Annotated in this window: 81 protein-coding genes and 2 tRNA genes (2 of these 83 running past the window's edge); 30 read left to right on the top strand and 53 right to left on the bottom strand. The window is 37.9% G+C overall.

Annotated features, from left to right (window positions below; genetic code table 11):
* From ACUNWD_RS01245 to ACUNWD_RS01115, 27 genes are all read right to left on the bottom strand, one after another.
* A protein-coding gene (locus tag ACUNWD_RS01245) for a beta-L-arabinofuranosidase domain-containing protein (RefSeq protein ID WP_445585942.1) crosses the window boundary here: on the bottom strand, positions 1–1,385 show its 5' portion. The gene continues 616 nt to the left of window position 1, outside the view; only the first 1,385 of its 2,001 coding nucleotides appear in the window; its start codon is at positions 1,383–1,385; its stop codon lies off the left edge, out of view.
* A gap of 4 nt (positions 1,386–1,389) precedes the next feature.
* On the bottom strand, positions 1,390–3,045 hold the full coding sequence (locus tag ACUNWD_RS01240) for an MGH1-like glycoside hydrolase domain-containing protein (protein ID WP_445585941.1): 1,656 nt from the start codon (positions 3,043–3,045) through the stop codon (positions 1,390–1,392).
* A 32-nt stretch (positions 3,046–3,077) separates the two neighbouring features.
* A complete protein-coding gene (locus tag ACUNWD_RS01235) occupies positions 3,078–4,673 on the bottom strand; it encodes a sulfatase family protein (protein ID WP_445585940.1) in 1,596 nt (531 codons plus the stop codon).
* Positions 4,674–4,852: 179 nt separating this feature from the next.
* Positions 4,853–5,071 carry a hypothetical protein gene (locus tag ACUNWD_RS01230; RefSeq protein WP_445585939.1) on the bottom strand — a complete coding sequence of 73 codons (219 nt, stop codon included), beginning with the start codon at positions 5,069–5,071 and terminating at the stop codon, positions 4,853–4,855.
* A 26-nt stretch (positions 5,072–5,097) separates the two neighbouring features.
* Positions 5,098–6,573: a sulfatase family protein gene (locus ACUNWD_RS01225; protein ID WP_445585938.1), complete on the bottom strand. Its 1,476-nt coding sequence runs from the start codon at positions 6,571–6,573 to the stop codon at positions 5,098–5,100.
* 67 nt (positions 6,574–6,640) lie between these two features.
* Positions 6,641–8,260, bottom strand: a complete 1,620-nt coding sequence (locus ACUNWD_RS01220; RefSeq protein ID WP_445585937.1) for a RagB/SusD family nutrient uptake outer membrane protein — start codon at positions 8,258–8,260, stop codon at positions 6,641–6,643.
* 16 nt (positions 8,261–8,276) lie between these two features.
* Positions 8,277–11,483 carry a SusC/RagA family TonB-linked outer membrane protein gene (locus tag ACUNWD_RS01215; protein WP_445585936.1) on the bottom strand — a complete coding sequence of 1,069 codons (3,207 nt, stop codon included), beginning with the start codon at positions 11,481–11,483 and terminating at the stop codon, positions 8,277–8,279.
* Between the two features lie 145 nt (positions 11,484–11,628).
* Complete coding sequence (locus ACUNWD_RS01210) at positions 11,629–12,630, bottom strand: FecR family protein (RefSeq protein ID WP_445585935.1); 1,002 nt, start codon at positions 12,628–12,630, stop codon at positions 11,629–11,631.
* 65 nt (positions 12,631–12,695) lie between these two features.
* Entirely contained in the window at positions 12,696–13,292 is a 597-nt protein-coding gene (locus ACUNWD_RS01205) for an RNA polymerase sigma-70 factor (RefSeq protein ID WP_445585934.1), read from the bottom strand.
* Between the two features lie 379 nt (positions 13,293–13,671).
* The gene (locus tag ACUNWD_RS01200) at positions 13,672–15,192 is read right to left on the bottom strand and encodes a basic secretory protein-like protein (RefSeq protein WP_445585933.1); all 1,521 of its coding nucleotides are present in this window, start codon (positions 15,190–15,192) and stop codon (positions 13,672–13,674) included.
* Between the two features lie 602 nt (positions 15,193–15,794).
* Entirely contained in the window at positions 15,795–19,880 is a 4,086-nt protein-coding gene (locus ACUNWD_RS01195) for an outer membrane protein assembly factor BamB family protein (protein ID WP_445585932.1), read from the bottom strand.
* Positions 19,881–20,131: 251 nt separating this feature from the next.
* Positions 20,132–22,255 (bottom strand): hypothetical protein, encoded by a 2,124-nt coding sequence (locus ACUNWD_RS01190; protein ID WP_445585931.1) that lies wholly within the window; start codon positions 22,253–22,255, stop codon positions 20,132–20,134.
* A gap of 316 nt (positions 22,256–22,571) precedes the next feature.
* The gene (locus tag ACUNWD_RS01185; RefSeq protein WP_445585930.1) at positions 22,572–25,916 is read right to left on the bottom strand and encodes a glycoside hydrolase family 97 catalytic domain-containing protein; all 3,345 of its coding nucleotides are present in this window, start codon (positions 25,914–25,916) and stop codon (positions 22,572–22,574) included.
* 43 nt (positions 25,917–25,959) lie between these two features.
* Complete coding sequence (locus tag ACUNWD_RS01180) at positions 25,960–28,623, bottom strand: carbohydrate-binding protein (protein WP_445585929.1); 2,664 nt, start codon at positions 28,621–28,623, stop codon at positions 25,960–25,962.
* A gap of 76 nt (positions 28,624–28,699) precedes the next feature.
* The gene (locus ACUNWD_RS01175) at positions 28,700–29,668 is read right to left on the bottom strand and encodes a hypothetical protein (protein ID WP_445585928.1); all 969 of its coding nucleotides are present in this window, start codon (positions 29,666–29,668) and stop codon (positions 28,700–28,702) included.
* A gap of 122 nt (positions 29,669–29,790) precedes the next feature.
* Positions 29,791–30,912 (bottom strand): glycoside hydrolase family 76 protein, encoded by a 1,122-nt coding sequence (locus ACUNWD_RS01170; protein WP_445585927.1) that lies wholly within the window; start codon positions 30,910–30,912, stop codon positions 29,791–29,793.
* Positions 30,913–30,931: 19 nt separating this feature from the next.
* Positions 30,932–31,921 carry an L-glyceraldehyde 3-phosphate reductase gene (gene mgrA / locus ACUNWD_RS01165; protein ID WP_445585926.1) on the bottom strand — a complete coding sequence of 330 codons (990 nt, stop codon included), beginning with the start codon at positions 31,919–31,921 and terminating at the stop codon, positions 30,932–30,934.
* 238 nt (positions 31,922–32,159) lie between these two features.
* Positions 32,160–34,121, bottom strand: a complete 1,962-nt coding sequence (locus ACUNWD_RS01160) for a glycoside hydrolase family 97 protein (protein ID WP_445585925.1) — start codon at positions 34,119–34,121, stop codon at positions 32,160–32,162.
* Between the two features lie 263 nt (positions 34,122–34,384).
* Positions 34,385–37,336 carry a glycoside hydrolase family 2 TIM barrel-domain containing protein gene (locus tag ACUNWD_RS01155; protein ID WP_445585924.1) on the bottom strand — a complete coding sequence of 984 codons (2,952 nt, stop codon included), beginning with the start codon at positions 37,334–37,336 and terminating at the stop codon, positions 34,385–34,387.
* Positions 37,337–37,407: 71 nt separating this feature from the next.
* Positions 37,408–39,411, bottom strand: coding sequence for a GDSL-type esterase/lipase family protein (locus tag ACUNWD_RS01150; RefSeq protein ID WP_445585923.1), 2,004 nt, complete (start codon positions 39,409–39,411; stop codon positions 37,408–37,410).
* A 627-nt stretch (positions 39,412–40,038) separates the two neighbouring features.
* Positions 40,039–42,420, bottom strand: a complete 2,382-nt coding sequence (locus ACUNWD_RS01145) for a GH92 family glycosyl hydrolase (protein WP_445585922.1) — start codon at positions 42,418–42,420, stop codon at positions 40,039–40,041.
* Complete coding sequence (locus ACUNWD_RS01140; protein WP_445585921.1) at positions 42,410–44,995, bottom strand: glycoside hydrolase family 38 C-terminal domain-containing protein; 2,586 nt, start codon at positions 44,993–44,995, stop codon at positions 42,410–42,412. The genes ACUNWD_RS01145 and ACUNWD_RS01140 overlap by 11 nt, the downstream gene beginning before the upstream one ends.
* 20 nt (positions 44,996–45,015) lie before the next feature.
* Positions 45,016–46,410, bottom strand: coding sequence for an SGNH/GDSL hydrolase family protein (locus ACUNWD_RS01135; RefSeq protein WP_445585920.1), 1,395 nt, complete (start codon positions 46,408–46,410; stop codon positions 45,016–45,018).
* Positions 46,411–46,654: 244 nt separating this feature from the next.
* The gene (locus tag ACUNWD_RS01130; protein WP_445585919.1) at positions 46,655–48,148 is read right to left on the bottom strand and encodes a RagB/SusD family nutrient uptake outer membrane protein; all 1,494 of its coding nucleotides are present in this window, start codon (positions 48,146–48,148) and stop codon (positions 46,655–46,657) included.
* 28 nt (positions 48,149–48,176) lie between these two features.
* On the bottom strand, positions 48,177–51,524 hold the full coding sequence (locus tag ACUNWD_RS01125; protein WP_445585918.1) for a TonB-dependent receptor: 3,348 nt from the start codon (positions 51,522–51,524) through the stop codon (positions 48,177–48,179).
* 83 nt (positions 51,525–51,607) lie between these two features.
* Positions 51,608–52,612, bottom strand: a complete 1,005-nt coding sequence (locus ACUNWD_RS01120) for a FecR family protein (protein WP_445585917.1) — start codon at positions 52,610–52,612, stop codon at positions 51,608–51,610.
* Positions 52,613–52,727: 115 nt separating this feature from the next.
* Positions 52,728–53,321 (bottom strand): RNA polymerase sigma-70 factor, encoded by a 594-nt coding sequence (locus tag ACUNWD_RS01115; RefSeq protein ID WP_445585916.1) that lies wholly within the window; start codon positions 53,319–53,321, stop codon positions 52,728–52,730.
* 136 nt (positions 53,322–53,457) lie between these two features.
* On the opposite strand from ACUNWD_RS01115, the gene ACUNWD_RS01110 reads away from it, so the two are divergent.
* Positions 53,458–53,736, top strand: coding sequence for a tetratricopeptide repeat protein (locus tag ACUNWD_RS01110; RefSeq protein ID WP_445585915.1), 279 nt, complete (start codon positions 53,458–53,460; stop codon positions 53,734–53,736).
* Between the two features lie 127 nt (positions 53,737–53,863).
* On the opposite strand, the gene ACUNWD_RS01105 is transcribed toward ACUNWD_RS01110, so the two are convergent.
* From ACUNWD_RS01105 to ACUNWD_RS01050, 12 genes are all read right to left on the bottom strand, one after another.
* Positions 53,864–53,937: transfer RNA gene (locus ACUNWD_RS01105), tRNA-Asp, on the bottom strand.
* Between the two features lie 39 nt (positions 53,938–53,976).
* Positions 53,977–54,050, bottom strand: a tRNA-Asp gene (locus ACUNWD_RS01100).
* A 149-nt stretch (positions 54,051–54,199) separates the two neighbouring features.
* A complete protein-coding gene (locus ACUNWD_RS01095) occupies positions 54,200–55,111 on the bottom strand; it encodes a metallophosphoesterase (RefSeq protein ID WP_445585914.1) in 912 nt (303 codons plus the stop codon).
* A gap of 77 nt (positions 55,112–55,188) precedes the next feature.
* A complete protein-coding gene (locus ACUNWD_RS01090) occupies positions 55,189–56,865 on the bottom strand; it encodes a ribulokinase (RefSeq protein ID WP_445585913.1) in 1,677 nt (558 codons plus the stop codon).
* Between the two features lie 11 nt (positions 56,866–56,876).
* Positions 56,877–57,560, bottom strand: coding sequence for an L-ribulose-5-phosphate 4-epimerase (gene araD / locus ACUNWD_RS01085; protein ID WP_445585912.1), 684 nt, complete (start codon positions 57,558–57,560; stop codon positions 56,877–56,879).
* Between the two features lie 12 nt (positions 57,561–57,572).
* The gene (locus ACUNWD_RS01080; RefSeq protein ID WP_445585911.1) at positions 57,573–59,291 is read right to left on the bottom strand and encodes a sodium:solute symporter; all 1,719 of its coding nucleotides are present in this window, start codon (positions 59,289–59,291) and stop codon (positions 57,573–57,575) included.
* A 41-nt stretch (positions 59,292–59,332) separates the two neighbouring features.
* Positions 59,333–60,823, bottom strand: coding sequence for an L-arabinose isomerase (gene araA / locus ACUNWD_RS01075; RefSeq protein WP_445585910.1), 1,491 nt, complete (start codon positions 60,821–60,823; stop codon positions 59,333–59,335).
* 18 nt (positions 60,824–60,841) lie between these two features.
* On the bottom strand, positions 60,842–61,549 hold the full coding sequence (locus ACUNWD_RS01070; RefSeq protein ID WP_445585909.1) for an NUDIX hydrolase: 708 nt from the start codon (positions 61,547–61,549) through the stop codon (positions 60,842–60,844).
* 135 nt (positions 61,550–61,684) lie between these two features.
* Positions 61,685–62,899: a glucose/galactose MFS transporter gene (gene gluP / locus ACUNWD_RS01065; RefSeq protein WP_445585908.1), complete on the bottom strand. Its 1,215-nt coding sequence runs from the start codon at positions 62,897–62,899 to the stop codon at positions 61,685–61,687.
* A 30-nt stretch (positions 62,900–62,929) separates the two neighbouring features.
* Positions 62,930–64,219 (bottom strand): galactokinase, encoded by a 1,290-nt coding sequence (locus ACUNWD_RS01060; RefSeq protein WP_445585907.1) that lies wholly within the window; start codon positions 64,217–64,219, stop codon positions 62,930–62,932.
* Between the two features lie 26 nt (positions 64,220–64,245).
* Entirely contained in the window at positions 64,246–65,292 is a 1,047-nt protein-coding gene (locus ACUNWD_RS01055; RefSeq protein WP_445585906.1) for a UDP-glucose--hexose-1-phosphate uridylyltransferase, read from the bottom strand.
* A gap of 91 nt (positions 65,293–65,383) precedes the next feature.
* On the bottom strand, positions 65,384–66,382 hold the full coding sequence (locus ACUNWD_RS01050; RefSeq protein WP_445585905.1) for a GntR family transcriptional regulator: 999 nt from the start codon (positions 66,380–66,382) through the stop codon (positions 65,384–65,386).
* A gap of 122 nt (positions 66,383–66,504) precedes the next feature.
* On the opposite strand from ACUNWD_RS01050, the gene ACUNWD_RS01045 reads away from it, so the two are divergent.
* The 4 genes from ACUNWD_RS01045 (at position 66,505) to ACUNWD_RS01030 (ending at position 69,364) form a co-directional block, all read left to right on the top strand.
* Positions 66,505–67,551, top strand: a complete 1,047-nt coding sequence (locus ACUNWD_RS01045; protein ID WP_445585904.1) for an aldose epimerase family protein — start codon at positions 66,505–66,507, stop codon at positions 67,549–67,551.
* A 242-nt stretch (positions 67,552–67,793) separates the two neighbouring features.
* Positions 67,794–68,492: an ABC transporter ATP-binding protein gene (locus ACUNWD_RS01040; RefSeq protein ID WP_445585903.1), complete on the top strand. Its 699-nt coding sequence runs from the start codon at positions 67,794–67,796 to the stop codon at positions 68,490–68,492.
* A complete protein-coding gene (locus tag ACUNWD_RS01035) occupies positions 68,492–69,064 on the top strand; it encodes a cob(I)yrinic acid a,c-diamide adenosyltransferase (RefSeq protein WP_445585902.1) in 573 nt (190 codons plus the stop codon). Before ACUNWD_RS01040 ends, ACUNWD_RS01035 begins: the two co-directional genes overlap by 1 nt.
* A 78-nt stretch (positions 69,065–69,142) precedes the next feature.
* Complete coding sequence (locus ACUNWD_RS01030) at positions 69,143–69,364, top strand: DUF2795 domain-containing protein (RefSeq protein ID WP_111446584.1); 222 nt, start codon at positions 69,143–69,145, stop codon at positions 69,362–69,364.
* A 90-nt stretch (positions 69,365–69,454) separates the two neighbouring features.
* On the opposite strand, the gene ACUNWD_RS01025 is transcribed toward ACUNWD_RS01030, so the two are convergent.
* The gene (locus tag ACUNWD_RS01025) at positions 69,455–70,156 is read right to left on the bottom strand and encodes an SAM-dependent methyltransferase (protein ID WP_445585901.1); all 702 of its coding nucleotides are present in this window, start codon (positions 70,154–70,156) and stop codon (positions 69,455–69,457) included.
* Between the two features lie 75 nt (positions 70,157–70,231).
* On the opposite strand from ACUNWD_RS01025, the gene ACUNWD_RS01020 reads away from it, so the two are divergent.
* The 4 genes from ACUNWD_RS01020 to ACUNWD_RS01005 all read left to right on the top strand — a co-directional run bounded on the left by ACUNWD_RS01020 (position 70,232) and on the right by ACUNWD_RS01005 (position 75,048).
* Positions 70,232–71,017: an MBL fold metallo-hydrolase gene (locus ACUNWD_RS01020; protein WP_445585900.1), complete on the top strand. Its 786-nt coding sequence runs from the start codon at positions 70,232–70,234 to the stop codon at positions 71,015–71,017.
* Between the two features lie 11 nt (positions 71,018–71,028).
* Positions 71,029–71,637 carry a YdeI/OmpD-associated family protein gene (locus ACUNWD_RS01015; protein ID WP_445585899.1) on the top strand — a complete coding sequence of 203 codons (609 nt, stop codon included), beginning with the start codon at positions 71,029–71,031 and terminating at the stop codon, positions 71,635–71,637.
* A 115-nt stretch (positions 71,638–71,752) separates the two neighbouring features.
* On the top strand, positions 71,753–72,676 hold the full coding sequence (locus ACUNWD_RS01010; protein ID WP_445585898.1) for a YitT family protein: 924 nt from the start codon (positions 71,753–71,755) through the stop codon (positions 72,674–72,676).
* Positions 72,677–72,756: 80 nt separating this feature from the next.
* A complete protein-coding gene (locus tag ACUNWD_RS01005; RefSeq protein ID WP_445585897.1) occupies positions 72,757–75,048 on the top strand; it encodes a patatin-like phospholipase family protein in 2,292 nt (763 codons plus the stop codon).
* On the opposite strand, the gene ACUNWD_RS01000 is transcribed toward ACUNWD_RS01005, so the two are convergent.
* Both ACUNWD_RS01000 and ACUNWD_RS00995 read right to left on the bottom strand, forming a co-directional pair.
* Positions 75,045–75,377 (bottom strand): hypothetical protein, encoded by a 333-nt coding sequence (locus tag ACUNWD_RS01000; protein ID WP_445585896.1) that lies wholly within the window; start codon positions 75,375–75,377, stop codon positions 75,045–75,047. The genes ACUNWD_RS01005 and ACUNWD_RS01000 overlap by 4 nt on opposite strands.
* Positions 75,378–75,383: 6 nt before the next feature.
* A complete protein-coding gene (locus ACUNWD_RS00995; protein WP_445585895.1) occupies positions 75,384–76,784 on the bottom strand; it encodes a glycoside hydrolase family 16 protein in 1,401 nt (466 codons plus the stop codon).
* Between the two features lie 131 nt (positions 76,785–76,915).
* Here ACUNWD_RS00995 and ACUNWD_RS00990 point away from each other — a divergent pair, with 131 nt between their 5' ends.
* The 7 genes from ACUNWD_RS00990 to ACUNWD_RS00960 all read left to right on the top strand — a co-directional run bounded on the left by ACUNWD_RS00990 (position 76,916) and on the right by ACUNWD_RS00960 (position 86,837).
* Positions 76,916–78,019 (top strand): gamma-glutamyl-gamma-aminobutyrate hydrolase family protein, encoded by a 1,104-nt coding sequence (locus tag ACUNWD_RS00990; RefSeq protein WP_445585894.1) that lies wholly within the window; start codon positions 76,916–76,918, stop codon positions 78,017–78,019.
* A 144-nt stretch (positions 78,020–78,163) separates the two neighbouring features.
* On the top strand, positions 78,164–79,738 hold the full coding sequence (locus ACUNWD_RS00985; RefSeq protein WP_445585893.1) for a peptide chain release factor 3: 1,575 nt from the start codon (positions 78,164–78,166) through the stop codon (positions 79,736–79,738).
* Positions 79,739–79,840: 102 nt separating this feature from the next.
* On the top strand, positions 79,841–80,425 hold the full coding sequence (locus ACUNWD_RS00980) for a DUF2179 domain-containing protein (RefSeq protein ID WP_445585892.1): 585 nt from the start codon (positions 79,841–79,843) through the stop codon (positions 80,423–80,425).
* A gap of 133 nt (positions 80,426–80,558) precedes the next feature.
* Positions 80,559–81,965, top strand: a complete 1,407-nt coding sequence (locus ACUNWD_RS00975; protein WP_445585891.1) for a c-type cytochrome — start codon at positions 80,559–80,561, stop codon at positions 81,963–81,965.
* Positions 81,966–81,984: 19 nt separating this feature from the next.
* Positions 81,985–83,313, top strand: a complete 1,329-nt coding sequence (locus tag ACUNWD_RS00970) for a c-type cytochrome (protein ID WP_445585890.1) — start codon at positions 81,985–81,987, stop codon at positions 83,311–83,313.
* Positions 83,314–83,479: 166 nt separating this feature from the next.
* Positions 83,480–84,649 (top strand): phosphoglycerate dehydrogenase, encoded by a 1,170-nt coding sequence (locus ACUNWD_RS00965; RefSeq protein ID WP_445585889.1) that lies wholly within the window; start codon positions 83,480–83,482, stop codon positions 84,647–84,649.
* A 160-nt stretch (positions 84,650–84,809) separates the two neighbouring features.
* Positions 84,810–86,837 (top strand): transketolase family protein, encoded by a 2,028-nt coding sequence (locus ACUNWD_RS00960; RefSeq protein ID WP_445585888.1) that lies wholly within the window; start codon positions 84,810–84,812, stop codon positions 86,835–86,837.
* A gap of 73 nt (positions 86,838–86,910) precedes the next feature.
* Here ACUNWD_RS00960 and ACUNWD_RS00955 read toward each other — a convergent pair whose 3' ends face one another.
* From ACUNWD_RS00955 to ACUNWD_RS00930, 6 genes are all read right to left on the bottom strand, one after another.
* Positions 86,911–87,777, bottom strand: a complete 867-nt coding sequence (locus ACUNWD_RS00955) for a glycine betaine ABC transporter substrate-binding protein (protein WP_445585887.1) — start codon at positions 87,775–87,777, stop codon at positions 86,911–86,913.
* Between the two features lie 19 nt (positions 87,778–87,796).
* Positions 87,797–88,657 (bottom strand): ABC transporter permease, encoded by an 861-nt coding sequence (locus ACUNWD_RS00950; protein WP_445585886.1) that lies wholly within the window; start codon positions 88,655–88,657, stop codon positions 87,797–87,799.
* A 2-nt stretch (positions 88,658–88,659) separates the two neighbouring features.
* Complete coding sequence (locus ACUNWD_RS00945; RefSeq protein ID WP_445585885.1) at positions 88,660–89,904, bottom strand: quaternary amine ABC transporter ATP-binding protein; 1,245 nt, start codon at positions 89,902–89,904, stop codon at positions 88,660–88,662.
* Between the two features lie 17 nt (positions 89,905–89,921).
* Positions 89,922–91,070, bottom strand: a complete 1,149-nt coding sequence (locus tag ACUNWD_RS00940) for a porin (protein ID WP_445585884.1) — start codon at positions 91,068–91,070, stop codon at positions 89,922–89,924.
* A 328-nt stretch (positions 91,071–91,398) separates the two neighbouring features.
* Positions 91,399–92,166 carry an SGNH/GDSL hydrolase family protein gene (locus tag ACUNWD_RS00935; protein WP_445585883.1) on the bottom strand — a complete coding sequence of 256 codons (768 nt, stop codon included), beginning with the start codon at positions 92,164–92,166 and terminating at the stop codon, positions 91,399–91,401.
* A 53-nt stretch (positions 92,167–92,219) separates the two neighbouring features.
* Positions 92,220–92,765: an AAA family ATPase gene (locus tag ACUNWD_RS00930; RefSeq protein WP_445585882.1), complete on the bottom strand. Its 546-nt coding sequence runs from the start codon at positions 92,763–92,765 to the stop codon at positions 92,220–92,222.
* Positions 92,766–92,984: 219 nt separating this feature from the next.
* Between ACUNWD_RS00930 and ACUNWD_RS00925 the strand changes: the two genes are divergently transcribed.
* Both ACUNWD_RS00925 and ACUNWD_RS00920 read left to right on the top strand, forming a co-directional pair.
* Positions 92,985–94,463: a tagaturonate reductase gene (locus tag ACUNWD_RS00925; RefSeq protein ID WP_445585881.1), complete on the top strand. Its 1,479-nt coding sequence runs from the start codon at positions 92,985–92,987 to the stop codon at positions 94,461–94,463.
* A complete protein-coding gene (locus ACUNWD_RS00920; RefSeq protein ID WP_445585880.1) occupies positions 94,463–95,950 on the top strand; it encodes a UxaA family hydrolase in 1,488 nt (495 codons plus the stop codon). Before ACUNWD_RS00925 ends, ACUNWD_RS00920 begins: the two co-directional genes overlap by 1 nt.
* Positions 95,951–96,030: 80 nt before the next feature.
* On the opposite strand, the gene ACUNWD_RS00915 is transcribed toward ACUNWD_RS00920, so the two are convergent.
* The gene (locus tag ACUNWD_RS00915; RefSeq protein ID WP_445585879.1) at positions 96,031–97,218 is read right to left on the bottom strand and encodes an FprA family A-type flavoprotein; all 1,188 of its coding nucleotides are present in this window, start codon (positions 97,216–97,218) and stop codon (positions 96,031–96,033) included.
* 155 nt (positions 97,219–97,373) lie between these two features.
* Between ACUNWD_RS00915 and mltG the strand changes: the two genes are divergently transcribed.
* From mltG to ACUNWD_RS00895, 4 genes are all read left to right on the top strand, one after another.
* Positions 97,374–98,435, top strand: a complete 1,062-nt coding sequence (mltG, locus tag ACUNWD_RS00910) for an endolytic transglycosylase MltG (RefSeq protein ID WP_445585878.1) — start codon at positions 97,374–97,376, stop codon at positions 98,433–98,435.
* Between the two features lie 2 nt (positions 98,436–98,437).
* Positions 98,438–99,103: an HAD family hydrolase gene (locus ACUNWD_RS00905; protein WP_445585877.1), complete on the top strand. Its 666-nt coding sequence runs from the start codon at positions 98,438–98,440 to the stop codon at positions 99,101–99,103.
* Between the two features lie 125 nt (positions 99,104–99,228).
* Positions 99,229–99,702 carry a hypothetical protein gene (locus tag ACUNWD_RS00900; RefSeq protein WP_445585876.1) on the top strand — a complete coding sequence of 158 codons (474 nt, stop codon included), beginning with the start codon at positions 99,229–99,231 and terminating at the stop codon, positions 99,700–99,702.
* 107 nt (positions 99,703–99,809) lie between these two features.
* Positions 99,810–100,334, top strand: coding sequence for a hypothetical protein (locus tag ACUNWD_RS00895; protein ID WP_445585875.1), 525 nt, complete (start codon positions 99,810–99,812; stop codon positions 100,332–100,334).
* On the opposite strand, the gene ACUNWD_RS00890 is transcribed toward ACUNWD_RS00895, so the two are convergent.
* Positions 100,331–100,984, bottom strand: coding sequence for a CPBP family glutamic-type intramembrane protease (locus ACUNWD_RS00890; RefSeq protein WP_445585874.1), 654 nt, complete (start codon positions 100,982–100,984; stop codon positions 100,331–100,333). The genes ACUNWD_RS00895 and ACUNWD_RS00890 overlap by 4 nt on opposite strands.
* A gap of 44 nt (positions 100,985–101,028) precedes the next feature.
* The gene (locus ACUNWD_RS00885; protein WP_445585873.1) at positions 101,029–101,892 is read right to left on the bottom strand and encodes an alpha/beta hydrolase; all 864 of its coding nucleotides are present in this window, start codon (positions 101,890–101,892) and stop codon (positions 101,029–101,031) included.
* 96 nt (positions 101,893–101,988) lie between these two features.
* Here ACUNWD_RS00885 and ACUNWD_RS00880 point away from each other — a divergent pair, with 96 nt between their 5' ends.
* Complete coding sequence (locus ACUNWD_RS00880) at positions 101,989–102,879, top strand: polyphosphate kinase 2 family protein (protein WP_445585872.1); 891 nt, start codon at positions 101,989–101,991, stop codon at positions 102,877–102,879.
* Between the two features lie 39 nt (positions 102,880–102,918).
* Positions 102,919–104,202, top strand: a complete 1,284-nt coding sequence (locus tag ACUNWD_RS00875; protein ID WP_445585871.1) for an MgtC/SapB family protein — start codon at positions 102,919–102,921, stop codon at positions 104,200–104,202.
* Positions 104,203–104,215: 13 nt separating this feature from the next.
* On the opposite strand, the gene murB is transcribed toward ACUNWD_RS00875, so the two are convergent.
* Positions 104,216–105,232: a UDP-N-acetylmuramate dehydrogenase gene (gene murB / locus ACUNWD_RS00870; protein ID WP_445585870.1), complete on the bottom strand. Its 1,017-nt coding sequence runs from the start codon at positions 105,230–105,232 to the stop codon at positions 104,216–104,218.
* A gap of 66 nt (positions 105,233–105,298) precedes the next feature.
* On the opposite strand from murB, the gene ACUNWD_RS00865 reads away from it, so the two are divergent.
* A complete protein-coding gene (locus ACUNWD_RS00865; protein WP_445585869.1) occupies positions 105,299–106,411 on the top strand; it encodes a glycosyltransferase in 1,113 nt (370 codons plus the stop codon).
* A 142-nt stretch (positions 106,412–106,553) separates the two neighbouring features.
* Positions 106,554–107,501: an NmrA/HSCARG family protein gene (locus tag ACUNWD_RS00860; RefSeq protein ID WP_445585868.1), complete on the top strand. Its 948-nt coding sequence runs from the start codon at positions 106,554–106,556 to the stop codon at positions 107,499–107,501.
* Between the two features lie 141 nt (positions 107,502–107,642).
* Here the strand turns inward: ACUNWD_RS00860 and ACUNWD_RS00855 are convergent, their stop codons facing one another.
* Positions 107,643–110,621: a PEP/pyruvate-binding domain-containing protein gene (locus ACUNWD_RS00855; protein WP_445585867.1), complete on the bottom strand. Its 2,979-nt coding sequence runs from the start codon at positions 110,619–110,621 to the stop codon at positions 107,643–107,645.
* Between the two features lie 771 nt (positions 110,622–111,392).
* Between ACUNWD_RS00855 and ACUNWD_RS00850 the strand changes: the two genes are divergently transcribed.
* The 4 genes from ACUNWD_RS00850 to ACUNWD_RS00835 all read left to right on the top strand — a co-directional run.
* Positions 111,393–112,478: a site-2 protease family protein gene (locus ACUNWD_RS00850; protein WP_445585866.1), complete on the top strand. Its 1,086-nt coding sequence runs from the start codon at positions 111,393–111,395 to the stop codon at positions 112,476–112,478.
* Positions 112,479–112,780: 302 nt separating this feature from the next.
* Entirely contained in the window at positions 112,781–113,416 is a 636-nt protein-coding gene (locus tag ACUNWD_RS00845; protein ID WP_445585865.1) for an SRPBCC family protein, read from the top strand.
* Between the two features lie 104 nt (positions 113,417–113,520).
* A complete protein-coding gene (locus tag ACUNWD_RS00840) occupies positions 113,521–114,111 on the top strand; it encodes an HD domain-containing protein (protein WP_445585864.1) in 591 nt (196 codons plus the stop codon).
* A 214-nt stretch (positions 114,112–114,325) separates the two neighbouring features.
* Positions 114,326–115,343, top strand: partial view of a LamG-like jellyroll fold domain-containing protein gene (locus ACUNWD_RS00835; RefSeq protein WP_445585863.1) — the 5' portion only. 371 nt of this gene lie beyond the right edge of the window; the window shows 1,018 of its 1,389 coding nt (coding positions 1–1,018); it begins with the start codon at positions 114,326–114,328; its stop codon lies off the right edge, out of view.

Genomic DNA, 115,343 nt, shown 5'->3' with positions numbered 1-115,343 from the left:
TCCTTAAACGGATAATCCGTTGTTTCAATGATCGTCACATCCTTGCCATTAGCAACTTTGGCTGTAACCGATGAAGGTCCGTATACGAAAGCAGCCACCCCATTATCGTCAGTAGCATACCATAAATTTTGTACAAATTTTGGCCATCCCTGGTGCATATTAGTCAGGCAGCATGGATATCCGGAGGTTGTTCCAAAAACGATACGCCCATGACTATCGTTAAGAAAGTTACGTTCTTCGTCGGTAATCAAGACCTGATTCCCCTGCTGAAAATATTGTTTGCGCATATAATCATCAGTCGTTTGCGTAGGCAGTACATTGTATGCAACCTTTTCCAGGTAGTCTGCATAATATACATCACCGGTTACAGGGATGATGCTTTCAAAGCTAAACATCATCTCTACGGCAGAGCATAATTCAGATCCCTGTGTAGGATCGTTTCCATGCATGTGCTCGTCGCCACCGTACATTCCATTCACAAAACCATGGCAATCCTGAAGTGCAGACAAACCTTCTTTCACTGCATCAAGGTATTTCGTCTCGGGATGCTGCTGATAATATATAATCGGTGCTTTTAGCCCCTGTGCTACATTCACGCAATGCAGATCAGGGTAAGGATTCAATTTTCTGAGTACGTTTCCAGAGTAAATGGTTGTCCAATCAAATGTCTGCTTATGGATTGTTTCTGCTAGATCAAGCAGGAATTTTTCGTTGGTAATGTTATACAACCAATAAACGACCGCCAGATTATCAGCTCCACGCTGGCTACCCCAGTAAGTCCAGTTCCCCAGTGGATATTGTGGCAGGGTTTTGTGTTGATATTTAAAATAGTCAAGTAAGAGTCTTATCACCCTTTGGTCTTCTGTTGCTGTGTAGTATTGCTGAAGCACTTTCAGCATGACCATTTTTGGCCACCAGTCTTCCCTGTTTCCCTGTTGAGTACCTTTTATTTTCTTGTATCCTTTGGGCAACGGGTTCGGTCCAAAATAACCATCTTCACGCTGATTAGCAATACTCCATTCAATCCACCTCTGTGCTTTTGCCTTAAGTACAGGATCGTTTAACTGGTATGCCAGGGGAACCAATCCATCAATCCAGTAAGGGCCGCGTTCCCAACCATCACCAGTACCACCCAGCCATCCATTGTTGTCGCCGCAAACCACATTGTAAACACTATCTAAACTTCCGCTAAGCCCGTCACGCTGTAGCTCAAGCATTTTTAAAAGCATGCCTAGGGGTTTAATAGCTCCTAATGGGAGTGCCGTATATGGTTGAGCAATTAATGGTGCTTGGTTGGTGATATAATGTAAGTTTCGCTTCTCTTTTGAAAAGGCAGAACAACCAATAAAAAGAGAGATCGTGATGAATAAAAATAGTTTCTTCATAGTTTTAAATTTGAATCTTTAGTTTTCCTATTGTTGGTAAATTTTTCTTTAATTCGCCATCGACAAAAACAGAGAATCCTTCTCCTTTATGGTATTTAGTCCCATCCCTATCCCATATTATTGAAATTATTTTGTCATGGTACTTGACCTGATCAAGGCAAAACCAATCCCAATAATCAGCAGGTACTAATGGATATATGGTCAATGTGTCATCCATCGAAGGCCGAATACCTACTAAATCACTAATAACAAAGTCACAAAAAGCCGAATGATTATAATCTTTGCCGCGTTCTTTATATTCATACCCTCTTGCTTTTAACATCGTCCGGCTAATCCAGTCTCCCGTAAATGGATTAATATTTTCATCAATCCAGCAAACTTTTTTCCCTTTTTCATTTATCCTGCGATGGCTATTGGAGTAGGTTTGCAGAAGTTGCACAAAATCACTTTTTGAAATAATTGATTGATTGTAATTACGAAGAAGGTTAGCCAGTGCCTTGAGGGTTATTGACGTAGCAAACGGCCAACTTGGGCCATTCCACTGGCATTCATGACCTTCATAAATTACTTCAAATCCGGGATGAGACTGTTCTGTTGTAGTAGGGCCATAAGGAGCTTTAAACCCACTAGACGCAAATAGAAATTTCCAGGCAACTGAATGTTTATTTTCAGGGATGTTGAAATACCATGGGGTATAACCGTGAAGTTCCCGAACATCAACAAGTTTCATAGTATCTCCTGCATATTTTGTAAAAGTTCCCAGATATTGATTTTCCTTCAATTTTTCAAGCTCTTCCGATTTGAGCGGCATCGTCTTAAAAAATTCATCTTTACTATCCCAAAGAGTTGCTAACAGCAGCTTTGTTAATTTTTCAGCCTTTTCATTGTAGGTATTCATTAATTCTGTATTGCCTGCTGCTTTAGCAATTTGTGCTATAGCTTTAGCATCTCCAATCATATATGAATTTATAGTGGCCCTTTTTCCCGAACCACCAACAGATACCTCCATACCATCTCGATTGTCAACCTGCCAGAATAATCCATCCTCACACAAATTACTTTTTTCCCACTCCTCATAGTTTTCCACTAAATAGGGGAGTAAATCAATTACTAATTCGTTGTTTTGAATAATGGAGGTAAAAGCTAGAATTGAATTAGCAGCCCAAAAGCTGTATGAACGTGGACTTCCGCCACCCTTAAACCAAAAATTAGCATAGTCGTGCAAGAAGGTTGAATTGTGCAACCAACGCCCTTCATAAAAGTGATGTCCGGCTGGACAACAAATTGTATTATACTTTCCAGCCCAAGGAACATCTGGAAGAAATTCTGTAATGACAAATCCCGCTGGAGTATTTTTGATATGTTTTCGGAATGTCCACCAGCGGAAATAATAGGATTTCTCCAATTCTTTATCAGGGCATTGAAAATAGGGAATATTTTCTTTCAAAAATATTCCTGCCTGATCATTGGGAACATATTGCACATACAGTTCTTCATCCTCTTCATTAAATTGGTTGATGTAGTTGCTAAAATCATTCCAGCCAAGGATATTCCCTGAAATATTTTGCACAGTTTCTTTTTCAGAATTCTTCTTACAACCAGTAATAAAGCTGATAGAACCCAATAATAACACCTGGACAATAAAGATTATTCGAAACATTGCTTTATAAATATTACAAATTGTTGGTTATATTACTCATTTAACAATTGTTGTATTTCTTCCTGAATCTTCTTCTGCTGGGTTAATATACTTTTGTTGACATCGGTATAAGGAGCAGCATCGAAAATACAATTGTCATTAATAATACGAGGATCTCCGGTGGCATTCATTATTGAATCCATCATTTCTGAAAGTTCATTCTTTATTTCAGCATATTCATTAAATGCAGCCAGGTTCTTCATTTCAAATGGATCCTTCTTTAAGTCGTAAAGCTCTTCGTAAGGACGTAGTCCGAAAGCAAGTTCCCATTCAATCTTATATGCCGGGTTATCATGATTCAAAACAAACCAGTTTTTGGTCGGCCCCCCATCGATATCACGAAGCCCTTTCTCGAGAGGCCCAATAGGAAGGCGTTCTGGTTTAAAATTACGGATGTACAGAAAATCTTTGTTCTTAATAGCTCTTTGCGGATATGGTAGGTTATCTTCTCTGGCCGTCCCGACATGTCTTTCCCTACCGGTAAAAACCCACTTGTTTTGTGCGTTGATGCAACCGCTATCCGCTGATTCGAGAAGTGGAACCAGACTTTTGCCATTCATAACTTTTGGTATAGTAACACCTGCCATTTCAAGAAATGTCGGTGCTAAATCCATCAAATTAACAAAATCATCAACCACTCGTCCCCCTTCATATTTACCGGGGCTTGAAACAATTAATGCTACATGAGTTCCCAATTCATACAAATTGGTTTTTGCTCTTGGAAATCCTGGAATTCCATGATCACCACTGAGAACAATTATGGTATTATTCAGTTGCCCTGCTTCTTTTAATGCTTCAATAATTGCACCTACTCCGGCATCCCATGCCAGCACTTCTCCAAGATAATCGTTGAAGTCCTCCCGAATCTCGGGAACATCCGGCAAAAAATCAGGCATTCTTTCTTTCAACTTGTCGGGATTTAATCCCCACAATGCCTTACCCGAACCTTGCACCCAGGGACGATGCGTGTTGGTTGGTCCAAACCAATAACAAAAAGGTTGTCCTTCCTTTTTATCATTCAAGAAAGCAAGAAAATTCTGCTTTACCTCATTGAGTAGGTCCTGTTTCGCTTTCTCAATATTTTCGTGTTCACTTACATATTGCGAAAAATGATTGAAATTTTTGCCAGCAGGTTCATAGCGATATTTATCTCCTCCATAAGGTGCATTTACCGGGTTCCCCGGGCTCCATACTTTGAAAGCATAGCCAATATGATAACCATTATCTCTCAGAATCAAAGGATACGAAGGAATAGCATCGTCCCAAACGGCAGCGTGTAAAATAGCCCCTCTCCCGGTTTTATAAAAGTATTGTCCGGAAAGTAAAGAACTGCGACACGGAGTGCAGGAAGGAGCAGGAGCATGGGAGTTTGTGAATATGATTCCCTGCTCTGCTATTCGATCGATATTCGGGGTTTCGATGATCGCATTTATCGAATTCTCACCATCAATATTTTTGTAACAACTGGCATATTTCCCCCAGTCATCAGCAAAAAGAAAGAGGATGTTTGGTTTGTCTTCGCTTGATTTATGAGAACACGAATTTAGAAACATCACCAACAAAAAGAACCAAATTATATAATTTCTCATATATTGCTATTTAATATTAACAGATAAAGATTGAGGAGGCCAAAATCTCCTCAAGTTACGTTATTTTTTAGTAACCTTCGTTCTAATCCAATGTAGGATTGGAATCCATAATAAACTGAGGGATTGGATAAAGCTGTTGAAACTCTTTCAAATATGAATACCCTCTTTGATGAGCATACTCAACGATTTTTTTCTGTCTGATCATTGGGAACATATTGCACAAACAATTCTTCATCCTCATAAGTAAATCGATTGATGTAGTTGTTAAAATTATTCCAGGTGAGGATATTCCCTGAAATCTTTTGCACCGTTTCTTTTTCAGACCTCTCTATACAACCAATAAAAAAGCTGATAGAACCTAATAATAATACCTGAACAATAAAGATGATTTGATACATAGCCTTTATAAGTATTAATTTCAGAGTTACCTTCCAGGATTTGTCTCCCAATCATGTCTGCCGTAATATGGTAACTCATCCCATTTCACATCTTGATTTGTTTCCCTCGGATCATTTGTATATTGAAGGTAACTTGTAAGTTTTTGTGACAATTCATTTTTGATCTCCTGAAATTCAGTAAGTTCAGCAATGTTGTTCATTTGGAATGGATCTGCTAGGCAATTGTATAGCTCTTCTTTTGACCTCTTTCCAATTGAAAGGTCAAAATATTTGGAATATTCTGGATCATCCTTATGATTAATGATAAATGACTTTGAGGGGGATGCATCAATGTCTCCATAGCTTCCTTCATTAGTAACTATTGACGAATCACCTGCTGGCCAACGATCAGCATAGTAGTTTCGGACATACAGATAATTTTTTGTTCGGAGCATTCTGGAACCATACCCTACCCCTTCCTGCCTGCACCAGGCATGCCTCTCTTTTCCTGTTAAAATAAAATCCCTATTTGGATCAATTAATCCTGAATTATTAGACTCCAGTAGAGGAAGGAGACTTTTCCCAGTCATTTCTGCTGGAATACTAACTTTAGCAACTTTCAAAAATGTTGGGGCCAAATCGGTTAAGCTAACAAAGTCATCAACAACTCGGTTACTTGGAAAATGATTTTTCCAGCTTATTGCTAAAGGCATGCGTACTCCATAATCATATAATGTAGCTTTCGCCCTTGGAAATGGCATCCCATTATCACTGGTCACAACTATCAGTGTATTCTCCGTTTCATTTTGCTTTTCAATGGTAAATAAAATCTCACCAAACTCGTTGTCAAACCTTTGAATTTCATAATAGTAATCGGCAATATCAGATCGAACCTCTGGTACGTTTGGCATAAATTCCGGCACATTTATAATATCTGCGTTTATTCCAGAGCGTTCCCCGAATCCTTTTTCATAAGTCCTGTGTGGATCATAACTCCCATACCAAAAACACCAAGGAGTTCCTGGAGGAACAGAACTAATAAATTCGTCAAAATTCTCGTATGATTTGGGCCCCGCCGGATTGTGCGAACGGCCACTTTGTTCAACGCTGCCAGGGCCCCATCCTTTTTTCATGAATCCTACGTTATATCCAGATCTTTCAAGAATTTCAGTGTATGTTTTAAATTTTGAGGGTAAAGTTCCAAATAGTTGTGCGCCTTCCTCTAACCGCCAAATATCCTGTCCTGTAAGTATTCCTGCTCTTGACGGCGTGCATGATGGGGAAGCACAATAAGCATGATTAAAAAGAACACCATTTTTTGCAATTTTATCAAAGGCTGGTGTTTTTATTATTTTGTCACCATAAGCACCAGCATGACACCAGGATTGGTCATCAGAAATAGCAAGTAAAATATTTGGTCTGGTACCCTTATTAGCATCATTAGAACTAGAATGAGATGAACTTTCACACATTGCTAATAGCATACCTAATAATATAATTCCGCAGTAATTAATTATTTTCATAACTAGATTATTAAACCATAGGGCACTTTTAGTACCCTATGGCATTTTTAATAAATATGATTTAACACTATTGATAATCCGAATTCTGTATTAAGTTAGGATTTGCATCAATACTAATTTGCGGAAGTGGCAATACTATTTTATAATCACCACTTGGTTGGTGTGACAACCATGATTTTTTTGTATATGTGCCAAAACGAATCATATCTCTCCTTCGATAGGTTTCCGAAACGAACTCATAACCCAATTCGTCATAGAACCCTCCAAATTCAATTGGAGATGAATTTCCCGGGTCAATAATTTGATAATTTTCCACATAGCCCCAGTTGTATTTCGTATCTGCCAATAACTGATTAGCAGTTACTGTAGCTTTTTCAGGATTATCTTTAAATGCACGTTGTCTTATCTGGGTTACGATGGCAGCTGCAGCATTGCCCTGTCCAGTTCGAAGCAAACATTCAGCTTTCATCATCAGCACCTGTGCATAACGAAAAAAAGGAAAATCATTTTCTAAACCTTTATAGCCTTCCGGGATTTCATATTTCTGAATCCTGTACCCTTCATCCTCTCCCGTATATTCCCCGTTGGGTATTTCTTTTGTAAAATTAATCTGTTCTCCTTGTCTATCGTATGCACCAATAATTGGAGTAACACCATCAGACGCAAATTGAGGGCCTATCAGCCATGTATCATAAAGTCTCTGATCGTCAATATCATAAGTATCTACAAACTGAGGGATTGCTTTTGCTGTACCTGCACCGAATGGAGCTTGCTCCATGTTAAAGGTCAACTTACTTGCAGCATGCAGAGATATTTGAGGCAACCTCCACCCCCCCGAATAAATTACATCAAAGGGAATTGCAAAAATTATTTCTGTTGAACTTTGATTCTCAACTTTAAAAATGTCTTTGTAATTTTCTTCAAGAAAATATTTATTAGAGTTAATAATATCGTCGCATGCCTGTATACACTTTTCCCACTCTGGACTCCCACTATACACTTCGGCATTCAGATATATGTTTGCAAGTAAAGTTTTAGCAGCCCATTTATTCATCCTTCCATAGGTAGATGCATTGTTCTGTTCATCAAGATTTGGTATTGCTTCAGTTAATTCCGTAATCAAAAATTGATAAATATCTTCTCTTGAAGTTTTTTCTGGTAACTCTTGTGTTTCCTCTACTACTAGTGGAACATCCCCCCAATTGTCCGTTAATATCCAGTAATATAAGGCCCTAATTGCTCGAACTTCTGAAATGAGTGCTGTTTTACTCATTTCTGCTGGCAGAGGGATAACATCATTTTCGAGTTGCTCAATAATTCGATTACAGCTAAGAGCACCTGTATAAGATGAATTCCAAAGATTATTTGTTTGTCGTTGATCCGAAATAAATGAATGCCAATGGAGCCTTTTAAATTCACCCCCATTATCCCATCCAGAAGCATTGGCAGGCATCACAATCTCATCTGAAACAGCTTCTTGAATACACCAATAATTGAGCTGAGGAGCAGTAAAATAGTCTCTTAAACTGGTATATGAATTAGCCACAACACTCAGTGCCTCATCTTCTGTATAATTATAGCTAGTTTCAGTTATTGCGGAATATACATTTTCATCTAGACTATTTTCACATGAATTTGTAAAAATAATCATTACAGATGCAATTATTATTCTTGAAATAGTTCTCATCTTTCTTTTTTTTAGATTAAAATCTCATTTTAACACCCAACGAATACGTCCTGGCAGAAGGATATCGATCTCTTCCATCAATACCAGGAGAAAGTCCCAAAGTATTTACCTCTGGATCAATTCCGCTGTAGTTGGTAAAGGTTGCAAGATTATTACATGAAAAATAGACCCGTAAATGTTTAATAATCTCGGAGTGTATGGACTTATTGTATCCAACCGTAAGGTTGTCGATTTTTAAAAAATCTCCTTTTTCTATGAAATAACTAACATAGTCCAGACTTTGAGAATCACCAATAGGTCTTTTGTCATAAACATTATCAAAGGTTGTTGAAAAGACATTACCTCTTGTAAGGCTTACTGGCATAGCATAGAATAATCGAGGAAAATTAAAAATATCATACCCGAACGCACCTCTCATAGTAAGACTCATATCAAAATTTTTATATTTTACCATATTGTCCCAACTAATAATATGCTTTGGGATTCCATTTCCAATCACCTTTTTATCAGTCGCTTTTTGATCTAAAATTGATTTTGGATTACCGTCTTCTCCTTCTATAATCCACCTGCCCTCATCATCGATATCAATCGTTTTGTAACCATAGAAATTACCTATTGGCTCTCCTTCTGCTACTCTATGAGTACTTTGCTGAATTGGTTCACCCGTGTTTCCAGTAAAAAAATAGCCGCTTTGTACTGTAAATTGATCATTCGATAGAGACTTTAATGTATTTTTATTTGTTGAATAATTAATGGTACTCGTCCACATGACCTGATTGGTTTCTATCGGAACAAAAGATAAGTGAACTTCAAGTCCCATATTTTCCATAGTTCCTGCATTTGCAACAATAGTGCTGTATAAGTAAGGAGGTTTGGATACATTATAATCCCAAAGCATATCCTTAGTTGTTCTTTTATAGGCATCTATTGAGCCTGTTATTTTATCATCAAATAATCCAAAGTCGAGGCCAATGTTAATTTCTTCTTTCTTTTCCCATCTCAAATCAGGATTTGGGTTGGTAGATGGCATCACAGTCGGAATCCACTGCCCCCCAGCAAAAGCATTTGGGCTAAATTTCAAGCGACTTAATGACATATAAGGTGATCCCGGTATTGTCCCAGTAACACCGAACCCAGCCCTTATCTTTAAATTGCTCATCCATGTAGCACCATCAAGAAAGGATTCTTCCCTAACATTCCACCCAGCGGAAATTGCAGGAAAATTACCCCATTTATGGTCGGCACCAAATTTTGAAGAACCTTCATGTCTTATACTGGCCATCAATAGGTATCTATTTTTATAGTTATAATTAATTCGAAAGAAATAGCCAATTAATCTTGTCTCACTTTTATAACTCCCCATGTTTGCTTCCCCCCTAGATAGAGCTTGACCGGCCTCCATATTATTATAGCTGTACTCGTCACTTGGGAAGTCCCAATTATTCATGAAATAGTTTTCCCAAACAGTATTTTGCCAACTGTAACCACCAAGAAACTTAAAATTATGATCCTTGTATGTTCTATCATATTGCAAAGTGAACTCTGCCAAATCATCTATTTCATGCGAGCTTCCTCTAGATGCAAATCCATTTCTGTTGTTTTGGATTGTCGAGATATGCTTTTTTGTTTCAGAATAACCTCTCGTACTATTCCATTTATTACGAGATAATAGCAATTTAGCAATAAGGCTATTGGTCGGTGTAAACATAATTGTTCCAAAAGTCCTGATATTATCTTCTTTGATTTCTCCATCTGTTTCTTCGATAAGAGCCAGAGGATTTCGATAATTATTCATTGAGATATGTTCAGTCCATACTTCATTCTCGTCTTTTATTGGATCTGTCGGATTGTATATCAATGCATTCCGATATACATCATTGCGAAAACTGTTACCATCTGCACCTGAAAAATAAGTCGATTGTTTTCCTAAAAGGTTTGCATTTATCTTTAATTTTCCTTCATACATCGTATGATTAACTTCGATACGAGTAGTAAGACTTTGATTATCTGATTTCTTAAGAATTCCTTCCAGCTCTTTGTAATTTAAATTTGCAATATAATTGGTTGAAATATTTCCACCTTTTAGATTTAAATTACTTTCGTGGGAGATTGGAGTTTGAAGAATCTCGTCCAGCCAATTTGTATTGCCTCCGTAGTCTATTGCTCCTGGTTTTCCTTGATTCACCAATTCCCTGTATTGATTTGCATTCATAAAATCAAGTTTTTTGGTGATCACTTGGGTGCTTATATATGAATCAATCTCGATAGTATTCTTAATCTCCCCAGTAACTCCCTTTGTGGTTATTAAAATAACACCATTAGTTCCTCGTGTACCGTAAATTGCAGCAGCTGAACCATCTTTCAATACATCAATTGATTCAATATCTTGGGGAGCCACCATTGTTAGCGAACCTGGGACTCCGTCAATAATTACAAGTGGGCTTGTTCCTGATTTTAAAGTTGTGATTCCCCTAAGGGATATTTGAGATTCTCCGACAGGATTTGAATTCGTTTGACTGATGCTTAGACCTGCAACTTTTCCCTGAATTAGTTGTCCTGCATCTCTGATTGCACCCTGGACAAAGTCTTCTGAGCTCACATTTGAGACAGCACTGGTCAGTTCTGTCTTTCTCATAGTACCGTATCCAATCGCAACTACTTCTTCAATCCCAATTGCATCTTCTTCCATAATTACATCAATAGTTGCTTTTCCTGCAACCAAAATCTCTTGAGATTTCATACCCACGAATGAGAATACCAAAGCATCACCACTATTCACGTTCGAAAGCGAGTAATTTCCATCTACGTCTGTAATTGTCCCCTGAGTCGTTCCTTTAACCACGACTGTAACACCAGGAAGAGGAAAACCAGAGTTGTCTGTTATCTTACCAGTTACGTCTTTTGATTGTTGAACAGATTGTTTCTTTGTAATTACAACATTCTTTCCAACAAATTCATATCGATAATTTTCAACGTCTAAAACCTGTTTTAGTATGGTCTCAACATTTGCATCTTTAAAGCTTAGGTTTATCTCTCTTGTATCATTCACAATTTCGGCCGGAAGCAAAAAACCAATGTTTAACTCTTGCTCCAGCCGTTCAAATACCTCGGTAAGACTAGCTTTTTGAAAGGATAAATTAAGCTTCCCAACCTGGGAACTCGCAGTATTTGCATTAGCTACAAATACAGAAACTAGTACAATAAATGTCATTAATCGCATCATAAGACATAGTTTTTTCAAATAATAACGAGCTAGAAACCCGTTGAATACAGATTTTTTTTTCATAAATTTGTAGTGTTAAATTAACTATTAGGGATTCGTAGTCCCTTTTAATTGACGGGCAATATTCGTAGTATTGTCCGTTTTTTTATTTCAAATAAATAATGTCTTTTTCCGGGAAATTTTCTTCTCTCTCAACTTCCATAGGTATGGATATTTTCAACATTTTAATGACTTCCCCAATAGAAGTTTCTTTGTGAAAACTTCCAGTAAAGCTATGATCAGTAGCTAACTCGGGGGTTTTAAATACAAATTGAACCGAATACATCTTCTCAAGCTTTTTAGTAATTGCACCAAGTGTTTCATTTCTGAATACAACTTTGCCATCTTTCCACGCAGTAAATAATTCCGTCTCTACATCCCGCATTTGAATAGAATTTGCACTTGCGTTAAATTCAATTTGTTGATTTGGTTTTAAAAGGTATTTTTTGCCCGAACTGGTTTCAAATTGCACCTTACCTTCAATTAATGTAGTTTGACAAATAGATGAACCAGACTCAGCTAAAACATTAAATTTCGTTCCTAAAACTTTGATCTCTGAATTTTCAGTATGCACAATAAATGGATGTTTGGCATCTTTAGTGACTTCAAAATATCCCTCCCCAACTAACTCAACATTCCGATTGCCTGATAAGAATTTAGAATCATAGTTCATGCTTGAACCTTTTCTTAAATAAACAACCGTTTGATCAGGAAGTGTAACGATACTATTTGATGCCTGGTCAGCTGAAATGTGGATCTGTTGTAAATGATCTTCTGTAGAATAGAAATAATTTGAACTCCACCAACCAATATTAAGAACCAAAATAACAATGGCTGCATATTGCAACACCCTCTTATAATTAAGTCTAACAATAGGAGTAAGACTACTTCTTTTGTTGATAATTTCCCATGTTTCCTGAAAACTAACCTGAGGCTTCTTTTTCTTATATAAAGAACTTAACATCCAGATCTGGAAGTAATCTGTTAATGTTCTTTTATTTTCTGCATTCTGACTCCTCCACTTTTCCAATTCTTCCAAATCCCCGGGACTCGCCTTTCGTTGCAAATATTTCAGAAGTACGTCATCAATCAAATTCATGCTTGCCATTAATAAATCATTTGTGTCATAAAAACACCAAACATGAATACAACCCTACATCAAAAAATGATTTTTTATAAAAAAGAAAGCAAAATGGTCTTAATCTTCTGGTTTTGAGAACGACTATTTGTTCCCTTCAAATAAGGCATCAGCTCTTCCCGAAGACTTTTTAAAGCTCTTGTCATGTTTGCTTCGACCGCTTTTACTGTAATTGAAAGTTTTTCGGCAATCTCTTTATTGGATAATTCCTCGAACCGGCTTAGCTTAAAAACCTCCCTGCTTTGAGGTGTCAGATTTGCAATTGCAAGTTGCACTTTTTCCAACAACTCACTATAAAGCAAGATGTCTTCTCCGGTTTCGCTAATTAGCTTGTAATTAATGCTAGCCAGTAAAAAATCATACGAATCTGTTTGGGGAAAATTCTTTTTTCGTTGTCTGAGAATATTTAAACACTGATTTCGGACAACGATAAAAAGATAGTTCTTCACCTCTGGTTCCGATTTTGTATAAATCTTATTTTCCCAAAGCTTTATGAATGCCTCCTGAACAGTTCCTTTTGCATCGTCTTCATGATGAAGAAACTGAATAGCAACTTCATAAAAAAAACTGAAATAGCTTTCATAAACTTTTTCAAATAGTTCCTTATGCCCGCTGCTAGTTTGTTTGTACATAACTCTTCATCAAAAAAGACAGCCAAAGCTAAAAAATTAATTCCTGATTATTAAATTAGGTAAATCTCTGACGATACTCCTATTCTATCAAAACTCCTTCAATTTCCAATTATATACAGCTTATTTCGACTTGTATTTACGGCAATTATATATCCAATTGTTGCAATGAAAGTATGTGTGTTGAGTGATGTAAGTGAAATTGGTAGAGAAATTTCCTTTTACTAAAAAATTAGTGCCACACCAGAATTAAGTAAAAAGAAATTCAACTACCTCTTGCAAGTTGTAACGGGATAAATCACCCAACTTATTCTTTTAGCAGCTGAAAAAAAAACACGCTCTATTGTGTAGAGCGTGACTATATTACAACCCGGCTATACGATTAGAGTTTAGCAGCAACCATCTCATTTCCTGCTTGCTTTTTACCGATGAGTTCAATTTCGGCCAATTGTAAAACAGTTGTACCAAAGCGATCGACTCCCTTATGTGTAAATTCGAAACGGTAAATCTTATAGGCCGGAGAATTATCCAAAACAAATTCTAATGTTTGTCCACGATCTGAAAAATTTTCATTGACACGTATATCGATATCAGTAAAAACTTCCCCATCATTCGAGCCTTTAAGTACCCAGTCTTTAGGGTCGCGCATGGGCTCATCATTAGCAGAAGTAATCGTATATTTTTCGAGTTGATATACATCCTTCATTTGGAACTGTAGCCAGGCGGAGGAATTAAAAGTCAGAAATTTTGATCCCGGGTTATTATCAAAACTATTTTTCACCCCTTCGCCAGAGGGAGAGTCGGTGTATTGACAAGTAACATTAGAGGCTAAATCCGTAATATCCATCGTTGCAAATGGATCAATAACCTTAATAAGTTTTTTTATTGAACATGTGTCCTTTTTTCCGTTTTGTTCTACGATAAGCGATATTGTATAATCTCCCGAATTGGCATAAGATACTACCGGCGCCTTCTCGGTACTTGTTGATGGTATTCCTCCCTCAAAAGTCCAGTTGTAACTAACTCCATCCTTAATATATGGCGAAAATGTAACGGTTTCATTTTCTAAAATACTGAAGTCTGATGGGTTAAACCATGCTTTTAGCTTTTGGGGATCATCCCAGGGATAAGCAGCCACGTCGTTCTGATAAAGATTCCAAAGCACATCAGCAGACATGCCATACAACTCTTCAGTAACAGCCGAAAGACTCCAGGTTTCATATTCGAGGGCAGTACGATTGATATCTTTTAGAAAATTATTACTCAAGTTTTTATAGATCCACAAATAAAAAAATGCAGTTGTATTGTAGCCATCGAGAAACGTTCCTCCCTGCTTCGGATAACGCTTGGGATTAAAGCCTCCGGTATTTAAACGACTCAAATCGGCAGTACCTTCTATAAAACCATAACATTCGGTACCTCCATTGTAGCCACCGGCATTTTTGGGTTCATTTTGCAAACCATGTGTTATTTCGTGACATAAAACTCCATATATTTCATCACGAGCGACATCCATGCCATGTTTATTAATGAAAGTAACCAGGTAATTTAAATCGAAACCAATTTCGATGTGTGGCACACCTCCACCTTTATAAGAAAGTGCTCCCCCATCGTTCAATTTATAAGTAATCTCTTTAAGTCCGTGTTCATTAGCCTCTTCGGGAGTATAGTAAAGCTCCTTTGCGATTTGTACGCAACAATATTGTACCCAATCTTCAATACTACCATATCCTTGTTTTTCCACTAATTCTAAATATTTCGCCACTCCTTCATGCCCTTCTGCTTCTATTTGAAGTGTCACTTTTGGTTTTTCATATAAATTCCAATCAGGACCAGATTTACAAGCGTTTAAACTCAGAATTGCCAGAGCTGTAAAAAGTATTCCAACGATTTTATTCTTCATGTTGTTACTAGAATTAGTTAATTACTATCTTTTTGTGATTTTATACTATAACTGAATGCCAATAATTCTGTTCGAATGTAAAAATTTGCACCAAAAGTCAATAGTCGATACAAATAAAGTAAACGCTTTGTTTAAAAAAAGCGATAATTATCATTATAAATACCTCTGATAAGTAAATTTTAAATCGACTCATTACAAAACCCGGTTGCTTTTTTATGGTAAGTTACTTATGATTCATTTTTAGACACAACAGATATCTATCTTTCATCCACATATTATATTTCGACTTTATAAATACGAAAAGCCATCAATGAATATTCATGTTTCTTGCAAATATTACCAAAGGTATTAAATGAGGCTGGCATTTAAAGTACAAATTCCGTCAAAAACACGTCCTTCATCTTTAACACTTAGTCCTATTGATGTTTGAGCTTTTTAAGCTGATACAAATAATTAAATTGGCTACAAAAAATTATACGTTTGTTATTCATGCAACTATTATTTGTATTTAGTTGTTTTACCCCACCATTCATCAATATGCACTACACCAAACCTCCAGCAGTAAATTAGCTGAATCCCCATCTATTTCTCCGCTAAACTAATCACTTTATACAATACAGGTTTTTGTTTCCGCGCAGGTAAAGACATCCATTTGAAAATGCCGGACTAGCATAGAATTTGTCATTCAACACACCATTCCCCTGTTCTTTATATTCACGCCCAGCTTCAAATACCCACGCATTACCGCTAGTAGAAACTACATAGATTAGATTGCCAGCGATGGCTGGCGAAGCCTGTATTTCTTCTCCAAAATCGTGCTGCCAAAGCTTAATACCAGACTTGGCATCGAGACAGGTTCCCACACCATAACTTGTTACATAGAATACAATCTCACCATTGCTTGTTGGTGATGTAACATCAGGAATTTCGTCCTCACACTCCCATAAAACATGTGTTTCTGTGACATCTCCCTTGCCGTCAGTTTTCAGTGCGACAAGTTTGCTGTTGGGGCTTGCAACATACACGAGCTTGTCTACCAAAATTGGAGAAGGAGCAATTTCTCCTTCCAACACACTGGCTTTCCAAAGTTCCTCACCATCATCAACAGCATTCGATGTCAGCCAGGGCAATGCTGCTGTAATAATCTGTGGCTTTCCTGAATTTTCAACAACAATCGGAGAAGCCCATGAGCAAGGAACCGGCCTTGCTTTTTCCCATTCTGTTTTGCCCGTAATTCCGTCTAACAGCAACATTCGTGAATTTCCTGGTTTATTCCCCTTATCCCACTGTATGATAAGCTTGTTCTTCCAAACAGCAAGTGAAGTAGAATGTCCATAAGTATTTTCAGGTACACCTAGATTTTTATGCCAGGCAAGCTTCCCTTTAAAATCTACCGCAGCAAGATCTCCATTTGAAAAGATCGCGTAAACCCGCTCTCCGTCTGTAGCCATCGTTGGTGCCGCATAACCTGAAAATTCAGAAATATCTTGAGTTGGGCTAGTGTTTGTCTCCACGTCCATAATGGGACAAGTCCACTCAAGCTCTCCATTTGTTGTGCTATAAGAATATACCTCACGTTTTTCTGACGTAGCACTGGCAATAAAAACCTGATTACCCCATACGATAGGGGAATTGAAGCCTGGAAGACCGATGGGAGCTTTCCAAAGTACACTTTTTTTCGCTGACTCATCCCACTCTATTGGTGCAGTTGCCTGTGGATTGAATCCGCTTCCATCTGCTCCTCGAAACTGAGGCCAGTTAGTTTGACCTCCGGAGCCTGCTGACAAACGATCACTTTTTCCTGCAATTTCACTTCCGTTTGCAGGAGTGGTTGTAGCCGTCTCTTTTGTTGGGTTGGTCTTTTCCAATGACTCGACTGACTTTGTTTCTTTTGTTTTCTCAGAAGTCGTGTTTGACTTCAAATCAACACAATAAAGGTTCTTTTTGTCCCGGGCGATTAGCTTTCCATTTGAAAATGCTAAGGGAGAGAAAAGGTCAATCCCGTTTACGAGTAGCTCCATTCGTCCGAGTTCCTGATACCCTTCAGGTGTAGCCTTAACAGCCACAATACTCTTTGTGAGTTCGGAAACTACGAACAAGGTGCCATCCACCAAAATCAAAGCACCAGAACCACACGAAAAGCCGTCTTTCCATGCATGATTGAGGCGTGCACCAAAACCATCTTCTGCCCAAACTATCATCCCTGTTTTAGGGTTCAGACAAACCAGCCGAGCGGTTTCATCTGTACCATATAGATAACCTTTGTAAAGGATTGGCCGGGCAGTGCGGGCAATAAGTTCCTTATTCTTCCATATCTCAGTCACTTTCCAGTTTTTATTAATATCCAGCATAGCGCAACCAACCCCATAACCACTTGCAATGAATACCTTGTTACCCATAATTACTGGTGCAAGCGCGTTGCAGTTATGTTGTGTAATCCACTGGTGTCGCCACAGTTGAGTTCCGTCATCAGCACGAATACTAACAGCTCCATACGTATTAAAAATAACATATTGTTTTACGCCATGAATGATTGCAGTGATTGGTGTTGCATGGCCAGCTGCATCGCTACCACTTTGCCAAAGGTTTTTGCCAGTGTTTTTGTCAAGAGCAACAACCGACGCGTTAGTGCCACCTGGCTGATAAATAACCTTTTCTCCATCTACAAAAGGAGAAGCACTATACCCCCAATCGGCCTTCTTTCCATCGTATTCCTGTTGCAGATTTCGCGACCAAATAATTTTGCCCGCTGATGCGTCAAAACAAGTCGCAATTCCTCCGCTACTATACGTATAAAGTTTACCTTCAGAGTATACCGGACAACCTCGTGTAAATCCATAGCCCGCTGAGGTTTCTTCTTCATAAGCAGACTCCCAAAGCTGAGTTCCTGTGTTAAGATCCAAGGCACGCAAGATGTCATCACTTCCTTTATGATCGACAATGTAAACAACTCCTTTCACAATGGTAGAGCTTGCATACCCACCATCATTCATTTTAAATGTCCACAGAACTGGAGGTTTATGAGTTGTCCAATCAGTGTTGATACCTGTTTCCGGAGAAATACAGTTAAGCAAAGGCCCGTCGAGTTGAGGCCAGTCAGTCGTCTTTAAAGTGAGTGGAATCGTCTGGTTATTTAGTTCCGGATCAAGTACCGATAAATCTATCGGGGGCTTTTCCCCGGTAGTGGATTGGGGCTTCTGTACTGCCTTCGTGAGAGGAAATACACAGCGGAAGCCATAGTCTCCGTATTTATTGCCCGTGCTACAGCGATTTCGGTATGTTACCCTAAAGTATTCCGAAACATTGAATCCCCAGCTTCCACCACGCAACACGCGTGTACTGCCGCTAGCCGGCCCAGGTGGATTTTCTGCGGGAGCATTGGCATAATATTCCGGATCATACCAATCGGCACACCATTCCCAAACGTTTCCTGCCATATCGAATGCTCCATATGGACTTACTCCCGAAGGATATTGACCTACCGGGATTGTTTTTCCATCGCTTGTATGACAGTGTTCCTTGGTAAAAGATTCACCCCACAGGTAGGTGCTTCCATCGGTTCCTCTAGCGGCTTTTTCCCATTGAGCTTCGGTGGGTAAAGCAGCCCCCGCCCAGCTAGCATATGCAGCTGCATCGTCCCAGGTTACATTAACAATCGGATGATCGTCATGCCAACCCCAGGAAGGTTCTACTGGCATTTCCCTATTGGTCTCTTTACAAAATTTCCGGTACTGTGCTACTGTTACTTCGTACTTATAAATATAGTAAGAGTCCAAATAAACATTACGACGAGGCTTTTCATTCATTCTTATAGGCTCATCATTGCTGCCCATTATAAATTCACCCGCTGGTACAAAAACCATTTCAGCAGTATCTTTTGGATTGATCCTCTCAGGAAGAATCGAATCATTTGAATAAACTTCAGGCTGTATAGCGTATTTAGTAAGAAGATATTTTTCTACTGATTTGCGGTCATTTTCGGAGAGGACTGTATTGAAAAGAAGTATCTCTGCAATTTCTCCCTGCCAGGAACGTCCGCCCATATCCCGGTCACGGGCAATCTGATCTACACGTACAGGACCAGCTGTTGTAAAGGAAAACAGGCTAAGTTGCTTAGGCCATGGAGTTATATTTGCCTCTATGGGCACTGTGTTTAACCACTGCTTTCCATCCGCAGCATATTGCGACATATGCCCTGAATTTACAACGGTATTATAAATAACATCATTTGTCCATCCGGTATGCAGGTCATGCGAATCCTTGCCCCCTAAAACGCATTTCTCATTCAGGCTTCCAAATGCATCAGGAGTTTTGCTGATAACGCAGAATCCGGTGCGAACGTCGGAAACCTGATCAAAGCTGAAACAACAATCTTCTCCAGTAAAGTTTAAAATGGATTGACCGCTAAGCTTGTCTGTCAACACTTTCGGATTGCTCATCGTCATACCATTTTCTCTGTTGTGGTAGGCATTGTTGTTATTTCCGCTGCGATCCCAAAGCATGGTCACGGTATCATTTGCCTGCTTTACATGGTCGGCAGAAACCCAAAACATTAGACCCGTTTTGGGGAAGTCCTCCGCCTCTCCGATATCAGCACGAGTAGCATGACTGACCGTATGAGCATTGATGTATCCTGTCATTAGCAACAATGATAAAACAATTGCTGCATTTAGAACGTAGTTTTTCATAGTGGTTAGGTTTAATCAATTAGTTAGTTGGTTATTTGTATAATTAGTAGTTAAAAGTTTAAATATCAATTTAACAAAACAATAAACAACAAGCTTCTAAAACAACTCAGACAAATATTTAAATTAGAAACATTTGTCTGATAAAAACTCCTACCCCACGCCTCCAGCATCAACCTACTATTGTGCAAACAAAGCTTTGTCACAACCGAGGGAATCGAATATCTTTTTTTGATTTATTAATTGTTTGTTTTCTACTCTACTGCTGCTCTCGATTCCAGATTTCGTTCAATCTGTTCATTTTTCTTTAGTCTAATCCGTTCTCCGCGCAATTCAAACTCGCAGTCTTTCCAGGCTTCCAAAAGTAAACTAGCCGAATCTCCATCGATTACTCCGCTAATTTTCACCCCTAATTTCGAATAGATATTTTTCAGGTAAATTTTCCCTTTCCATGGATTACATTTTGCAATTTCCAATTTTCCATACCAATCGCACACCAGATTATTAAGCAACGATTGGGTTACAAGGCCATTGGTAATGTTGTAATACGCATCCCTGTAGACTCCACTTGTTTCGTATATCTGTATCCAGTCTGGATCTACATAGTCTGCTTTGCGCAGGTTTTCCCAATCCTTCTGCCATCCTTCTACACTTCCAATTCGTGATCCGGCCAACAAAAATTCACCAAGGGTCCAACCATAAAAATAGGGCCGTTTGGCATCTTGAGTGATATCATACCGAAGTTGATAAGCAATAGCAGAAGCATCGGCAACGTCTTCGTTAACCGGTAAAAAAGCAAGGTCGTTCAACTGCACCGGATGTTTCTGCTTCCCAAAATCGGCCTCTCCACTACCTTTGCTGGTATAGTAGTATCCTCTTTCTGACTTTAATTCAGGAAAAGCCAAGCCATCATTTAGCATTTTTGTATAAGTTCCATCATCATCCAACTGGTATTCAATTGCTTTTTGAAAACAATATTTCGCACTAAAAAGAGCGCACAGGTAGTCGTCCTGGTCAACACCTCCCCTTTCGTCCTGTCCGGTTGAAGGTTTTATGGAAAGATGCCATAAATTATCTTCCCCTTTTTTGCTAATACTTTTATAGAATTGAGCAGTCTCCCTGATCAAGGGTTTCGCATACTTTTCAGTCCAATCCTCATCGTTGACGTACACGGAAGTTTCGTAAGCCATGCGGGCCAAATAACCCGAATTATGAATTTCGTAATAGAATTTATTCGGAGCTTCGGGAGTATGATAACCAGTAAAATCACCGTAAGGAAAAACCCATGGACACATAATCCCATCCACTTTCATTAAGCGTTTGGTGTATTCCTTCATCCCCGAAAGCCGTTCTGCAAAATATTCGATCCATGACTTTGCAATATTCAAATTCCCTGTTGAAAGAAACATTGGATGAACGTAAGAGACATCCTGCGGATAACCAAAAGGCCAATGGTTTCCTGTAAAACCCATCGGAGGTGAAAGCCCCAGTTTATCATCACTGTATGATGATAGGAACAATGCCATCGACCGAACCCACATTCGTTGTGCATTCAGATCAGGAACCACTATCATTCCCATATTTTCCCACTTGGAATGCCACCATTCCTTATTTTGAGTTAACGATTTAAAAGAGGACCGATCTACCAGCTTATTCAAAGAAAGTTGAATATTGTTTTCTCCGGGATGTAGCTTGAGAATTAGCTCAGAATCCTGCAATTTCACTTCTGCATTTGTTTTTATAAAAACTTCGGATTTTGCATTCATACAGGACAATTCAATTTTCCATTGACCATCGTCTTCGCTTATCACACAAGTTTGATCGATTGTTTGACCATAATGAACGTTGAGCAATTCACTGGGTTTTAATACAACATCGGACGTTTCTCCTTCCAAATCAATCTTTATTCCTGACAAATTCTTGTTGACCGGATCGAACCAGGTTAATACAGTAACCTTATTTTCGTCAGATTCAAAATGAGTCGAAATTGTCCCATCATAAAAGGATTGGTGCTGGCTGTAATTGGTAACGTTTGCAGGTTCGTCTTTCCAAAAAATCTGTGCCAACGGAATTAAATAGTCAGCTCCGTATTTTGCCCTGATTAAATGATTCAAACAGAGATATTCTGTTTTTCCATATTTATAAAAATCAGCGCCTTTTGCGGGATTCAGATGTAATCCCAACGGGCCATAAGAACTTCCAAAAACACCGTTCCCTTGGTAAAGATTGATTACTGCTGTATCTGGCATTGAATTTCGTTCAACATCAGTTGTTCTTATAGCTTGTTTTATGTCAATTTGATTGTTAACCAACTGGTATGTACAAGCTGAAAAAAATAGAGTTAGCAACAGAATTAAAGGGAAAGATATTTTATACATAGTCGTATATTTTGGTTCAATACTGGTTACTTATTTTTTAATAATCTTCGTGCAACAATCACCTTCAGAAGAGCTCAGGTTTAACAAATATAGATCCTTTTGGAACTTTGTCTATTCGAGATAAAAAGGTTCCCTTGTGTTGCATCAATATAACTGTTTTAATTTATTATCTGCCCCGAAACGTTAATAAGGTAGAATTCAGGACTCGAATAGCTTTCATTGAATTTGATGTGTACCTTATCAGTAGCTATAGTGGTGAAAATCTGTATCCCACTACATCTTCCATCAACATAATTATCGAGGTAGTGCCTAAATATCATCTCTTTACGAACTTTAGTAGTTGAGGTTGTGAATTACCTATTTTGATGAAATAAATTCCAGATACTAATTTACTCACATTAACCTTTTCAGTACCAGTATTTGATGACGACCTCTTTTTAAGAAGTACTCTTGCATTTATATCTAATATTGTAATATCGGTGTTTGCAGGTACTTTATTTATTGTTATTTCATTTGATGCCGGGTTTGGAAAACAAGTTATTTCTGTTTTGTTTTCAACTGAAGTTGAAACGCTTAGCACTGGATCTGTATTTATATAATAAATAACTGTAGTAACACATCCCGCATCGTTTTGATAGATGCCGGTATATTTTCCAAATTGATCTTCTTGAATATCTGTAAATGAAAAAGTTCTGGAATTTAAAGTGAAACCATTCGGGCCTACCCATTTCCACTCACCATCCAGAGGCTGTGGGCCAACACTAACTGTACCACCTAAACCAACTCTAATATCGGTTGAAACTGTCCAGCCTGAATTATCAACATCTACATATGGAGTAATTGTTGATGGTTGGCAACCATCATTTACATATACCATATAAGATTCTATAGCGATACATCCGGTTGGGCCTGTGTAAACAGCATTATAAGTGCCCGCTTGATTTTTTTGAATATTACTTAGAGTTAAATCCCTTGTATCTGCAGAAAAATCATTTGGCCCGGTCCAACTCCATGTACCATCTGTTAGTTGCGAACTGAGCGTTAATGTTTCACCAGCATTTACTACCGCAACATCGTTTTGCACCTTATTACTATTGTCAACTTTGTAGAAAGGCACAATTTCGCAAGGAGAATCAACCTTAATTTTAAAAGTAAGTGTACTGCTACATCCGTTAGGGTTTGTATAGGTAGCAACATAATCACCTGCTTGAGGCACCTGCATATTGAATATTGAAAATTCTCTTGAATCTGAAGAAAAATTATCCGGACCAGTCCAACTCCATGTGCCATCATTTGGCTGTGGATCAAAAGAAAGTGTTTCACCGGCATCTACTGTAACCGAACTGGTTTGTTTCCATTCACCATTTGCATTAACATTTGGCCAAATATCAACTGGTTCGCATTCGTTTCCTCCGTTTTGAATCGTGATTCGGTCAATATTAACCGACCAACCATTATCATTTCCAAACTCAATGGTGTTATCTCCGGCATTTAAAGGTATAATAAATGTGCGCTGCGCCATTGCTGCACCATCATATCCGCCAGATGATTTAAATGTATAATAGTAGCCAACGCCATCATTTACTTTAATATATCCATCTCTGTCTCCTCCGGTCATATAATATACTGTCATTGCATACCTCCCTTGTTCCGATACATTTACCTCGTTAAACACGAGGGAATTACCATTTCCAAGGTTGCCAATAAATGTATCATTTGAACATTTATCATCAGGATCGTCAACTACAGAAACTCCATTCTGCGTATTAGCATCTGCTTCAGCTTCATATTTCACTTGTTCGTTTATCGCAAAAGATGAAGTTGAAAAATAGATAGAAGCCCCCCCATTATTTCGTAAATCAATACTAAGATCACTGGTACTAGTAACTTCTACTTGTTCAAATTTGATTTCAGAATCACAATCCCCATCTTTAAAAATATTAGCATAGTAAGTTGTGCCATTATTTAAAAATGAGCAATCGATATTTATAGTTCTTGCATTTTTGCATAATGATCCCAGATACCACTCGTCTCCTTTTCTTCTGGCTATAGTAGTATACTCGTCAGGACTAGCTTCCAAACATTTTATATCGTCCCAGGCAGCAGGTAACTTTTTTAGAAATTCTTTAGCGATATGGTATTTGTAGTTATTTGGTGAATCAACCATATGCTGAATTCCAGATTCAAAGACAACTCCTAAAGCCAACTGATGCCCCCAAGTAGTATATTGTTTAATTTTACCATCAGGTCTTCCAAAGTCTAAAGGTGTATAATCTATAGCCCCTATAACATTTCTGGACATCGTTAGCGTAATATTATGATTGGCCGGCAATGAGTTATACACAAAAAGGTACATTTCACCACCTAATACTGCTTCTGTTGTAATAAGGTTAGGAAATGATCGTCTTAAACCCGAAGGTTTAGTACATCCATGTAAATTTAGCATAAGTCTTTGTTCAGCTGCAATCTTATTGAGCTTGTCGTATTTTTCCAACTCTGTTTGTGAGTCATCCTTCCAAAAATCGACTTTTATCCCTTTAACACCTTTTACTTTCCAGTCAGAAAGTATATTACGTATTTGATTTTCGTCATTTTGAAAGCGGTTGGAATGAGACCAAAGCAAGACCCCAACATTTTTAGACGTAGCGTAGTCAATCATTTCCTGTAAATCAAAACTGGATTTATCCCATCCTTCATCTTGCAAATAATATTCCCAGCCCATATCTGCAGCTAAATCAATATATTTTTTTGCGAGTTCAACGGATACATCTGGATTACCTTCTTCTCCTCCCCAATCCCATGATGCTTTACCCGGTTTAATCCACGATACATCACTGATTGCGCTCGGAGGATTAAGGTTTTCAATCATTACGGATTCTACGATGGTTGGCAAATCACCAATAATCATCGTTCTCCAAGGGGTAGTAACCGGAAGTGGTGTATTAATACTACCATTTTGCCCCAGGTAGAAAAGGCCTGTGCTATTACCTGTTTTAAAAGTAGATGTTGAATAATTACCAATATTAGCAGCTTCTGTTAAGATGCAATAAATAGAATTTGCTGTATTTTTAACCAGTACCGGCGCTGCAAAAGTACCCAGTTCCACAGATTCTTGCCAGTTGCGAACCGGGTAATACTCTGAATAACCATTGCGGTATTGTTGCCCCCAGGTTTTATCAAAATTAGCTATAGCGAACTCGCTTGTTTCACTATAAACATTAACATTTCCAGTACCGGGTATGCTGTATCGGTATGCCACACCGTCGTCATATGCCCTGAAAATAATTTCAAATTCAGACGTATTCTTGCTAAGTTTTAAATTTAAGACATTACAGTGATTCGTGTAAGTTGATTTTTTACCTGATGGCAAGGTGTAGGTTTCATCAATTGTTTCCTTTGTTTCAGAAACATAAGATAATCCATCTGTAAAATCTTCTTTAGAGGTGTTTATTCCTAGAGACGATGTCGAAATTACGGTATTACCATCCTTTGTCACAGAATAGGTAACTTGTTGATTATCTAATGTAACAGAAACAACAATGCTGTTGTCGGGCGATTTGACTGTATAAACAGTTTGGGAAAACGCCGAGGTACCTCCAAGCAGCATAAAAATTGCAGCGATGTAAAATTGTCTTAAATGTAGATAGCATTCTTTTTTCATAATATAAATCTTGGCATGTTTCATTTTTTTACCGAACAACCGGCTACTTTAAGAATTTCTTGGCAAGCCGCCCATTATCTGCTGTTTGCACCGACACGAAATAGATTCCACTTGGTAGATTTTCAACATTGATTGATGCGCTTCCCTGATAGTTACCTGATTTTTCCAGAACGACCTTACCGGCATTATCAAAAATCATTATATTTTCAAATCTTTGCTTTCCGCAATCAATTGTTAAATATGTGGTTACAGGATTTGGATATATTCTCATGGTACTTGTTATTTGTAATTCGTCAACACCGGTTGGAGTTGACACAGTAATCTTAACTTCCCCAGTAGTAGTAGCTTCTCTGGAACTATCTGTAGCCTTTGCTGTCACCCAATACGTTCCAGGTGTAATTCCTGTCCAATCATAGCTATACGGAGCAAAATAATCAGTACCAAGCAGGGTTGTTCCATTATAAAACTCAACTTTATAAATTGATCCATCTTCATCAGTTGCATCAGCTTCCAAAGTAAAATTCACCTCTGTATCTTGCAAAGTAGTATCAATAGCCGGACTCGTTAGACTTACTACTGGCAGAATGTTTGAAACGGTTACATTTACATCTTCTGTTGAGGCTGTATTTCCTATATTGTCAGTTGCCCTGGCCCAGAAAGTATATTCTCCTTTCTGCACATTATCCAAGATTAAACGGTATGGACTTGAATTGTCAGTTCCAATTAGTGTTGTCCCCTGATAAAAATCAACTTTTGAAATTGAGCCATCTGCATCAGAAGCGTCAGCATCAATTGTGATAGTCGCTGGAAATACGTACGACGTATCAACTTTGGGTGTTGTTAGCGAAATTGTTGGTATTGAGTCCAAATCGGCACTCCACCAGTTGATATTCCATCCGGAGGCCTGAACATATAGTTTGATCGTTTGAGTGCCTTCTGACAAATGCACTGAAGTGCCTCCAACAGTCGTCCAGTTTTGCCAACCACCAGTACTCGGAATTGTTGTTTCAGCCAATGTTTCATCATTTTGCTGAAATAGTATCTTCCCTGCCTGTGTTGCTGCCACCCGGTAATTAATTGCATAATTACCAGATTTTGGAACATCAATTGTATATTCCAACCAGTCATTATATTTGATATAGCCAATATTTTGACCACCACCGACATCTGTCGTATTTTCAACAATTATCCCACTCATATCACTGTAATCCTCCGCCTGAATCTTTCCGGGAAACGAAGTTTCTGTAATACCAGCACTCCATTTATCAATATTCCAGCCTCCGTTATCAGCAACTATCTTAATTGATTGAATACCGGCAGTTAATTTCACATTGGAACTTACAGTGGCATAGTTTTCCAAATTACCGGTAACCGGAAAACTGATTGTATCTATTGGTAATCCATTTTGCAACAAAAAGGCTGAGCCTTCATTTGCAGCCGCAACACCATAATTCAATTTATAAACACCGGTTGTTGGAATTTCAACGATATATTCCATCCAATCACCTGCCTCAATCGAATCAACACAATTCCCCCCCGAGGGAATTGGATCAACATAAATTCCGTTTTTGTAGTTATAATCTTCTGCCTGAATTGTATCAGTTATTGATTGTAAGAATGGAGTTACTTCATGAATAACCACCGCACTGTTACATTCATTTGTTCCGGTAATGTCATCTTCCGGCATTTGTTGCAAGAAATTATTCCAGGTAATATTTAAATCTCTTCTGCGAACACTCCAGGCAGCATCTGCATTCAATTTCAAAAATGAATAATACTCATTCCACAAATAGTTTTGTCTCACAAAATCACCAAGCCAGCGGAAGTATTCCGCCATTTCAGTTCCACCACGTTGACCGGATGCAAGAATTCCATTGTTGCTTTGGTTTGTTATTACTCTGTCTGCAGTTTTTTTCGCATCGGCTAAATACTTTCCTTCTCCTGTTATTTGATATAAAAAGTTTGCAGCCCCGATAAAACTCCCCTGATTAAAAATATTTACAGCTTTCAGGACAGTTCCGTCTGCATTTATCTTATTCCATACTTCCCCTGTATTTTCATCACGTAAGGTGGATCTTAACCATTCGTATATTTCTTTTGCTTTGATTAAATAGTAGGAATCACCTGTAAATTGGTACAAATAACATGCTGCAACAATCCCCGGACCATTGCTTAATGTTTCTTTTGCTTCTTTTCTTTTACTCCACCAAATACCTCCACCCAGAGCGTCATCCCAACCCCAATTTCCACCATTTCTGGTGTGGTAGTACGCTAAATCAAACGCATATATTCCTTGTTCAAGAAAACTGGAGTCTCCAGTGTATTCAAAACCACGCAAAAATGCCAGATCACCCCAAAAAATATCATCATTATACTCATTCCACAGCCAATCTTGTGTGTTTTGAACGTTAAACGTCTTTAATAATTTTGTGATTAGCACTTTGTCCTCTTCACTACCCGTTCTAAAGTAATTATCCTCAGCCGACTGAATGTCCAACGCTTGCTGCCAGAAATAATCTTTATTATTATTATTCAATGCCGTTTTATAAAAGGTATTTCCGTTATTATCATTAAGAATGAAAGCATTATTGAAAGCATTATAGACTGAATCAGCTCTTTCGTTCAAAACCTGCCCACTTGAGAATATTGGACTTAGCACAAATAGTCCAATAACCATCGATTTAAAGAATTGTCGTGTTGTTTTCAATTTTTTATGTTTTATTAGTGTATAGTCATTTTATTTATAAAGCGAAAACTCTAATTATCTAACTCAAAATAGCCACTCATCGTTCCAATTCTCCGGGTACTTCCGGAATTCCTGGATCATCCAAAATCTGCACAGTAGTTGCAGGTCCGAGTGTTTTCCAGTCCTGCAGTACCCAAACTACTTTCTTATCCCTGGTGATTTCAACAAGTTGTGGTGAATTACCTTTTTCGTTGCCACGAGAGTTGAAAATAAGATTGCCATTTCCCAATACAGTGCAAGTCTGTGGAGCAGAGGCAAGCTCGTATTCAGCCGGTAAATCAGTTTTTGCGTTAAACTCCCAAACAGTTTCACCCTTTTGATTTACTTCACGAGTAATCCAATCCGCCTCGTTGGTTATCATGGTGTTGCCATTCTTTAACCTGACTGCAGCCCAGGGTCTGTTGATTTCGTATCTCCAGATTTCGTTGAAATTTTTATCGTACTCAATCACACATCCCATATTGAGAAAGGAGATAAGATAGGTTCCCTGAGCAGTAATTCGAGCCCTTCGAAACTGCCCATGATCGTCGTTAGGATCATCATATGGGAGTTCTTGCTCCACCTCAACTTCTCCGGTTTTTATGTTGATTATAAATAACTTTGGTGGATAACCATTTACAACAAACATCACTTTGTCTAAACCTATCGGCTGACAAGTGTGTATTCCTCCTTTTTCTGTTGTATACCGCCAGATCTCTTTCTTATCGGGTGTAACCTCTGCGATATAATCCAAACGCGTAAATAAAATATTTCCATTAGAAAGCATCCACACATCATCATGTTCACAAATCTCTCCAGAAGAATATGTCCAAATTACTTTACCATCATTAACGATGAATATTTTGTTATAATTCTCTCCTGCATAGAGCATTGGGTGCTGATCCAACCCCTGCCCGGGAAGATTTGCAGGCGTTATTCCATTGGCCCAACTGACAGCCTTTGCAGGAACTTCAGCTACTCCTTTCTCAGGAACATTAGCTGCTGTAAAAAGGTGGAGAACCTTCATACATGGTACTCCCTTTTTAGACCCGGCAAAAGAATTTGTAGCTAGAAGCAAACAAATTACACTAATGTGAAAGAGTAAACTTTTCGTTTTCGACATGGTTATCAGTATTTTTTTCCTAATGTTTAATCAGCTAAATCATAATGTCTTTCCAACTCAGCAAACCGAGCCAATATTTCAAGCATTCCACCGTGGTTCACTAAGTTGTGAATACCATTTCCATCCGAAAACAAGCCTTGCTCATTTTTTTCATTATTCAGTGTATTATCCAGACACTTTTTAAATCCGGATATATATTTCAAATCGTCATGGTACTTTAAAAGGTGCTGATATCCACGTAACAGCACGGCATTAAACCAATAGCCATCGCGAAATTTTCCACTACCATAAAAATAGGAAAGCGAGCTATCAGCTATCTTGATTGCTCTGTCCAGATACTTTTTGTCGCCTGTAATTTCATACAAATATACATTCGACTGAAGCATGGTGCCTGTATTATATGAGAATATGGCTTTCCCTATACTTTCGTCCTTCGTTTTAATATTGTCGAAATACAGTCCCTCGGGGGTTTGCAGTTTTTCGTTTGTCCAGTTGTATATCATCAAAGCCGTGTCAAGATAGGCTTCATTCTTTGTTGCATTGTACATTTTAAGGGCAACAATTACACCCGGGCCGTTGGAACAGGTATTTTTCGATTCGAAATCGTTTTCGCGCCAGTATAATCCTCCGCCAAGGGTTGTATCGTAGGCCGTCATCATAAAATCGTACATCGACTTTCCTAAATCGAGATAACTCTTTTCTCCGGTTCGCCCATAAATGTCTAATGCGGCAATTCCAATCCACTGGTTATCGTCATAGTAACGTTGTCCTCGACTCAATGATACAATGTATTCTCCGTAACCTGGCTTTGGAGGTGCAGGATCGTAATAATGCTGCATGCTTTTAAAAATGTCATCTACCAAATCAGCCTTTTTATCTACTTTCTCAACCTCGTTAGTTGCTTCAAACATGGCACATAGCGCCCACAACCAACTGTATTCGCGCCGATGTCCAAATTTAGTTTCCCTTTTTGTCGGATCTAACTCCACAAAATAGTAACCGGAAGCATGGTCGTGGAAATTTTTTTCAATAGCTGAGTGCAATTGTTGCATCTCCTTTTTATAAAATTTGCTACTGTCGTTCTTTTTAGCGTAAAGAACATTTGCAACCATGGCAAAAAGCAAAACCGGTAAAATTGATTTTTTCATGTTCATTTGTGTTCGAGTTTTAAGCAGTAAGAATTTGTTCGATTTGAGCCAGTTCAGCATCCGAAAATTTCGGATTATTCAAAGCAGCTATATTATTTTCCAATTGTTTTACTGAGCTTGCACCAATTAAAACAGACGTAACCCGTGGGTCTTTCAGTAACCAAACCAAAGCCATTTGAGCCAATGTTTGTTCTCTTTTAATCGCAATCTCATTTAACTTTTTCACCTTTTCTATGGCTGGTCCAACCATTTCCGGTTTCAGAAAGCCCCATGATTTAGAAGCTCTCGATCCTTCCGGAATTCCATTCAGGTATTTATCGGTAAGCAGCCCTTGAGCCAGCGGTGAAAACGGAATACATCCTATGCCTTCCTGCTCCAGCACATCCAGCAAACCATCTTCAACCCAGCGTTCGAACATGGAGTATTTTGGTTGATGAATTAAGCAAGGAGTTCCCAATTCCTTCAGGATTTTTGCTGCCTCAGCAGCCCTGTCGGCCGGATAGTTAGATACACCAACATACAATGCTTTTCCCTGACGAACAGCCTGATCGAGCGCCATCATCGTTTCTTCAAGCGGCGTATTGAAATCGGGACGATGCGAATAAAAAATATCGACATACTCCAAATCCATTCGCTTTAAACTTTGATCGAGACTTGACAAGAGGTTTTTGCGACTCCCCCATTCACCGTAAGGTCCGGGCCACATATAATAACCTGCTTTGGATGAAATGACGAGTTCATCGCGATAAATTCCCAGGTCTTGTTTCATAATCTTACCGAAGTTTTCTTCAGCTGACCCGGCTGGCGGGCCGTAATTATTCGCCAAATCAAAATGTGTGATTCCCATATCAAAAGCCCTGCGACACATGGCACGGCCGTTTTCAAATACGTCAACACCTCCAAAGTTATGCCAGAGCCCTAAAGAGATAGCAGGCAGTTTCAATCCCCATTTTCCACATTTGTTGTACAGCATTTCGCCGTACCGGCTTTCATCAGCAACGTAACTCATTTTAATTTTTTTAATTATTCACGATCAAATCGATTTATATAAAATTTGCGCATTACTTTTTGGCTTAGGCAATACGATTTAATTCTTTTTAGCTCCCCCATTCAAATTATAGATAGAAAATAGAATCTCAATTAGTTTCACTAGTCTATCTCTGAGTTGAAAAGCGATGAAATCAAGACATGCTTAAAGGCAATATCCTGATTTCATATTTTGCTTTATTATGAAAAAAATTTAAACCTTATTTCAATGAGCCAGCCCAACCACCATTGCGTGCCATAGTAATGCTCAATTTGGTTTGGTTATTAACGCTGATTGTTTTCTTCTTATAATCTAGTCCCTGGCGATCGGCATTGATTCCGTCTTCGAATGAAGTGAGGGTAAATTCCTTGCCATCCGGCAGAAAATCGAAACTTACATCAATAGTTCTACCTTTATCATTTGTCATTCCACCAACAAACCACTCATCTCCTTTACGTTTGGCAACAACAACAGCCTCTCCCACTTTGGCATAAAGCACTTTTGTTTCATCCCAGGTTACCGGTACGCTTGAGATAAAATCAGTACACTCACGTTCGCGGTAATAAAGCGTAGGATTATCGGCCAACATTTGAAGTCCACTCTCGAAAATTACAAACATCGACAACTGATTTACGCGGGTTCCAACGCTTGCATTGTTCGGACGAGATGCATTATAGCAGAATGGTTGCATATTAATCATGGCCCCTGGAGTAAAATCCATTGGCCCAACAGCATTCCGGATAAACGGAAGGAAGATAGTGTTTTCGGGACGACAGCCGCCACCTTGTTCCAAACCACGTACTCCTTCAAAAGAAAGCACATTTGGATACGCGATATTCAACCCGGCGGGTTTAAAAGAACCGTGGAAGTCGACAAACAACTTGTATTTCGCAGCCTCTTTAGCTACCCGTTCGTAGTAATTCACCATCCACTGGTCGCTGCGGTCCATAAAATCAATTTTTACACCTGCGATACCCCACTCGCCGTACTTCTCGAACAAATCAAAGTTATTTTCAACGGTCAGCCATGTCAACCACAATACCAGTTTTACATTTTTTTCGTTGGCGTATTTTATCAATTCAGGTAAGTCTAAATCCGGAGTAGCATGAAAAGGATCGCGTGTACTTACTGACCAACCTTCATCAAGAATAATGTAAGGAATTCCAAATTCAGAGGCAAAATCAACGTAATACTTATAGGTGGCCGTATTAACACCTGTTTTAAAATCAACTCCGTAAGGCGAAAAAACGGCATTCCACCAATCCCAGCTAACCTGTCCGGGTTTAATCCAGCTCACATCACCCAATACATTGGGCGTAGATAATTTCGCCACCATCTCATTCTCCAACAGCTGTTTATCTTCTTTGGAGATAACAAATAGTCGCCAAGGGAAATTACGTGTTCCGGGAGTCTTGGCAATATAATCAGCCAGTTTCGTTAATTTCAGGCTACGGTCGCCATCATCGCCAAATTCCAGTGGGCATTTAGGAAAAGCTGATTGCATACCATTGTTGCCTGTACTTTTCAGAAACATACAAGGATAGTCCGATAAATCTGCTTCCGAAATAAGAATTTTGTATTGTTTATCGGTTTCAAGTAAAACAGGTAGAATTGTCATTTTATCGTCCGCCTTGTATTCGTTTGTTTTCACATGTGAATAAGCATGTTCGTAGGAAGTTTTAAACGAACCAGTAAACGACAAATGCGATAAATAAGTAGACGGAAACTCAATCCCAAAATCCTCGTCGATTACTTCAACATCACCATCTTTGCGGGTAATAAACCGATACGCCACGCCATCGTCGTACGCGCGGAATTCTACAGAATAATCGTTTTTGAAGTTTAACAACAGCACATTACAATTATTTTCGATTGTTGCATTCTTCAATGGAATTGTTGGTACAATTGTCTCATTAATTGAAGAAAACTTTTTGTTTTTTAATTTCGGATTTTCGCCAAGCGATTCGTTTTGAAGATTCAACTGCAAAGAGCAGTTTGTCAATAAAACATCCTGTCCGTAAGAAATGCTGTAAACGATTTTATCATTCAAGTCTACATTGACTTTCAACTCGCCGTTAGGTGATTTCAATTCTAAGGGGGCAGCCCAAAGGCTTGCTGTGCTAAAAATCAGACACAGTGCTATAACGAATGATCGTTGTAGCTTTTTAGTAGTAATTTTCATAGTCTTTGTATTCGAAATTTTCATTTATATATATTTATTTTTCTGAAAGAATATTAATTCACGCACGATTGAGAACACTGGTGTATATCACATTTTAAAACAGATACATTCAACCTAGATCTGAAAACTCGATCCGTACTCTCCTGTTATGTAAATTGATGATGAAACCAGCTTTCCAATTTTTTGTAAATGTCTTGCTCTTTAAACATTGCAGTTAGACCGCAAAAAAGAACTACATTATTTATCATTCATTATTGTACAATTTATTCAACATTGACATTACCGTATATTTCTAAATCACCAATGGCCAGCCTGCTATTTTCCGGATAAACATCGATAACTGAAAACCGGATGTATCTAATATTTTTGTAATTGTAGAGTACAGGTTTGTAATCCTGACCCGATACCTTCTTATTCTTAAACGAGGAGCTCCATTCATTTCCGTTTGAAGACACGTCCATGGAATAGGTATACCAGTCGCTATCTTTTCCCCAGTTTATTGTATGCCCCTGCAGCTTGTAAGCTTTCTTTAAATCGAAAGTGATTGAATAAGGAAACTCGCGTTTTTTTGATTTCCATATGGTTTTTGATGAACCATCAGACAGGTATTCAAGACTTTCCGTATCATCATTATCAGAAATTGTAATCATTGAGGCGGAAAGAGGTACTCTAATTAATTCCGAAGAGGAGGCTTTTTCTTCAACAAAATCAACGTCTTCCTTTTCACTCTTCCAATTGAAGTGCTTGCCATCGGGCACAAAATAATCGCTACTGGCAATGCTATTTATGGTTGCTTTAGCTGATTTCAGACCTTCACTTTGCGCGGTTATAACAATCTCTCCCGGTCGATTTGTAGTCCTTACAATACCATATCCAATGCCACCCTTGGTTTGTTGGCTTGCAACCTGAATTCGTGGAATATTGGCTCCAATCAATTCTCCCTGTCCACTAACACTGGTTTGTACTAAGAAAGATTGAAACGGGAGAGTGTTGCTTACCAGAGTACCGTTTTTATCACAAACTTTTATATAATAGGGAATCATATCAGAACCATCTGCAATCGGTAATATACCTTCGTCGGCTATCTCTATTTCCAGATGATGTGGTTTCCCAGGTGTTTTCACTATATGCTTACAAACAACCTTATTATCAATGATACCTTCTGCTTTTAATTCTCCCGGTTCATAACTTTCCATATTAAACTTATAATAGGGACTGCCACCTTTTTCGGCAATTGCAGGAGCCGTTTTAGCATTTTCGCAACGAGTTATCTCTTGTACAAATTGGTTGTTTCGATAAAACTTGACCTTATCGCAATTTGAAAATACGATGATAGCTGAATCCAGCTGTGGATAATTGTTGTAACTGGCAATATATACCATGGGACCATAAACCGGGTTACGGGCATCTTGCATGGCCTGTAATTGATAGTAACTATGTTTCTCATAGCGGTCGATATCGACCACACCAGTAAAAGCAGTGATCGGATCAGATCCTCTTGGGTAGTCGTTATAACTCCATAAAAAGTGACCGCTTATTCTGGGATTGGCATCCAGCTTTCCATGATCCCAATATGAGTTTCCGTTTAAATTATCCTGCCGTATTTTGCACACGGCCAGGAGACCTTTTTGAGTATATATTCTACTGGTGCGTAACCCATCTTCATTATCTGGATTTGCCAGCCAGGTATCTCCCCATTCTCTGGTAATAAAAGGCATTTCTGGCATTGGATCTGTACCATCCGGATTGGTTACTTTGTAGCTCACATCATAAAATTCTCTGCCATGAGCTTCAAAATCATCGGCAGTAAACATTTGATCACCCGGCATTTCCTGATGGGCAACCTGAACAATCTCTTTCGCCCAATACCCAGGTGATGGTGATTCATTCAAGCTTGCTTCCCACAAGAAAATAGAGGGATGATTTCGGTCTCTTCGAATCATCTCCCGCACCTGTTCGTGTGTACGGGCAATAAAGGTTTCGTTGTCACTAAAAAATTGCCATCCCGGCTCACACTCAATCACTAAAAGTCCAATTTCATCACAGGCATCAAGAAATTCGGTCGAAGCAGGATAATGGGCAGCCCGAACAGAATTATACCCACCTTTTTTAAGTTGGAAGGCATCGCGGTACTGCATTGATGTGGATGCGGCATCGCCTATATTTTGGTAACATTGATGACGATTAGCACCCCGCAGGTATAATTTTTCTCCGTTAATGTAAAATCCGTCTGCTTCCCCTTCTGCGGATAGAAACGAAAAAGTACGTATCCCTGCGTTGGTATTTTTAGTGTCAGACAATTGATTATCGTTATACACCTCTGATACCAAGCTGTACAAATAGGGATGATCAGGATGCCACAAATTGGGATTTGTAACGGTAAACGATTGCTCAAAAACATGATCAGCATTACGCTCAATATTTGAGGAACTTTCCGCTTTTGCGACAATGTTTCCATCGCTGTCTTTCAACAAAGTAAGCAATCGGCAATTGCTTTTCAAATTCGTTTCATTGATGATATGCGTTTTTACATTTACATCAGCACTTTGCCTACTTACTTTGGAATAACTGATAAATATTCCACCTCCTGCTACCTTATTTGCCTGCAAGGGATCAGAAATATAGAGTTTGTTGGTAACTCTCAATTTTACATTCCGGTAAATTCCTCCATAATAGTTAAAGTCCATTCCAGTTAAAGGCTTACCGGGAGGGGTCAAGGGATCATCGACATTAGAAACACGAACAGCAAGCACATTATCCGTGTCAAATTTTATTTTGTTGGTTAAATCAACTACAAAACCAATATAACCGCCATAGTGAGATTTTAACTTCTCACCATTCAAAAAAACATCACAGTTCGATTGAACACCATCAAAATAGACTTCAATCTTTTTATTTTTATAAGCTTCAGGAAGTCGAAAATACCTTCTGTACCAACCAATACCCTGATAATTATCACCTCCTCCAGAATGCTTTTTTTCAAGCCTCATGGTATGTGGAATACTAATGGCATACCAGTCTTTGTCATTAAAGTCGGTTGTTTCAGCATCTTTTACATCACCTCTGAAAAATGCCCAGTTCGAATTGAAATTATAATTGATAATATCTTCATTTCCAGAGGTATTTTTAGTAACAACATTACAGCTGGATGATAAGCAATGTATTACTAAAATAGCCATTAAAATACCTAATACTTTTGGTGCATTTCTTTTCAATTGCAATTTAGTTTAATTTTAGGTTTAGTAATTCCGGTTTTATTCAATTGGTTGTGATATATTTCTTTTCATCATTCAATCAAAAATTTCTTACTGTAACTTCCATCCCGGCTATGCACTTTAACAACGTAAATACCTTTCTTTAATACCGAAGTTTCTAACACACTTATCCGATTCAAATTCTCTGCATGCACAAGAATTCTCCCATCCAAACTATACACACTCGCGCCATAATTCTTTAGTTTTGTCTGGATCGCGATATGGTCTTTTGCAGGATTTGGATAAACTTCGAAGACACTTTCGACTATATCCGGGTTTGCTGAAGTAGTACCATTTACTGTTATCGTAAAAGTATATATGCTTTGTTTTCCACAGTCGTTGGTGTAAGTCGCAGTATAAGTCCCTCCCTGGTCGGTATGCATATCAGAAATAGCAAACTCGCGCTCTGCGGATGTAATTCCATTTGGTCCATTCCAACTCCAGGTACCATCGGTTCTAGGCTGCGGACCAAAAGTAATAGTTCCTCCTTCATCCAGTGATGCACTCGAAACTTGCTGCCAACCTCCATTATTTACATTTAAGTATGGAATAATTTCAGGTGAAACGCATTCTATTGAAATAGTAAATTCAAGGGAATCTTTACAGCCAGCATCATTCGTGTATACTGCCCAATAGATTCCTGCATTTTCTTTTTGAACATTATTCACCCTTGCTTCTCTATCCTCTGATTTAAAATCATTTGGACCTATCCAACTCCAACTACCATCCATTGGCTGTGGTCCAAAACTAACACTAGAACCTGCTGCTACTTCAACCGTAGATTCGTTGGCCCAACCAGTATTATTTAAGTACGGAACCAGGGAAGGACAAGTGAGCATTCCTTCAACATTGACAGTATATACAACTTTTCCCTTACAGCCATTGCCATCGTAATAAATAGCCGTATAATCACCTGCCTGTTGCGTTCCAATATAATTGATTGTTAATTGTCTAGAGTTACTAAAAAAGCCATTTGGTCCGGTCCAAGTCCAAATGCTTTCACTGGCAGGTGATACTTGTGGTGAAAACTTCAGTGTACTGCCAGGGTTCGTTACTAAATAAGTGTAAGTCTGAACTGCACCATTATCTATTTGAAAGTTTGGCGTAATAGCTATGCTACAACTATTTAGTGAAACCATGAAGTTTCGGATACTCCGCTCACCACTTGTATTCGTAAATACAACCGAATACGAACCTCCCTGATTTTGTTGTACATCGGTTATTACCGGAGTTCGAACTGTGGAAGTAAAACCATTAGGTCCTGACCAACTCCACGTTCCCTCATCCATAGAATTAGGTTTAAATGTCAGGTCGTCTCCAATATTTAAAGACACGGTATCGTTTTGCAAAGAATCTGCTCCATTTACAGAAAAGTACGGAATAATAGTTTGGTGAGCGCTAATCGAATCAAAAGCGAAACCAGACATTAATAATGCTCCGGCAGCGTTTGGATGAAGCTGATCGGGAAACAACGAAGATGAATCCAGCAATGGTGTGTGATAATCTATTATGTAAGTATTCCTAAGCTCACTGATTTCATCAATAATTGGAATTATATCCATCTCAATATTTTCATTCTGAGATGAAGTATTAAAAGTTGGAGGCGGATAACACAAGTACACAATTGGCTCAAAACCATTACTTCGACTTAGGAATGTATCAATCATAGCAATATAATCATCCTTAAATCTATCTTTTACTGAATCCCAAATACCTGCATCATTCGTACCCAACGAGATAATCAGAATTTGGGGATCGGCATCAAGTGCTTTAGTAAAGTTGCCTTCTTCCCAATAAGTCCCCGGTGCTGTTTTTGTCATTTTTGATCCGCTTACACCGTAGTTCAAAACTGAATATTTACCTCCTAGTTTTACATTAAGCTGACTAGGCCAGGACTGTCCTGAATTTCCTAATCCGTAGCCAGCAGTAATACTATTCCCCACACATACTACACGTATTGGCTCCTGCCCCATTAAATTAACAGTCAATGCTACACTGAGAAATAGCAATGCTGATAAATTTATCAATCCTCTCATCTATCTTTAATTTATTATATCTATCCACTAAAAATACGCTTCCTATTGACTCATAAAAACACTCAAATACTGCCAGTTATAACACTACAAAGTATGGTGATAAACAATACTTGTTATTGATTTTTCTGACCAATTTCCCAACCCACTTGCAGGAACAGCTTATCATTGATACCATAATTGTTAAAATTATAGTCTGTGTGCGCAAACGAATACTTTGTTTTCAACCATTAAGTCCCAGGAGATAGAGTTTGTGGACAGATAAAAAGCATGCTAAAAAACATATTTTATCGGGGATAATTAGAAACAGCTTAATAAGTTTAAGTTGTAATATTATGTCATATTCTAATGTGAACTCTCGACGATTTAGTAATCAACAATTTTGAAATAAAAATCAATTTAATTTGAAATAACTTCTATTTCACGAATACATAAAGCTCCTTAACCATCAAGATTAAAGAGCTTTATAAATTTTTAAATACCTCCTTTAAAAATGCTAAATTGGTCAGGAGGCTAAAAAACAAAATTCAACACATCTATTTCATAGTGTCTTTGACTGTTTAAGCGAGCTGCAAATCGCAAGATTCTGGGATAGAATGGTCATTCCTGTCAGCTATCAAAATATCATTACTATAAATCCACTCCCCATTTCTCATTCGGTTCAGCGCCCAATTCCAGTTCCAGGACTCCCCCAGCTGCTATTTCTGTATAATCCAAGTAGCACCTTTCCAAAGATTGTCCGTTTAAGCTTGCTCTTTGGATATAGATATTTTGGGGCGAATTGTTGTTTGCTTTTACCGTAAATGTTGTTCCAGTTGTGTAATCTTTATCCAACTGAATAGTTATTTCATCAAAGACAGGACTGGTTATCTCAAACCGCAGATCTCCAGGACAAACCTGGTGCAAACCAATAGAAGCCAATACATACCAGGCAGACATCTGCCCCACATCTTCATTACCCACAAGCCCTTCTACTTTGTTATTATAAGCCCTGCGGCAAATCTCCCTGGTCCATTTCTGGGTCAGCCATGGGGCTCCCAAACGGTTAAATAAAAATGGCACATGATGGACCGGCTCATTAGCATGGTTGTAATAATAGTTCCACATCATGTTTTCAGGGACATTGTCAAAGAAGTTGGTCAAATCAGCCAGCACTTTATCCCTGCCCCCCATCAACTCGACCATTCCTTCCACATCATGGGGGACAAACCATCCCTGTTGGTAAGGGTTACATTCAACCGTTCCATGCCATTCCTGTAAACGCCCCCTTTCAGGCCACTCCTTCCAGCTTCCGTCTTCGTTCCTTGCACGGAACCACTCTACTTCAGGATCAAACACATTGTGATAGCTTTGGGATAAGTTCATATACTTATTGTAGTCATCGTCTTTAGATAATGCTTTTGCCAACTGCGCCTGACACCATTCCGTATAACTAAGTTCCAGCGTATTGGAAATAGAGAACTCACCAATAGCAAAACCGGCGCTCCCCGAATCAACAGCGTCACAACGTACTGTAAAGCCTAGCTTTTCATTCCCACTATGTTCACAGGTAGCTAACGAAACCCGATAGGCTTGGTTCATATCATAGCCCCTGATCCCTTTTGCATAAGCATCAGCCAATACAGAAATCGCAGGATTACCAACCATACAGCCACTATATGCATTCATCAATTCCCAGCGTTCAAAATAGCCTTTGCCACTTTCATCCGCCAGGCTGATCAGTGAGTTCAGCATATCATTTACAACATCCGGGTTAATCAGGGTTTGTAGAGGAAACTGGCTGCGGAAAACATCCCAGCCACTAAAGATGGTCCTTTTGGTGAAATTTTCGGATACATGTACCATTTTGTCACCACCAACATAGAGGTCGTCTACATCTTCAAAAGCCCGTGGATCGAGCAAAGTATGATACAGTGCGGTATAAAACACAGCTCTTTCATCATCTGTACCACCCTTTATACTAATTTCTGCTAAAGCTGTATTCCAAAGATCATGCGCCTTTTCTTTTACATCATCAAAATCCCAGCCCTTGATTTCCGTCTCAAGGTTCTTTCGAGCCCCTTCCACACTGACAAAGGAAACTCCTGCTTTCAAAACCACTTGTTCGTTCTCCTTCGTTGAAAAATTTGTAAAGAACCCAAGGTGTTTACCTTCTTTCTGCTTCAACCCAAAGTTGATCTCTGAATTGGTAATCGCTTCCTGGTAACGCTCACTGGTCACATCCTCAAGTTTGCGTGTCCAGTCATCAGGGATATCTGCATTCCAAATCCCGTATTCCTTCAGCGGTTTACTAAATTGGGCATAGAAATAAACCGTATAATCGGACTTGCCCAGTCCATTGCCCCAGCCTCCACCTTCAGGCGGACACAACATAAATCCAGCTATGGTATGCTCATCTATAACTTCAACCTTTTGCAAAGTAGAGGTACCGCCAACCCTGCGTGCCAGGTCAACCTGGATACGGGATTGTTCATTCTCGGAAAACGTAAAACGGTAAATTCCACAATGAGGGGTTGCAGATGTTTCCACCTTCACTTTATAATCGTCCAGGACTACTGAATAATATCCGGCAGTCGCTTCTTCTGTCTCCTTGGAATAACGGGAGCGATAACCTGCTTCCGGCTTATCTGCTTTTCCGGCACTGGTTTTTAGTTCACCGGTTGTCGGCATCACCAAGAAATTACCAAGGTCGCCGTTCCAGCCAATACCACTCATTTGTGTAAGGGCAAACCCTTCAATGGTGGTATGCTCATAACTGTAACCGGAACCATTGTCGCCACCAGTAATGGTGTTCGGGCTCACCTGCACCATACCAAAAGGGATGGCCGCCCCGGGGAAGGTCTTCCCTAATCCATGGTAAACACCTGCAGCATCGGAACTCGTACTAGCCCCAATAAAGGGGTTGACATAGGATGCAGCATCCACTTCTTCAGGTTTATCATTCAATGAAGCAGTACAGCCAGCAAAAAGAATCGTTACTACAAATGGCAGGTATTTTATTTTACTGATCATCTTTTCTCATTTTTACATTGGTTAGTTTTATTGTTTGAAAACCAAATTGTGGAAGTGAAAGCTTGGTAGTCATTTCACCATTACTTGCCTTATTTGCCTGAACATCCGAGATCTTCTTACCATTTAAATCAACCTGTTCCATCTTGTCAGCAGTACAGTTCCATATAACTTCATGCTGCTTATCGACTGATGAAGTACTATAAAATCTAACTAGCATATCGCCTCCATCCATCGTTACCGAACTCACATGAATGTTAGCATCATCGTATTCAAGTAAAGAACGCTTCAACGGATTACTATCCGATTTTACAAAACTTCCAGTCAAAGGCTCGTTCCATTCATTGCTTGCTACCTCAACACCTGCTGCTTCCCAGTCGCCTGCATGTGGTAGCAATGCATAGTGCATATGCGTCGGTCCATGAACCCGATAGTTACGGCCCCATAATGCACGGCCTACATACTGAACGGTCAATCCCAAAGGCAGTTCTTCTGTCTGAAGGTAACTCGTGGTATGATCAGTGAACAATGCCACACCGTAAGCCTTCGATGCATCCTCAATATCAACCCAGTTCAAAACAACATTGTGTTTGATGCTGTCCCAACTTGAATAAAGGGTATTATCCAGTTCACTTTCGCAAACATCAAACGGACCATTCTTCAATAGCTTCTCTCCCAATCCTTGCAATGGAAATTGCAAATGGAGCTTATAATTATCATTATAGAACGCTTTAGCTCTTACTTCTGCTTTGTAGTTATTGCTCTGGTCATAAGCCCCAATACCCGGCTGGCCATCCCAGTCAATGTGAAGTTCAAAGTCAATGCGTGGATTGTGTTTGTTGAATGTTATCACTTGGTAATAACTATTGCCTGCAAGTTTGTTTTCTACTTTGATACGAGTGAACATCCCACCGTCTTCCATAATGCTCACTTTGGCCGGAGTATCAGACCCGTCGTGGAATTTACTTTCCCTGTAAAAATACCCACGAAGATCGTTCAGCTCCTTACCTTTTTCAACCAATTGCCTGTTATCATTTTTCTTGTCGACCAAACTGGTGATGGTACCACCACGTTTTGAATCGATCAAAGCAGTGTAGTATTCGGTCTCAATTATCACATTCCCGTCGGAAAGTTGCTGTGCCGATACCGGCGAAGTTTTACTTTTCTTTTCCTTCACCACATAGGTACAATAGCCCATACCCGGTACTGTTGCTTCAAATTGCAACATCAGTTGGCCATCGTTATCAGCCGTACATTGAGACGGGAGTTCTTTGCCATGCTGGTCGATCACAACCATCCCTTTAAGTTTCATGCTTCCAGGCAATTCTACTGAAACACGGTCGGTACGGATGTTTCCCAATGTATTGAAAACACGGATATATTTTGCATCATTACCTTCCACTTCCGAAAACAGCCTTGCAATCTTTTCGTCTGCAATGCGGTTTGAAGACCCCGTCCAGCGGGTAACCTTGTCAGCCCATGTATTCCCAGGCCTCCCGTTGTACGGAACAATCCAGCAATCATGGTGTTGGGCAAGCATCAAGGTACGCCATGCTTCTGCAAATTCTGCATCAGGCCAAGCCTTCCCCGTGTACAAATAATCCAAAGAGGCCATCTTCTCAGCCATTACAACTCGGTTCTCACCAACCCTGACTTCCTGGGCAAGTTTTTGCAAAACCTGCGAGCCCCATACCAAACCTGGCTTCACATCTTCAAGCCTAAAAGCCCAATCTGTAGCTTCAACCTCGTCTTTTACCATATCAATGTATTCTGTCCAGGTTGTGTAGATAGATGGTTTGTAGTATTCTTTAATTGCATTCCCCAACCAAGGGCCATGTGCCCAACCAGCATCCTGAAAAGTCATTCCTACCGGGTACTTTATCCCATCTGCAAAGCAAGCAGCAATAAACTCCTCAGAGTTTGCATTTGAGTTTGTCGCATAGCAATTTATAGTTGACAATCCCTCACATTCGTACCTTGGCACAGCCGGCATACTTGTTCCGTCAGGGCCAATCCAGTTTACAAGGTCTTTGCCAAAAGCACTGGTGTAACCACCCCAGCAGGTATTTGGGTTTCGCAAAACCGCGTATTTAAAGCCAAAACCTTTCAAAATTTGCGGCAAACTGCTTGTAAAACAAGGTTCTTCAACCGAATAGGTAGTGAAGGTGGCTTCTGGGAAATACTCCCGAATTTTCGCCATACCATATTTAAACTGACGGATATTACTCTCTCCTGAAACATTATAGCAATATGGTTGTGCCCAGGTTGGGTTCACAAACTCAATGCCCCCAAAACGTCCGGTGGTGGAATAATACTCCTGCAATGCCTTGAAGTTCTCAGCATCATGAACACTCACAGTATCCCAGGTTTCCGGCTCAATCTCCAAACAGATTTTCCAGTCAGGATTTGCCGTGAGCTTTTCAACCATAAACTTTGCCTGCCATTCTGGATAATGGCCATATACACCACCATGATATCCATCAACAAACCAAGTCTTTTGCTGAGCCTGAAGTGAAAATGCCCCCAAGACTAAAACAACGAGTATAATGAACTTTGAATACAGATTGTTATTCTTCATTTTTAAAAAATTTGAAATCGTTAATAAATTTTTTCCATGTTTAATTTATGCGTTGTTGGTTGGTTTATTTTGTATATCGTTTTTACAATTGCATCCATATAGTTTTTCCAGACTTCCCGTATTTCAGGATACCTGGCTTTTGTATAATAATCATAGCTTGCTCTCAAAAACATATCTTTCGGTAAGTATTCCCTGAGCTTATCTATTGCCTCCTGGTTATCGGCAAAAAGTAGTCCTTCCCTTCTTAGAAATGAGTATTCTGTCCAAAAATATTCTCTGAATCGCTTCTCAACTTCAAACCGCTCTTCATTCAAAAACATGACTTTTGTAGCTTGTTGATATTGAGGTGTAGTTGGATAACAAGCTAAATTAATTCCTTTTTGCAATTCAGTTGAAGAAACCTCAGCTATGAATTGATCATCAATCATTAACCGATAACTACCTTCTTCCAGATTTGTGACTTTTAAAATTTCCTGATTGAATTTCTCCATAAATGGCACGAGCTCCAGCGCGTCACGTTGTGACTTTTTATTTCCCCATCCATGTCTGGGAACCGTATCAATTGGATAAGGAAGTGAATTTGCCAAGTAATCAAATTCCAGTTTATCACCCGAGATCTTTACACCTGACACCTGACAATTACCCTGAACTTCGACTTTTGAATTTGAAGCATTTATTGAAACTTCTGCTACCTTTTTCCCAGCCAATCCCTGAGCTTTCAAAAACAAATAGGCCATCACCATTTGTCCATCATTATCCGGATGGATCCGATCCACTCCGCATAAAGTAAAAGTTGAATCTTTTGCCTGTTCCTGTTTGTTTACTTCAAGCATCGGCCTATTGAAATCCACGAAACCCCATTTATTCTTTTCAGCTGATTCTCGTTGAAAATCATTCACTTTCAACAAGGCTTCATTTTTTTGAGGTAATATAAAGTTGTTAAACTTTGAAGTCTCATCATAAGGTGAGCCACCAATAAGTACCTTGGTAACATTTTTCTCGGATTGAAAGCGCTTTTCAATTTCCAAATAGCTTTCATAGGATTTCTTTATCCGCTTTGCGGACAACTCCTGTGCATTGTCTTTCAAATAAATGCCATAATCGGTATCATTCATTCCAAAGGTTAAAGCAACATAGGTTGGCTCTCTATCAAAAATATCTTCATCCATCCGCAGTTTCATGTCCCATGAACATTCGCCACCAATCCCGGCATTCATCACAGTTACTGGATCGCCTGGAAAACGGGTCATGTAGTACAACCAAATAAACGAGTGATAATGGCCTCCATGCGTTATACTGTTTCCCACAAAAACGACTCTCTCGCCACTCTTAAAAGCCGGAATTGCCTGCTGTGCTTTAGAAAAACTAAAAAGCAAACAAGCACACATTAACAAGAAGATTTTTTTGATGTTCATAATTTATTTTTTTTAATTTTTCATGAAATTTAGTTGCTTACTCCGAAGTCATAATCACTCGTTAAAAAAAATACACTAACAATCACCGTCATCCCAATTCAGTTTTCGTTTAATTCGTATTATAAGTTACCTACTTTTTCAATCTATTTTTACATTAATCGAGTTTTAGTATAAAAAAAAAGAGGCTAATAAAACCTTTTCGGAATATTCTTCCTACAAGTTTTATAGCCTCCTCGAATATTAATTAATCTCTTAAAAGTGGATTAAGGTTCTTTTCATCGTATGGAACCGGGAATATAAGGTCCGATTCTTTAAACGGATATTCATGATTTGGAGCTGTGTACCCTATCAAATCAACAACCTGCTTAGTAACGGGATCAAAAGCCTTGTGCGTACGTAACATATCAAACCAATTCTGGAATTCGAAACAGAGCTCCCAAAAACGTTCTTTTATAACATCATCTGCATTTATTGATGATGGTTTGCTTTCGTTTGGAAGAGCCCGATGTCTAACCTGATAATATGCGTCAATTGCGGTTTGATCGGTGGTAGTACCTCCGTCCAGACTAGCCTTAGCTTCTGCACACATTAATAAAACATCAGCATAACGATAAATTGGAATATTGGCTCCACTTTGGCCAGTTTCTTCAGCAAGATCATCCCAGTATTTATTAATGTACGGCATGCCAAGATCGACAATGACGGATTCATCTCCATATTTAGCATGCGATGTGTAAAAATATGCTCCATTTTCTGTTCTTAAATCACCGTTATCATAACTTTCATAAAATACTGATAAGGGAGCTATACCACCACCATAGTTCGGATTAATAGAAATTGGTGCTTCAGGATACGGCATCATACCAAAATGAAATGGATTTGGAGAATTTGTTGAAGTACGTTGTATCATGAACATGTGCTCCCCCAAATTTTCATTTTCAGCCTTTCTCAAATCCTCATAGTTGTCAAACAAGTAAAACTCATTACTGGCAATAACCTCTTTGGCAGTATCATATGCTTTTTGATAATACTCATTCCCTTTTCGCAAAGGATAACCTGCCATGGTTAAATATACTTTTGTAAGAAGAGTTTTTATAGTCCCCATTGAAACATGTCCACTTTTAGCAGTCCATGGCAAACCAGATTTTTCAGCTTCAAGCAAATCCTGTACTATTTGATTATAAATATCTTCTTTAGGAGACTTTGGAATTTCAACATTAGATAGACTTTTGGTCGGTGTTGTTTTTAATGGAATATCCCCAAATAATTGCACTCCCAGGAAATAGTAATATGCCCTCAAAAAATAGACTTCCCCTAATAACTGTTTCTTTAGAGTTTCTGTTATAACACCTTCAGAATTTTCCAGATTCTCAATAACGCTATTACAGTTTTCGAGAGGCATAAACGTTGCTCTCCACATGGTGTTAAGTAAGCCATTGGTATCATTAATTCCGGAGAGTAACAAAAACTGGTTATGATCAGATCCGGTGGATCGAGGTTGCGTGCAATGACCAACAATAAATTCCAATGGAAAAATCCGAACAGAAGCGATCTCAAGATCAGTGCTTAGCATATACGACAATCCATCATATGTACCGTTCACTGCCGCTTGCATTTGGCTCTCTGTTACATAATATTGAGATGGAGTTAGGAAAGTTTTCGGTTCTTCTTCCAAAAATTTTGTACACGAAGCAAAAAATACAACAAGAACCAATATTATAATATTTTTCAATTTCATAATCGATATATTTTATGATGATTGCTAATTAGAAATTAATTCCAAGGCTTAACGAATAAACTCTTGGCTTAGGATATGAATAAACATCGACTCCCTGAGCAAAGATAGCGTCAAACGTAGCCACTTCAGGATCAGCGCCTTCATACTTTGTAAATAACAATGCGTTCTCAATATTAAATGATAATGATAGTGTATTGATATTAGCTTTTGACAATAAAGAACTTTTGAAATCATATTTTAATCCCACATTTCTTACCCTTAAAAATGAGCCATCCTCGATACTTCGCGAATCAATATCATTCTCATAACCATCTCCTGGTAACCTTAAGCTAACAACCATAGCATCTTGGTGTTCCGGAGTCCATGCATCTTCCAGTATTCCCCCGTACGCATTTGAAAAAGTTACGCGATTCTCCATTAACTGACGAGTAAAATTAACTACCTTATTACCATACCACCATTGTAAATCAAGCAAGAATGTGAAACCTTTATAAGCAACTGAATTACTTATATTCATTTCAAACTTAGGAAGACCATTTCCTAGATATTCCCGATCATCGCCATCTTTCATTCCATTGTCGTTTTTATCCAAAAACTTTAGATCTCCTGGCTTCTTATTATATTTCGCAGCTTCTTCTTCCTCGTCTGTACCCCACGTTCCTAAACGAACATAACCATAGAACTCATTGATGGGATGACCTTCTTCAATTTGACCTCCCCATTTACCAATTTTATTACCATTTATATCAATTACTTTTGAACGGTTCATGGAATAAACCAGGTTCGTCGACCATAAGAAATTGTTAGTCTGTACATTACGTGAATTCACAGTGATTTCAATCCCTTTATTTTGAATTTTTCCAAGATTAGTCATGGTGGAAGCATAACCTGTAGTAGCTGGTAACTGTAGTTGGTAAAGCAAATCTGTGGTAATTTTACGGTAATAGTCAGCAATCAACTGAATTCTACCATTAAAAAAACTTGCGTCAATAGCCAAATCAAGTTGTCCGGATTTTTCCCAACTCAAATCATTATTTTCAACATTTGAAAGGGTTACTTTCGGATACTGTGTCTTATCGAAATCTATCAAGCCATTTTGTAATTGAGCCATTGTAACATAGTCACCAATCTCCGCATTTCCAACAAGGCCATAACTAGCACGGACTTTTAAGTCATCAATGAAAGAACCTTTAAAGCGTTCAAAAAATTGCTCATTGGAAACTCTCCATGCACCTGAAAATGAGGGGAAGAAACCATACTGTTTATTTATACCAAAACGGGATGAACCATCTTCTCGAAAGGATGCACCAAGTAAATACCGATTTTTATAATTGTAGTTAATCCGGCTATAGTACGAATTCATTTTGCTATCGGTATAGTTAGAACCAATACTCTGTCTTACTGCTCCAACTCCCATATTATAATACTGAAAGAAATCATCGTAAAAATCCCATGCTTCTGCAGATGTACTGGTATTTTCAGAGTAGTACCAACTTGCCCCTGCAACTACATTTAATTGATGATCTCCCCACACTTTATCAATCGTAATATAATCTTCGTTTGTCCATGAACTAGAATTCAGATGAGACCTGGTTGCTACTCCATTTTGAGTATCTCCAAATCCAAAAAGTGTACTGGGTGCATAATACGAGTTGAGATTCGCTCCTTCTTGACGACTGAAACTAGTGGTAAGTTTAATGTCTGAAGTTATTTTAAAGGTTCCTATAATATTAGCCAAGGTGTACTTACGTTCTGAAACAGAAACCCTGTCTTTCAATACTTTAATTGGATTTTCCGTATTTTCAGCACCAGGATAATCGCCTTTATGGGAATACGTACCATCAGGATACATAACTGGTAAAAATGGCAATGCTTCCAGTGCATATCTGGATATAGACCAATCTGAATTTCTGGAATTGCTATTCCCTGTATTGATTACAGTTTTAATATTTAGCCAATCTTTCACATCCCAGCTCACGTTTAAAAATGCGTTGAGTTGCTGCCTGTAAGTCTCAAGCATTAACCCCTGATTATCTTTGTATGAAACATTTGCTGCAACGGTTAAATCATCCTTACCTCCCGAAAAAGTAAGGGAATGTTGGTGAGATATAGCTGAACGGGTGACCTCCTTCTGCCAATCAGTGTCATACTTAGGTGTCCCGTCACTATTAAAGATATCATCTTTTCGTTCAAAGGTATTACTTGGATCAAGGTGTGGAGCAATACGCCCAGGCTTATGTTCATACGCTCTTTTATACACCTCGAGAAGATCTGATGAATTTAAAACATCCACTTCATTCGCCAGTTCACCAATAGACATTACCGAACTGTATGAGATACTAGAGGTATTTTTTTCTCCCCCCTGTGTTGTAATCACAACTACACCGTTGGCTCCTCTAGCCCCATAAATGGCAGCCGACGTAGCATCTTTCAAAATATCTACTGATTTAATTATGTTTGGATCAATTGTTTGAGGATCGACACCAATTACCCCATCAACAACATAAAGCGGGTTGGTGGATGAGTTCAACGAGCCGATTCCTCTAATTTTAATAACCGGTGCGCCACCTGGTTCCCCTGAATTTAAAGCGACATTTACCCCGGCAACTTTCCCTGCTAGCCCTTGAAATAAATTCTGAGCAGTTGGTCTTTCGGTCAACGCTTCATTATCAACCGTTCCAACAGAAGTAGATAGATTGCTTTTTAATATTGTACCATATCCTACAGCAACAACTTCTTCCAGGCCAATAGCATCTTCCTCCATCATAATATTGATAGTAAATCTCCCATCAATAGAAATTTCCTGAGACTTCATACCTACAAAAGAAAATACCAATGTTCCATCTCCAGGAATATTGTTAATTGCATACTGCCCATCAACACCTGTGATAGTACCATTAGCAGTGCCTTTTATTACCACCGTCACCCCGGGAAGTGGAGCTCCGTTAGAATCTGTTACGATCCCAGTGATGTTAATTTCCTGTCCGTTTTGGGCGTTACCCTGTATGTTTTTGCTATCAGTAATAACAACATACCGACCAATAATTTCATAGCTTAATCGATCACTATCTAGAATGGTACTTAAAACACCATCTAAACTTTTATTTTTTACCTCAATCGACACTTTTTCATCGGAATTCAAGTTAGATTGAGAGTAAGCAAAACGATAATCACTTTGCTCCTCAATAACAGTAAATAACTCCCTGATTGTAATATCCTTGAAATCCAAATTAAGTTTTACATGCTGGGAGAAACTTTTTGCAGATGTCAGCATCGTAGCAAAAAGAACGAGAAAGAATGTAATTCTCATAATCCTCAATGTTTTTCGCAACAAGGCATAGGTTGCCCTCGTTGGTTTTTCATACTTTTTTTTCATAAATTTGATTGATTTTGTAGTTAATAAAATCGCTATAAAGGCATGCAGCTTTGTACCACCATTCGCTGTTTGCCTTTTTTTAATTAATTTGTTCGTTTAGTCACCCAATATTCATTTTGTTTAGTTCTTATTTCAATTCCTACTGCATTATCTATAATTTCAAAAAGACGTTCTATTGTTTCACCTTCCTCAAGGTTAACCACAAGTGTTTCTCCTTCATATTCATCTGATTTAAAGTGAATTTTCACATTATACCACCTCTCAATTTTTCTAAATACGGCATCCATGGGTTCATTATCAAAATATAATTCCCCACTTCTCCAGTTTCCATAATTTGTATCTGATGAAGGCAACAGTTTTATAGTTTCCTCATTTGAATCAATAATTGTTTTTTCTCCCGGCTTCATTTCAAACACTCTTTCATGCTGATTTAATGGAGCATAAGTAAGCTCAACAATACCTTCTTCAAGAAAGGTCATAGACTTACTTTCATCTGTGTAAGCTGAAATATTAAATTCTGTACCAATTGCTTTTACTTTAAAATCTTTAGCTGAAACCTCGAAAGGCAGTTTCTGTCCTTTAGCGACTTTGAAAAAAGCCTCTCCCTGCAATTTTAAAGAACGGTTGTTTTGATTAAAACTTGACGGATATTCAAGCTGTGAAGCAACATTAATCCATACTTCCGAACCATCTGGCAGCACGATATGTGTTCGCTCACCAGGCAAAGTTGATAAGGTGAACCATTCATTCGACTCTTTACTATTTTCTATGAGTAACCAGGATGTAACCAATAAAACAGGAAGAAGTAAAATCGCAGCGATTTTTTGAAGTTTATATAAATAATGGCGGATCTTTTGTCTTTTAAATCTGTCATTCTCCTTCTTAATCCGTGCTTTAATATCAGCAAACGATATATCATTCTCCAGATCAGATGCCTGCTTCCAATTATCGGCAAGCCATGCTTCAACATTTTCGTCTAATTGAATTTTAGCAAGCCAATAATCCAACATTTCCAATTCTTCTAACCCAACTAGCTTGTTACTATATAGCTTGCTGATGATCTGTTTAATATTTAATGGAATTTCCATAATTGTACATTTTCATTAAGTAATATGCGATAGCAGAGTTTTTCCGTGACTAAGGCAGCAAAAAAAATGAATTATTTTTTTATCAAACTGAATTTCAATAAATAACAGATAGTACCTATGCGGTATGTTTTTTACGAAAGAATAGCAGGAGCATACTCATTTTATCACGAAGGCCGTCACGAAGGAACGATAGTGCTTTACGAATTTGAGTATCTACGGTATTTTCACTTATCCCTAATTTTTTGGATATCTCTTTATAGCTGAGTCCTTCTTCCCTACTTAAAATAAATACTTCTCTTCTTTTTTCGGGTAAACGGTAAATTAATTTTGCAACTGCCTGTTGAAGTTCTTTATATTCAATTTGCTTTTCTGTAGTATTTGAGGAAGATTTGGATGAAAAATATAGCTCCTCAAGGTATTTGCGCTTGGTAAGCAATTTTCGAAGGTTACCATACAACTCATTACGAGCAATCGTATATAAAAAAGAATTCAATGATTTTGACGTATCCAGTTCCTTTCTATGCAACCACAATTTCACAAAAACTTCCTGAACAATTCCTTCAGCATCCTCTTCATCAGGCAAACTCTTTTTTAAGAAATCAAGCAATCTCCCTTTGTACCGATAAAAAATGAGTTCAAAGGCTACTTCATCCTCATTTTTTATCCGATGCATCAACTCTTCATCACTATTTAATCGAATATTTTTCATTCAAAGCGATAAATATAGAAATCTTAAATTGATCTTTTTTAGTTTTAGCTAATTCTTTAGAAGATTGAGAAATTCTTTATTTATTTTGAACCTTGCAGGAGGACCACAAGTTAATACTTACAGCTAATATGATTTTATGATGGATGAAATAATAAATATTGAAGAATATATAGAAAACAATCAGCTAGAGAAAGCAAACGAGTTAATTGAAAAGTTGATTACTGAAGAAATATCCAAAGAAAAATTATTCTTTTTGAGAGGAAAGATTCACTATAAAAAGCAGGAATGGGGTGAAGCTATTAACGATTTCAATAAGGTTTTGGAAATTAATCCGGACAACACCGAAGCAAAATCACAAATTGAGATGGCAATAGCGATTCTCGGTTACTACACTCCCGACATGTTTAATCCATAAACCGGATTTTGGGATTCTTTAATAGCTAGGTGATATTTTTTTTTATATTAAAAATCACTCACCATATAAACATAATACAAATCCATAATGACAAAAAAAGCCGTTTGAATAAACAAACAGCTTTTTGCGGTGACGACGAGACTCGAACTCGCGACCCTCGGCGTGACAGGCCGATATTCTAACCAACTGAACTACGCCACCTAATGTGTAAATATTTTCTAAGAACTTGTGTTTTTCGTGCGGTGACGACGAGACTCGAACTCGCGACCCTCGGCGTGACAGGCCGATATTCTAACCAACTGAACTACGCCACCATTTTACTCTGTAAGCCTCGTGAAATGCTATTTTCAAAAGGCTCTGCAAATATATACTTTCTTTTTTTTTCTGCAATAGGAAAATCTAAAAAAAGTTACAGATTTCGAATGCAAAATTAAAACAAATCAACCGCCTGCTTTTCAGGATATTACGACTTAATCAGATTTTCCTGTTTTAAAACTTTTTCTCCAGACCATTGATATGCAGTTAATTTCCCTTTTCGGCTCACACATGAATCAAGACAACAAAGGTTATTAGAAATTATATTCCCTCCATTTTTAAGACAAAAATGACCGAAAAATACGATCGGATCAGTTTCAGGATAGGCGGGATGATGGTGTATCAACTCAACAGGGATCGTATAATTAGGTAAATCAAATCGTGATTCAAATGACAATTCATTAAATGTCTTCCCAAACGGATCCAACCACCATTTTGATCTAAACGATCGGTGAGGTCGCCCAAGATTATCAAACACCAACAAGTCCTTTGGTAATTGGTAGTCAATTCCCCTACAGGTTTCCCAAAAAGCTTTGCTTATTTCGGAGTTATTCTTACTAATCTTCCTCAAAAAGCTTTTCCTCAACTTGGGCTCTGTAATATTTTCTTTTAGTAGTTGAATATTTTCTTCCTTCCAACAGGCATGAACGACCCGAATACCATCTAACTCCAAAAACATGGGTAATGTGCGCATCCATCTCATGTGACTTTTCCACTCTTCCGGATAAGCAGCAAATTCATCCAGTGTTTGAAAAAGGTTCAAGCGAAGTTTTGACGAGCGCTTAAAAATTCTGACTCCAGCCTGGTCTTTCAAATAAAACAAAATTGCATTCAACTCATGATTTCCCAGAATTGTATATGCATTTCCTGCTTCAACCATTGCTCTTACCAGCTTAATTGTTTCCCGGATATAAGGTCCGCGATTGATAAAATCGCCAACAAAAATAGCTTTACGTTCAGAATGAGAAAAAGAACCATTCACTTTTCGATACCCCATCTTCTTGAGAAGCCCTTTCAGCAACTCGGCCTGTCCATGAACATCACTTATTATATCATACATAAAAATGCCCGGTTTTTACCGGGCAATTTATAATTTTTAATAGAATATTAAAATGGAAAGTTATGATTTCAAGAGAATTATTTTGTCAATTCGTCTTCAATAAACTTTCCTAATTTCTTATATTTCTCATAAATGAGTTGATATTTAGCAACATTCTCGGCAATTGGATGGTATTCAGTTTCAAATCCACCACCCATTTTCTTTTGGGCCTGATCAGTTGTAGCATACACTCCTGCAACAACCGCCGCTGCCATGGCTGATCCCAAAGCACATGCCTGTTCTGAACGAGCAACTTTAATTGGCATATTTAAGATGTCTGCTACAATTTGCATAACCAATGCAGATTTCTTGGCAACACCGCCCAGCGCAATTACCCCATCAATTCGGATGCCCTCACTTCTAAACCGATCAATTATTGCTTTTGAACCAAATGCAGTAGATTCAACTAATGCACGGAAAATTCGTGGAGCGTCTGTTCCCAAATTTAAGCCAGCAATGGCACCTTTCAGGTTTTGATTCGCGTCAGGAGTTCTTCTTCCATTCATCCAATCAATTGCCAAAACGCCATTTTCATCAATTCCAATCTTTTCGGCCTCTGCTGAAAGCTCAGCAATCATTTTATCCGATATTTCTTCAATTAATTTTTCCTGGGTTGCTTTATCGACCAAATTAGTTTTCTCTATAATTTGCTGTGTTGGTCCAACCAACACTTTTTTAAACCATGCATAAATATCTCCAAAAGCAGATTGACCAGCTTCCATTCCCAGCATTCCAGGTACAATCGATCCATCAACCTGACCACAGATTCCGGCAACAAGCTTGTCCCCTACTTCTTCCATCGGCGCAACCAGCATGTCACAAGTTGATGTCCCCATCACCTTACTCAAATAATAAGGTTCAATTTCAGCACCAAGTGCTCCAAGGTGAGCATCAAAGGCGCCCACACCAATTTTCACATCAGTAGACAGTCCTAATTTTTGAGCCCATTCCTCGGACAAATTCCCTACGGATACATCACAGGTAAATGTTTCTTTAAAAAGACGATCACGCAATCCGCTCAATGCCGGATCAAGTGCTGTCAAAAACTCTTCGGATGGCAATCCGCCAAACGCTTCGTGCCACATGGCTTTATGACCTGCAGCACAACGGCTACGCTTCAATGTTTTTGGACGAGTATTTCCAACTAATAAAGCAGGAATCCAATCGCAATGCTCCACCCAGGAATCAGCAGCTCTCATTATAGCGGCATCATCACGAAGGACATGCAACACTTTAGCCCAGAACCACTCCGATGAATATACTCCACCTTCGTACTTTGTAAAGTCGATATCCCATTTTCTTGCCAGGTCATTGATTTCATCCGCTTCTCTCACTGCTGTATGATCTTTCCAAAGAACAAACATGGCATTTGGATTTTCTTCAAACCCTGAAGTTAAAGCCAACGGTGTTCCTTTTTCATCAACAGCAACCGGAGTTGAGCCTGTAGTATCTACTGAAATACCAACTACATTTTCGGCAACTCCTGCCGGAGCCTGTTTCAATGCTTCTACAATGGTATATTCTAATCCTTCCAGATAATCTTTTGGATGCTGACGAAATTGATTTTTAGCGGGCTCACAAAACAAACCCTTTTTCCATCGGGGATATTCGAAAACGACACTCGCTATTTCTTCACCCGTGTTAACATTAACAATTAGTGATCTGACCGAGTCAGAACCATAATCAAGACCTATTGTATATTTTGCTTGTTCCATTTTGTTGGTTTTTATTGTCCGTAATAGGCATCTTTACCATGCTTACGTAAAAAGTGTTTATCTAATAAAGTTTGTGACATTTTTGTATCAGGATTGAGTTGAAAAGAACGAAAAGTCATTTTTGCGACTTCCTCCATTACAACCGCATTATGAACCGCTTCGTAAGCATCTTTCCCCCAGGAAAACGGGGCATGATTATTTACCAAAACACCAGGCATAAAATCAGGATTGAGTTCTTTGAAACACTCAACGATTACATTCCCGGTTTCCAATTCATATTCACCTTTAATCTCACCCTCTGTCATTTTTCGTGTACATGGAATCTCGCCAAAAAAATAATCAGCATGTGTTGTCCCTACAGCCGGAATAGCCATTCCAGCTTGCGCCCAGGTTGTTGCCCAGGGAGAATGGGTATGAACGATTCCACCAATATTCTTGAAATTTTTGTACAACACCAAGTGAGTTGGAGTATCCGATGAAGGCTTATATTTCCCTTCAACAATATTGCCTTCTAAATCAAGGACAACCATATCAGCAGGCTTCATTCCATCATAAGAAACACCACTAGGCTTAATGACAACCAATCCCTTTTCCCTGTCTATTCCACTCACATTTCCCCAGGTAAAAACAACCAGACTATGTACTACCAAATCCAGATTAGCCTGACAAACCTCTTCTTTCAATTCTTCTAACATAGAATCACTCTTTTACCAGAAATAAATATAAAATGCGACTGTAATTCCAAGTATAATAACTGTATGAATAACATCCCATTTGTTCCAACTTGCCCTGGTGGCTGACTTTTGCAAGTCAGTTGCTGACGAAAATGTCAAACCTTCCAGCTGAAGTTTAGGTGCAGCTTGTGTAAATCTGCTTACAACAATTATTACCAATATACTGAATGCCAACATTCCACCACTAAAAAACAACCAGTTAACATCATAAAATAATGTATAGAACCAGTTGTTAACCCCGGCTTCTGACGCCCAAAGTTTTACGTCTGCATAACCTGCACCATTAGCCATAGTTGTATAAAAGACCTTTGCACCGATTCGAAAAACTCCAATAATAAATCCAGCAATCATCCCCCACATGCCACCCTTCGGTGTTGGTTTGGATGAAGCTACCCCAAGAAGGAAAGCTGCTGCAATTCCCGGAGCTAAAACTGACTGTACATCTTGCAAATACGTATACAAAACACTCCCGATACTCCTCATAACAGGAATCCATAGGATACCTAACACAACCACAACAACTGTTGCAACCCGACCAACATGAAGTAACCTACGCTCACTGGCTTGTGGACGATATTTCTTATAGAAATCAATTGTAAACAACATGGCTGATGAGTTAAAAAGCGACGCTAACGAACTCATTAAAGCAGCCAGAATACCGCAGACTACCAGCCCCTTCACCCCTGCAGGCAACAATGTTGCAACTAATGTTGGAAAAGCTGCATCTGAGCTTGAAAGTGCAAACGTTTCTCCATTAATAACAATCCCTTTCTGTGCCATAGCAAAGGCAATCATACCAGGAATCATAAATAAGAATACAGGAGTTAATTTTAAATAAGCACCAAATATGGTTCCTCTTCTTGCCTGCGTTTCATCCCTACCAGACAAAACACGTTGTACAATGAATTGATCGGTACACCAATACCAGAAACCGATTACAGCAGAACCAATAAACACACCAAGCCAGGGAAAGTCGGCATCTCTGTTACTGCGAATGAGGTTTGTCATAGAATCTCCATACTCATTCACTTCAACAGAACTGGCGATTCTCATCATCTCATCCCAACCACCTAGAGCACGAAGCCCCAAAACAACAATGATAATTGAGCCCAAAAGTAATATAGGAGTTTGCAAAACTGAAGTATACAATACGGACTTCATCCCACCAATAACCGTGTAAATAGCAGTTAACAGAACTAATCCGATGGCAGATATCCAGAAAAAGTCAATCCCCCACATTGTTTCAATTCCGAATACCTCTTTAAATACTAGGCCACCGGCATATACTGTTACTGCTACTTTTGTCAACACATAACTTACCAATGAAATCATTGAAAGAATTGTACGCGATTCTTTGTTGTAACGCCGTTCCAAAAACTCTGGCATCGTAGTTACCATGCTTCGCGAATAGAATGGGACAAAAACCCATCCAAGCACCAAAATCATCCAACCTTGAATTTCCCAGTGGGCCATAGCCATACCGCTTGAAGCGCCAGCTCCGGCAAGACCAATTAAATGTTCAGAGCCAATATTGGATGCAAAAATGGATGCTCCAATCGCAATCCAGGTTGCACCACGTCCTGCCAGAAAATAGTCCCCGGAGGTTTCTTCTTTTTGCATAAACACCCAAGCAATAATACCGATCAGTGCTAGCGCAAATATGCCGATCACAATCCAGTCAAGTAATCCCATTAGAGTATATTTTTTAGTTTATAGTCAGTTAATTATTTAAATTAAAGCCCTTTAGCTAAATGATAATACAAATCATTCCACTTCAATTCCTTTTTAAAATCAGAGATCTTAGTTTCCTCATCAATCACCACAAACTCAACACCAACCATCTCTGCAAAATCTTCCAGATATTCTATTTTTAGAGCCATACTAAAGCTAGTGTGATGTGCTCCCCCGGCTAAAATCCATGCTGCCGCACCAACTTCAAGATTTGGCATTGGCACCCAAAGTGCACGTGCAACCGGTAATTTCGGAAGTGCTTTAGGTTGAATACATTTCACAGGATTTACAATCATTCTCATTCGTCCACCCATATCAACCAAAGTAGCATTGATACCATCTCCTTCTTTTACATCAAAAACCAAACGGGCAGGTGCATCTTTTCCACCAATTCCAAGCGGATGAACCTCGATTGATGGTTTTGAAGATGCAACTGATGGGCATATTTCCAACATGTGTGCACTTAATACGGCAGGTTGCACCGGATCTAAATGATACGTATAATCTTCCATGAATGAGCATCCGCCATCCATTTCTGCGGACATGACTTTCATAAGTCTAACCAACGCTGATTGTTTCCAGTCTCCTTCGGCACCAAATCCATAACCTTGAGCCATTAGGTGCTGACAAGCTAATCCTGGAAGTTGCTTTAATCCGTGTAAATCTTCAAAATTGGTTGTAAATGCTTTATATCCGTATTTGTCGAGGAATTTCTTCATCCCCAACTCAATTCTTGCCTGGTAACGAACATTCGCATCTTCTTTATCATTCAATTGATATTCTGTTGCATAAACATCCATTAATGCATCGATTTCCGTTTCCAAAACAGTATCCATACTTGCAACTAAATCACCAACTCCGTGGTAATTAATCTGCCACCCAAGAATTTTTTGAGCTTCAACCTTATCACCTTCGGTAACTGCAACATGACGCATATTATCGCCAAATCGACAAATTTTAAGACTTTTTGATTCATTATATGCAACCGCAGCACGACACCAAACCCCTAATTTTTTTTGCACTTTTTCTTCAGCCCAATGGCCTACGATAACCTTGCGGTTTATGCGCATTCGTGAACAAATAAATCCAAACTCACGCCCACCATGAGCAGACTGGTTTAGGTTCATAAAATCCATATCAATATCATCCCATGGAATATCGCGATTAAACTGAGTATGAAGATGAACGAATGGTTTTTTCAACACATCCAATCCCTGAATCCACATTTTTGATGGTGAAAAAGTGTGCATCCAGGTAATTAGCCCAATACATTCTTTTGAATTATTCGCCTCCAAACAACAATTGTAAATTTCATCCGGTGTTTTTAAAACTGGTTTAAAAACAATTTTAACAGGAACTTCAGCTGATGCATTTAAAGCGTCAGCAATAGCTGATGAATCTTCATCTACCTGTTTCAGTGTTTCAGCTCCATACAAATGCTGACTACCGGTTACGAACCATACTTCAAGATCTTTCATTTCACTTTTTTCCATGATCTAATATTCTTTAATTTATACTTTTACTATTCGTCCTATATCTCTGGGAACATCACTTTCTGTATATTTATAAAAGAATGCTCCCTTCTTTGATTCTGAAGGATCTTTTTTATTGGTCTTTTCCAACACCCCCAGAGAAAGCACTTTCTTTCTGAAGTTACCCGGATCAAATTCACGCTGGAAAATAGCGCCATAAAGATTTCTTAACTGAGTAAGCGTAAACAATTCGGATAGTAGTTCTTTCCCAATCAACTCATAGCCTGCCATGCGCTGTAGTTTCGCCAAAGCATCAACTACCATTTTTTCATGATCGAAAACCATCGAGGGTAATTCCGCAACGGGGCACCATGATGCGCCAAAATCCAATACACGCTTTTCGTCATGTTGATCAATACGAATAAGTGCGTAATATGCAATACTGACAACCCTGGCAACCTTTTCACGTTTTGGATCTGAAAAAGTAGATACCTGTTGCAAGAAAATGTCATCCAACCCAGTTGTTTTCTTAAGAACACGAATTGCGGCTTCATCAGAAGATTCATCTTCCTGAACAAATCCGCCAGGAAGAGACCATTTCCCTTTTTGTGGCTCAAATGCCCTTGGATACATTAAGATGCTCAATTGACCATCTCGATACCCAAAAATAACACAATCGACTGCTACATAGTGTTTAGGATGCTCTTTATAGAGCTGCATAACTGCTTGCTTACTTATTTCACTCATAATGGACAAATTTATAAAAGTATTATTTACTTTTATTATGGATTTATAGAAAATTTGCAAAAAAATGCTTCACAGCATAAAAAATGCCAGTTAGAAAAATCTAACCGGCATTTCAAATATCGATAAAAAAATTTGCTAAGTCCTAATTTTTGAGCCCTTTGCGGCAAAGAAAATCAAGTAGATATAATAAATGAACAAGAAGCTAATTGCAATTACTACCGAACCGGTAAGTGTTTGAACAGCTCCCATAATCGGCATTAAAATAGCAGCACCAATAACAGAAGTTGCAATAATACCAGAAGCAACATCGGCATGAGGGCCTAAATCTTCCAAAGCCAGGCTATATATTACAGGCCACATAATTGAATGGAATAATCCTGTTCCCAGGAACAACCACATACTTATATTACCTGTTAATACAATCGCTCCACCCAACATTGCAGCACCGCCAAGAGCACAAATGGATAGAATTAATGTTGGCCTTGCTTTTTGAAGAACAAAAATACCAATCAAACGTCCAACCATTAAACCTCCCCAATAATACTTCAACATATCCGTAGTTGATGTAGTAATCACGGCACCGGTTTTATTGGCAAAATCTGCAAAGAAACTTGGTATGCCAATCTCAATAGCCATGTATACAAAGATCGCGAAAGACCCTAACCATACATGAGGATATTTAAATGCACTTGATTTGTGCTTTTTAGTACTTGCCTGCTCTGCGGCTTCCTGCTCACCTTTAATATCTGGTAACTTAAGAAAGAGCATAATAACAAGAATAACAGCTGTTGCTATACCAATACCAATAAATGGATTTTTAACGATATCTTGAATAGCCGAATTCTCCAACACCTGACCAGGTGCAAGTTCAGGTGTCACTAACAGCACCGAAACAAAAATTGGAGCAATTACTGTGGCTACTGAGTTTAACGCATTGGTTAACGTCAAACGGCTAGCTGAACTTTCAGCAGGTCCTAAGGCAACAACATAAGGAGCTGCCGCAACCTGAAGAACAACCACACCTATCGCAAAAATTGACACCGCTGTTAAAAAGCCGAAATATCCGAATCCAACTCCAGGGACACTAGCAAAAAAACCTAATGCTGTTAATGCCAATCCCGTAAATATCGAGAACCGATAACCTATTCGCTTTATTAAAAAGCCTACAGGCACAGAAAGTATGTATGCCCCATAAAAGAAAGTATTTGGCAACTGCTTCTGTACATCATTTAGACCAAATGCTCCTTTTAGGAATTCAATTGTTGAATTATTCATTGTTGTAATAAATCCGAAAAGAAAAAACAACGAAGCCATCACAATCAAAGGAAACAAATACTTGTTCTTGCTCATTTCTTATAGTTTAAGTATAGTGTAGTAATCTTACAACTCTAATTTGATAGATCCTTTGGCACGGATAAACAACTTATGGCATTTTCCTTCTCCATAAACATGCTCCAAAGTTTTGGTGTACTCTTCAAGAAGATCCTGTGGAACAAAAGCTTGAATTGTGCCACCAAATCCACCACCATGAACACGCCATGCACCTTTTCCTTTAAGCACCATTTCACTTAAAGCCAATGCCAACGAAACGACCTGATCATCTTTGTGAACAACATCGAAAATATTCTGATTGTACATGTATGAACTATAACCAGACTCAACAACCATTTTTAGGAATGCGTCAAAATCATTGTTCTCCAATGCAGCAACCTGATCAACAACACGTTGGTTATCTCCCTGGAAGTGATATGCACGTAAAATAGCACGATCACCAGTCTTTTCACGGATTTCAGGGATTTTTTCTACAATTTGCTCCAACGTAACTTTTCTCAAAACATCAACCCCCAATTCTGCAGCAACTGCTTTCATTTCAGTTGGCAATGATGCATATTCAGCTTGAGAAGCAGCGTCATAATGACCGCCACCTACATCAGTAATAACCAATGAGAATCCTGTAGATACAAAGTCAAAATCAACTTCTTTTACAATTGGTTTTGAAGGATCTTCAAAGTCAATAGTAATTAAACCACCAACAGAACATGCAGTTTGATCCATCAATCCGCATGGTTTTCCAAAGAAATTATTTTCTGACCACTGTCCGATAATTGCGTTCTCAACAGCGCCCATTTTACCATCATTAAATAGATGGCTCACAATAGCGCCAATCAATACTTCAAAAGAAGCAGAAGAACTTAATCCGGAACCTTTTGGTACTCGGCCTTCGATGCACGCATCAAAACCACCAATTTCATAACCATTTTCTTTCATCTTGGCACAAATCCCTTTTACTAATGATGAAGATGTATAGAATTGTGATTCATCAATTTCCAATGAACTCAAATCCACTTGAAACTCAGGGTAGCCAGCAGATTTAATACGAATCGTATTTGTTCCGTTTGCTGCAGCAACTGCAATATTGTCAAGATTCACCGCACCTGCCAAAACGCGACCATAGTTGTGGTCAGTATGATTACCACCAATTTCAGTACGTCCAGGAGAACTAAAAAGCTCAACATTGTCAGAACTATAAGTTTTTTCAAATTCAGCCATTAAATCGGCATAACGATCTGCTTGTTCTTTTAAAACAACCGCATCAACTCCGTATAATTCCTGAAATAGTGGATTATTTCCACCATTTATTTTTTCAATTAAAGCACTAATTTTTGCCATAATACAATTTGATTTATTTTAATTGGTTATTGTTTTTTATAATGAATATCTGATAAGTCACGTAATCTCTTGGCTGCTTGTTCCGCAGTGATATCTCGCTGTGGAGTAGCTAACATTTCATAGCCAACCATGAATTTCTTCACTGTTGCAGACCGCAATAATGGTGGGTAAAAATGCATGTGTAAATGCCATTCCGGATAGTCTTTTCCATCCGTTGGCGCCTGATGCAAACCTGCAGAATAAGCAAAAGAAGTTTCAAACAAATTATCGTACTTCACGGTAAGTTGCTTGTACATATCTGCAAATGCAGTTTTTTCCTCTTCGGTTAATTGAAGAACATTCTGCACCGGACGTTTACTGATAATCATGGTTTCGAATGGCCAAACTGCCCAGTATGGAACCAGCGCAACAAAATGCTCATTTTGAGCCAACAACCGCTCTTTCTTATCAAGTTCGGCTTTCAGATAGTCGCCCAATAAAGTTGCACCGTTTTTCTCAAAATAGGCTTTCTGAGATACAGACTCTTTTGCAGGTTCAACAGGAACTGATGAAGACGACCAAATTTGTCCGTGCGGATGTGGATTCGAACATCCCATAATCGCACCTTTGTTTTCAAAAATCTGAACGTAATTGATTAGTTCATTGCCACCCAACTCTTCAAATTGCTCGCACCAAACGTCGATTACTTTGCGAATATCTTCAACTTCCATTTCAGGAATTGTCAGGCTATGGTTTTCACTAAAGCAAATAACTTTACAAATTCCGCTTTCACTTTTTGCCTGAAATAGGCTTCCTTCGTCCATTCCTCCTTCAGGAGTATTCGTCAACAATGCACTAAAATCATTTGTAAAAACGAACGTTCCCTTATAATCGGGATTTTTATGACCTCCTGCCCTTTCGTTTCCTGCACATAGGTAACAGCTAGGATCGTATTTTGGACGCTCGTCTATAATTGTCTTTTCAACTTGCCCTTGCCATGGTCTTTTTGACCGATGTGGCGATACTAAAATCCAATCGTTTGTCAACGGATTTAACCTCTTGTGTGGATGATCTTCAATATTAAAATTACTCATGTTTTATAAATTTTACCAACTGGTAGGTACTGGTGGGCAAAACTACAAATAATTGCCTTTCGATGCTCACCTCAACCTGTGTTTTTTAACACTATAATGAATTTCTTCTAATCAACTTCGACGGATTGCGAACCTGATCCTTTCCTTTTTCAATAATCATTTCTGCCAGGGTCTTCCCCATTAATTCAAAATCTGTAGAAATTGTAGTGATTCCGCCAGCCACTACTTCTTTTAGCATCGTATCGTTAAACGACACAATGCCAAAATTGTCTCCAAGCCTAAAATTCTTTTCATTAGCCATTTTTACTAAACGAACCAAATTCCTATCTGAAGGCACAAAATATGCTTCTCCTTCTTGAATTTCACGCCCGATTAGACTTCTCAAAACTTCGAATTCAATATTCTTTTCTTTGCAATACTTCTGAAAACCAGTCATGCGCCCTTCAGGTTCTTTCCCCCCTGGAAAAACCATAGTCAGTTTTTTGTATTTCTTCAAAAGTTCGTCTCCACTCTTCAGCGCAGAATAAACATCATCTTCAAAATCCTGATAAACAAGCGGGTAACCAAACAAATCTTCCTTCTTCCTATCAAGTATGTAAACTTTTTCTTGTGGCAAAACAGAAAGAATATCAAGCGTATTGTCAAATGTTGCCGGCATAATTACATACGAAGTATACTTCCCAGCACTTTCTGCAATCAAATCTTTGAAAAGCTGAAAATTAAAGTGGTGAAAATATATATCGACACTTGATTTGATATCCAGACTATTTAAAAAAGAAGTGTACAAATCTTCTTTAAAAGCATTTAATTCATCAAACAAAACAAAGATTCGTTCATCCACATTAATCTCAGTACTATTAATATAATACCCCTTTCCCGGAATGGAGCTAATCACTCCTTTAGCTTTGAGTTCGTTAAATGCAACCATTACCGTATCGCGGGACAATTCAAATTCTGCACATATTTGATTTAATGAAGGTATCTTATCTCCATGTTTGAGATTACCATTTTGTATAGCCTGATAAATCGAATTTATTATTTGGCGGTACTTGGGAACTCCCAGACTATCATCAATTTGAATATTTTTCACAGGTAAAGGCGTTAGTTAATTCATACAAAACTAAAAAAAACCATCATATTTTTAACCACCAGTACCCACCAGTTTGCAACAATCTATTAAATTTGTAGACTTAACACCTAAAAATTAATCAAATGAAACTAAGTAAAACAACTTTCGGCATCTTACCGAATGGACAAACTGCCGAATTATTTACTCTTGAGAATGACAACAAACTCAAAGTTAAGATAACAAACTATGGCGCAATCATCACTTCAATTGAAATGAGTAGCAAACAAGGACAGGTTGACAATGTAGTTTGTGGCTTTGAAAAGCTTGAAGATTATATTAGTGAGCAATATCTTGGGGGCTATCCATATTTTGGGTGTATTATTGGAAGGTATGGAAACCGCATCGCAAATGGTAAATATAGTATTGAAGGAAAAGAATACACCGGAGCAATTAATAATGGCCCAAATCATTTACATGGAGGGCTTGAAGGTTTTGATAAGAAACTGTGGACTGCTGAAACTTTTGAAACAGAAGACGAAGTTGGTGTAAAAATGAGCTACACCAGTGTTGATGGAGAGGAAGGTTATCCGGGAACGATTGATGTGGTTTGTACTTATTCATTAAATGCAGACAATGAGCTATCACTGAAATACGAAGCAGAAACTGACAAAACAACAATTATTAATCTTACCAACCACAGTTATTTTAACCTTACCGGTGGAAAAGAAGATATTTGTAACCATTCATTAGAACTACCAGCAACAAAAATTACGGAGAATGTGGAAATGATCCCAACAGGAAAAATTATTCCAGTTGAAGGAACTGTATTTGATTTCACCACTCGCAAAAAATTGGGGCAAGACATAAATACGCTTCCAGATGGGTACGATTTAAATTATGTGCTGGATAATGAAAGTGGCATTGTCGTATATGCCGGATGTTTGCAGGAGGAATTGTCCGGTCGTCAGTTGAAAGTCTTTACGACTCAGCCTGGCATCCAGCTTTACACTGGATTTTGGATTCCGGAATTATTAATTGATGGCGAAAAGAAATTTGGCAAATATGCGGGAGTTGCATTGGAAACTCAACATTATCCGGATTCGCCAAACCATGAAAATTTTCCAACAACCGAACTTAAACCTGGTGAAAAGTATGATCACCAAACAATTTACAAGTTTGATCTGATATAATAGGGTAATATTGTCAAAACACGCAAAGGATGGATTTGAAATCCATCCTTTTTTATGTATTAATATTAAGCGTTAAACTTTCATAAATCTATCTCAAAACAAAAATTATTTTGATAACTTGTGGCTCAATTATTGTTATACCCCTGAGAAGATTTTTTATTTATTTTAAAAATTTACAGAAAACCAGACAACAATATTATTACCAATTAGTTAAACCAATAAACAATTTCAAACCAGAAAACATGGAACAAGTTATCAACCTGAAAGACATTGTAAAAAACTATAAAGTAGGAACACAAGTTGTTCGTGCATTACGCTCGGTTAGTTTGCAAATTAACGTTGGCGAGTACGTTGCGATTATGGGTGCTTCAGGTTCCGGAAAATCAACACTAATGAATATCATTGGCTGTTTGGACACCCCTACAAGCGGAGAATATATTTTAAATAATAAGCGTGTTAGCGACCTTACTGACGATGAGCTTGCTGAAATTCGCAACACTGAAATTGGTTTTGTTTTTCAAACCTTTAATCTACTGCCGCGAAATACCGCACTTGACAACGTCATGTTACCATTAATTTATGCGGGAATTAAAAAGCACGACCGAATTGAACAGGCAACCAAGATCTTAACCGAAGTTGGACTGGAAGATCGAATGGAGCATAAGCCAAATGAGCTTTCCGGAGGACAGCGTCAACGGGTAGCTGTTGCCAGAGCCCTGGTGAATAATCCATCTATTTTGTTGGCCGATGAGCCTACAGGAAACCTGGACTCAAAAATTTCAGAAGAAATCATGATACTTTTTGCTGAAATTCACAGAAAAGGGAACACGCTAATTGTTGTTACCCACGAAGAAGATATTGCCAAGCATGCCCACCGGATTATCAGGCTAAAAGATGGACAAATTGAATCCGATGACATTAATCCAAATCCAGTAATTTAATGAGTAAAATAACTAGGGTATACACCAAAACAGGAGATGATGGCACTACCGGGCTAATCGGTGGTAGCAGGGTGAAGAAATATGACGTCAGGCTTGAAGCCTACGGCACGGTTGATGAATTAAATAGTCATATTGGATTAATTATAGCTTCGGGCGTTGATGACAATTCAAAAAAAGTCCTTCAATTCATCCAAAATAAACTATTTGTTATAGGTTCTCAACTTGCAACGGATGATTCTGCCGCAGAATTCAAAAAAAGGTATCCATGCAAAGAAGAGGATATAAAACTTCTGGAAAATGAAATGGATACTATGTTTGAAACCTTACCAAAATTAGACAATTTTATTCTGCCAGGAGGGAGTGTTAGTTCGGCTCAAACACAAATTGCAAGAACAATTTGCAGAAGGGCAGAAAGACGTATTATTGAGCTCTCTGAAAAGACAAAAATTGAAAATAACCTGATAAAATTCATTAATCGCCTTTCAGATTACTTATTTGTGTTAGGCCGGAAAATTGCCTTTGACCAGAAAGCGCCTGAAAATCTGTGGATTCCAGACGAAAATCGAGGGTGATTTTTTATTTAGGTTTTGATGTAATTTTTTATATATTCGCAAAATTAATAAACAGGTTAAACTAAAATACCTTCGAATATGTACTGGACACTAGAATTAGCATCAAAATTGGAAGATGCACCCTGGCCCGCTTCTAAAGATGAGTTGATTGATTTTGCAATCCGATCTGGAGCTCCGCTTGAGGTGATTGAAAACCTGCAGGAAATAGAGGACGAAGGAGAAATTTATGAGAGCATTGAAGATATCTGGCCCGATTATCCGAGCAAAGATGATTTTTTCTTCAATGAAGATGAGTACTAATCAATTGTAGGCAAATCATATTAGTAGCAGGAATTATTTTCCTGCTATTTTTTTACCAAAAACTTGCATGAGTTAGATCCCAGCGAATTACTACTTCCCTAGAATAAATATTGCAGGGCGTTTTTGCACCTCAGGCAACTTCTTTTTCCAGGCACTAATTGGTTTCGTTTGAATAAATTCTGTTTCAAGCGTAATATCACACGCAATACAAAGTAATGTATGAGGTTGGCATGCATTAATGAAATCTTCCAGCAGTGCTTGGTTACGATATGGTGCTTCAATAAAAACCTGAGACTGATTCTCATTATAAACCCGGCTTTCCAGATGCCGTATTTCTTTTATTTTTTCAGCTTTCTTAATCGGCAAATATCCATTAAAAGCAAAATTTTGTCCATTCATTCCCGATGCCATCATTGCCAACAAAATTGAAGAAGGTCCAACCAAAGGAACTACCTGAATTCCCTTTTCATGTGCGATTCTAACAACATCAGCTCCCGGATCAGCAACTCCCGGACATCCGGCTTCGGACATAATTCCAACAGGCTTCCCGCCTTTTATTGGTTCAATATATGTATGCAGTTGATTTTTGTTGGTATGCTTATTTAATTCATAAAAAGTAAGAGAATCAATATCAATATCCTTGTCCACTTTCTTTAGAAAGCGTCTGGCAGTGCGAATATTCTCTACAATGAAATGTGAAATTGACAATATAATTTTTCGATGATTTTCAGGTATCACCGTTGAAATATCACTCTCTCCAAGCGTAACAGGAATTAGGAAAACCTTTGCCATAAAATTTTTTCTTCAAAAATAATTAAAATAAGTTCTGCTACTACGAAATCTATTTTTTGTAGTTTTATGCTATACATGAATAATAATTACACCATGCAGATAGAGCTTCTCGGAACGGGTACATCTCAAGGAGTGCCTGTTGTTGCTTGTGAGTGCGATGTATGCAAATCAAATAATCCCAAAGATACACGACTTCGTTCATCTTTATTAATTGAAATTAATGGGCTTAAAATAGTCATTGATGCAGGACCAGATTTCAGGCAACAAATGCTGAAAACCAAACTCAACCATTTAAATGCAATTTTGCTCACCCATGAACATACAGATCATTTATTTGGTCTGGATGATATTCGATCTTTTAACTGGGTGCAAGGTCACCCAACAGATATCTATGCCGAAGCTCGTGTTCAGGAAGCAATTAAGCGTGTATTTAACTACGTCTTTGCCCGATATAAATACCCTGGAATTCCTCAAATGAATTTACATTTAGTGGAGAACAAGCCTTTTGACATTGAAGGAATTCCAATTGTTCCCATTCGGGGACTTCATTACAAATTGCCGGTATTTGGCTATCGTATTGGGAAATTTGCCTACATGACCGACATTAATTTTATTAAAGATGATGAGAAACAAAAGCTCCTTGGACTAGATGTTTTAATAGTGAATGCGCTTCGAAAAGAAAAACATATTTCACATTACAACCTGGAGGAAGCGTTGCAATTAATAGATGAATTAAAACCGAAGGAGGCCTATCTAACTCACATTTCTCATTTAATGGGATTTCATGAGCAGGTGCAAGATGAATTACCTTCAAATGTTTTTCTCGCTTATGATGGTTTAAAATTAAATATTGACATTTAACGTTTCTCGTCATGCCAACGAAAGAACTACAACAAGTCTACTTCAAAAATCAAAAAGAATTTAGGGATTGGCTAACACTCAACTACAATAAGAGTGACGGTATTTGGCTGATTTACTTCAAAAAACACACTCAAAAAGAAAGCATTCATTATGCTCAGGCATTGGAAGAAGCGCTTTGCTTTGGATGGATTGACAGCACAGTAAAACGTATTGATGAAGAACAGTATATGCAAATATTCTCTCCTCGAACAAATTTAAAAAATTGGTCTGATGTAAATAAACTGAAAGTCATTGAGCTTATTAAAAACAAAAAAATGACGAACGCCGGACTGATGAAAATTGACGAATATGCAAAAACAGGGAAACTCAGCTGGAAGACATCCGAGATTAAATCAAAAATGAAAGAAAAATCCAGCAAGCAATTGCATGCGCCAATTTCCATGCTTGCTGAGTTTGCGAAAAACGAACCCGCTCTTTCCAATTTCAACCAACTGGCACCATCTTACAAAAGAGAATATATTAACTGGATTGCTTCTGCCAAACGAAAAGAAACGCAAGAAAAACGGTTAAAGGAATCAATTGGTCTTTTGAAGGAGAATAAAAAACTCGGAATGAAATAATTATTCGGTTCGAATTCAAGCAGATAAAAATCTTCTCCAAATAGAATGGATTCGATGATAAAAGTCACCAGAAAATATACTTATTACCTGCTACTTTTGTAAAAAATGAAGAATTATGCCATTCATTCAAAAAGAAAAAAATTTTAGCCTTAAATGGTTTAAAGAATACAGTTTTATTACCATCGGTGCTTTTATCCTTGCAGTAGGATTTGTCTTTTTTATTTCGCCACATAAAATCGTCCCTGGAGGTGTTTATGGCATTGCCATTGTAGTTCATTATTTGAGCAAGGGGCTATTTTCGTTTTGGCCTGATGGAATTCCAATTGGATTGTTTGGTTTAATATTAAATATACCACTAACGATTGCTGGCATCAAAATATTGGGACCCAGATTCGGTATTAAAACAGTGGTGGGCTTCGTACTCACATCTGTTTTTATGGATCTGATAACTTATCTGCGTGTTGACGGAGAAGCGCCGCTGGTGCAGGATGTTTTACTATCGTGTGTATTTGGAGGTGTTCTGATTGGCTTTGGATTAGGACTGATCTTTAAATCCCGCGCTACATCTGGTGGTTCAGATATTATTGCCATGATTATTGCGAAATACACCGGCTTACAAATTGGACAATTGATGATCTATGTTGATTCGGTGATCGTCTTATTTGGCCTTGCCGTATTTCAGGACTGGCAGATTCCACTATACTCATGGCTCGTCATCTACATTACGGGCCGAGCAATCGACATCACAATCGAGGGTGCAAACTATAATAAAGCCCTATTAATAATTTCGGATAAACACGAAGAAATAAAGCATAAAATTCTGGTTGATTTGGAACGCGGAGGAACATATTTACAAGGTAGTGGCATGTTTACTGGCAATGAAAAGCAAATTATTTACACCGTTGTAAGTAGACGTGAAGTCGCAATTTTGGAGCAGTTTATCAGTCGAATCGACCCCAATGCCTTTATTACAGTAATGGACACAAGCGAAATATTAGGCGAAGGGTTTCAATCCCTAAAAATGAAGGTTGACTCTTAAAATTCCCCGTAAAATATAAATTATGAGGCTTGTTTTTCATAAATTTGATTTTCAGCAAAACAACAATAAAGCCAATCTCAATGAAACGACGCCTTCTAGCTTTTCTTATTATTATCCTCAATCTTAATTCACTACAAGCTCAAAAAGTAGGTTTGGTACTGAGTGGTGGAGGAGCCAAGGGCCTTGCCCATATTGGTGTCATTAAAGCTCTTGAAGAAAATAATATTCCTATTGATTACATTGCAGGAACATCCATGGGGGCAATCATCGGAGGACTTTATGCTGCAGGCTATTCTCCTGAAGAAATGGAGGAATTATTCAAATCCGATCAATTTAAGTTTTGGTCAACCGGAAAAATACAGGAAGAATACCGCTACTTTTTTCGAAAATTGGAGGATGATCCATCATGGTTAAGCCTCGATCTTAAAAGAACCGAAGACAAATTACGGATTTTACCGCCGACCAATATTATTCCCGAAGAACAAATGGATTTTGCATTCATGGAAATGTTTGCGTCAACGAATGCGGTTTGCGACTACGATTTCAACAAACTATTTGTCCCTTTTTTGTGCATCGCCACCGACGTTTTTGACAACCGCGAAATTGAACTTAGAAATGGTGATCTGGGAGAAGCCATCCGCGCTTCCATGACATTTCCACTTTACTTCAAACCCATTGTTATAGACGGGGCTTTGGTATTTGACGGTGGTATTGTAAATAACTTCCCTACCAGAAACATGATTGAAAGCTTTGCTCCAGACATCATTATTGGGCACAAAGTAGCTAACAATGCTCGCCGCCCTGATGAAGATGATGTGATGGCACAGCTCGAGAACATGATCATGCAAAAAACGGAATACGAAATTTCGGATGAAAAAGGTATTTTATTGGAAACAAAATTCACCAATGTCAACTTACTTGATTTTAATAAAATAGAGCAAATAGAAAACGCAGGGAAGCAAACAGCTCTGGCACAAATTGATAGTATTAAGTCAAGAATTCCACGAGAAGTTAGCCAGAATGAAGTTAGCAAACGCCGGGAAATGTTTAAATTGGAGAAACCAGATATGTTATTCCAAAATGTACAAGTTGAAGGTGTTACTGATGCCATGCAACGGAAATATATCATCCAAAGTCTTAAACATAAATCCAACACTATTGATCTTGAAGAACTACGAAAACAATACTTTAAGTTGGTGGCTGATCCCCAAATCCAATCCATCAGGCCGGTATCTATGTATAATCCTGAAACGGGATACTTTGACCTGCATTTGAAAGTCAAACAAACCACACCCTTTGAGCTTAAGTTTGGAGGAAATGTTTCGACCAAGCCAATTAATCAGGGTTTTCTCAGTTTAGACTACCTTTATTTTAATGACCGAGCCTACACCTTGAGTTCAAACATTTACTTTGGACGATTCTATAGCTCAATAAAATTTGGTGGTCGCATTGATTTTCCAAGTAAGCTCCCATTTTACCTTTCCGGGTACGCTACTTTTAATCGTTGGGACTACTACTCCACTGCAAATGAATTCTTCTTTGAAGATGTGAGACCTCCTTACATCATTCAAGATGAAAATAATGTTCGGGTAGAAATGGCATTTCCATTATGGACCAGAGGTAAGTTTAAACTTGGTTCCAGTTATTCAATGGCTATTGACGAATACTATCAAAATGGACCGGTATCGAAATTTGACGAAGCTGACAAAACAAAGTTTGATGCTTTTGCCGCTCAAGCAAGTTTCGAAGAAAATTCGTTGAATTACAAGCAATACCCAACCGAAGGAATATCCACATGTTTATCATTCACTTATGTGAGTGGACAAGAACGAAATGAACCGGGAACAACCTCCTCAACGAATCAGACATCAACTACCAACCATGAATTCTACACCATCAAAGGGAGCTATGACAATTACTTCAGAATTGGAAGGAAGTTATCATTAGGGTTTCTTGCAGAAGGTGTCTACAGTAATAAAAAAGTATTTAGCAATTACCAGTCAACAATTCTTTCGGCACCGTCCTTCACTCCTACGCCTTATAGCCAAACCTTGGTACTGAATAAATTCAGAGCAAGCAAATATGTTGCAACTGGGTTGAAAACAATCGTAAAATTGAGCGATCAGTTCCATCTTCGTTTTGAAGGTTATGGATTTGTGCCTGTTCGAAGGATAAACCAAACAGAAGATTTTAAAGCCTTTTATGATCCGGATAGTTATTCGACCCTGAAACTAATGGGATCCGGTGGACTGATATACCACTCGGGACTTGGGCCAATCAGCTTAACCTTAAACTATTTTGAAAAAGAAAACACCAAGTTATACCTCGCTTTTAGTTTTGGGTATATACTATTTAATAAGAGAGGCTATTAGTCACGTTTTTGATGTTGCATCTTTGATGGCACCTCAAAAGAAATCTCAACAACACCTTTAAAATCACCATTTTCCATCCAGGGTGTTTGCAGAATTTGTCTAACAACTCCCTTCTTCTCAATTGTATACGCATTCCGACAGGGGCTTTCCAACATTTTGGCAAGCATTTCTTTTGACTTTTCGGAATGACAATCCATCAGGTTGGTTCCAATCAAAGCTTCTCCTCCATATTTTGCAAATTGCTTCTTGGAACCTGCATTCATATACACAATAATTCCATTGCGATTACATATTGTAACCGCTCCATCAAACTCATCAGTCCAATTCATGATTTATTATTTCCTTTGAAAAAAGCGAACCCACTCTACGTTATAGCGATGTGGCAATTTGATTGTATCTTCTACAACTAAGGTCGCAAGATTGATATTCATTTCATCGATTGGAACATCTGTAGTAGCTGAATAAACTTCTTTTCCATTGATTTTCCAACAAAGTTTACCTCGCTCCCATTCCATTCTGAAAATGTATGACTTACCAGTAGAAAGTCCACCTAAAGTTATTCCATGATGCTGCCAATCTCCATTTTTACCAACGGATAAACCAAGTCTGTTGACTTTCCCAATTTCGACCAAATTGACTCGTATCGATTGATCTTCTCCTGCTAAATAAAAAACATCAACCAGCTCTTTTTGTGGATCATATTTTATTTTTGCTTCCAAAATACCAAATCGAGGTTCAAAAATATTTGCAGTGGTTAACAGACCGGAAGAATAATTCATCTCTATTTCCTGAAATCCGACAGGACTCCATATTAATGAATTGATTTTTTCTTTTCTGGATTCAATCTTCAGATTTCCATCGGTAGCGATAATATTTTCTCCATTCGACGTATACGCCTGCAAATCTCCAACCTTTGAAAAGTTCTTGCCAACTGTCTCTGATGCCACTTTTGAAATAGTACTCCACTTTTCCTTATTAAGATCTTTTCCCTCAAATTGATCTTCAAAAACCAGATTCCATGACTCGAAAAAATCAAAAGCATTACTATGCTTGTATTTAAAGTAGTTAACGAAATGAGGTTTTCCTTTCATTTCATTATACAATTGCTCTTTTTGAAATTCATCTGTTTTTTCCCATTTTTTAGCATCTTCCAGGTAGCTCTTTCTTGATATAAACTCTTCTGATGATACAACTTCTTTTAAGTCTTCAAAACGAGATTTAACTGGTGAACTATGAATAGCTTTATAATTTTTATATTCTGATGACTTTGGGTATTTATTAAAGAAACGAATTGACTCAGATCCTTTCAATTTATTAAACTCGTCATTCTTTTCTTTATCACCTTTCAATTGACCTCTATCAGCAAGAACCTTTAATTCATTATACCTTTTTAAAGTATCACTTTCTTCCAGATCCTGGTATTTTTTTATATTAGCCGAACCAACGGTTTGATAATACTTCTTAAGTTTTTTGTCCTTTTGAAGTTTATTATATTCTTTTAGTTGCTTTTCCTCATCACTCCCTTTGAAATTCAAGCTCTGAATCTTTTTCTTTGTTTTTATAAATTCATCGGATTGAACAAATTTTTCTAGTTCTAAAAAGCTTTTCAATTCCTCGGAGTCCCTAACTTGCAGAAATTCCTGGTAATTTTTCCATAAACGGTTGTGCTCTTCTTCAACTTTAGAAGTACTTTTTATTCCACCAAAAGCATTGAGAAAAAACAGTTTAAATGACATGATAATCTATTTTAAGATTCTGATTATAAAATTTAAAAATAGCAATAAAAAAGATACTTCTCCACTTTTTTCCACTTCTCCAATAAAAAGATTAAATTCATCACCAATTTTTACAAAAAAATGACAGCTTCATGAAAGGAAAATTATTTTTCATCCAGTTATTACTGGCTTTCTGCTTATTTTTTACAAAAAATGCATCGTCGCAAAATTTCTTTAATTCTGGTTATGATCCAACAAAAACATATATATTACTTGCTCATCCAACGGTTGAAAATATTGAACGAATCAACTACTTAATTGAGAACCAAATTCTCTTTGTAGGTGAAACGGAATTTATTGGTGTTTATTTTTATGCCGAGCGATATGATTATAATCAATCGATAAGATTCATTCGTGAAAATGAGATGGAAAAATTTCATCTTCAGAGGCTCACCGGAACTTTTACCCTGGAAAATATTTTTGAAGAAAATGACTTCTCTTCAAATTTCAATGTCATGTTTGAGCAATCAAAAGGTATTATATTATTTGGAGGTCCGGATATACAGCCAGAAGCTTATGGAGAAGAAAATACGTATTCGCAGGTAACAGATCCCGATCGTCACTTTTTTGAATTATCATATATTTTTCACCTGCTTGGAGGAAAACAAAATCCGGATTTTGTACCATATCTGGAAAGAAATCCGCGGTATTTTATTATCGGCTTTTGTTTAGGTATGCAAACGATGAATGTAGCAACTGGTGGAACCATGGTGCAAGATATCCCTATCGAAATCTACAATTTAAAAGATACAACAGAAATCGTCAAATTAGATCAGGATAGGCTGCATAAGAACTATTGGCCTGAGATATTTGACAGCAAGCAATTGATGAATGGCAGTTTTCATCGATTAAAATTAGATGAAGATGGATTTTTCAGAAAAGAAGTAAAATGGAAATCATCTGTTTCACCCCCCGTATTAAGTTCGCATCATCAAGCTGTCGAAAATTTAAATGATTGCTGGGATGTAGTTGCCTGGTCGATGGATAATAAAGTTATTGAAGGAATAAAGCATAAAAAATATCCACACGTGTTTGGGTTCCAGTTCCATCCCGAATTGATAGAACTCTATGAGAACACGGATTCCTTAAGATTTTCGCCGAGTGACCCCTTGCAAACCTACCACCAACGAACAGGTAAACAAGGAGTTAAATTTCATAAAAATATCTGGAGGAGAATCACAAAAACACTCGATTAGTTAGAAGAATTGAAGCGATCTCGGAGTATTGCAATGTTAACTTAGAATCATCTAATTTATATTTCCAACCGGATTCAGCGGTTCGTTTTAAATTCAGTTTCAGTTTGTGTAAAAAGTTCTATTTTTGCAGCTCAAATTTTAGGCATGGGCTTTATAGAAGAAATCAAACGCAGACGTACATTTGGAATTGTTAGTCACCCAGATGCAGGTAAAACAACATTAACGGAGAAGCTTCTCTTATTTGGTGGAGCGATTCGAGTTGCAGGTGCTGTTAAAAGCAATAAAATCAAGAAAGGAGCTACCTCCGATTTTATGGAAATAGAGCGGCAACGTGGTATTTCTGTTGCCACTTCTGTAATGGGTTTTGAATATCGAAACTATAAAATCAACATCCTTGACACGCCGGGTCACCAGGATTTCCAGGAAGATACTTTTCGCACCCTAACCGCTGTTGACAGTGTAATTATTGTAATTGATGCAGCAAAAGGTGTGGAGCCCCAAACTGAGAAATTAATGAATGTATGCCGGATGAGAAAAACTCCGGTAATCGTGTTTGTGAATAAACTTGACCGTCCGGCTCAGGATTCATTTGAGCTTTTGGATGAAATTGAAAAGCAATTAAAGATCAGCACCAGACCGTTGAGTTGGCCGATCAATAGTGGTCCTGATTTTAAAGGAGTGTATAATATATATAACCGAAGCCTTCGCTTGTTTGACGCGAATGTGCAAGAGGTTGAAGAAGGCATTGCATTTGATGATGTAAACAATCCAGACTTGGAGAAATATATTGGTGAAGATGCTGACACGCTCCGTGAAGAACTTGAACTAGTGGAAGGTGTTTATCCTGAATTTGATGTCAATGAATACCTGAAAGGAGATTTAGCTCCAGTATTTTTTGGAAGCGCCTTATATAATTTTGGAGTTCAGGAGCTATTGGATTCGTTCGTTGAGATTGCGCCCTTCCCACGACCAAGTTATACTGAAGAGCGCGAAATAAAACCTGATGAAACCACATTCAGTGGTTTTGTATTTAAAATTCATGCGAACATTGACCCGAACCATCGAAGCAGAATTGCCTTTGTAAAAATATGCTCAGGTAAATTCGAACGTAACAAAGTATACAAACATATACGATCGGGTAAAACAGTGAGAATATCGAGCCCGACTGCGTTCATGGCATCGCAAAAAGAAGTGATCGACGAAGCCTATCCTGGTGATATCATTGGAGTTCCTGATAATGGAAATTTCATTATTGGTGATACTTTAACTGAAGGAGAAGAAGTACACTTCAAAGGATTGCCAAGCTTCTCTCCTGAATTGTTCCGATTCATTGAAAATGCTGATCCAATGAAATCTAAACAATTGGCAAAAGGAGTTGATCAGCTTATGGAAGAAGGGGTGGCACAGCTTTTTACCAGCAATTTTAATGGTCGAAAAATCATTGGAACAGTTGGCCAACTTCAATTTGAGGTAATTCAGTACCGATTGGAACATGAATACGGAGCCAAGTGTCGATTTGAAAATCTGTCGATGCACAAGGCTTGTTGGATTGAATGTGATGATAAAAAGGTATTGGATGAATTCAAAAAGCGTAAGCATCAAAAAATGGCAACGGACAAAAGAGGTCGGGATGTATTCATGGCTGATTCAGGCTTTATTTTGCAAATGGCGCAGGATGAATTCAAAGATATTAAATTCCATTTCACGTCTGAGTTTTAGCCATTCCGCTGGACATGTCACATGTTGACATTAATCAACCTGCATTGACAACCATTTTCAATATGCTATATTTTACTAATTTTAAGAAAGTAATACTAGCTTATGGATTTCATTAACAGCAATTTTTTTCAAGGTGACATGTTTACCTACATCGTGCTGCCATTGTTGATTTTTTTTGCAAGAATTAGTGATGTAACAGTTGGCACCTTGAGAATTGTAATGGTATCGAAAGGGCAAAAAGCGATTGCTCCGCTGCTCGGTTTTTTTGAAGTGATTATTTGGCTAATAACCATGAGCAAAATTATTCAAAACATTGATAATTGGGTTGCTTACGTAGCCTATGGCGCTGGATTTGCCACTGGAAATTACATCGGTCTCATCATTGAAGAAAAATTGGCTGTTGGCATTGTGCAACTTCAAATAATTACACGTAAAAGTGCGGATAACCTAATTGCAAAACTTAAAGCAAGCGGTTATGGAATTACTTACCACAACGCGCAGGGAGCAACCAGTGAAGAGGTAGCTGTTATTTATTCCATCATCAAACGAAACGAAATCCAGAAAGTAATTGAAATCATTCGAACCTATAACCCCAATGCGTTTTATTCGATAGAAGACGTCAAGTTTATCAATAAGGGGATGCCCGGACTTGCAAAGCCAAACAGTCGCTGGCGAAAAGGGAAATAGTAAATCAAAAATCACAGGTTTATTTTTTTGCATGGAATGGTTCTAAACTTTGAAAACCATTTAGATAACAGATTCATGCTATTGAATATATGTTCAAAATTTCATAATATCGTTAGGACAAAAACTAACGATTATGCTAGACTTTCCAATTTTTCATCTTGATTTTATGGGAAACCGAATGCTGATAGCGGTAATTGCAATATTACACGTGATCATCAATCATGCGCTGGCAGTAGGTTTTATTCCATTAGTAACCTGGATTGAATATCGAGGATTTTTAAAAAAGGAAAGAAATCCGGAAGCTGCAAAAGCCTGGGATGAACAAGCCAGACGCCTCATGTTTATTGGATTTATAATTACCACTAGCGTTGGTGCACTTACAGGAGTAGGAATCTGGTTTGCTGCTTCCCTGGCAAATCCGGCATCTATAGGCTCATTAATCCGGGTTTTCTATTTCGCCTGGTTTACAGAATGGATCGTTTTCATGTTGGAGGTTGTCTTCATCATGATCTACTTCCTAAACTGGAAAAAATCAAACCAATCAGTTGAAGCTAAAAAGAAACATATTCGATTTGGAGCAATGTTGGCCATATTCTCCTGGCTGACGATGGCAATTATTGTTGCGATACTCGGCTTTATGATGGATCCTGGAAACTGGTTAACCAATCACACGCTATGGAGTGGTTTTACTAACCCAATCTATTTGCCTCAACTTATCTTCCGTACTCCTGTTGCCATGATGATGGCTGGTTGTTTTGCCTTGATGGCCACCCTGTATGGGATGAAAAAAAGTAATCCGTATCGTCCTGATATCGTTAGAACCATTTCATTTTGGATATTACGATGGACCCCCATTGCAGCAATTGGTGCATTTATTTATTACTGGCAGATTCCACGTTTCATGATTGGAAATTTACCAGTTGCCATTGGGACACAGGCATTTCAGGAATGGTATAGTTCATTGCTACACGTAATGCTCATTGCCATAATCATCGGATTTGTTGTGGGGATATCCGGAGTATTTATCCCCAAACGACTTCCGAAACATTTAATGATTATTCCATTTATTGTTGCGATGTTGTTTCTGGGGACCTTTGAACGCCTAAGGGAATTCATCAGAAAACCATACGTCATTGGCGAATACATGTATGCAAACGGACTTTTAGTAGAAGAGTATCCACTATACCAACAAACTGGAATACTCAATAATTCTGCATATTCTGCTATTAAAACCATTAATTCATCGAATAGGCTTCATGCTGGAGAAGAGGTTTTCAAAATTGCATGCACACGTTGCCATACCACCCATGGAATAAATTCTATTGTAACAAACTTTGAGAATATGTACGGAGCTGATCAGGAATTCAACCATGAAGCAATGAAAGCATATATATCCAGTATGCATAATGTTCGTTCGTACATGCCACCATTTCCGGGAAATGATCAGGAACTTGGAGCACTTGTTGATTATATTATATGGCAACGTAAAGAGCCAACAGTTCTCGAAGGCACACAATTGAAAGGTATTGAGGTAAATTAACCAACAAAAAAACAAAATCATGACTAATATAACGATCCTCCAATTACCGGTTCCGAAAGATATCAACCTGCCTTTACCACTCCCTGAGGGTCTGTTGATAGGCATTCTAATCGTATCATTTCTTTTGCATATCCTCTTTATCAACCTGATGATGGGTGGAACAATTCTTACATTCTGGTACCAGATTAAAGGACTAAAAAACAAAGAGTACGACATGTTTGCGCGGGAGATTGCCAGCACAATAACAGTTAATAAAAGTATGGCTGTGGTTTTAGGAGTTGCCCCTCTTCTCTCTATCAACGTTTTATACACAGTATATTTTTATTCAGCAAATGCACTTACTGGTAACATGTGGATTTCAATTGTTCCATGGGTTGCAATTTCATTTTTGTTATTGTACTTACATAAATACAATTGGAATAGACTGGAAAATAACAAAGCACTTCATCTGACTATTTTAGCTGTTCCCCTACTAAGTTTTTTATTTATTCCATTCATTTTTTTAGCCAATATTAATTTAATGCTGTTCCCCGAACGGTGGCATGAAATGGAAGGATTTATCACGGCACTAAGTTTACCAAACGTCTTTCCTCGATATTTACACTTTGTTGTTGCATCACTTGCCGTTACAGGTTTATTTATGACAGCATATTTTGGACGAAGGGCTTACAAATTACCAGAAACATTCAAAAAGATTACCAAGGCAGATTTAAGAAAGAAATCGCTCAACCTGGCATTAGGTGCAACTGGATCACAACTTATTTTTGGACCACTTCTGTACCTGACACTTCCAAGTAAAGGAATGAGTTGGTCGCTATTTTGGGTAATCCTGGGAGGCGCTTTATCTGCCCTGATTGGTATTTACTGGATGTGGAGAAAGATGGTGAAAAATGAGATGGGAATTGACCGGAAATTTTGGATGATTATCGCATCAGTTGTTATTACCATCTTATTTATGGGTACCGGAAGACATATCTATCGGGAAAATGCCTTGAGTACACATAAAGATTTAATGGCCGAAAAAACAAAAGCACACTGGGAAAATGTTGAAAAAGCTCACCAGAATTTATTGGTTCCAAAGGAAACTCTGGAAGCAATAAGTTCATCACCCGGCCAAGAATTATTTCAATCACACTGTGCCGTTTGCCATGCCGCAAACACTCGACTGGTGGGTCCTCCAATGGCAGACCTCTCTCCACTTTATGAAGGGAAACAGGAAGATCTTAACAGTTGGATAAAAGCTCCAGGACGCAAACGAATGGATTATCCTCAGATGACTGGATTTCCTCAATTAACCGATGAGCAACTTTCAGAAATTTCAAAATTTGTACTGGAAAATGATTGGTAACTTTTTATATAAGTGACATCAACCGTTATATAAAAGAAAGGTTATTTATTTTTCAATTTGAATAAAAAAGCAAGTTGAAAATATCAAATCTTAAATAAATTTCTGATCTTTGTCAGACTTTAATACTTCACAATAATTATAGGCACTCACATAAAATTTTTATAACATGTTTAAGATTCAAACCTTAAATAAGATCGATCCTATCGGATTGAAAAATTTCCCTTTAGATAATTACGAAATTGCCAGCGAGTTTAGTACACCGGATGCCATCGTTGTGCGTAGTCAAAAAATGCACGATCTGGAATTACCTTCCAGTTTAAAAGCGATTGCCCGTGCTGGTGCAGGCGTAAACAATATTCCAATTGAAAAGTGTACAGACAAAGGCATTGTTGTTTTTAATACTCCTGGTGCAAATGCTCATGCAGTAAAAGAACTTACAATTGCCGGCTTGCTTTTAGCTTCGCGCGATATTGCAGCTTCAATCGAATGGGCAAAAACTTTAATTGGAAAAGGCGACGAAGTTCCTGCTTTGGTTGAAGCCGGAAAGAAAAACTTTGGAGGTCAGGAAATTCGTGGAAAGACTCTTGCTGTTATTGGATTAGGTGCTATTGGTGTATTAGTTGCGAATGCTGCTCAAGCATTAGGAATGAATGTTTTGGGTTATGATCCATTTATTTCAGTTAAGCATGCCTGGAAATTAAGCCGTAATGTTAAACAAGCTGAAGGCATGGAATCACTTCTTGCAAATGCTGATTACGTTACTTTGCAAATTCCATTGAGCGCAGAAACCAAAGGATTTATCAACAAAGATAAATTCAAAATGATGAAAGACGGAGTTCGCTTAATGAATTTCGCACGTGGCGGTTTGGTAAATAACGAAGACCTTAAGGTTGCTATCGAATCTGGCAAAGTTGCCCGTTACGTAACTGACTTTCCTGATGAGGAAGTACTAAAGATGGATAAAGTAATATCTATTCCTCACTTGGGTGCATCTACAGCAGAATCTGAAACAAACTGTGCAGTAATGGCAGTAGATCAAGTTAGAGAATACCTTGAAAATGGAAATATTGTAAACTCAGTCAATTTCCCATCTGCAGAGATGGAGAGAAATGGTGGCGTTCGGATTATCATCGCCAATAAAAATGTACCTAATATGGTTAGCCAAATTTCTTCCACACTTGCTTCTGAAGGAATGAATATTTCCAATATGCTAAATCGCAATAAAGCGGAGATTGCATACAACATTATCGATATTGATCGCAAAGAAACTGACCCCGTAATTACTGAAAAGCTTGCTGCTATTGAAGGTGTTATCATGGTTCGTGTGATACAATAATGATATCAAAATTATAATGAGAAACCAGTGTTAAGTTTTTAGCTTTCACTGGTTTTTTTTCGTTACCTAACACAGCAGGATACTATCTTCTAGAAATAGTATTATTTTTGCATTCGTTTGCGAGCACTAATAAATAAATTCTCAAAAAATACACTTGATCATGAGCAACAATTTAGTTTCCAAAGCAGCAGATAATATTCGTATTCTATCTGCCGCGATGGTTGAAAAAGCAAAATCAGGTCACCCGGGCGGTGCAATGGGAGGAGCAGATTTTGTCAGTGTTTTATACTCCGAGTTTCTAAACTATGATCCTTCGGATATGGGATGGATCAATCGTGACCGGTTTTTCTTAGATCCAGGACACATGTCTCCAATGCTATATTCAACACTTGCACTTGCAGGAAAATACAGCATGGATGATTTGAAAAACTTCAGACAATGGGAAAGCGTTACTCCAGGACATCCTGAAGTAGATGTTGAAAGAGGAGTAGAAAACACTTCAGGACCTTTAGGTCAAGGACATGCGATGGCTGTTGGTGCAGCAATTGCAGAAAGATTCCTTGTAGAACGCTTTGGAGAATGGATGGCTCACAAAACATACACCTTCATTTCTGATGGTGGTGTACAGGAAGAGATTTCTCAAGGTGCAGGACGAATTGCAGGATTCCTCGGACTAAGCAATTTGATCATGTTCTATGACTCTAACGACATTCAACTTTCAACTGGAACGGATGCTGTTACAACAGAAGATACAGCTAAGAAATATGAAGCGTGGGGATGGAACGTATTGACCATAGAAGGAAATGATGTAGAGGCAATTCGCACAGCTTTAAAAGCTGCAAATTCTGAAATAGAAAAACCAACCCTAATCATTGGTAAAACAATTATGGGTAAGGGTGCCGTAACTGCAAATGGAGACAATTTTGAACGTCAGTGCTCAACTCATGGTCAACCTCTAGGTGCAGCTGGTGCAAGCTTCGAAAATACAATTAAAAATCTGGGGGGGTCTTCGGACGAACCTTTCGAAATTTTCAGTGATGTAAAAGAACTTTTCGAAAAACGCAACGAAGAATTAATCAAGGCTGCCGCTGTCCAAAAAGCTGAACAAGCAAAATGGGCTGCAGAGAATCCAGAACTGGCTTCAAAATTGGAAAAATTCTTTTCCAGCGAAGCTCCTGAATTTGATTTCTCAAAAATTGAACAAAAAGCTGGTGCTGCAACAAGAGGAGCATCTGCAACTGTTCTTACTGCCTTTGCCGAAAATGTTGAAAACATGGTGGTTTCATCAGCTGACTTATCGAACTCTGATAAAACTGATGGATTCCTTAAGAAAACAACTGCTTTCCAAAAAGGTGATTTTTCCGGTGCATTCCTGCAAGCTGGTGTTTGTGAATTAACAATGGCTTGTTTAATGAACGGTATGGCTTTGCATGGAGGTGTAATTCCAGTATGTGGAACATTCTTCGTGTTCTCTGATTACATGAAACCAGCGATTCGTTTATCTGCATTGATGCAGCTTCCAGTAAAATATGTATGGACACACGATGCATTCCGTGTTGGGGAAGATGGACCTACTCATCAACCAGTAGAACAGGAAGCACAAATCCGTTTGATGGAAAAACTGAAAAACCACCATGGACAAAATTCTATGTTGGTGATTCGTCCTGCAGATAGCGAAGAAACTACCGTTGCATGGAAAATGGCATTGGAAAATACAAGCACTCCTACCGGATTGATTTTATCACGCCAGAATATTGCAAACCTTCCTGCAGAAGATCGTTATGCTGAAGCATTAAAAGCAGAAAAAGGAGCCTACATTGTTACTGACTCTGTAGGTACTCCTGATGTCATTTTATTAGCGAGTGGTTCAGAAGTAAGCACCTTAATTGCAGGAGCAGAGCTCCTTTCGAAAGAAGGAATTAAGAGCAGAATTGTATCTGTTCCATCAGAAGGTCTTTTCAGAAGCCAGCCAGCTGAATACCAAAATGAGGTTTTACCTGCTGGTGTTAAAAAATTCGGATTGACTGCTGGATTACCGGTTAACCTCGAAGGTTTGGTTGGTGCTGACGGTAAAGTTTTCGGATTGGATTCATTTGGGTTCTCAGCACCATATACAGTGTTGGATGAGAAACTTGGATTTACAGGTGAAAATGTATACAACCAGGTAAAAGAACTCTTACAAGCTTAATTAAACTCTATGATATTAGAAAAGGCATCTGAAACTAGATGCCTTTTCTATTTTGCGTATATTTTATTGATTCCTATTCGCTTTTAGCAAACCATGAATCCACCAGTGTTTTGTTTGCTTCGTACCATTTTATAGTACCCTCTTCTTCCCCATCTGCTTTAATGTTCGCCATCAAATCGTAAAGCTGTCCTTCTTCCAAATTGAAATGCTTAAAGAACGTTGCAGCTTTTGGCATATCTTCTTCAAATCCTTTTCTTGAAATAATAGCACAAACATCTTTAGGGTAAATTCCTTTTGGATCTTCAAGATATTTTAAATCATAATTTGCCCACATGAAGTGTGGTTTCCAACCAGTAATTACGATCCATTCATCCTTCTTCATGGCTTTTTCTAAACTAGCTACCATAGCAGGTCCACTTGCAGTTATCTGCTCAAAGTCTAAGCCATATTCATCAATTACTTTAAGCGTATTAGCATGAATACCGGCACCACTTCCTATACCAATAATTTGGCCATCCAATTTTGCTTTGTTTTCGTTTAATTCTTCTATTGAATTAATCGTCACATATGATGGAACAACCAATCCGGTAGTCCCCTCACTAAATGCTTCACCTAACTTCGCCAACTTGTCGCCATAATCGTTCCAATAATCTTTGTGTGTATTTGGAAGCCAGGCGTCTAAAAATACATCACCTTTAGAATTACTTTTTGAAAGCTCACCATAAATAAGTCCTGGCTCAAGATTTGTAATTTCAACTTCGTAGCCATTACTTTCCAATGCAACTTTAGCAAGATGCGTAAATGCAATCCCCTCAGCCCAATTTGGATACAGGATTGTCACCTTTTTTGTATCATTATCTTTTTTCGCACCACTATTGGTACACGATACAATTGACAGCATTATTCCTAATGCCAATATTAAACTTGTAAAATTTTTCATGATTGTGATTTTAATATGATTATTTTTTTGCTATTGATTGAGTTATTCTATCGAGAATAATTGCAAGCACTACGATCCCCAATCCGGATTCAAATCCCTTTGCAATATTGTTTTGCTGAATTCCCTGGTAAACGATACTTCCCAGTCCTTTGGCTCCAACCATGGAAGCTATAACCACCATTGAAAGCGCTAATAGTATTACCTGGTTGATCCCAGCCAATATAGTGGGCATGGCAAGTGGAAGCTGAATTTTAAATAAAATTTGCTTTTCCGTCGCGCCAAATGCACGGCCAGCCTCAATTACATCTGTCTGGACATTTTTTATCCCCAGGCTGGTTAAACGAACAGCTGGAGGCAGTGAGAAGATCACAGTTGCAATTACTCCCGGCGTATTTCCAACACTAAAAAAGAAAATGGCCGGAATCAAATAAACAAAGGCAGGCATCGTCTGCATCAAATCGAGTATTGGGCGAATAACAGCATCTGCTAAATTATTGCGTGCTGCAGCAATTCCCAACGGGACTCCAAACAACAAGGCAATGAAAGTAGAAACTAAAACTAAGGTCGTTGTTTGAATCGCTTCTTTCCAGTAGCCCATTCCGTAAATCAGAAATAAGCCTAACAAAACGAACAATAACAATCCAATTCCTTTTTTAAATCCTTCTTTTTTAAGGAATAACTTTCCGGCTTTCGCATAATACGCACCAATAGCAACAATCGCGATAATAACTGGAAAGGGTATTCCCAACAGCAGATCATTTAAACTGTCAACTATCCACGAAATGGTATCGTCAATTAATCCCCAAAGTCCGGAAAAACTTTCCTCCAGGGCATTAATCCCCTCTTCAATGTATTTTCCTATATGAATGAATCTTTCCATAACTATATTTCGTTTGCTATTTCAATTAATTGATCTACTTCTTTCTTGCCGAAACGAGTTGATTCGATAATCAAGGAAGTTTGAGAAACCAGCCCAAGCAAACGTCCGCTTTCCTCCTCAACCACAGCGAGTGGATACTTGATTCCAGAGATAAGAGGGAGCATGTCTTCCACCGTGTAATGTTTATACACGCTTGGAACATTTGTTTTCAGCACTTCATGAATGGATGTTTTCTTTTCTTCCACAAGAGCCAGTAAATCCTGTAACCAGACGTAACCCAAAAACCTCTTGTTTTCGTCCTCTACCGGCAATACATCAAGACCAACTGATCGCATTTTCCGTATTACTCCTGAAGGGCCATCTTTTTTCAACTGAACAATTGTCGATTTTCTAAACATCAAAGTTTCAGCAGTAATGATATTCTTCCGGTCAACTTTTTCAACAAAAGCTTCGATGTAACTGCTTGCTGGATTTGTTAAAATCTCCTCTGCTGTTCCGATTTGCTCAATCACTCCATCCTTCATAATTGCAATGCGATCGCCAATCTTAATGGCCTCATCCAAATCGTGTGTAATGAAGACAATGGTTTTATGCAACTTATTCTGAATTTGCAACAATTCGTCCTGCATATCTGATTTAATCAAAGGATCAAGTGCTGAAAATGCTTCATCCATTAACAAAACTTCAGGCTCGTTTGCCAATGCACGCGCAAGTCCAACACGTTGTTGCATTCCTCCTGACATTTCTGATGGAAATTGATTTTCATAGCCTTTTAAACCAACGGTTTCAAGGGCATTCTGGGCACGTTCGTCTCGAAGCTCTTTCTTTTCACCACGAATTTCCAATCCAAATGCTGCATTTTCTAATATAGTACGGTGAGGCAGAAGTCCAAATTTTTGAAAAACCATACTCATTTCAGTTCTTCTTGTTTCAAGCAGTTCTTTATTGGACTCACGGGTAATATCATGTCCGTTAATAAAAACTTTACCTGCTGTAGGTTCATTCAAACGGTTCAAGCACCTGATTAATGTTGATTTTCCACTTCCCGACAGTCCCATGATCACAAAGATCTCGCCTTCACTAATCTCAAAATTCGCTCGATTTACCCCAACAGTACATTTAGTCTTCTTTAAAATTTCTTCTTTGGAAACTCCTTTTTTCAGTAGAACCAAAGCTTCCTGCTTTCTTTTTCCAAAGATTAGGGTCAGGTCTTCTACGTTAATTTTTATCGTTTCTTTTTCAGACATGATGTAATTTTATTCTATTAAAAATAATACCCGATGTTAATATTAAACCGGTTCTCCCATTTTGCATCAACAGTTCCGGTTGAGAGTGCATTGGTCCATTCCGATCCCAACCAAGGTTGATCTTTTCCCTGAGCGAAATCAATATAAGTGTAAACGTTACCAGCTGTTACCAATACACCAGTTACATTCATATAAGTATCTTCAAATCCGTCAATGGATTTATTCATCATTCCAAAATCGTTATAGAATTGCAAACTTGATATTGGCCCCATTTTTACAGGAACCGAATAAGCTGCTCCGATGGTATAAGTTGCCGCCTCAGACGCTACCAGGTATGGATATCCATAAGCAGTCATCGCAATAATATCGTTTCCTTGTGCTACCGGATTTTCCGCATTATAGCCATATTTTGTCGCTTGCAATTTCAGGTTGAAAGCACCAGCTGTCATTTCATAGTGAGCTGCCAATGCATAATGATCGCCGGTTTCTTCGGTGTCAAGATTATAAAGGCCACCATATTCAGCAGAAACTCCGAAACGGTGTTTTATGTGCTCACCAGTGATTTTGCGAACCAGTTTCAAATTCAGTTGGTTTACTTCCTTATTTCTGTATTTGCCATCAATCGATGAACTTACATCATAAGAATAGCGACTGTCTGAAACATCAGAATTACTACCAAATTTCAGCTCTTCTGCATTTTTGAAAAAAGCCAACGCATATTCCCAGTTATCATCAACATGGGTATATTTTAGTCCCATATCGTGATCATCTTCCAATCCTACGTAATAATTCAACCCAAAAAACCAGTTATGAGAATTGTACTGGGTAATTCCAAAAGGAACCTGTGTTAACCCAATTTGCAGATTATTCTTTGAAGAGAAATCGTAACCAATCCATCCTTGTTTTAGCATTCCACCGCCAAAACCTTCGGAATACAATCGATACTCGGCATTTAATCTTACTCCTTTGTACTTTGCTTTTGCATTAATCCTGAAGACATCATAACCTAAATCACCTCCTCGTTTTTGCTGACCTCCTTTCCATGAAGAAAGATTATAATTGAAACGTAAAGCCCCACCAACATGCAACTCTGGCTTATCTTGCGCAAAAAGAGAAAGTACTGGTATAAGTATACATACAAATACCATTTTAAGTTTTAAAAACATAAAATAATAAATTTAATAAGTATTAATAAAGAGAAATAATGTGTGCGGAAAGACTACAATGTGGGAGGTTTATAACGATCTCGTTGAGTTCTGAGAATTAGATAAACATTAGTATAAACCCTATCATTATTTGTTTCGTAAAATTTGATTTCCCGAACTTGCATAGGCCGCAAAGATAGACAAATATAAAGCAGACCCAAAGATTAGATGCTATGCGGCCAGTTAGATGATCTTTTAGTAATATACCTAAAAACAACAATATTAATTAGTTGACAAAAAAGAACAAGCCGGAAATTCCGGCCTGTTCTTTCATGGTTATAACAATATCTTATGCCTGCCTTACAACTTTTAACCAGGCTTGAGCCATTAGCTGAGCTCCAGCCATTGACGGGTGAACACCATCCCCGCTCCAGTACGTTGCAGGAGCGTGTTTACATGCAACATCAAAAATTTGCTGATATGGCACCCATAAAGTCTGAAATTCGTCAGCAATTGCTTTTGCCGCCTGACGATATGGTTCAAATTCCTCCTGCCAGTTTCCTTGAATAGCAGAACCACCTGTTAATGAAAATGGCTCACAAATTACCAATTTTATACCTGGTAGTTCTTCTTTTGTACGTTTCAACAACGCTCGAAAGTCTTCTTTATAAACTTCAACTGTGCCATCGTACTGATTATTACGTTTATGCCAGTAATCATTGACTCCAATTAAAATGCTTAACACATTTGGTTTTAAATCGATACAATCCTCCACCCAACGGTCTCGCAATTGATACACTTTATTTCCGCTAATCCCACGATTATATATCGTCAGGTTCTTTTCGGGCAATTGCTCCAATAAAGAAGCTGCAGCCATTAAAGCATACCCTCCACCAAAAGAGCGTGCATCATTTGGCAATTGCGCATTACGATTTCTCCCGGCATCTGTTATGGAATCGCCTTGAAACAAGATCGTATCATTGTCATTAATCAAAGCATATCCACCGTCCTCTTTATCTTGTTCTTCAATACAGGAAGATAATATCATTGGAATACTTGCAATTCCGGCAGCATGAGTGGCCGTTTTTCCAAAAAAACTTCTTCTTGAAATTTTCATAGTTATGTATTGTTTGATTAGTTGATTATACTATTGTTGAGAAAAGAATTTAATTAAAATCGTTGTTTTTTCACATAATCCACAATAAAATGAGCACGACTATTCGCATCAATATGAGGTATTTCAACCATTTCATAATTCAGTTCTCGATACACATCACAAATTGTATTGTGCATATTACACGCATCTTCGAAACTCTCTTTTCTCACGTCATCTATCCGATAAATCTCCTTCCACGGACTTGCTAAAAACACCAACTTCGCATATGGATATTTGATTACGCTTTCACTTAAAATACCTGGATCCTTGAACCCGCGATACCGGGCAAAAGCTAACTGATCAGGTATGCCTCGATCAGCAAATGCAATTTCGTCACCCGTAATTGATTCATAAAAAGCAATTCTTCGATTAAGTACTTCCTGCTGAAATGCCTTTATGTTTTTCCACGGAAGTATTTCACCATCAATTAGAACCTGTTCTGTGATAATATCACGGGCGCACTCAGATCCAGTGCAATAACCTAACTTACCAAGTTCCTGTATGATTTTAGTCTTCCCAAATCCAGGTCCCCCGGAAATAATAAATATTCTTTTTTTCACGATTTTATTGTAGAGTGTACCAAAATTAAAGAAATCAGTCAATTATAAATCATCTTATTTAAAGAAATTGTTAACTCGCAAAGAGCCCAAAATATTAAATGCTGATTTTCAAACGAATACCCTGTGTTAATATTTTATGAATATAACAGATTCCGAAATTTTTCTACATTTGCCGAAAACAACGTGTACGCACACGGATTTATAATTTAAACTTTTGACATGGAACTAACTCGTAAGAATATTGCTGACATAAAAAGCTATCCAACGCGTATTTTACAATTTGGAGAAGGAAATTTTCTAAGAGCATTTACTGATTGGATTATTCAAAATATGAATGACAAAATCAACTTCAATGCTGGAGTAGATGTGATACAGCCTTTGGAAAACGGAATGATTAATTTATTGAATGAGCAGGATGGATTGTACCACGTTTACTTGAAAGGAATAAAGAACGGGGAGCCTGTTCGTGAATTTAAACGTATAGACTGTATCAATAATGGAATTAATCCATATACTGATTTTGAAATTTATGAGCAAACCATTCTAAATCCTGTATTACGATTTGTAGTATCTAATACTACCGAAGCGGGAATTGCCTTCGATGAAACTGATACTTTGCAGATGAATCTACAAAACAGTTTCCCCGGAAAGGTCACAGCACTACTATATAAGCGGTTCAAAGCATTCAACGGGGCAATGGACAAAGGATTAATTTTTCTTCCCTGCGAGTTGATCGACAGAAATGGAGACATGCTCAAAAAATATGTGTTACGATATTCTGAAAAATGGGAGCTTAGTGATGAATTTACCAGTTGGGTAAAACAGAGTTGTACTTTTTGTAATACTCTTGTTGACCGTATTGTTCCAGGTTTTCCAAAAGACGACATTAAAAACATACAAGCAGAGCTTGGTATAGAAGACAAGCTGGTAGTGGTTGGTGAATATTTTCATTTTTGGGTGATCGAAGGTCCTGATTGGATTCAAAAAGAATTTCCTGCGTCAGAAGCAGGATTGCAAGTGAAATTTGTTAACGACATGACAAAATATCGCGAGCAAAAAGTACGCGTATTAAATGGAGCACATACTGGAAGTTATGCTGTTTCACTTCTCTATGGAATTGAAACTGTGCGAGAAAGTATAGAGCATATTGAAGTCGGTCGTTTCCTAAAAGAACTAATTTTTGATGAAGTGATCAAAGGATTGGACGGAAATGAGGACGATTTAAAAGCATTTGCAAGTAAAATACTGGAGCGTTTTTATAACCCATACATTCGTCATGAATGGACCAGTATTGCTTTGAATGCACTTAGCAAATGGGAAACACGTTGCTTACCGTCACTACTCGATCATGTTCAAAACACGGGAGAGCTTCCACGAAAGTTGGTATTTTCTTTGGCTGCAATGATCGCTTATTACAAAGGGGAAGTTGATGGACAAAAATATACACTAAATGATGATCAAGTCCACTTGGATTATTTCAGTAATTTATGGTCACAACAAAATGGAACTCCTGAATCAATTTATAAATTAAGTGAAAAAGTGCTTTCATATAAGTCTTTATGGAAAAAGGATTTGAATGAAATTCAGGGATTAACACAGGCTGTTTCTTCTTATCTTTATTTAATTGAACAGGTGGGCATGAAAAAAGCCATTAAATCTGTATTAGGTAAAAAGCAACCTTCAAACAAAGCTGCTTAATGAACGATTTTATACAAATAGCGAATAATGATAATGTATTGGTTGCAATCAGGACGCTGAAAGCAGGCAGTACAATTGAGCTCGATGGCAATTCTTTCCAATTAAAAGATGAAATTCCCGTTGCCCATAAATTTGCATTAAAGAAAATAGAAAAAGGAGAAGAGGTAGTTAAATATGGAGCACCTATTGGAGTTGCAACAGCTACTATTGAGCAGGGAGAACATGTACATGTTCATAATACAAAAACAGGACTCTCAGGCACAAGCAACTATAGTTTCAATCAGAAATTAAATACGATATCACACCCAAACAAAAGCCTGACTTTTAATGGATTTAAACGATCCAACGGGAAGGTTGGCATTAGAAATGAATTGTGGATTGTGCCAACAGTTGGGTGTGTAAATGGGCAGGCTGAACAAATTATCAAGTTATTTAAGCAAAGTCATGACGCCGATGACATTGATGGAATTGAAGTATTCAAGCATAATTATGGATGTTCCCAACTGGGAGATGACCATTCAAACACTCAGAAAGCTTTAGCTCAATTAATCACCCACCCGAATGCGGGTGCAGTGTTAGTGTTAGGACTTGGATGTGAGAACAACCAAATCTCCGATCAAAAAAAACTGTTGGGTGAATATGATGAAAAACGCATCAAGTTTTTGGTAGCACAGGAAGTTGAAGATGAAATTGAAGTTGGCTTAAACCTACTGCAAGAGTTATATGAAGAAATGAGATATGATCAGCGGGAAGCATGTCCACTTTCTGCATTAAACGTCGGACTGAAATGTGGTGGTTCAGATGGTTTTTCGGGTATTACAGCAAATCCACTATTGGGAACATTCTCTGATTTTCTCATAGCACAAGGAGGAACAACAATTCTTACAGAAGTACCTGAAATGTTTGGGGCAGAGCACCTATTAATGGAAAGGGCAGCAAATACCGAAGTATTTGAAAAAACGGTTAGCCTGATTAATGGATTCAAGGAATATTACTTGAAACATGATCTTCCAGTGTACGAAAATCCTTCACCCGGAAATAAAAACGGAGGCATCACAACCCTCGAAGACAAATCATTGGGGTGCACTCAAAAAGGAGGAACGGCAACAGTCGTGGATGTGTTACAATATGCAGAACCAATTAAAGAAAAGGGCTTAAATCTACTGGCGGCGCCAGGAAATGATTTAGTAGCGTCTTCAGCTTTAGGCTTTAGCGGATGCCAATTAGTATTATTCACAACAGGAAGAGGAACTCCTTTTGGAAGCTTCATTCCAACCATGAAAATTTCAACAAATACGATACTATCAGTTAGAAAAAAACACTGGATTGATTTCAATGCCGGGGGTTTGGTTGAAGATCAAGCGATGGATAATCTACTTGAAGATTTTGTAGACTTTATAATCGAAGTAGCAAGTGGCAAGAAATTAAAGCATGAAGAAACTGGTTTTAAAGAGATTTCAATTTTCAAAACTGGAATTACTTTATAACAAGTCAATAATAACAGAAAAGGCAAAAAGAAAGCCATCTATAAAATGATAGATGGCTTCTATTTTATAAAAATCTTATACTAGCTCAACAATTTATCAGCCATGGCATTAGCCAAATCGATACACTGTTGATACTTATCTACTTTTAAAGCTCCTTTTTCCTCAATTGGGTCGTGAACCATTTCCCATTTAATATTTTCGGCAAATTTCATCAGGTTCTTCACACCTCCCCCATTCCATGCATAATTCCCAAACACTCCCAGGTAATGGTCTTTAATACCCATATGTTCGATAGTAGTAATTAGCGTTTGTACATTCGGGAACATCGCATTATTGTAGGCACAACTTCCAACAATAAATCCTTTGTATTTGAAAATATCGTTGATAATGTATGATGAATGTGTTTTGGAAGAATCATACACACGAATGTCTTTAATTCCACGCTCCGATAATTGACGGGCAATAACCTCAGCCATCTTCTGCGTATTTCCATACATTGATCCATAAACTACAATCACACCCGGATCAGTATCATAGGTACTCCATTTGTTGTAGCGGCTTAATACCCAGTTCAAATCGGACCGCCAAATCGGACCATGAGTAGCAGCAATCATTTTAATATCCAGCGGTGCAAGTTTCTTAATTGCCCGTTGTGTGTGTGGACAGTATTTACCGACGATATTGGTAAAATAGCGCATGATTTCCACTTCATAGAAGTCGAGGTTTATTTCGTCATCAAAAACACCTCCATCAAGTGTTCCATAGCTTCCGAAAGCATCACCGGAAAAAAGTATTTTATTGGTTTCATCATAGCTGACCATTGTCTCGGGCCAGTGAACCATCGGAATCATTTGAAACTGAAGTTTAACTTTCCCTAAATCCAACGTATGCCCATCGTAAACTTCCAGTGTATTCTCCGGACTGAAATAGAAGCTTTCAACAAAACCAAATGTCTTCTTATTTCCAACAAGTGTAACATTCGGGTATTTAGTACGAATTGCTTTAATCGCTCCGGAATGATCTGGCTCCATGTGGTTAATTACCAGATAATCCACCTGACGGTCACCAATAATAGATTCAATCTGATCTAAATAATCATCTATAAACTGACGTTCAACAGTATCAATAAGAGCAACTTTATCATCAACTATCAGATATGAATTATAAGATACGCCATGAGGAATTGGCCAGATGTTTTCAAACAAATGAGTACGGCGGTCATTGTAACCCAAATAGTAAATATTGTCAGCAAGTTTTATCTGGTGCATAATTTTCGATTTTTTATTTTATTTTCAGCACACGAAAATAACTAATTTAGATTAAATCTAAGCTGGTCAAAGATCAATTCGATAAAAATTAAGGTAAAACTTACACAAGTACAAAATCAAAGAAAAGTTTATTTTTGTAATCCCAATTATAGATTATGGAATTGAATACCCAAAATAGAATTATGCTTTTCCCAAAACTGAATAAAACGCTCATCATCATATTTGCCATTGCATTTGTTTTGGCTGGGTTACGTGGATATCAACTTTTTCAGTATGTATTTGCCGAAAATGTGAAATCCCCGGGAGCTATTACTATCCCTAAAAATGCAACGTTTAGTGATGTTTTAGACTCGCTGGAAGCGCATGACATACTCCTGCAAGAGAAGGCTTTTCGTTGGGTTGCCAAGAAGAAAGACTATCCTGAATTCATAAAACCAGGTAAATATGTATTCAATAAAGGAATGAATAGTAATCAACTGGTGAATATGCTAAAGGCTGGAAACCAAAAGCCGATTTCAGTCATCTTCAATAACCTTCGTTTTATGACCGAATTGGCTGGTGCTGTTGCCAGTTATATTGAACCGGATTCTACGGAATTATTGGCCTATTTGTCAAATCCCGAAGTTATTAAAGCAATGGGCTTTGATGAATATTCTTTTCATGCGATGTTCATTCCCAACACATACGAATTTTACTGGACAACAACACCGGAGCAATTCACCGAACGGATGAAGGCTGAATATGAACGTTTTTGGAACGATGAACGCAAAAAAAAAGCTGCTGATTTAGGATTAACTCCCGTCGAAATTTCAACAATTGCTTCTATTGTTCAGGAAGAAACTATCAAAAATGACGAGAAACCCCGAGTTGCAGGTCTGTACATTAACCGTATTAAAAAAGGAATGCTATTGCAAGCTGACCCGACCATTAAATTTGCAATGGGAGATTTTAGCATACAAAGGGTTCTTTCCAAATATCTTGAAATAGATTCTCCCTATAATACATACACACACGCCGGCTTGCCACCTGGACCAATTAACTTTCCAGAAGTCTCAAGCTTGGAGGCTGTGTTAAATGCTGAATCACACAAATATTTGTACATGTGTGCAAGTGATAAATTTGATGGATATCACAATTTTGCACGCACTTTGAGAGAACATAATGTTAATGCGAAACGATATCAGCAAGCATTAAACAAAAACCAGATCTGGAGGTAAAAATGAGCTTCAAAGGAGTAATTTTTGATTTTAATGGAACCTTATTTTGGGATACTCACCTTCATAATGAAGCTTGGGATTTATTTCTGACAAAACATCAAATTACACTATCCGATCAGGAAAAAAATGAGAGAATTCACGGAAAAAATAATCGTGATATTTTCAAAGGCATTTTTGAACGCAATATTTCAGAAGAAGAACTTTCTTTATTTATCGAAGAGAAAGAAGGAGCATACCGTAATATCTGTGTTAAGACTGGACTCTGTTTGGCCAGTGGTGCAGAAACGCTTTTCAATGATCTGAAAGATGCTCAAATTCCATTTACTATTGCAACTGCTTCCGGGCTTGAAAATGTATCGTTCTATTTTGAGCAATTTGATTTGCATAAATGGTTTGATTTTGAAAAAGTAGTATACGATGATGGTACCCTGAGGGGGAAACCAAATCCTGATTTTTTTAATAGAGCTATGAATAAATTGAACCTGGAACCAAAATCTTGTGTAGTGTTCGAAGATTCGTATGCTGGTATTGGAGCTGCTGAAAATGCAAATGCCGGAAAAATATTCATCGTAAATTCAACCAATAGTAATTACAGCCATTATGCTCATCAGGTTATCACCAACTTTAGTCAGGTCGACCGTAAAATCTTTCACCCCAGTGAAAGCTAAGACTGCCAATTTTAATTTATTATAATCTCTTAGAATACATTAACAGTACAAGCGCGTAAATTTGAGTAAAAAAGATGTGCAACACCTTGTTTATTTTTACTCTTTTAGTGTTATTCTCGAATCTCATGTTTGCTCAAACCAATGAAGATGATGATTTTATCTTTCAAGGATATATTCTTTCCGAAGATTCAATCCCCATGGAAAATGTGTATATAATCAACTACCGAAACACAAAAATTGTCGCTACTGATGAAAGTGGATATTTTAAAACGTGGGTGAAAGAGGGAGATTCATTAATGGTAAATCATATTGCTTTATCACCAAAAATCTTACACGGCAATAACCGACCGGCAAGTGACAATATTAACTACATCACATATAATTCATATATGATTGGAAATGTATCCTCCAATGATTTTAAAAAGGAGTTGGAGCTTTTTGATCTGAATATGAAACAAATAAAAGATGAACTAAAAATCCCGGAACCAAAAATGAGGGGACTCGACTCGCTAAATGCAAATAGATATGATAATGAGCCAATTAGTCCGGGGCTTGATTTAAGAATACTACTTGAATTATTAAAAAAGAAAAAGAAATAACCAGAAATTGATAGACATTACCTCCATTTCTTTTACTGCTAAAGAATATTTCCCGATAATTGACTTTGGCTTCTGCAGGTATTATCTTTAACAATAAAATAAATGCCATGAAAGATAAAATTAGCATGACCAATGTAAGTTTTGATTATTTACGCCACTCCTCGGACTTTTTGAACATTATTTTGAATAATATTAGCAGTTGTATCTTATTGCTCGATAAGAAGATGGAACTCCAGGCATTTAATGAACCTCTTATCAGTATATTTTCAGCAAGAAAAGGAGAAGACCTTTTATACGTTAGATGCGGTGAAGCAATTGGTTGTGCCTACCAAGTTGATGAAATGAAGGAATGTGGGAAAACCAGTCAATGTGCAAATTGTTCCATTCGGGAATCAGCGTTGCTCTCCTACTTCGAAAAGAAACCAATTTACAGGGACAATTTTTCCCGAGAATTTTATATGCACAATGGCAAAAAAGTAATGAAGCATCTCCAATTTTCAACCAGGTGTTTTGAATTTCAAAATGACAGCTATATCATTCTTATTATTAACGACATCACGGAACTAGTAGAAACAAAACAAAAGCTAAAAGAGAAGAATGAGCACATAAAGGCAATTCAGGCAAGACATTAAATCCACTTGAACATATCCAACCAAAAGTAATGCCCCAAACCTACTGTGAATACCATATTGCCGTATAATCCGTGTAGAAAGGCAACAAACAAAACACTCTGAGTTTTCTGATAAACCCTTCCCACATATATACCAAGTATTAAAGTAAGTATCAATGATACCGGGTGATAATACAGGATATGCGCAAAACTAAATGCCAGGGCACTCATTAAAATCATCAGGTTGCCATTTCCAAATAAATTTTGATAACGCTTGAATATATAAGTTCGAAATAAAACTTCCTGTACATACGCAGAAAAAATTGGGTAGAAAGTACTAAGTGTAAGCCAGACTTTGAGATTACCAAGCGGAAGATTAAAAAGATTTTTACGATCAAACAAAAGCATATAAGCAATCATTAGTAACGAAACACCGAACGCAATCGCTAAATGCAACCATACTTGTTTCCATTTGATATCAAAAGCCCATAATTCCTTCCACTTAAATTTGGTAAAAAAATAAAGGATAAAGAATGCCAATAATACAAATGGAATCAATACTGAACTAGGGTGTAAAATATCAACACCAATTAAAAGGTAGAGAGGAATAAAAAAAAAGAACAATACAAATTCTGCATACAGATACAGTTTCTTGAATTGTCCTTTTTTCATGTTGAGTATGGTTGACTAATTACCAGTACAACAACTTATATGCACTAATGTTGATGGAAGGCATCCGATATAAATGAAAGCACAACCGGAAGAGCTTCCCTCCAATAAGTCCAGTTATGTGCGCCATCACGTATCCGAAATTCGTGAGGAATTTCCTTTTTACGCATAGCAATATGCACCAATGAATTTCCTTCGTACAAGAAATCATCATCGCCACAATCGATGAACCACCTAATTTTTTTGATATCCTCAGCATTCATATTTTCAATCAATGACAAGGCACTATACTTTTCCATATAGGTAATTGCGTCTTTCTCGCTTGCATCAGGCACACCCTGCCATTCCAAATACCGCTTAGCATCACTAATGTTTATTGGACCGGTTGAAGCACTCAAAGGGCAAGCCGATGAAAATAACTCAGGATGATGCAAGGCATACATAAAAGTACCACCACCGCCCATTGACAAACCAGCAACTGCACGATACCTTTTCTCTCCTTTTATCCGATAATTCTTTTCTACAAACGGCATCAGTTCCTCAAAAAAGAAATCTTCATATCTCCACTCTCCTTTTAAATCATTGAAATAACCACGTTTGCCAGTATTTGCATCCGGCATCACAATAATCATTGGTGTTGCTGTTCCTTCTTTAATAGCATTGTCTGTGATATGCAACACTTCACCAAACTGCACCCAGCCGGTATGATCGTCACCAGCACCATGCAATAAATATAAAACTGGATAACTACGTTCAGAAGTTTCATAATCAGGTGGTAAGTAAATTGCAAAATTACGGTCCATGTTCAGGATCTCGCTATGAACAACTTTGTTGTCATAAACTTTGCCAGTCTGCGCTAAAAGACTAATTGGAAGAAGAAGTGCTAATAGTAGAACAATTTGTTTCATCATGGTTTATTGGTTTATTTTGAATATTTTGATTGAATATAAAAATAAAACTTTCATATTAATAATATTGAAAACACATTTAGTAATTTTACTATTAGTATGATTAATCACACATTCGATACTAAACAGTTTAAAATTACCCCAAAAAGGTCATTTTCGTTGAAAGATCACCAACCGGATTTTTGTGATGGATTTTCAAATAAAAAAGAAGCCAGGAAGCAGCTAAAATATGACATAAAAAAAATGTCGGAGCTTCAATATAACCTGTTTGCAGAAAATAGACAGGCACTATTAATTATTTTCCAGGCGATGGATGCTGCAGGTAAAGATGGTGCAATTAAGCATGTATTTAGTGGTGTTAACCCCCAAGGCTGCGAGGTTCACAGCTTTAAACAACCATCGGCAGAAGAACTTAAGCATGATTATTTGTGGCGCCATTATCAGAAACTTCCGGAACATGGAAAAATCGGCATTTTCAATCGATCTCATTATGAAAATGTACTCATCACAAAAGTGCATCCGGAATTTCTCATGGCTGAGAACCTTCCGGGTATACATACCGTTGAGGACATTCAGGAAGATTTTTGGGAAGAACGGTATCAACAAATCAATAATTTTGAGCAAACGCTTGTTGCAAATGGGACCACCATTATAAAATTCTTCCTTCACCTTTCAAAAGACGAGCAGAAAAAACGCTTTCTCGATCGAATTAGAAAACGTGATAAGAACTGGAAATTTTCATCTTCAGACATTGAGGAAAGACAATATTGGAAAAAGTACCAGAAAGTATACGAGGAGGCTCTTTCCAAGACCTCAACGAATTATGCTCCCTGGTATGTTATTCCAGCAGATAATAAATGGTTCACTCATGTTGCGATAGGTAACATTATCGTTGAAACACTAATCAAAATGGACATTCAAATGCCCACAATTTCTAAGCAAAACTTAACATCTCTAAAAGAAGCAAAACGGGAATTATTGCAGGAGTAAAAAAGTCCTTTCTCCTATTCTAAATCCAAACTTATTATCATGACTAACTTTTTACAGGAAATACCCACACTATTTATTCAGTTTCTGTTGACCGCTGTTTTTTCATTTATTCTTGGATTAGAACAACGGAAACATTATTCAGAAAAAGAGGAGCAACAAACTTTCGGTACCGACCGTACTTTTGTTTTTATTGGCTTGCTTGGATTTATATTACTTGTTGGCGAACCGAATGGAATGATTTTATATTTGTCCGGAGGTTTGGTTGTAAGTTTATTCCTTGGAATTTTCTACTATCATAAAATACGCACTCAAAAGAGCTTTGGACTCACTACAGTCATACTGGCCTTATTAACCTACACGTTTCCTTTACTTATCACGACACAACCAAACTGGCTCACCATGCTAATATTTGTGCTCGTTCTAATCCTGACTGAATCGAAACGCACCTTTGATGGTTTTACAAAAAAAATTGACCGATCTGAATTCATCACCCTTGCAAAGTTTATCATTATTGCCGGCATTATTCTACCCGCAATGCCCGATAAGCAAATCTTCACTTTTCTAAACCTGTCTCCGTATAAAGTTTGGCTGGCTATTGTCGTTATCTCCGGTATTTCATATCTGAGCTATATTCTTCGAAAATTTATTTTCCCTGAGGCAGGATTAATCCTAACCGGACTACTTGGCGGATTGTATAGTAGCACGGCAACAACGATCATCCTCGCCCAAAAGAGCAAAGATCAGAATGCCCCGCCAAGAGAATACGCTGCAGCCATTATCATTGCAACGGCAATGATGTTTCTTCGCATCTATATTTTGCTTTTAATATTTAACTTCTCCGTTGGGGTTGCAACGGCAAAATGGTTTATCACGCTATTTCTGGTTTCCCTTGGAACAGCCTATTATCTCTATACAGGGTTCAAAAAAGTGCAAAAGTCCTCAGTTTCCGAAAATATTATGGAGGATAAAAATCCGCTTGAGTTTAAAGTGGCAATAGTCTTTGCATTGTTATATGTGTTCTTCTCATTTATCACCCAATTTACATTACAAAATTTCGGCACAAGCGGACTAAATATTTTGTCATATATCGTTGGTTTCTCCGATATTGATCCCTTCTTGCTTAATCTTTTTCAAGGGAAATATGATGTAACTCAACTACTCATAGCAATGGCCACACTTCAGGCAATACTAAGTAATAATATTCTGAAGATGATCTATGCAAAGACACTTGGAAATAAATCAATAGGGAAATATGTTTTGCAAGGTTTTGGAATTATTATCGTAGTGAACGCCGGAATTATCTTGTTTCTGCATTTAATTTAAGATCAACTCCTGATTAAATAACATTTACTTCCCGCTCCAATTCAATACCAAATTTTTCAAATACCGATTGCTTAATTTTTTCGGAAAGCTGAAAAATTTCTTGACCGGTAGCATTTCCATAATTCACTAAAACCAGTGCTTGCTTTTCATGAACTCCGGCGTCTCCTTCACGAAATCCTTTCCAACCGCTTTGCTCTATCAACCAACCTGCAGCAACTTTGGTTAGTCCATCACCTGATGGATACAAAGGAATTAATTCATGCTTGCTCTTCAATGCCTCAGCTTCTTCATTTGAAACCACCGGGTTTTTAAAAAAGCTACCGGCATTGCCGAATTCTTCCGGATCTGGCAACTTCGACTCGCGAATTTGAATCACGGCTTTTCTGACATTTTGAGCAGTCACTTCACCGTATTTTTCAACTTCAGATTTCAAATGTCCATAGTTCAGCTTAAACTCAGGAAACTTATCCAAACGAAAAACGACCGAACAAACAACAAAGCGATTCTTTAATTCATTTTTGAAAATACTGTTACGATAGGCAAATTTGCATTCCGAAGCAGATACATCATATTCAGTTTGAGTTTGAAGATCATATCCTTTCACAGTATCAATATAATCCTGAACCTCAACACCATATGCACCAATATTTTGAACCGGAGCTGCCCCAACATTTCCAGGAATCAACGAAAGATTCTCCAATCCATAAAAGTCATTCCTCACACAATAGTCAACAAATGCATCCCAATCTTCACCAGCACCTACTTCCAGCCAAACATGATTGCGATCTTCATTTACCTGTTTAATACCCGGAACATTTGAATGAATTACGACTCCATTAAAATCATTTACAAATAACAAATTACTCCCACCCCCAAGTAATAATACGGGTAAATCTTTAAAGCTTGAATTTGAGTCTTGAAAAACCATTAAATCTTCTAACTCTGTGAATTCAAAGAAATAGCGGGCTTTTGCGTCAATACCAAAGGTGTTATATTGTTGAAGTGAATAGTGTTCTTTAAACCGGATCATTTTGTTTTTTTTGCCAAAGATAATAGAAGCTATCGCTTTTTCGTTTATTTTGTCGAAAAGCCAATTATGTCCAAGCAAATCTATATCTCTGTTATTAATGATCTGGTAACTGATAACCGGGTGCATAAAGTTTGCCTCACCCTGCAAAAAATGGGATTTGATGTAACACTGGTTGGTCGTAAATTACCTGACAGCCACCCCATTGAAAATCGTTCCTATTCAACTAAAAGGATGAAATTGATTTTTACAAAAGGACCGGCTTTCTACATTGAATTCAATATCCGATTGCTTTTTTTGCTTCTTTTCTCAAAGGCTGATGTTCTTTTATCCAATGATCTGGATACCTTATTGGCAAACTACATTGCATCTGAATTACGAAATAAACCACTAGTATACGACAGCCACGAATATTTTACAGAATTACCCGAATTGGTTGACCGTCCTAAAGTTCGCAAAACATGGGAACAGCTTGAAAAAAAGATCCTTCCAAATATCAAGTATGCCTATACAGTTTGCGAATCCATTGCCAATATATACAGGCAAACTTATGGAACTCCATTCCGGGTTGTTCGAAATTTGCCATTACTTGATTCCAAAGCCACTATTCCCGACGATGTAAAATTGAAATTCGGAAATAAAAAGATTATTCTTTACCAGGGAGCCTTAAATGTTGGACGTGGCCTGGAATGTGCCATTCAAGCAATGCAGCACATCGAAAATACTCAACTTGTTATTGCCGGAGATGGTGACATCCGTGAGAAGCTTCAATCGCTGGCACAAACACTTAAGCTGAATGAAAAGGTTAGTTTCCTCGGCAAAATACCACTTGAAAAAATGAAGTTCATCACTGCCCAGGCTGATCTTGGATTGTCTATTGAAGAAGATATGGGGCTCAACTACCGTTTTGCCTTACCCAATAAACTCTTTGACTATATTCAACAAGAAGTACCTGGAATGGTTAGTAATTTGCCAGAGATGAAGCAAATTGTTGAGCAATATCAAATTGGAATGATACTCGAAAAGCATGATCCCCAAGTTATGGCTACGCAATTTGAGCAGGCATTAAACAATTCTGAATTGCGTGCACAGTGGAAAACAAACCTGAAAAATGCATCGAAAGAGCTATGCTGGGAGAATGAAGGAAAAGTGGTTCAAGACATCTTTCAACCGCTTATATGAAAAGTTAGTGATTTTACGCAAGCTAGTAATAACAAGTCATTCCAACCTTAACCAAAAATTTTTCACAACATTAAAGACAAAATGGTATTTTATTTGTTATCCTATTGAAAACCTGATCTTTTTAATTAAAATCATTTCAAAAATGGAAAACAAAAAAATAATAGCAGTAGTAGGAGCAACAGGTGCTCAAGGTGGTGGATTGGTTCGTGCAATTTTAAATGATACGAGTGGAGAATTTTCAGCAAGAGCGATCACCAGAAATGCTAATTCAGACAAAGCCAAAGCGTTATCAGCACTTGGAGCAGAAGTAGTTGAAGCTGATGTTGAAAATAAAGAAAGCCTCGCCAAAGCATTCAATGGTGCATATGGAGCTTATTGTGTTACATTTTTCTGGGAGCACTTTTCTCCGGAGAAAGAAATGGCACACGCAAAAAACATGGCAGAAGCAGCCACGGAAGCTGGAGTAAAGCACGTCATCTGGTCAACCCTTGAAGATACCCGAAAGTTTGTTTCGCTTGACGATGATCATTTGCCCACCTTAATGGAAAAATATAAAGTTCCCCATTTCGATGCCAAAGGCGAATCAAATGCATTCTTTGTGAATAGCGGGATTCCATACACCCTTTTACACACGTCATTTTACTGGGATAATTTTATTTATTTCGGCATGGGGCCGCAAAAGGATCAAGAGGGAAACCTGGCAATTACATTCCCGATGGCTGATAAAAAACTTCCAAGCATGAGTGCTGAAGATATTGGCAAGAGTGCTTTTGGCATTTTCAAAGCCGGTGATCAGTATAAAAATCAATCGATTGGAATCTCAGGAGAGCATTTAACCGGACAACAAATGGCGGACACATTTAGCAAAGTATATGGCAAGGAAGTGAAGTATAATGATGTTCCTGCGGAAGTATTCCGAAGCTTTGGTTTTCCCGGAGCGGAAGATCTAGGGAATATGTTTCAGTTTAAAGCTGAGTTTGAAGATTATTTCTGTGGATTCAGAGACGTAGAAAAAACGAAAACTCTAAACCCGGAGCTTTTAACATTTCACAACTGGCTCTCGCAAAACAAAGATAAACTCGATATATAAATCACGAAGGTTCTATAAGCTCATAGTCAGTTCATCCTCAACTTGTTTCAGGATCTTTTTCTTCTGATTGTTAGAACCCGAAACAAGTTTGGGATGACGAACGCTATGAGTTTATGGGCTTTTGCCACAGCCTCATCTTTTTTAAAAACGAATTAATGCTTCACGTTTACGGCCATCCATTAAAATGGTCAATTGTTTCTTAAATCGAACGTGTTTCACGTAACTCAAGTCATCTATTAATTGCTGGTCTTTTAGAAGTTCGAGATTTAAATGAGCATTTCTTGAATGATGAGGAATCGAAAAATAACCAACATTCATTGAAGTCACATTATGGAAAAAATGAGATCCCAATGAACCATCCAATGGAAATTCCGGCAAGCCCATTTCAACAATTACCCGGGCTTTTGATATTTGCGCCCAACTAACCGGAATGCCGGTAAACGGATCGCGGGTTCCCCACCTTCCGGGTCCAACCAATATATATTCCCTGCCTTCGGCTTCCATTTGTTTATTGATCTGGTTGATCTCCCTCGCAATTTCCCGTGTTTTTAACTTATCAAATTTCTCCGGATCAATATAAACTACATCACTTACCGAGTCAATCATTCCATTTCCCATTCCACGCTGCGCATACATAAAGATGTTTTCATCCTGCACATCACCCAGATCAATTTCAACCTGTTCTTCGTGCCGAATTAATGGTTTTATCTGAAGCAAATAGAACGTTGGAAATCCATTATCACCCTTTTCCAGGTCGACAGCATATTCCATTTCCACTGGCGACCCCATGGCCTCTTTAAACAAACGCAATAGAAAACTCAATGTTTCTGCCAATGGGATGTAGTTATACTTCAAAATATTTGCAAAGTCAATCACTCTTGGCCCGTCAATATCAACACCGGGAACCAAATCATCATTCTCGCGATCATAAACCGACGCACAATATTGCAACACCCCATTTTCTTCAGCTACTTTAATTTTATACTTCTCAATGGCAGCGGTCTCCCCATCATTCACCAAATCGATTTCGGTACGTGACAAGTCAATGGCATAAAACTCTTTTTGCGAATCGCGAACCTGATCTTTCACATTTGTAGGGTTGATATTCGGATATTTTGGACAAAACCGATACGCATTTTCACCACCAACCACATACATTCCCAAACCAACAGCAGCCACCGCAAAACCATCTTCGGGCTCCATGTAAGCGACCGGATAATAATTGTAGGATTGAGCCACACCGCTCACCGATGGATAATAATGACCATTGTAATGATGCCCAACAACTTCCTGAATAACCACAGCCATTTTTTCCTCTTCAATTTTATAACTAACCGCATCAAAATAAGAAGTAGCAGATTCAGTAAAAATACTTGCATAAACCAGCTTGATGGCCGTTTCCAACTGATGGTACCGCACGTAAATATCGGGATGGTTGTTAGGGATCAGGTAGGTGGAATAAACCCCGGAAAAAGGTTGCAAAAGCGAATCTTCAAATAAGCCGGAAGATCGAATAGCCAGCGGCCTGTCCATTTCTTCAACATAACTGAAAAGACGTTTTTTCAGGCTATCGCTCATGTGCGACTCGAGGAAAATATTTTTAATACGCTCGTAATCGTTGCTACCATATATTTCCTCGTACAGATTATTTTGCTCAATGAATTTATCAAACTCAATGGCACCAATAATGGCCGTGGCAGGAATACGAATATTAATATTGGGGATGATTTTCCGAAAATCAATATTCTCAATAAAGTTGCTCATAAAAGCCATTCCCCTACCCTTACCCCCAAGTGAGCCTTTTCCCATTCGAACAATATAGCGATCACTTCGAACTAAATTGGGATCAAAATTGATGATTCGTCCACGAAGTTTTTTCAATCTCACCCGCTCAAATACGTCCAAACAAAACTGGCGCAAGTCATCCGGATTCTTAAAATCTTCGAAACGATAAGGCAGCAATTGCTCGGCAACATTAATCTCACCGCGCGCCATTAACCAGGTAGAAAACGAATTTCGTTGCCCATGATAAGCCAACGCATCATCCGGAACTACCTTAAACATTTCCTGAAACTCCTGCTGATTTCGAGCCACCATTAGCGGATTTCCATCACGATCTTTAAAAACAAAACTGCCAAACCCCAAGCGTTTGTATATGAAATTATGGATATCCAATGAAAGACTTTCCGAGTTTTTATCAATGAATTCAGCACCAATTTCCCGGGCACGTGCTGCGTTGTTTACATCGTGACTTTGTAAAAGCAAAGGCACTGGAAAACGAAGAATTTGCTGCACATATTTCAATAGTTCAACCCCTGCTTCCGGATCTTCGACTCCATTCCTTAAAAATTTCACATCCGAAATTACACTCAGCAGGTAATCCCTGTATTTATTAAGCATTTCAATTGCGTCCTCATACGTGCTCACCAAAATAACCTTTGGACGCGCCCTCATTTTTAATATCATATGCAATTCATCCGTCGACTCATCCTGCACCAGGTTTTGGGTCTGCGTCATGATGTTGGTGTAGAGCAGCGGTAAATAGCGCGAATAATATTGAATAGAATCTTCAACCAGCAAAATCATTCGCACATTTCCGTTTCGGGTATCAGCCTCAATATTCTTTTTATCTTCAATGTATTTCACCATCGCCAGGAACACATTGGAATTACCATTCCATACAAAAACTCGGTCAATGGAATCGAACTGGTGCGCAGCTTCCTGGAAATACCGTAAGTCTCCATTGTTATTCACCAATAGTAAAATAGGAACTTCAGAATCAGTTTTGTGAATGACATCAGCCAGTTTCACCGGGATATCTTTATCAACTCCAACCATTATTATAACGAGGTCAAAGTTTCGTTCCTTCATTGCCCTTAAGGCTTCTTTTTCGGAGTTAACACTGGTAAACCGCGGATGAGTATAGAGGTTCAATTGCAGGAACTCGCCAAAAATCTTATCGGTAAACTGACCTTCGCGAACAATGGAATAACTATCATACAGCGTAGCAACCAACATTACTTCCTTTACTTTTGTCGGCATCAATTCCTCAAAAATATCCCGGTCGCTCTTTTTATGCTTGTAAATCGATGACAGTGAAATATTTTCCAGATTTTCCATTATTCAATTTATTTTATGAGATGGACATTAATTTTAATCCTATGAAATTAGGAAAAATAGACGGCCTAATACGAAAAAGGAAGCCAAAAAAGGTTGACACCGTTTACCAAAAATGAAAATCAGCTTTCCCTCATCCGCAACGAGAGCCCGTTTTAACCAACTAAAACGAAGTTGGACTGGACGTTTTCCGGTTTAACTTGCATCAACTGCATGTTTGGGAGCACAACAACTCGCTTATTTTGCTCAAAAACCCATTTTATTCTGACAAAAACCGGTTTTGCGCGCACTAAAACCAGTTTTTTTCTCATAAAAACGTCGTCGGAATGCGAGCGGAACGTGTTTTTGTGCAATAAAAATGCATTGGAGAGTTTGCGAAATGAATTGAAATGCAAACTAAATAAGTTTTCCATTTCGGGAAATGAATAGTTGCCGCAGCTGAGTTGGTGCCAGGGTAAACGGAGCAAATCAGATCGTTCAACAAATCGATTTTTGGCAACGTAAAATACACTTTATAGTAAACCTTCATTATATATCCACTCGAAAGCTTTTTATTATTCATCCAAATTAGCTAGACATAATTATATTTTCTGATCATTTTTGTAAATTGGGTCAGTTAAAAAATCAACAACACCCAAAATCATGAAAATAATACGAACTACCCCATGTACTACTTACAATACTATAATATTATAAATGACACATTTTGTAACGAATATAAATAGCACAAATGTGCCATTACAGATACCTTATGTAGCAATTTAAAAGAAGAGCATGACAGCATATAATTGGAAAAAAATAATGGATATAAAAACTGATTCTCAACTGGAAGAAATCATAAAAGAAAATCCTGACAGTTTGGACAGTGAGGCTATTTTGGCTGCCGAAAACGAAGTCAAAAAGAGAAAAAAAAATCAAACATTTAATACTGAACCTGAATTCCCAGAAAAGCCAATTCCTGACGAGAGAAAACAATCGACTAGGAAATCATTAATCAGTTTTGTGTTATTTATAGCTGCTTTTTATTTCATCTTCAAGTGGGACTTACAATATATACTCGTACTGACAGGAGTTATTTTAATTCACGAGCTCGGTCATTTCTTTGCAATGAGATTTTATAAATACAAAGACTTGAGTATATTTTTCATACCATTAATCGGCGCACTTGCGTCTGGACAGAAAGAAGAAATTTCACAAAAACAAAAAACAATAATTTCACTTGCAGGACCATTACCTGGTGTTTTAATAGGCTCTTGTTTGACCGGTGCAGGATTAGTAACGGAAAACGATTTTTTATGGAGAACTGGAGAAATATTTGTATTTCTTAATTTGTTTAATCTGCTGCCAGTATTGCCTTTAGACGGTGGACAAATTTTAAAAAGTATGTTTTTCCAAAGAAATGAGAAAATAAATATTGTTTTTATCTGGATTTCAATAATCGTAATAAGTCTGATTGCATTAAAACAGGAATCTTACATCTTATTAGTAATTCCGTTTTTTCTATTGCTGCAAATTAAGAACCAGACAGAAATGAGGAAATTCAAAGTTTACATCAAAAATAAAGGATTTGATATTGACAGAGATTTTAGCGCCCTATCAAATGTAGAATATTGGACACTTCGAGACGAGATCGCATTGAATATCAAAGCCATTTCTAACATGTTGAAACCTAAACGATATTTTCCAATTCCTGCAGAAAATCGAGTGATTGATGTTATGAAACAGGTCATTCAAAAGCAACCGGATAAAGACATTAAAGTTGGAGGAAAAATCTTAATTCTTTTCTTATGGATTTTGACATTTTTGCTTCCTTTTGTAACTGTTATCATTTTATATACAAATGGACTAATTGAATTATGAATGAAAATCGCTACATAACAAATTCTATATGGCAGGAGGGGGTTTAGTGGTATGCCAACTGCCGATTCACATTATGCAGTTTATGTCCTCTCAGACTGGAACGATCTTCGAAATCCGCAACGACCTCATACCACCACCGTCAGACTACCTAGACACCACCCTAATTGAAAGAATTATTCGGATAATATGCTTTTAAAAAGGTAATATATTGAAAACTAAACGGCATAAAATTAGGTTATTGATTAACTACCGTTTTACGTCAGCTTGAAATGACAGATATAAGAACTAATAACAAAATTCAAATGAGAAGAATAACTGGAATTTTAATCTTGTCAAGTTTCATACTTTGTGCTTGTATGGATAAAACAAACAAAGATTCAGGACAAAAAAAACAAAATGATGAAATGGAAACAAAAAGTATAGAAAATCAAAATCGTGAAGACACATTTGTCATCAGCCATACATTTGAAACGGATGCAAATACTTTGTTTAATATGTGGATTACCCCGGAAATATACACGAGTTGGATGGGACCCGCAGGAGCAGATATGTCGTTTCTAAATGCTGACGTAAAAGAAGGAGAAAGTGCACATTGGCAAATGACAACACCAGACGGATTAACAAAGTATGGAAAATTACACTATAAAACGATTAATCCAAATAAAGAATTGGTTTATGTGCAGTACTTTTGTGACAAAGATGGAAATTTTATTAAAGCCCCATTTTCAGAAACCTATCCCGACAGTTTGCTTTTGTCGGTCAATTTTGTTCAAGATTTAGAAAATAAAGTAAAGATGACTGTTAAATGGGAAATTTTTGGGGAATCAAAGGAAATAGAAAGAAAAACCTTCAATGATATGAAACCGTTCATGGTGAAAGGTTGGGGAGAATCATTTGACAAAATTGAAGAATTAATAAAATCGAAAAAGGAAAAATAAGAAGAAGATAAATTACGAAACGCTAACAAGTTTTCATATCGCAGGCGGGGCTGACTGCGTACGAGTAAAATGACCAATAGCAACAAAGTAAAAACGATAAGGACATGACTACCGAGGATTTATTGAAGCAGATAGAATTTATTAAGGAAATTGATAAAATAAAGTACATCCAGAGACGGACAAAGTTATTTAGTAGTGACCGGAACGAAAATGATGCAGAACACAGTTGGCATTTAGCAATGATGGCAATTGTTTTAAGTGAATATTCCGATAAAGAAATTGATTTGTCAAAGGTTATAAAGATGGTATTAATACACGATATCGTGGAAATAGATGCTGGAGACACTTTTATATACGACCAAGATAAGAATCACGATAACACCGAAGAAGAGTTAAAATCCGCCAAGCGTATTTTTGGTATTCTACCTGAAAAACAAGCAAAAGAATTTATCGAAATCTGGACTGAATTTGAAGACGGGATTTCTAATGAGGCAAAATTTGCAAGGTCGATGGACAGACTTGAACCGCTCCTGCAAAATACGTCGAATAATGGAGGAACATGGAAAGAATACGGCGTGAAATATCATACTGTCTACGAAAAGAAGAAAGTAATAAAAGAGGGTTCGACCAAGTTGTGGAATTATGCAGAAAAGCTAATTGAGAATAGTGTAGAAAAAGGAATTTTAGAGAAATAAATAGTAGTTGCAAGTAATTCATCAGATTGATAGTGATATGCGACAGTAATTTGGCAAGTCAAATTATATAAGCAATTCATTGGAGAGGAAAGCGTTAACGCCTCGAAAACACCCAAATATACAGACTTCATGTTGGTTTATATACCTGTGAGATTAATCACGAAAAAAAACAGTTAGTTTTCGTAACTTGTATATAGATCAAATCCAAAATGTTATGAAAAATTTACTTCAACATTGGTTGAGGTTCAAACCCGTAACTTCAATCGTACACATCTTCTGTCTGAATGCAATTCTTGTTTTTTGTTTATTGGCTCTTTTCTCAATGGAAATTCAGGCACAAACCCCCGTATTGAAACATTCCTACACTTTTGACGACGGAACTGCTAATGATATCGTTGGAGAAGCCAATGGTATAAAAAATGGCGGCGAGATTATTAATGGAGAATATGTGACTTTTTCTGAGGGCCAATTCATCGTTCTCCCAGCTGATAAGATTAATATCAACAACTTTAAATCTTTATCTCTCGAAGTTTATCTTGGAGCAGGCCACCTGAATGCGTTTTTTACCATGTTTTCCTATTTTGGAAACTCTGTGGGCGACTTTGGAACAGACTATATTTTTCAGTCCCTCACCAATGGCGGCAATAGCGTAACTGCCATCTCCTGTAAGAACTCACAAACGCCATGGGCAGTTGGTACGGATGTGAAAGCTAATGAACTGAAAGATTCAAAATATCATCATGTGGTTAGCACTTTTGATAATCATGAGATCAAATTTTATATCGATGGACTTTTAGTTAGCACGAACACCATTGATCAGTTCCCCTATAACACTATAGGCAATCTGAGCAACCAGTTTGCTTATTTGTGTAAGTCAGGATATAGAAATGACGCAACCTGGTTTGGTACAATTGATCAATTCAATATTTATGAAGGCATACTGGACCCTGTTTCAATTGCCGACTCAGCCCAAGAATACTTAGAAGATCACAAAGAATTATCTGAACAAATTAAAGAAATCCTCTCCGATGTTCTGGTTAATCCCGGGTTTAGACCTGAAAGCGAATTATCGAGCACTTTTATTAAAACCTATAAGCAATCGAAGTTTGTTGTTTATCCAACCATCATTCGAACACCAGATTCCACCACTTGGTCACAAACATCAGCTAAATCCTTTTCAGAATTGCTTCAATCTAAACTAAAACTGAGTGCTGAGTATAAAGAAAATATCA

This window comes from Sunxiuqinia sp. A32, from assembly GCF_052690465.1.
This window is presented reverse-complemented; position numbering and strand designations above follow the sequence as displayed.

Bases quoted from the DNA above. Each gene is read 5' to 3' on its own strand.
- ACUNWD_RS01240 (WP_445585941.1), bottom strand. From the start codon at position 3,045: ATGTTTCGAATAATCTTTATTGTCCAGGTGTTATTATTGGGTTCTATC.
- ACUNWD_RS01235 (WP_445585940.1), bottom strand. From the start codon at position 4,673: ATGAGAAATTATATAATTTGGTTCTTTTTGTTGGTGATGTTTCTAAAT.
- ACUNWD_RS01230 (WP_445585939.1), bottom strand. From the start codon at position 5,071: ATGTATCAAATCATCTTTATTGTTCAGGTATTATTATTAGGTTCTATC.
- ACUNWD_RS01225 (WP_445585938.1), bottom strand. From the start codon at position 6,573: ATGAAAATAATTAATTACTGCGGAATTATATTATTAGGTATGCTATTA.
- ACUNWD_RS01220 (WP_445585937.1), bottom strand. From the start codon at position 8,260: ATGAGAACTATTTCAAGAATAATAATTGCATCTGTAATGATTATTTTT.
- ACUNWD_RS01215 (WP_445585936.1), bottom strand. From the start codon at position 11,483: ATGATGCGATTAATGACATTTATTGTACTAGTTTCTGTATTTGTAGCT.
- ACUNWD_RS01210 (WP_445585935.1), bottom strand. From the start codon at position 12,630: ATGGCAAGCATGAATTTGATTGATGACGTACTTCTGAAATATTTGCAA.
- ACUNWD_RS01205 (WP_445585934.1), bottom strand. From the start codon at position 13,292: ATGTACAAACAAACTAGCAGCGGGCATAAGGAACTATTTGAAAAAGTT.
- ACUNWD_RS01200 (WP_445585933.1), bottom strand. From the start codon at position 15,192: ATGAAGAATAAAATCGTTGGAATACTTTTTACAGCTCTGGCAATTCTG.
- ACUNWD_RS01195 (WP_445585932.1), bottom strand. From the start codon at position 19,880: ATGAAAAACTACGTTCTAAATGCAGCAATTGTTTTATCATTGTTGCTA.
- ACUNWD_RS01190 (WP_445585931.1), bottom strand. From the start codon at position 22,255: ATGTATAAAATATCTTTCCCTTTAATTCTGTTGCTAACTCTATTTTTT.
- ACUNWD_RS01185 (WP_445585930.1), bottom strand. From the start codon at position 25,916: ATGAAAAAAGAATGCTATCTACATTTAAGACAATTTTACATCGCTGCA.
- ACUNWD_RS01175 (WP_445585928.1), bottom strand. From the start codon at position 29,668: ATGAAGGTTCTCCACCTTTTTACAGCAGCTAATGTTCCTGAGAAAGGA.
- ACUNWD_RS01170 (WP_445585927.1), bottom strand. From the start codon at position 30,912: ATGAAAAAATCAATTTTACCGGTTTTGCTTTTTGCCATGGTTGCAAAT.
- mgrA (WP_445585926.1), bottom strand. From the start codon at position 31,921: ATGAGTTACGTTGCTGATGAAAGCCGGTACGGCGAAATGCTGTACAAC.
- ACUNWD_RS01160 (WP_445585925.1), bottom strand. From the start codon at position 34,121: ATGAAAATTACTACTAAAAAGCTACAACGATCATTCGTTATAGCACTG.
- ACUNWD_RS01150 (WP_445585923.1), bottom strand. From the start codon at position 39,411: ATGAGAGGATTGATAAATTTATCAGCATTGCTATTTCTCAGTGTAGCA.
- ACUNWD_RS01145 (WP_445585922.1), bottom strand. From the start codon at position 42,420: ATGATCAGTAAAATAAAATACCTGCCATTTGTAGTAACGATTCTTTTT.
- ACUNWD_RS01140 (WP_445585921.1), bottom strand. From the start codon at position 44,995: ATGAAGAATAACAATCTGTATTCAAAGTTCATTATACTCGTTGTTTTA.
- ACUNWD_RS01135 (WP_445585920.1), bottom strand. From the start codon at position 46,410: ATGAACATCAAAAAAATCTTCTTGTTAATGTGTGCTTGTTTGCTTTTT.
- ACUNWD_RS01130 (WP_445585919.1), bottom strand. From the start codon at position 48,148: ATGAAATTGAAAAATATTATAATATTGGTTCTTGTTGTATTTTTTGCT.
- ACUNWD_RS01125 (WP_445585918.1), bottom strand. From the start codon at position 51,524: ATGAAAAAAAAGTATGAAAAACCAACGAGGGCAACCTATGCCTTGTTG.
- ACUNWD_RS01120 (WP_445585917.1), bottom strand. From the start codon at position 52,612: ATGGAAATTCCATTAAATATTAAACAGATCATCAGCAAGCTATATAGT.
- ACUNWD_RS01115 (WP_445585916.1), bottom strand. From the start codon at position 53,321: ATGAAAAATATTCGATTAAATAGTGATGAAGAGTTGATGCATCGGATA.
- ACUNWD_RS01110 (WP_445585915.1), top strand. From the start codon at position 53,458: ATGATGGATGAAATAATAAATATTGAAGAATATATAGAAAACAATCAG.
- ACUNWD_RS01095 (WP_445585914.1), bottom strand. From the start codon at position 55,111: ATGTATGATATAATAAGTGATGTTCATGGACAGGCCGAGTTGCTGAAA.
- ACUNWD_RS01090 (WP_445585913.1), bottom strand. From the start codon at position 56,865: ATGGAACAAGCAAAATATACAATAGGTCTTGATTATGGTTCTGACTCG.
- araD (WP_445585912.1), bottom strand. From the start codon at position 57,560: ATGTTAGAAGAATTGAAAGAAGAGGTTTGTCAGGCTAATCTGGATTTG.
- ACUNWD_RS01080 (WP_445585911.1), bottom strand. From the start codon at position 59,291: ATGGGATTACTTGACTGGATTGTGATCGGCATATTTGCGCTAGCACTG.
- araA (WP_445585910.1), bottom strand. From the start codon at position 60,823: ATGGAAAAAAGTGAAATGAAAGATCTTGAAGTATGGTTCGTAACCGGT.
- ACUNWD_RS01070 (WP_445585909.1), bottom strand. From the start codon at position 61,549: ATGAGTGAAATAAGTAAGCAAGCAGTTATGCAGCTCTATAAAGAGCAT.
- gluP (WP_445585908.1), bottom strand. From the start codon at position 62,899: ATGAGCAAGAACAAGTATTTGTTTCCTTTGATTGTGATGGCTTCGTTG.
- ACUNWD_RS01060 (WP_445585907.1), bottom strand. From the start codon at position 64,219: ATGGCAAAAATTAGTGCTTTAATTGAAAAAATAAATGGTGGAAATAAT.
- ACUNWD_RS01055 (WP_445585906.1), bottom strand. From the start codon at position 65,292: ATGAGTAATTTTAATATTGAAGATCATCCACACAAGAGGTTAAATCCG.
- ACUNWD_RS01045 (WP_445585904.1), top strand. From the start codon at position 66,505: ATGAAACTAAGTAAAACAACTTTCGGCATCTTACCGAATGGACAAACT.
- ACUNWD_RS01040 (WP_445585903.1), top strand. From the start codon at position 67,794: ATGGAACAAGTTATCAACCTGAAAGACATTGTAAAAAACTATAAAGTA.
- ACUNWD_RS01035 (WP_445585902.1), top strand. From the start codon at position 68,492: ATGAGTAAAATAACTAGGGTATACACCAAAACAGGAGATGATGGCACT.
- ACUNWD_RS01030 (WP_111446584.1), top strand. From the start codon at position 69,143: ATGTACTGGACACTAGAATTAGCATCAAAATTGGAAGATGCACCCTGG.
- ACUNWD_RS01025 (WP_445585901.1), bottom strand. From the start codon at position 70,156: ATGGCAAAGGTTTTCCTAATTCCTGTTACGCTTGGAGAGAGTGATATT.
- ACUNWD_RS01020 (WP_445585900.1), top strand. From the start codon at position 70,232: ATGAATAATAATTACACCATGCAGATAGAGCTTCTCGGAACGGGTACA.
- ACUNWD_RS01015 (WP_445585899.1), top strand. From the start codon at position 71,029: ATGCCAACGAAAGAACTACAACAAGTCTACTTCAAAAATCAAAAAGAA.
- ACUNWD_RS01010 (WP_445585898.1), top strand. From the start codon at position 71,753: ATGCCATTCATTCAAAAAGAAAAAAATTTTAGCCTTAAATGGTTTAAA.
- ACUNWD_RS01005 (WP_445585897.1), top strand. From the start codon at position 72,757: ATGAAACGACGCCTTCTAGCTTTTCTTATTATTATCCTCAATCTTAAT.
- ACUNWD_RS01000 (WP_445585896.1), bottom strand. From the start codon at position 75,377: ATGAATTGGACTGATGAGTTTGATGGAGCGGTTACAATATGTAATCGC.
- ACUNWD_RS00995 (WP_445585895.1), bottom strand. From the start codon at position 76,784: ATGTCATTTAAACTGTTTTTTCTCAATGCTTTTGGTGGAATAAAAAGT.
- ACUNWD_RS00990 (WP_445585894.1), top strand. From the start codon at position 76,916: ATGAAAGGAAAATTATTTTTCATCCAGTTATTACTGGCTTTCTGCTTA.
- ACUNWD_RS00985 (WP_445585893.1), top strand. From the start codon at position 78,164: ATGGGCTTTATAGAAGAAATCAAACGCAGACGTACATTTGGAATTGTT.
- ACUNWD_RS00980 (WP_445585892.1), top strand. From the start codon at position 79,841: ATGGATTTCATTAACAGCAATTTTTTTCAAGGTGACATGTTTACCTAC.
- ACUNWD_RS00975 (WP_445585891.1), top strand. From the start codon at position 80,559: ATGCTAGACTTTCCAATTTTTCATCTTGATTTTATGGGAAACCGAATG.
- ACUNWD_RS00970 (WP_445585890.1), top strand. From the start codon at position 81,985: ATGACTAATATAACGATCCTCCAATTACCGGTTCCGAAAGATATCAAC.
- ACUNWD_RS00965 (WP_445585889.1), top strand. From the start codon at position 83,480: ATGTTTAAGATTCAAACCTTAAATAAGATCGATCCTATCGGATTGAAA.
- ACUNWD_RS00960 (WP_445585888.1), top strand. From the start codon at position 84,810: ATGAGCAACAATTTAGTTTCCAAAGCAGCAGATAATATTCGTATTCTA.
- ACUNWD_RS00955 (WP_445585887.1), bottom strand. From the start codon at position 87,777: ATGAAAAATTTTACAAGTTTAATATTGGCATTAGGAATAATGCTGTCA.
- ACUNWD_RS00950 (WP_445585886.1), bottom strand. From the start codon at position 88,657: ATGGAAAGATTCATTCATATAGGAAAATACATTGAAGAGGGGATTAAT.
- ACUNWD_RS00945 (WP_445585885.1), bottom strand. From the start codon at position 89,904: ATGTCTGAAAAAGAAACGATAAAAATTAACGTAGAAGACCTGACCCTA.
- ACUNWD_RS00940 (WP_445585884.1), bottom strand. From the start codon at position 91,070: ATGTTTTTAAAACTTAAAATGGTATTTGTATGTATACTTATACCAGTA.
- ACUNWD_RS00935 (WP_445585883.1), bottom strand. From the start codon at position 92,166: ATGAAAATTTCAAGAAGAAGTTTTTTTGGAAAAACGGCCACTCATGCT.
- ACUNWD_RS00925 (WP_445585881.1), top strand. From the start codon at position 92,985: ATGGAACTAACTCGTAAGAATATTGCTGACATAAAAAGCTATCCAACG.
- ACUNWD_RS00920 (WP_445585880.1), top strand. From the start codon at position 94,463: ATGAACGATTTTATACAAATAGCGAATAATGATAATGTATTGGTTGCA.
- ACUNWD_RS00915 (WP_445585879.1), bottom strand. From the start codon at position 97,218: ATGCACCAGATAAAACTTGCTGACAATATTTACTATTTGGGTTACAAT.
- mltG (WP_445585878.1), top strand. From the start codon at position 97,374: ATGGAATTGAATACCCAAAATAGAATTATGCTTTTCCCAAAACTGAAT.
- ACUNWD_RS00905 (WP_445585877.1), top strand. From the start codon at position 98,438: ATGAGCTTCAAAGGAGTAATTTTTGATTTTAATGGAACCTTATTTTGG.
- ACUNWD_RS00900 (WP_445585876.1), top strand. From the start codon at position 99,229: ATGTTTGCTCAAACCAATGAAGATGATGATTTTATCTTTCAAGGATAT.
- ACUNWD_RS00895 (WP_445585875.1), top strand. From the start codon at position 99,810: ATGAAAGATAAAATTAGCATGACCAATGTAAGTTTTGATTATTTACGC.
- ACUNWD_RS00890 (WP_445585874.1), bottom strand. From the start codon at position 100,984: ATGAAAAAAGGACAATTCAAGAAACTGTATCTGTATGCAGAATTTGTA.
- ACUNWD_RS00885 (WP_445585873.1), bottom strand. From the start codon at position 101,892: ATGATGAAACAAATTGTTCTACTATTAGCACTTCTTCTTCCAATTAGT.
- ACUNWD_RS00880 (WP_445585872.1), top strand. From the start codon at position 101,989: ATGATTAATCACACATTCGATACTAAACAGTTTAAAATTACCCCAAAA.
- ACUNWD_RS00875 (WP_445585871.1), top strand. From the start codon at position 102,919: ATGACTAACTTTTTACAGGAAATACCCACACTATTTATTCAGTTTCTG.
- murB (WP_445585870.1), bottom strand. From the start codon at position 105,232: ATGATCCGGTTTAAAGAACACTATTCACTTCAACAATATAACACCTTT.
- ACUNWD_RS00865 (WP_445585869.1), top strand. From the start codon at position 105,299: ATGTCCAAGCAAATCTATATCTCTGTTATTAATGATCTGGTAACTGAT.
- ACUNWD_RS00860 (WP_445585868.1), top strand. From the start codon at position 106,554: ATGGAAAACAAAAAAATAATAGCAGTAGTAGGAGCAACAGGTGCTCAA.
- ACUNWD_RS00855 (WP_445585867.1), bottom strand. From the start codon at position 110,621: ATGGAAAATCTGGAAAATATTTCACTGTCATCGATTTACAAGCATAAA.
- ACUNWD_RS00850 (WP_445585866.1), top strand. From the start codon at position 111,393: ATGACAGCATATAATTGGAAAAAAATAATGGATATAAAAACTGATTCT.
- ACUNWD_RS00845 (WP_445585865.1), top strand. From the start codon at position 112,781: ATGAGAAGAATAACTGGAATTTTAATCTTGTCAAGTTTCATACTTTGT.
- ACUNWD_RS00840 (WP_445585864.1), top strand. From the start codon at position 113,521: ATGACTACCGAGGATTTATTGAAGCAGATAGAATTTATTAAGGAAATT.